The sequence below is a fragment of the Methylocapsa palsarum genome, from assembly GCF_900114285.1.
Classification (GTDB): Bacteria; Pseudomonadota; Alphaproteobacteria; order Rhizobiales; family Beijerinckiaceae; genus Methylocapsa; species Methylocapsa palsarum.
In genome coordinates this window covers 1-114,831 of the sequence record NZ_FOSN01000005.1, presented here as the reverse complement: position 1 = coordinate 114,831, position 114,831 = coordinate 1, and the positions used below count along the sequence as shown (strand labels likewise).

Sequence of the window (114,831 nt, the reverse complement as noted above, 5' to 3'; positions counted from 1 at the left end):
TCCGAAGAACCGGCGCCGGCGCTGTTCGATTCTGGTCGAGCGGATAGGCGCGGACGGCGGCAGAACTCAAATCCTCGTCGACACGTCGCCCGACCTTCGCGAGCAATTGCTGGCCGCAGGCGTGTCGCGCCTCGACGGGATTTTGCTGACGCATGCGCATGCCGACCATACTCATGGCATCGATGATGTCAGGCCCCTGGTGATCCTCGCGAGACATAAGATCGATCTTTACATGGACGCCGAGACATCGGAGGTCGCGCGCGCAACCTTCAGCTATATTTTCGAAACTCCGCCAGGAAGCCAATACCCGGCGCTTCTCAATGAGCGCCGCCTTTATGCTGGTTCGCCAGTGACGATTCGAGGACCCGGCGGGCCAGTCGAAGCCTTGCCGTTGCAGCTGACTCACGGCGAAATCGGGGCGCTTGGCTTCCGCTTTGGCGGGATCGCTTATTCTCCCGATCTCAACGCCATCCCGCACGAGAGCGTCCCGGCGCTTGAAGGCCTCGACCTATGGATCGTCGACGCCTTGCGGCACACGCCGCATCCGAGCCATTTTTCGCTGCCTGAAACACTCGAGTGGATTGATCGGTTAAAGCCGCTACGCGCCGTCCTCACCAATCTTCACACCGACCTCGATTTCGAAAGATTGAGGGCCGAGCTTCCGCCGAATGTCGAGCCGGCGTTCGACGGCATGACGCTCTCGTCTGAAGTTTTAGCTTAACGCAAACGGGTTTTTATAACACATTGATTTAATGGTTAAAGTGAAGCGCCATGCCATATGGTTCCATAATATTGATTATGCGAATCAGATATCTTGAGATCGGCTTCTCCCACTCCCAGCGCTTGAAAGCCCCGAAATCCGCAAAGCATTCGCGTGGAACAAAGCCAATTGGGAGTAGCCAAAAGCTCTGAGTGTTGTTATGATTTGGAGATCACGGGACTATCGGCATTCAGAACGAATACCAACGGCAATACTTTTGGCTGGCGCCCGTGGGCGGCCGGCCTTTTTGCGCTGGTTCAGTTGTTGAATAGCGCTGGTTGATTCCGGGGTGGGATTGGGTTGCGTGGACGAGGGATCGGCAAGAGGCCGACGTCGAAGTCAAATGGCAGTTACAGGCGGATATAAGCGGGCACATCATGAGCAAAGGTAGAGATTTCCGGGGACCAAAGAAGCGCGGCTTCGATGACGATGGCCCCTCACCCTACGATCCGCCGCGGCAGAGCCGGGCTCCGCGCGCAAGTTTCGGCGGCGCTCCTGGCGGCGGGCCGGAGATGGTGGCTCCGCCGAGCGGTCCCAGCGTCGACGCGATTGTGAAATGGTTCAAGGGGGACAAGGGATTCGGTTTCGTCGAACTGAGCAATGGATCGGGAGACGCGTTCCTTCACATTGGTGCGCTCCAGGCCGCCGGTTATGAAACGGTCCCTCCGGGCGCAAAGCTGAAAGTGAACGTTAGCAATGGCGTCAAAGGCGCTCAGGTAACGCGGGTTCTCGAAGTCGATACGGCAGGCGCTGTTGAAAGAGCGCCGCAGCCGCGTTCTTTTGGCGATTCGCCGCGTCCGGCGCGCCGCGCGCCTGATCCGTCCACGGCGATCTCCGTCACAGGGACCGTCAAATGGTTCGACGACAACAAGGGCTTCGGTTTCGTTCAATCGAACGATGGCGGGAAGGATGTCTTCGTCCATATCTCGATCCTTGGGCCGTCCGGCGTACAGGGCCTGGCTGAAGGTCAGCCTGTCACGATGCGGGTTGTCGATACTCCGAAAGGGCGCGAAGCTTTGTCGATTTCGGTCGAGTAGCAGCGCTCGCCCATAGTCGCACGGCTCCGTCGGAAGGCTTTCCGACGGGCCTTACGGCGGCGCGACAATGGCGCCGTCGTTCGGCGACTGATCGGGGCGCCTGCGTTCGCGCGTCCTTCCTCCGCTACGCCGCCGGTCTTGATCCATGCAGTCCTCGCGCGATATTTCCCGTTTGCTTGAGATCATGGCCGCGCTGCGCCACCCGAAAACCGGCTGCGGTTGGGACGTCCAACAGACGTTCGAAACCATTAGCCCGTTTACGATCGAGGAAGCTTACGAGGTCGCCGACGCGATTGGCCGGAGGGATATGGCTGATCTTAAGGACGAACTGGGCGACCTGCTGCTTCAGGTGGTCTTTCATTCACAAATCGCCGAAGAAGCCGGCCACTTCGACTTTGGCGGGGTCGTTCAATCGATTACGCAGAAAATGATCCGCCGCCATCCGCATGTCTTTGACGAAAACCGCGAGCTTTCGCCGGCGCAGGCGAAAGCCTCCTGGGCGGCGATCAAGGCCGCGGAAAAGCTGGCGCGGGAGGATGCGCCCGACTCCGGCGGTCTGATGGGCGACGTGCCGCTTGCCCTGCCCGGCCTGACTCGCGCCGTGAAGCTGCAAAGGCAGGCTGCGACAATCGGCTTCGATTGGGATGACGCGCGCCTCGTTCTCGATAAGATTCGGGAAGAAACTGCGGAGGTCGAGGAGGCGCTCGACCTGGGCGAATCAGACGCCATTCGAGAGGAGATCGGCGATTTGCTCTGCGCCGTCGCCAATCTCGCCCGGCACGTCTCGGTCGATCCCGAAGACGCAATCCGGGGCTCGAACGCCAAATTTGAACGGCGTTTCCGCTTCATTGAAACTGAACTGGCCCGACAGCGCGTCTCGCCCGGGACCGCCACCCTTGAGCAGATGGAAGACCTTTGGAATTCCGCCAAGGCCCAGGAAAAGCGCTCCAAATCCAGCTAGAGCGCTTTCCGGCCGAATGTGATCATTCGGTCGATCAGAAATCGCTCCAGTTACAAAGGCTTGAGCATAGTCTCATCGATTGGATAGATTCAATCCGATCGGAATATGCTCTAGCTGGCACGATCCAGCGACGCCTGCCCTTCGCGGCCGTCGGCGAAAAACTTCCGCCGCACGCGTTCCGCACGCTCCGGCGCGACGCGAATGGTCAAAAGCGTGGAGCCGTCAGCCGCCGTCGTTCTCTGCAAGACTTCCGTGTTTTCGTAAAGCCATCCAAGGCCTGACCCATTTTCGGGTTCGAGCGAGACGTCGAAGGTGACGCGGCCTTGGGCGAGGCGATGTTCGATCGCCTCGCGAAGCCCGGCCATGCCCTGCCCCGTCAGCGCTGAAACGATGATGACAGGCCGCGCCGCGGCAGATCGCCTCTGGGCGCTGTTCTGCGCCGCCGTCAGGGCGTCGGGATCGAGCAGGTCGGCCTTGTTCCAGACTTCCAGCAACCGGCGGTCCCCGGAGGGATCCACACCCAGCTGCGAGAGAACGGTTTCGACGTCGGCGAGCTGCGCTTCGGCGTCTTCATGCGCGATGTCCCGGACATGAAGGATCACGTCCGCCTCGAGAACCTCCTCGAGCGTCGCGCGGAAGGCGCTGACCAGCATCGTCGGCAGGTCGGAAATGAAGCCGACGGTGTCAGACAAAATGATTTCACCGCCGTGCGGCAAGGAAACCCGACGCAAGGTTGGGTCGAGAGTCGCAAACAGCATGTCCTCGGCAAGCACCTTCGACTGGGTCAAATCATTGAACAGCGTGGACTTTCCCGCATTTGTGTAACCGACCAGCGCGACGATCGGATAAGGCACCGTGCGGCGGCTCTTTCGATGCAGGCCGCGCGTGCGCTTGACGCTGGCAAGCTCAAGCTCGATCCGTTTCATGCGGACTTCAATCAGCCGCCGGTCGGTCTCGATCTGGGTTTCGCCGGGGCCGCCGAGGAAGCCAAAGCCGCCGCGTTGACGCTCTAGATGGGTCCACGAGCGGACGAGCCGGGACTTCTGATAAGCAAGATGAGCGAGTTCGACTTGAAGCGTGCCCTCTCGCGTGCGCGCCCGGCGCCCGAAGATTTCAAGGATCAACCCTGTCCGATCGATGACTTTGGCGAAGAACGCCTTCTCAAGGTTGCGTTGCTGGACGGGAGAGAGCGCGCAATCCATGATGACAAGGTCGATGTCCTCGTTGCGCACGAACTCGGCCAATTCCTCGACTTTGCCTTTACCGAGAAAACTGGCCGGACGGATCTGAGCAAGATTGACAATCCTGGCGTCGATCAGATTGAGGTCGATAGCGCAGGCGAGACCCTTCGCCTCGGCGATCTTCGCCTCCTGAGAGCGGCTTCCAGCTGCCTGGTCGTTGCTTTTTTGGACACGTTCCAGATAAGGGCCGACGACAAGCGCGCGGGTTCGCCCGGCGATGAGTCGTTCCGTTTCGGGATTCGGGGTCTGGCTGACGCTCGATGCTTCGATGCTGGTTCCTCACAATTCAATCGAGCGCGCAGCGGGACAGGATCGATACGCCCGGACACCCTCCATATGGGGAGTCCGCTTCCGATGCCAACTGCAATCGTTCGCGCTAGCCGCCTGGCGCTCCGCCGTCGTCTCCGGCCTCAAACATCTGGATGGGTTGTCCAGGCATGATCGTCGAGATCGCATGCTTATAGACGAGCTGAGAATGACCGTCCCGTCTCAGCAGCACGCAAAAATTGTCGAACCACGTGACCACGCCTTGTAGTTTGACGCCATTGACCAGGAAGATCGTAAGCGGAACCTTGTTTTTTCGGACGAAGTTGAGGAACGTGTCCTGTAGATTTTGTGGGCGTTCTGCCGCCATCTTCTAGTTCCCGTTGTTTGGTTTGTTTATCGGGCGCTTGTCTGGCGCGAGTGCCGAGTCCAGTTCCCTTAAAAAAAGTCGCCTTCCCACTAATGATATACAGAAGCCCTCAAAACTAGCGCATTAAAAAGGCTGCTCAAGGGGATTGCAAATTCTGTTTCGCATCGGAAGACAAATTAACGCAAACTCCGCGCTAGAGCATATTCCGATCGGATTAAATCAATCCCATCTAGAAGAATATGCTCTAGCCTTTGAATCTGAAGCGATTTCTGATCGATCGCATGATTCCATGCGATCGGAAAGCGCTCTAGTGGGATCTTGCCGCATGCTCGTGGAAAACAGCCCGTAATTTCTGTGCGATGGGTCCGGGCAGACCCTCGCCGATAGGTCGGCCGTCGATCATGACGACCGGCGTCACGAGCGTCGTGGCTCCTGTGATGAAGGCTTCACGCGCGCCGAACGCTTCCGTCAAGCTGAATTTACGTTCTTCGAGGCGGAGGCCTTGCGCGGCGATAATTTCAACCAGGGCCGTCCGCGTGATTCCTCGCAAGATAGACTGATCGGCTTCCCGCGTGATGATCGTTCCGGATCGATCGACGATCCAGGCGTTCGACGCGGCGCCCTCCGTCACCATCCCGTCCGCGTCAATCAGCCACGCCTCGTACGCGCCGCTTTCCTTCGCCGCTTGACGCGCCAGGACATTCGGCAGCAGGGAGATAGTCTTGATGTCGACCCGCTTCCATCGGAGGTCCGGGGTCGACACTACGCTGATTCCCTTGAGCGCTGCGGTTTCGCCCTTTTTCGGATCGACGGAGCGCGCGGTCACGATCAGGCTCGCGCGCACAGGCGTCTGCGGAAACGCATGATCGCGCGGCGACACGCCCCTTGTCGCCTGGAGGTACACAAACCCGTTCGAGACCTTGTTTCTCGAGAGGACTTCCCGGAGGATGAATTCAAGCGCGCCCTGCCCCACCGGCGGGTCGATGCGCAATTCGCGGAGCGAGCGGGCGAGTCTGTCGTAATGTCTTTGCTCGTCGATCAAGGCTCCCCGAAAAACTTCGCAAACCTCATAGACCCCGTCCGAGAATGTATAGCCGCGATCATCAATATGGACCATGGCGTGGCGGCCCTCGACATATCGACCGTTGACATAGGCGATTCTGCTCACACGCGCTCCTTCCAGGCGGCTTTAAGGGAAACAGCTGAGACCATTCGGCCGTCAGTGCGGGCGTTACGGCCTTTCTTGAGAGTCCCGACTTGAAGGGTCATGCCGGGCGCCGGGGGGATCGTCAAGCTGATCGCCGCGCAAGACCTTTTCAGTTCTGGCGCGGAATCAATCAACCCGTAGCGATTTCAGTTTGCGATGAAGGGCCGAGCGCTCCATTCCGATGAACTCGGCCGTCCGGGAGATGTTGCCGCCAAAACGGTTGATCTGAGCCACGAGATATTCCCGCTCGAAAACCTCGCGGGCGTCACGCAGGGGCAGGTTCATCAGCCGTTCGCCGCCCGAGCCATTCGGCGTCGATGGCACCAGCGCGCCGATTTCCGAGGGCAGCATGTCGGCGGTGATCGCAGCCTCCGGATCGCCGGCGGCGAGAATCATCAGACGCTCGACATTGTTGCGCAGCTGCCGGATATTTCCGGGCCAATCATGGGATTGCAGCACCGCCATCGCGTCGTCGGCAATGATGCGCCGCGGCATCCCGCTCGTCGCCGAGACCTGATCCATAAAGAAAGTGATCAGCTCCGAAATATCCTCGCGGCGCTCGCTCAGCGAGGGAACCCGCACGGGAACCACGGCGAGGCGGTGAAACAGATCCTCGCGAAACGCTCCCTCCGCGATCAGGGCGGCGACGTCGCGCGAGGTCGACGATAGGATCCGGACATCGACATGCACGCGGACCGAACCGCCGACGCGCTGGAAATTCTGTTCGACCAGAACGCGAAGGATCTTGCCCTGGGTTTCCTTCGGCATGTCGGTGATTTCATCGAGATAAAGCGTGCCGCCGTGGGCCTCTTCGAGCGCCCCGATTTTGCGGGCTCCGCCGTCCTTGCCTTCGACGCCAAAAAGCTCGACCTCCATCGTTTCAGGCTCGATCGCCGCTGAATTGATGACGACGAACGGACCTCCGGCGCGCGCCGAGGTCTCATGGATGGTCCGCGCCGCGAGTTCCTTGCCGCTGCCCGGCGCGCCGGTAATGAGCACCCGAGAATTCGCCGGTCCGACCCGCTCGATAATCTGGCGGAGCTGGTTCAGCGTCGTCGAGCGGCCGACCATTTGGTTGACCGCTCCCGCTCGGGCGCGCAGCTCGCTCACCTCCCGCTGCAGACGGGACGCCTCGAGGGCGCGTTCGGCGACGAGCACGAGCCGGTCAGCCTTGAATGGCTTCTCGATGAAATCGTAAGCGCCGAGTTTGATGGCGGAAACGGCGGTTTCGATATTGCCGTGTCCCGAGATCATGACGACAGGCAGTTTCGGATTTTGCTCCTTGATGATCTTCAGAAGCTGCAGGCCATCGAGGCGCGAACCCTGCAGCCAGATGTCGAGGAAGACGAGGTTCGGCCGCCTCGCCTCGATAACGGCAAGGGCTTCGTCCGAATTCTTCGCAGTGCGCGTGCCATGGCCTTCGTCAGCCAGGATCCCGGAAACGATCTCGCGGATATCGGCTTCGTCGTCTACGACCAGAATATCGCTCGCCATCGGTGATTTACGCTCCTCGTCGCGCGGCCGCCGCGGTTCTGTCCGGCATCCCCGCCAAACTATGCGTTCCTTCGCTCCAAGGGAAATAGAGCCTGACCCATGCGCCCCGGCCTTCTGGCGCATCGCGCAATTCGAGGCCGCCGCCGTGATCGGCGAGGATCTTGGCGACGATCGGAAGTCCGAGGCCGGTCCCTTCCTCGCGGGTCGTCATATAAGGCTCAAGCAGCCTTTGCCGGTTTTCCTTGGGGAAACCCTTGCCGTTGTCGATAACGTCGATCACAACGTCCTTTGCGACGAAAGAAAGCCGCACGGCGATGCGTCCCTCCGAGCCCGTCTCCGAGGTCTGCGCGGAGACGCTTTCGGCGGCGTTCTTGATGATGTTGGTCAAGGCCTGCGAAAGCAGGCGGCGGTCGAACCGTCCCAGCGCCGGGCGATCGGGCAGCTGATCTTCGATAACAATGTCGGGATGGGCGACGCGCATCAAGAACAGAACGCGGCGGATGCATTCCGACAGGTCGTCGTTTTCGAGGCTTGCCTTCGGCATCCGGGCGAAGGAGGAAAACTCGTCCACCATCCGCTTGATGTCGTCAACCTGGCGAATGATCGTGTCGGTGCATTGATCGAAAATATCTCGGTCCTGTGTGATCGCCCAGCCGTATTTGCGCTTCAGACGCTCCGCCGAAAGCTGGATCGGGGTCAAAGGGTTCTTGATTTCATGCGCGATGCGGCGGGCGACGTCGGCCCATGCGGCGGTTCTCTGCGCGCCGACGAGATCGGTGATGTCGTCGAGCGTCACAATGTAGCTCTTGTCGGCGCGCTCTGTCGGTTCGCTCGTGATGGTGACGTTGAAGAGGCGGTCGAGGCCGCCGCGGGACAGCGAGATCTGATCTTGCACCGGACGCGAAGGGCCCGACCGCGCCTCGGCGAGCGCCTGCTTGATTTCGGGAAGGACGATGTCGGCCGCCTGCCCCACGATGTCGGCCGCCCCTTCTCCGCTTTTGGGAACAAGCCTTTGCGCCGAGGGATTGAGGACGGTGATTTCGCCTCTTGATCCGACGCCGACGACAGCGACCGGCACGCCCGAAAGGACAGCCTCGGTAAAAACGCGCCGTTCGTCGATCAAATTACTCGCTGCGATCAGCCGGTTCTGCTGCAACTGCAGCTCCGAGGTCATTTTGTTGAAGGTTTCGCTCAGATGCGCCAGATCGCCCTCCGATTTTCGAACCGCGACCTGGACGTTGAGATTGCCCGACGACACCTGGTCGGTCGCCGCGATGAGCCGCCTGATCGGAGCGACGAGGCTATTGGCGAACGAAAGGCCGAGCCAGGTCGCGGAGAGGAGCATGATGAAGGCGATCAGGACGAACATCACGGCGAAAGCGATCTGAATGCCGCGCCGGTGGCTGTCAAAGAGGTCGTAAAGCGCCACTAGCTTCTGCGCCTGACGGGGAAACTCCACCGTGAAAGGGTCGACCGGGCGCGCGACGTAGAGAAAAGTGTCGTCAAACGACGGCAGCAGACGCAAGACGGCGAAAGTCTGCCCGGAGTTGAGGATAATACAGTACATATCCTCTTTTCTTGCGTCGGCGAACTCGTCCTTGTCGGGCTGCACGAGAGCGTTGGCCGCCGGGTCGTTTTCGATCTTTTGGATGATTGTTCCGTCGGCCTTGATAATCGCGCCGGTCGCAAAGCCGAGAAATTTGACGCGAGAGGCAAAAAAACCGTCGAAATAATGCCTGTCGTAATCAAATAATTGTTTGAAATGATCGAGATCAGATGCGGTCACCGCCGCGTCCCTCAAGAGGGACTTGCATTGCGCGTCCCGGAACAATTGCGCCGCCTCGATTGTATTTTGAACAAACGTTCGCCCGTCCTGCATAAAGGCCGGGTTCAAGCTTCTCTCCATCGCGACAAGACCAACCCACGCCATCAATAAGGCGGGCGCTGCGGCGATAATCGAAAACAGTCCCACGATCCGGACGTGAAGCTGCGCTCCGGCTACCCCTGCCCGCCGCGCCTTGTAGAGCGAAAAGGCCTCGGCGACGACGAGGCCGAAGATAACGCATATGCCAATCACATTGATGACAAAAAGGACCAGCACCACCGTGTCTGTCGGCGGGATCGGCGTGTAATTTGCGAAGATCAGGAAGCTGGCGAGACCGATGAGCAGCGCCAGAACGACCGCGACGGGTCCGAATCTGATCGCAAAACGGCGTTCGCCATTCGCCGCGGCCTTAGCCTTTTTTGAGAGTGTTTTGTCGCTCATCGGCCGTCGGTAAAACAACTTTGTTCGGGCGCAAAATCAGATGATGAGCATTCGAATCGAATTTCAAGTATGAGTGTAGCTTAAATCGGGCATTTCCGGGGCCGGAAGCCGGTGGAGCGGCGACTCCGCGTTCAGCGCGGAGAGCGCATGAGCCTGATGTCGAGATCTCGGACCTTCTTGCGCAGCGTATTGCGATTCAGTCCGAGCAGCTCGGCCGCCTTGATCTGATTGCCTCTTGTGGCGGTGAGAGCGGCGGAAATAAGCGGATATTCCAGTTCGCGCAGGATCCGATGATAGAGGCCGGGAGGCGGCAAGCTGTCGCCATGCTCCCGAAAAAGATCGGCGAGATGCCGGTCCATTGCGCCGGACAGCGTCATCGCGCGCTCCGGCTCGCGCGCCCGTCCGGAATTGAGCGAGGAGGCTATTCCGCTCGTCGTCGCCGGCGGGTCGGAGGCAAGTTCGGCGTCGATCAACTGGACCGTCACCGATTCCTGCGGATAAAGCGCGGCGAGGCGCCGGCTGAGGTTTTCAAGCTCCCGGATATTACCCGGCCAGCGGTAACGTTTGAGGCGCTCCAGCGCGTCGGCCTCAATATGCTTCAACGGCAATCCCTCGCTCGCCGCCTGAGCGAAAAAATGCTGGGCGAGGTCGCCGATGTCTTCCGTGCGCTCGCGCAGCGGCGGCAGCCTCAAGGGAACGACGTTCAGGCGGAAAAACAAATCCTCCCGGAACAGACCCTGCTGGATCAGGATGCGCAGGTCCTTGTTCGTCGCGGCGATGATTCTGACATTGGTCTTGATCGGGGTGCGCCCGCCCACGGTCGTATATTCGCTTTGCTGGAGAACCCGCAAAAGCCGGGTCTGGGCTTCCATCGGCATGTCGCCGATCTCGTCCAGGAAGAGCGTTCCTCCCTCGGCCTGCTCAAAACGTCCGGCCGAGCGCTGACTCGCGCCCGTGAAGGCTCCTTTTTCGTGGCCGAACAATTCGCTTTCAATGAGGTCGCGCGGGATCGCGGCCATGTTGATGGCGACAAAAGGCCCCTTTTTCCGCTTGCCGTAGTCATGCAGGGCGCGGGCGACGAGTTCTTTCCCGGTTCCAGATTCGCCCGTGATCATAACGGTGAGGTCGGTCTGCATCAGACGCGCCAGAGAGCGGTAGATTTCCTGCATCGCCGGCGAACGACCGACAAGAGGCATCCCTTCGAGGTCTTCGGGACGTTCGGGCCTGACGCGGTTCTTCGGCTCGCTCATCGCGCGGCCGACGATGGAAACCAGTTCCCTGAGATCGAATGGTTTGGGCAGATAATCGTAGGCGCCCCGCTCGGACGCCTTGATCGCCGTCATGAAAGTGTTCTGCGCGCTCATGACGATGATGGGAAGGTCCGGACGCAATTTCTTCATTTTGGGGAGAAGTTCGAATGCGTTCTCGTCCGGCATGACGACATCCGTGATGACGAGATCGCCGTCGCCGGATTGAACCCAGCGCCAGAGCGTCGCGGCGGTCCCCGTCGTGCGGACGTCATATCCGGCCCGGGACAAAGCCTGGCTCAGAACCGTGCGAATTGCTGAATCGTCATCGGCGATGAGGATATTTCCAGTGGCCATTACGAAACTTCTCCTGTCGCCGGACAACGGCGCGAACCGGACTTTTGGCAAGTGCGCCAAAGACGGTCTTTCGAGGTCAGCGGCGGCGTCGAAACGATCATGAGCGGCGACGCCGGTGCCTTGGGTATGTCGCGGCTTGCGAGATCATCTTATCAAGGACGGTGCGCGCCTGCGTTGAATCGTCGGCGTGGGGTCAAGGTCAGATCATGACTCGACCAAGGCTTTGCGAGAATTATAAACCGGCATAAGAACCCGAAATGTCGTCCTTCTGGCAACAGACTCGCATTCAATAGCGCCCCCGTGATCGCCAATAATCTTTGCGACCAATGCAAGTCCAAGGCCAGTTCCGTTCGGCTTTGTCGTGACGAAAGGGTCAAAAAGGTACGGCAAGACCTCGTCGGCGACGCCGCATCCGTTGTCGCGAACGCAAAACTCCAGCGGCAGACTGACGGGCGACTTTGATCCCGGAACCGGCATCCTGACGCCCGGCCTGAACGCCGTGGTCAGTTCGATATCGCCGTCGGTGCGATTTTCGCCAATGGCTTCAGCCGCGTTTTTCACGAGATTGAGAAAGATCTGCGTGAGCTGATCCTTGTTGCCGTGCACCAGCGGTAATGAGGGATCATAGTTTTCGTGAAAGCGGATGTGGCGGGCGAACCCGACTTCGGACACTTTTTTCACATGGTCGAGGACCGCGTGGATATTGACGCTTTCACGTTCGATCGGCTGGCCGTCGTAAAATGCGCTCATCCGGTCGACCAGCTTCACGATCCGATCGGTTTCTTCACAGATGAGTTGGGTCAACGCCCGATCCGAATCGCTCGCCTCGGCTTCGAGCAGCTGGGCGGCCCCCCTGATCCCGGAAAGCGGATTTTTGATTTCATGCGCCAGCATAGAGGCCATCGCCGCGGCCGATTTCGCGCCGCCGCGACTGGTGAGCTGGCGGTCCATCTTGTCGGTGAGGGAACGCTCCTGCAACGTTATGACGACGCCGTCTTCAGCGTCTGGCAGCGGCGTCACGAAAATATCGACAATTCGGTCTCCTTCCATCTTCGAAAGGGCGAGATCCACCCGATATTCATTGATCGCCGCGCCACGGGCGTTCACCAGTTCGACGAGCCCGATCAGGGGAGAACCCGGCGCGACAAGATCGACCAGCTTCTGCCGGCGCAGAATGTTCCGGCTGACGCCGAAAAATGTCTCGGCGGCGGCGTTCGCTTCGGCCATACGGCCATCCGGGAGGACTGCGAAAACCGGATGCGGCAGCGCGTTCAGAAGGTTGGCGGTATCGGTATACGGACCCGTCGGCGTCGCGGCGGGGGTCCGGTTTGGAGTCCAGCTCAAGGTTTTCATGCCGCCGCTCCCAGTTCTGAATGATCGAACATGTCCGATAGCATTTTCTTGACCTGATCCGGACGATCACAGGTGACGAGACTGCGCCGCAACGCCGCCGCGCCGGAGGCGCTGGTCTCCTGCGCATAGGCGGCGAGATGCTTGCGGGCGTGGCGAAGCCCCTGTTCGATCCCTAGAGTCTCGAGAATGGTCTCGTAATGTTCAAGCGCGGCGTCTTTGCGGTCCCGCGCCGAGGGACGCGGCCGCTTGAGGCCCGTCGCCAGATAATGCGCCGCCTGCCCGACCAACCAGGGTCGGCCAATCGCCGCCCGGCCGATCATGACGGCGTCGGCGCCAGACCGAGCCAGCATCTCAGCGGCGTCCTCGGGGTTCGAGCAATCGCCATTGGCGACGACAGGAATGGAAACGGCGTCTTTCACGCGCCGGATGGCGACCCAGTCGGCCTTGCCTTTGTAGAACTGGCAACGGGTCCGGCCGTGGACCGTGAGCATCGCAATCCCCTCGAGTTCGGCGAGGCGGCCGAGCTCAGCGGCGTTGATCGACTGGTCGTCCCATCCGAGCCGCATTTTCAACGTCACCGGAATCGAGACGGCGCCGACCGTCGCCCTGATCAAGGCCAGCGCGAGAACCAGATCCCGCATGAGATGCGATCCGGCGTAGCCCGCGGTCACCTTCCTCGCGGGGCAACCCATGTTGATGTCGATCATCGCCGCGCCCGACGCTTCGGCGAGCTGCGCCGCCCGCGCCATCTCGGACGGAACGCAACCCGCGATCTGAACGGCATGGATATCGATTCCGGCGCCTTCTGCGCGCAGCATCGCCTCGGAATCGCCGCTGCCGTACCGGTCGGCGGCGACCATTTCGCTAATCACGAGCGAAGCGCCGAAGCGGCGCGACAGACGCCGCATGCCGATGTCCGTCACGCCGGACATCGGGGCTAGAAAAGCCCGGCCAGCCAAGCTAAGGCTGCCTACTTGGAGGCGCGCCGGTTTTTGTGTGCCTAAATCTTCGGCAAAAATGCTCATGCTCATATGATAGTCACTTTGTGCGGCGCGGCAATCGATAAAATGACTATAACAGCGCCAGCCTGTGAGAAAAATTGACGCAACCACGGAAAAAAGGGAGGAAAACGCTCATATCGCCTCCTTCAACTGGATCGAGTTCTTGATGACCGCAAGGCCGCACATTTCCATTCTTGTCGTCGCGGCGGGACGCGGTTCGCGCGCGGGCGGCGGACTGCCGAAGCAATACAGGCCTGTCGCCGGGCGTCCTCTGCTCGCTCATAGTCTGGAAGCGCTTTGCCGCGCCGCGCCGGACGCCTCGATCTTGCCCGTCATTCACAGTGACGATCTCGGGCTTTATTCACAAAGCGTCGCGGCGCTCGATCGGTCCTATGCGGCCCGGCTGCGCGAGCCGGTCTTCGGCGGGGCGACGCGTCAGGCGAGCGTACGCGCCGGACTGGAAGCGCTCGCGTCCGGCCCTTCCGCCGCCCCCGAAATCGTCCTCATTCATGACGCCGCGCGGATGTTCTCCGGCGAGGCCCTTCTGTCGAGAGCGCTGGACGCGGCCATCGCCCATGGCGCTGCCATTCCGGGAATCGCCGTGACCGACACGATCAAGGAGATCGATTCGAGCGCGGGGGTCGTCGCGACTCCTCCGCGTTCGAACCTGCGGGCGGTGCAGACGCCGCAGGCGTTCCGGTTCGATCTGATCCTTGAGGCGCACCGGCAGGCCGCGGCGGCGGGGCAGGATGAACTGACCGACGATGGCGCGATCGCCGAATGGGCGGGTCATCGCGTCCACGTTTTTGAAGGGGAGCCAGGCAACATGAAAGTGACCAGCGCCGAAGATCTCGTCCTCGCCGAGGCGCGCTTCATCCGGGAATTGCCGGATATTCGCATCGGACAGGGCTATGACGTCCATGCGTTCGGGACGGGCGATCATGTCTGGCTCGGCGGCGTCAAAGTTCCGCATGATCGCGGACTGGTCGGCCATTCCGACGCCGACGTCTTGAGCCACGCGATCACCGACGCGCTGCTCGGGGCCCTGGCGGAAGGCGACATCGGCAGCCATTTTCCGCCGTCCGATCCGCAATGGCGCGGCGCCGCCTCGAAGATCTTTCTCGCTCACGCCGCCGAAAGAGTGCGCGCGCGCGGCGGCATGATCGCCAATATCGACGCGACGCTGATCTGCGAACGGCCGAAGGTCGGGCCGCATCGCGACGCCATCCGCGAGAGCCTCGCCGCCATTTGCGGCGTTCCGGCGGAGCGCGTCGCGGTCAAGGCGACGACCAGCGAGAAACTCGGCTTCACCGGCCGCGAAGAGGGCATGGCCGCCCTCGCGCTGGCGACGGTGCGGCTGCCGATGTAGGGAAGCTTGATGTTCCCTGACGCCCTCGCCCACCGCTCCGCTGCGCTGATCTCCCTTGCGCGCGAGCGCAGCCTCATGCTGGGGACCGCCGAATCCTGCACCGGCGGCCTCGTCGCGGCGCTGATCACCGAAATCCCAGGTTCGTCCGATGTTTTCGATCGCGGCTTCGTCACCTATTCCAACGCCGCCAAGGCCGAAAACCTGGACGTTCCCCTCGCCCTTTTGAATTCATTCGGCGCGGTCAGCGCGGAGGTCGCCGGCGCCATGGCGACGGGCGTCCTCGCCCATTCAAACGCTCAAGTCGCCGTGTCGATCACAGGGATCGCTGGCCCCGGCGGCGGCTCGCCGGACAAGCCCGTCGGACTCGTTCATTTTGGCTGCGCGGTGAAGGGCGGCGGCGTGATGACAAGGAAACATCTGTTCGGCGATCGCGGTCGGTGCGCCATAAGGATGGCTGCGGTCGTCGTCGCGATCGAACTTTTGTTCGACGCCTGTCAGATCGCCGCGCCATAAACGATATCGGCACGCTGCTCGAAGGCCGTCGCGAACTTTCGGAACGCCGCGTCGAACATCCCGCCCATGAGAAGACTAAGAGCCCGGCTGCGGAATTCGTAATTGATCCCGAAATCGACGATGCAGGACTGATCGTCGCCCTGCCCCGCGCCTTGCTGGCGGAAAGCCCAGCGGTTTTCCAAATGCTTGAACGGGCCGTCGATATATTCGACAAGGATTACAAGCCGCTCCCGGTTGCAGGTCACGCGGCTCGTGAAGGTTTCGTGGATCGCCTTGTAGCCGACTTCCATGTTGGCGATAAGAGTCGCGACGCCATTGTCCTCGGTCCGGCGGCGCACGCGTAAAGACCGACAGAGCGGGACAAATTGCGGGTAGGCCTCGACGTCGGCCACGAGGTCGAACATTTCGGCGGCGCTGTGGCGGACCCTGTGGGCGGTCTGAAACGAAGGCATATCTCGTCACGGATGGGATTGACGACCGGCGCGTCTCGCGCGGCGATTTCGAAAATTTCTATCGTTTCAAAGGCCAGGCCGCAAGGCCGCGCGTTGCGCCTTCAGTTTGGCGAAATCCTCTCCCGCATGATGAGAGGAGCGGGTCAGCGGCGAGGCCGAAACCAAGAGAAAGCCCTTGGCGCGCGCCGTCTCGGCGTAGGACTGGAATTCCTCGGGCGTCACGAAGCGCTCGACGGCGTGGTGCTTTTTCGTCGGCTGCAAATATTGCCCGATGGTCAGAAAATCGACCTCGGCCGTGCGCAGGTCGTCCATCAGCTGGAGCACCTCGCAGCGCTCCTCGCCGAGGCCCACCATGATCCCGGACTTGGTGAACATCGAGGAGTCGAGCTCCTTGGCCCGCTGAAGCAGGCGCACGGAATGGAAATAGCGCGCCCCCGGCCGCACGTTCAGGTATCTGGAGGGCACCGTTTCGAGATTGTGGTTGAAGACGTCGGGCTTCGCCGCGATGACACTCTCGAGCGCTCCTGGTTTGCGCAGAAAGTCAGGGGTCAAAACCTCGATGGTCGTGGCGGGGCTCAAGGCCCGGATCGCGACGATGACCCGCGCAAAATGCTGGGCCCCGCCGTCGGGCAGGTCGTCGCGATCGACCGAGGTGATCACGACATGCGCCAGCCCCAGCTTTTGGACCGCGTCCGCGACCCGTTCCGGCTCACCTGAATCCAGCGCCCCCGGAAGGCCCGTCCTGACATTGCAGAAGGCGCAGGCTCTTGTGCAGGTGTCCCCCATGATCATGAAGGTCGCGTGCTTTTTTTCCCAGCATTCGCCGATATTGGGGCAGCCCGCCTCCTCGCAGACCGTGACGAGCTTGTGCCGCCGCACGATCTCATGGGTCGCCTTGAACGCCGCCGAGCCGGGGGCCCTGACCCTGATCCAGTCGGGTTTGCGCGCCACCGGCTGATCCGGCCGGTGCGCTTTCTCGGGGTGGCGCGGCGCCGCCTGGCCATTACCGAGAACCACGCTTTCGTCGAACGCTGCCACTGGCCTGATCTCCTGAGGCATGATCCCTGGAACGGTTACGCGTTCCAAATGATCTCGGCCCTCTCCTACATATGGATCACGCGGCCGTAGGCGTCGAGCACGCTTTCGTGGATCATTTCGGACAGAGTCGGGTGCGGGAAGATTGCCTGGATCAGTTCCGCTTCGGTCGTCTCGCAGTTCATGGCGATGACAAAGCCCTGGATCAACTCGGTGACCTCGGCTCCCACCATATGCGCGCCGAGCAGCTTTCCCGTTTTGGCCTCGAAGATCGTCTTGACGAGGCCGTCAGGTTCGCCGAGCGCGATGGCCTTGCCGTTGCCGATGAACGGAAATCGGCCGATTCTGATCTCGTCTCCAGCCTCTTTGGCCCTGGCTTCAGTGAGGCCGACCGAGGCGATCTGCGGATTGCAATAGGTGCAGCCGGGGATCATCGCCTTGTCGATCGGATGCGGATCGAGACCTTTGATCGCCTCGACGCAGACGACGCCCTCGTGCTCGGCCTTGTGCGCCAGCATCGGCGGCCCGGCGACGTCGCCGATGGCGTAGATTCCGGCGACATTGGTGCGGCCGAAGGGGTCCGCCTTGATGATCCCGCGTTCCGTCGCGACGCCTAAATCTTCAAGACCAAGGTTTTCGATATTTCCGGTGACGCCGACGGCGGAAATCAGCTTTTCAGCAGGGAGCGTCTGCGCCGCGCCCATGGCGTCCTCGACCGTGGCGACGAGTCCGTTAACGTTCTTCTCGACTTTGACGACTTTGGTCGAGGTCAGGATTTTAACGCCTTGTTTCTCGAAGCGTTTGCGGGCCAGCGCGGCGATCTCCGCATCCTCGACGGGAAGGATCTGCGGCAGGATCTCGACGAGTGTCACCTCGGCGCCCATCGTCCGGTAAAACGAGGCGAATTCGATCCCGATCGCGCCCGATCCCATGACGATGAGGCTTTCGGGGATCTTGTCCGGGATCATGGAGTCGAAATAGGTCCAGATCTGCTTGCCGTCCGGCTCGATCCCGGGAAGCGCCCGCGGCCTCGCGCCGGTCGCGATGATGATATGCTTCGCCTGATAGGCTCCCTCGCCCAGAACGCCCTTGGGAACCGGATTTTGCGGCTGCATCGGAGGTTTCTTGCTCGCCTCGACGGCGACTTTGCCGGCGCCGGTGATCCTGGCCTCGCCCCAGATCACGTCCACCTTATTTTTCTTGAGCAAAAATCCAACGCCGCCATTGAGTTGCGCGGAGATCTTGCGGGAACGCTTGACGACGGCCGCGGGGTCGTATCCGACCTTGCCGTCGATCACGAGGCCGTAGTCCTTCGCGTTCATCGCGTAATGATAGATCTCCGCCGTGCGCAGCAACGCCTTGGTCGGAATACAGCCCCAGTTGAGGCAGATGCCGCCGAGATGCTCGCGCTCGACGACGGCGGTCCTGAAGCCGAGCTGCGCCGCGCGGATGGCGGCGACATAGCCGCCCGGTCCGCCGCCGATGATGAGGATGTCGTAGGTGTCAGCCATGCCGGTCTTTCATGCCAGAGGTCGAACTTAAGCCAGCATTCCAGCCGGATGTTCGATCAAATCCCTGAAGGCCCCGAGCAATTGCGCGCCGAGCGCCCCGTCGATCGCGCGATGGTCGGTCGAAAGCGTGGCATTCATCAGCGTCGCGACGGCGGGCGCGCCGTCCCTGACGACGACGCGCTGCTCGCCGGCGCCGACCGCGAGGATCGAGGCCTGCGGCGGGTTGATGATGGCGGCGAATTGTTGGATGCCGAACATGCCCAAATTCGAGACGGACGACGAGCCGCCTTCATAATCCTTGGGAAGGAGTTTGCGCAGGCGCGCGCGGGCGGCGAAATCCTTCATCTCGTTCGAAATGACGGAGAGCGTCTTGCTCTCGGCGGCGCGGATGATGGGGGTGATCAGGCCGTCCGGGATCGCGACCGCGACGCCGACGTCTGCGGTCTTGTGTTTCAGCATCGTCGCCTCGGTCCAGGTCACGTTCGCGTCCGGCACGCGGATGAGCGCGAGCGCGAGCGCCTTGATGATGAAATCGTTGACCGAAATCTTGTAAGCGGGCTCCCCGTCCTTGTCCTTCGACGCGGCGGCATTGATCTCGGCGCGCAGTCTGAGCAAGGCGTCGAGGCGGCAATCCACGGTCAGGTAGAAATGCGGGATGGTCTGGCTCGCCTCGACGAGACGGCGGGCGATGGCCTTGCGCATCATTTGATGCGGGATCTCGTCGTAGGAGCCGGGCGCGTAATACTTTTTGATCGTTTCATCGGAAGGCCCGGAGGGCGTCGCGGTCGCAGCGAGAGCCGGAGCGGGCCGTGCGGGCGCCTGCGGCGATTTCGCCAGGGCGGCCTTCACGTCGCGCTCGATGATGCGCCCATGCGGCCCTGATCCGGAAACCTTGGCGAGATCGATGTTCCCCTGTTTGGCGATGCGCCGCGCGAGCGGCGAGGCGAAGAGTCGTGCGCCGTTCTTGAACGCCTTCGGCGAACGCGCCGTGGCGCCCTCCCCCGTTTGCTGGACGGGCGCGCCAGCGTGGGCGGCTGCGGCGGTGTTTGCTGCTGGAGCGCTCTGCTGCGTCGCCGGCGCCGCGGATGGTCCTTCCACGGACGGCGCGGCGGAGCCTTCTCCCTCGCTCGCAATGACGCCGATCACGTCGTTGACGGGGACGTCGGTGGCGCCATCTGGCACGACGATCCTGGCGAGAACGCCGTCGTCGGCGGCCTCGACCTCCATCGTCGCCTTGTCGGTCTCGATTTCGGCGATCACGTCGCCCGACTTGATCTGATCTCCTTCCTTCTTCAGCCAGCGGGTGAGATTGCCTTTCTCCATCGTTGGCGACAGCGCGGGCATCAGGATGTTGATCGGCATGGGGGGCTCACATTTCGGGCGAAGGGTCTCGTCGAGCAAAAAATTTGGCCGCAACGACCCTTAGGCGGGTCAACGATAGAGCACGGCCTTCGCCGCCGCGACGATGTCGCCGATATTGGGGAGCGCAAGCTTTTCGAGGTTCGCGGCGTAGGGCATCGGCACATCCTTGCCGGCGATGCGCACGACCGGCGCGTCGAGATAATCGAATGCGTCCTCCATGATCCGGGCGGATATTTCGGCGCCGACGCCGCTCTGGGGCCAGCCTTCCTCCACGGTGACGCAGCGCCCGGTCTTCTTGACGGATTCGACGATGATCGCGCTGTCCATCGGCCGGAGGGTTCGCAGGTCGATCACCTCGGCGTCGACGCCTTCGGCTTCGAGTTCGGCCGCGGCTTTGAGCGCGTAAACCATACCGATGCTGAACGAGACGATGGTGACGTCTCGGCCTTCGCGCGCGATGCGGCCTTTGCCGATGGGGACAAGAAAATCATCAAGCTTCGGAACTTCGAACGTGTGTCCGTAAAGGATCTCGTTCTCGAGGAAAATGACCGGGTTCGGATCGCGTATCGCGCTTTTCAGAAGCCCCTTGGCGTCGGCCGCCGTATAGGGAGCGATAACCTTGAGGCCGGGCACGTGGGAGAACCAGGCGGAATAATCCTGGCTGTGCTGGGCCGCCACCCGCGCCGCCGCGCCGTTGGGTCCGCGAAAAACGATCGGGCAACTCATCTGCCCGCCAGACATATAGCGAGTCTTGGCGGCGGAATTGATGATCTGATCCATCGCCTGCATGGCGAAATTGAAGGTCATGAATTCGACGATCGGGCGCAGGCCCGCCATGGCCGCGCCGATTCCGAGGCCGGCGAAGGCGTGTTCCGTGATCGGCGTGTCGACGACGCGTCTTTCGCCGAACTCTTCGAGCAGTCCCTGCGTGATCTTGTACGCGCCCTGGTATTCCGCGACCTCCTCGCCCATGATGAAGACACTGTCGTCGCGGCGCATCTCCTCCGCCATGGCCTCGCGCAGCGCTTCACGCACGGTCATCGCGACCATTTCGGTTCCCGCCGGAACTTCCGTGGCCGGAGCGATCTCCATCTTGCCTGACGCGTCCGCCGGCGGCAGCGGCGCGTCCGCGGCTGTTATGGCGTCGGATTGCGGATCCTCGCCCTCTTTCGCGTCGAGCGCGGCGATCTTTTGAACAGCGGCGGTTTCCGGCGTCGACGCCTCGGCGGAAGCGGATTCGCCGGCGGCCGCAATGATCGCGATCGGCGTGTTCACCGCGACGTTTTCGGCACCCCCCGGCACGAGAATTTTTGCGAGCGTGCCTTCATCTACGGCCTCCACCTCCATCGTCGCCTTGTCGGTTTCGATCTCGGCGAGAATATCCCCCGACTTCACCGCGTCGCCCTCGCTTTTCAGCCATTTCGTGAGCTTGCCATGCTCCATCGTCGGCGAAAGCGCGGGCATAAGAACGTTGGTTGTCATCTGTGCTCCTCGGCCGCCGCCGCCGCGTGTATGATCGCCTTATTGCAGAACGTCGGTCCACAATTCAGCCGGATCGGGCTCGGGATCGTGAGAGGCGAAATCGACAGCCTTCGAGACAATAGCGCGGATTTCGGCGTCAATGGCCTTGAGGTCGGCCTCGCTTGCATATTCATTGGCGAGGAGACGCGCGCGGACCTGTTCGATCGGATCGTGCTCCTCGCGCATCTTCTGGACTTCTTCCTTGGAGCGGTATTTCGCCGGGTCCGACATCGAATGGCCCCGATAGCGGTAGGTCTGCATCTCGAGAATCATCGGACCATTGCCGGCGCGGCACCAGGCCGCCGCCCGCCCCGCTGCGGCCCTGACCGCGCGCACGTCCATGCCGTCAACCTGTTCGCCCGGAATGTTGAAGGATTGGCCGCGCTTGGAAAAGTCGGTCAAGGCCGAGGATCTCGAGACTGACGTTCCCATCGCGTAGCGGTTATTTTCGACGACGTAGACCACGGGAAGTTTCCAGAGCTCGGCCATGTTGAAGCTCTCGTAGACCTGTCCCTGGTTGGCCGCGCCGTCGCCGAAATAAGTAAAGCAGATATTCTGCTGACCGCGGTAGAGGTTGGCGAAGGCGAGACCCGTTCCCAGCGGCACCTGCGCCCCGACGATGCCGTGACCGCCGAAAAACCCCTTCTCTTTCGAGAACATGTGCATCGAGCCGCCCTTGCCTTTCGACTGGCCGCTGCGCCGTCCCGTCAATTCCGCCATGACGAAACTGGGGTCCATGCCGCAGGCTAGCATATGGCCATGGTCGCGATAGCTCGTGATGGTCTGATCGCCCTCTTGCGCAACCATCATGATGCCAGTGACGATCGCCTCCTGGCCGATGTAGAGGTGACAAAATCCGCCGATCAGACCCATGCCGTACAATTGCCCTGCCTTTTCCTCAAAACGGCGGATCAGCAGCATCTTGCGGTAGGCCAGCAGCTCCTCTTCCTTTGTGAAGGGAGGGACGTCCTGGCTATAGTGAGGCGCCTCCTCTTGGACCGAAGGAGCGTCCGTGGTCGATGAATTTGCCATTGGTGCGCCTCGAAGCGGGCGGAGCGTGAAACGAACGAGCTTGCGCCGCAGACTAGCCGATATCAGGCGTCGCGGCGAGATCCTTTTGCCTCGCCGCCGTTCATCGCCCGATCTCCGGACATACGAAAGCGGCGCGTGACGCGAGGACTTTATTTCGAGGAGGGAGGGAGGAAAACGACGAGCTCTTTGACATCAATCCGGCCAAGAACCGAACGGGTCTCCTCGTCGAGCAGATCGCGATCGACGGCGGCGCCCTTCATCAGCTCGATCCGGTTCTTCCATTGCGCCAGCTCGGCGTCGAGGCCTTTGAGCTGGTCGCGCAGCGCGGCGATCTTGTGTTCGTATTCTTCCTGGGTTTTCAGGCCCCGCTGCCCATTGACGGCGTGCCAGACAAAATAGCCGCCCGCTGCGCCCGAGACGCAGTACAGGAAAAGCGGGTAAAGAATTGCGCGCCAGCGCCGCCGAATGACCATGCCGCCAGACTGCCGCATCAAGGTTAGCGATAGATTAACCGCGCCGGATCTTCGCCGTATTTCTTATAGTTTCGTCCAGCCGGCGAGCCACCAGGTCCCGAAGCAAAGGCTCAGCAGGGTCAGCGGCAGGCCGACCGCGAGATAGGCCAGAAACGAAAGATGCACGCCGTCCTTTCGCGCTTTCTCCGCGACGATCAGATTCGCCACCGATCCCAGAAGAGTGAGATTGCCGGCGAGGGTCGAACTCATGGCGACTATGAGCCAGGCCTGTCGCGGATCGGGTAAATTGGCCATCCAGGGCTTCAAGATGAGGACGGCGGGGACATTGCTGACGAGGTTTGAAAGCGCCGCCGTGACCCCGGAAAGGGCCCACGGATTCTCAAGGTGAAGTCGCGCTGCGGCCATGGCGGAGCTTGCCAGAAACGCTTCGTGAGCGGCGGCGATCACAACGAAAAGTCCCGCGAACATCAGCAGAAGCTGTCCGTCGACGAGCGCATAGATCCGTTGCGGCTTGACCGAGCGCGAGATCAGCAGCAGCGAACCGCCGATCAGCGCGGCTTTAGCGGCTGGGGCGCCGACGAAAAAGCTGGCGACGACTCCGGCGGTGACGAACGCGCCCTTGCGCAATTGCCGGGGATCGTGGTTTCCGCCCGGTTCAGCCTTGACGTTTGTGAAGGGAGAGAAAAATTCGCGTGGGTAGAAAAGAGCGATCAGAATGAGCGTCAAGAGAAGGGCGGCCGCGGCCGTCGGAGCCAGTTTGACCGTAAATGCAGCGTAGGGGATCCTCGAGGCGAGGCCGATGATCATGTTCTGGGGATTGCCGGTGAAGGTCGCGACGCTTCCGGCATTCGACGCCATCGCTACGGCCAGAAGGTAAGGGACCGGATTTCGCCGCAACGCTTGCGTGACGTGGACCACGAGGGGGGCCATCACAAGGCAGATCGCGTCGTTCACGAGAAACGCGGAGAAAAGACCGGTGATGGCGATGATCGCGCTCAGAAGCATGATCGGCCCTCGCGCGCGATCGATGGCGAAGTGTCCCGCCAGATCGAAAAATCCTGAAATCCGTAATTGTGCAACGATGATCATCGTGCCCAGAAGCAGCGCGATGGTGTCGAGGTCGATTGTCCGTAAAGCCTCTTCAAAGCTCAGCTTGCCGAAAACGAGCATCAAGCTGGCCCCGACGAGGGCTATGCCGGCCCGGTCTATGCGCAAGCCGGGAATTCGGCCTAGCGCCACGCCGGTGAGTGTGCCCACGAAGATGATGGCGGTCGCGATCTGACGCCCGTCGAGCGCGGCGGATGTCATTGCGCCGCGATCGCAGCCGCCTCTGGCGGAACGAGCTCGCCGTCGTCGCGGGTTTCTTTCATGCCGAGGAGATAAAGCACGAAGCCGGCGAAGGCGATGCCTGCAAGGGTAAGAAAGGCGGCTGAATAGCCAAAGCCGACCACAATGAACCCCGCTAGAGTGGTGCTCAACGCGGCTCCGATTCCCTGAGCCGTGATGACTGCCCCCTGCGCGAGATTGAAATGTCCAGTGCCCCGCGTGAGGTCGCCGACGATCAGCGGAAATAGCGCCCCGTAAAGCCCCGCGCCGATTCCATCAAGGCTTTGCACTCCGACGAGCCAGTACGGATTGTCCGACAAGGTATAAAGCACGCCGCGCAGAGGCAAGATTGCAAAAGCCGCGAGGAACAGGGGCTTTCGACCCCAAGAGTCGGCTTTGCGCCCGACAAGGATCGCCATCGGAGTCATCACGACCTGCGCGGCGACGATGCAGGCCGACATCAGGGCCGTGCCCTGATTTCGATCCTGCAGGGCCAGCTTCTGACCAACCAGCGGCAGCATGGCGGCATTGGCGAGATGGAACGCGACGCAACAGAGACAGAAGATCATCAGGCCGCGGCTGGTCGCCAAGGTGCGGATCGCGGAGGGGCGGTCGTGCGCTTTCGATTCGCCGTCGCGAAGACCACGCGCGCGGTCGTGGTCGATCAACGTCGGGTTGACGGTCAAAATACTTGCGATCGAGAGAAGCGCCATGACCGCAAGAAGATAGAAAACGACAATCGGCCCCCACTTCATCGCGCAGATCCCGGCGAGCGCGGCCAAAAAAGCGTTGCCGACATGGTTGAACGATTCATTGCGGCCGATGCGTCGCGTAAATGCTTTCGGTCCCATAATCCCCAGGGTGATCGCGGCGATCGCCGGCGCGAAGAACACGGCGGCCGCTCCGGACGCCGCCTGCGAGCCGGCGACGACGACAAATGATGACGTAAAGGGGATGACGAGGGACGCGAAGGTCACGACGAGCGCCGCCGCGACCATGAGCGCGCGCTTTGCATGGGTGGCGTCGATCAAGGCCCCCGCGGGCGTTTGCGCGAGAATCCCTGCTCCGGCGGCAATCGACATGACGAGGCCGATCTTGTCCTCGGTCCACTGCTGTTCGGTCAAAAGATAGATCGCGAGATAGGGGCCAAGCCCGTCACGAACATCTGCCAGAAAAAAGTTCAGGGCGTCGAGGGAGCGTTCGATGCGCATCAGTCCTCTGGGAAGCAGGGTTGGCTTCACCTAAAGCATCCACGCGCGGATCGGTTCCCCGGCAAGACCCGCCAGTTCTCAAGCCGCGGTGGAGGTTCGCGAACCGGATCGCGCAGCGCGCCGGTTCAGCTCCCAGTCCTTAACTCCAGGCCTTAACTCCAGGCCTTGCGCCCAGTCCTTAAGACCAGGCCTTGAGGGCGGCGCGGCCCGCGTAGTGCGCCTGCGACCCGAGCTCCTCCTCGATCCGGATCAGCTGGTTGTATTTCGCCAGCCGGTCCGAACGCGCGAGCGAACCGGTTTTGATCTGCCCGCAATTGGTCGCGACAGCGAGATCGGCGATGGTCGAATCCTCGGTCTCACCCGAGCGGTGCGACATCACGGCGGTGTACCCCGCCCGCTGGGCCATATCGACGGCGGCGAGGGTTTCGGTGAGCGTGCCGATCTGATTGACCTTGACGAGGATGGAGTTCGCGATCCCCTTGGAGACGCCTTCGGAGAGCCTGGTCACGTTGGTGACGAAAAGGTCGTCGCCGACGAGCTGGCATTTGCCGCCGATGAGTTCGGTGAGGATTTTCCACCCCTCCCAATCGTCCTCGGACATCGCGTCTTCGATGCTCGCGATCGGATATTCGCTGGAGAGCTTGGCGATGTATTTCGCCTGGTCCTCGATGGAGCGGGTCGCGCCCTCCCCCTCATAGACGTATTTGCCGTCCTTGAAGAACTCGGTCGCGGCGCAATCGAGGCCGAGCGCGATGTCCTGGCCGGGGCGAAATCCCGCCGCCTCGATCGCCTTGACGACGAAATCGAGCGCGGCCTCGGCGGAGGGCAGATTGGGCGCAAAGCCGCCTTCATCGCCCACATTGGTGTTCTGACTCGCCTTTTTGAGCGCGCTTTTCAGGCCGTGAAAGACCTCTGATCCCCAGCGGACGGCTTCCTTCAGCGAAGGCGCGCCCACCGGGAGGATCATGAATTCCTGAAAGTCGATGGGATTGTCGGCATGGGCGCCGCCGTTGATGATGTTCATCAACGGGACCGGCAGAACGCGCGCCTGCACGCCCCCGACGTAGCGATAGAGCGGCAGGCCCGAGACGTCGGCCGCCGCCTTTGCGACCGCCAGCGAAACGCCGAGAATCGCGTTGGCGCCGAGCCGCGCCTTGTTCGGCGTCCCGTCGAGCGCGATCATCGCCGCGTCGATCTTGCCCTGGTCCTCGGCGTCAAGGCCGCCGAGCGCTTCGAAAATATCGCGGTTGACGTTTTCCACCGCCTTCAGGACGCCCTTGCCGGAAAAACGGGTCTTGTCGCCGTCGCGCAATTCGACAGCTTCGTGCGCCCCGGTTGAAGCGCCGGAGGGCACTGCGGCGCGGCCGAACGATCCATCTTCCAAAGTGACGTCGACCTCGACGGTGGGATTGCCGCGGCTATCCATAATTTCTCGTGCGGCGATGTCGACGATCGCTGTCATAACAGCTCCTTTGTGCAATGCTGACGGATGGATTAGGTTCTACGCTGAACCTCGGCGGGAAAAAAGCCCTTCGCTTGTTTCGGACAGGACCTCTTAAGATTTTTTCTCTACCATCGATTTCATTCGATTTCGTTGTTTTCAGGCTGTTTTGGAGATTGCGCGTGCAGGGAAAAACCGCCGCGAATTGGGCTTTTCGCCTCGGCGCTGGTTTTCTGACGGTCGGTGCGGGTGCGGCTGACGCGCTCGGCGAGGCTCCCCAGCCTCCGCGAAGGCCGCCGGAGATCGCCGGATTGCCCGCGGCGCCCAAACCGGATCAAGGCGAGGCCAATTCGTCTGCCGCCGACCCGCAAAACGACACGCGCCCGCCTGAAGCTCGGGCGGCGCGCAGCGCCTATCGCTTGATCTTGAAGCGGGAGGCCGACCGGAGCGGCCTTCCCCTAGATATCGCCGACGCAGTCACGGCGATCGAGAGCGGGTATGATCCGACCGTCATCGGAGGCGTCGGCGAAATTGGTTTGATGCAGATCCGGCCGGAAACGGCGGCGATGCTGGGTTTCAAGGGCGACGCGGGCGAACTCGCCAGGCCCGAGGTCAATATTCACTATGGCGTGACCTATCTCGCGGAGGCCTGGCGGCTCGCCAACGGCGATCTTTGCCGCGCCCTTATGAAGTATCGGGCTGGACACGGCGAGGAAACGATGTCGCCGCTTTCGGTTACATATTGCGGACGCGCGCGCGCTCACCTTGCCGCGCTGGGGTCTCCTTTTGCCGCTGGCGCATCGGCTCCGTTCGCCTATGATCCGGCGCCGGCGAGAATTCCCGTCGTTCCGCGCGGTCCGCGGATCAGGACCGCGGCCGTCAGCGCGGCCTTCTGGGCGGCGCATGACGCGCGGGTGCGGGCCCTGGCCCGGCGGGTCGAGGCTAAATGGCGGCGGATGGCGGCGCGCTGAGATTTTACGCGCAGAAGCCAGACGCCAATTTGGAGAGTCTGGATTGGTCAGGACGCATACGGGAGCCACTCTTCTGGGCGCGCAGGCGGCGGCGCACTCTCCGGACGAGGCGACGCTCGAACGCGTGCCGAATCCGCATGCGGGTGAAACCTATATCGCCCGTTTCACGGCGCCGGAATTCACCTCGCTCTGCCCGGTGACGGGACAGCCAGATTTCGCCCACCTCGTCATCGATTACGCGCCCCGGGAATGGCTGGTCGAATCAAAATCGCTCAAGCTTTATCTGGGATCATTCCGCAATCACGGCGCTTTCCACGAGGATTGCACCCTGCGCATCGGCAAGGATCTTGTCGCGGCGCTCGATCCTGTCTGGTTCAGAATCGGCGGCTATTGGTATCCGCGTGGCGGGATTCCGATCGACGTGTTCTGGTCCGCAGGCGCGCTACCGGCCGGGACATGGTTGCCGGACCAGGGCGTGCCACCCTATCGCGGGCGAGGCTGACGCGCTTACACGAGCCGCGATTGCTCCAGCGCAGCCGCGATGAAGCTGGCGAACAGCGGGTGCGGCTCGAACGGCCGGGACTTCAGTTCAGGATGAAACTGGACCCCGATGAACCAGGGATGGTCTTCGAGTTCGATGGTTTCGGGCAGCAGTCCGTCAGGCGAAAAACCGGCGAAGACAAGGCCTTTATCTAAAAGGCGGTCGCGATAGGCGGCGTTGACCTCGTAGCGGTGGCGGTGCCGTTCGGAGATTTCCGTCGCGCCATAGATTCCCGCGATCTTCGAGCCGGGCGAGAGCAGCGCCCGATAGGCGCCAAGCCGCATCGTCCCGCCAAGATCGCCTTCGGCGGCGCGAATCTGCAATTCATTTTCCCGCATCCATTCGGTCATCAGGCCGACCACGGGTTCTCTCGTTGGTCCGAATTCGGTCGAGTTGGCTTCGGGAACGCCGCCCAGCGAGCGCATCGCCTCGATCACCGCCATCTGCATTCCGAAGCAGATGCCGAAATAAGGCACCCTGCGCTCGCGCGCGAAGCGGGCGGCGAGAATTTTTCCCTCCGCGCCGCGCTGGCCGAACCCGCCGGGGACCAGAATGCCGTGGACGTGTTCGAGATGGGAAGCGGGATCGCAGCCCTCGAAAATCTCGGATTCGATCCAGTCGATTCGCACCCGCACGCGGTTTGCGATGCCGCCATGAGCGAGAGCCTCGATCAGGGATTTGTAGGCGTCCTTGAGGCCAGTGTATTTGCCGACGATCGCGATGGTGACTTCGCCTTCGGGATTGCGGATGCGCTCCATGACGGCGTTCCAGCGTCCCATGTCCGGCTTCGGAGCGGGTTCGATTCCAAACGCCGAAAGAACCTCCTGGTCTAGCCCTGTGGCGTGATAGGCGCGCGGCGCGTCATAGATCGAGGCGACGTCGCGCGCCTCGATAACCGCGCTTTCGCGGACGTTGCAAAACAATCCCAGCTTGCGGCGCTCCTCGCGCGGGATCTCGCGATCTGTGCGGCACAGCAGGATATGAGGCTGAATTCCGATGGATCGCAGTTCCTTGACGGAATGCTGGGTGGGTTTGGTCTTGAGCTCGCCCGCGCTGGGGATATAGGGCAACAGCGTCAAATGAATGAAGAGCGCGTGGCCGCGCGGGAGATCGTTGCCGAGCTGGCGGATCGCCTCGAAAAAGGGAAGGCCTTCGATGTCGCCGACGGTGCCGCCGATCTCGACAAGGACGAAATCAACCCCGTCGTTGCCGCTGAGGACAAAATCCTTGATCGCATTGGTGACGTGGGGAATGACCTGGACCGTCGCGCCAAGATAATCGCCGCGGCGCTCCTTGGCGATGATGTCCTGATAGATCCTGCCGGTCGTGATATTGTCTTCGCGGACCGCCGGGCGGCCGGTGAACCGCTCGTAATGTCCAAGGTCGAGGTCGGTCTCGGCGCCGTCGTCCGTGACGTAGACTTCGCCGTGCTGGTAGGGACTCATCGTCCCGGGATCGATATTGAGATAGGGGTCGAGCTTCCTCAATCGCACGGTGTAGCCGCGCGCCTGAAGCAACGCCCCGAGCGAAGCGGCCGCGAGTCCTTTGCCGAGCGATGAGACCACGCCGCCGGTGATGAAAATGTACCGCGCCATGGGCCTTGAGGATTATCCTATTTCAGCCAGTTTAGGGAAGTAACTTGCGCATCGCGGGCGTCATCCACACGAATCTGGGCTCCGACCAGATTCGTGCGTGACCCGACAGAGGCAGACCGAGCCGATTCGTCAGAAGATCCAGGCCAAACCGGCCCCTACTGGGCTTTTATTGCGCTTTATTCGGCTTTGGCGCGGTTAAAAGCTCCGCCGGCGGCGCCCAGGTTTTAACCGGAGCCTTGGGTGGAGAAGCCGCCGGAGCCGGAGAAGGAGCCGCCGCCGACGAAGGAGCGGGAGCCGATGAAGGAGCGGGAGCCGGAGAAGAAGGAGCCGGCGCTTTCGGCTGTTGCTCCTCCAGCTGTTTCAGCTGATCGAACAAGGTTCCGGTATTCGCCCCGGCCGGGGCTTGGCCGGCGGGGGACGGCGCCTCGGTTTGCAAGATTGTGTCGGGCGCGCGGTTCCATCTGGCCAGGACCGTCAGGCCGAGGCTGGTCGCAAAGAAAAGCGCGGCGAGGATCGCGGTTGCGCGCGTCAGCACGTTCGCCTGACCCCGTCCGGACATAAACCCGCCGCCGCCGCCAACCCCGAGGGCGCCGCCTTCGGAGCGCTGCAGGAGCACGGTCACAACAAGGGCGACGACGACCATAAGATGAATGGCGACTAGGACCGACTGCATGAAAAGAACTCTCTACCTGTTCAGCCGCCCTTTGAGGGCGGCCGATGCTGCGGCTCCGCAGGCTTTATGCTGAAACGCGGTTTATAACGCGCCCGCCAGCGAAGGCCAGCGAATAAATGGTCAGGCGCTTTTTGGCGTCGAGCCGGTTTCGACCTTGGCGCCATAGACCGCAGCAATCGACATGAAATCGGCCGAAGTCAAGCTGGCGCCGCCGACAAGGGCGCCGTCGACGCCGTCCACGGCCATCAGCTCCGCAGCATTGCCCGGCTTGACCGACCCCCCGTAAAGGATCCGTATTTTAACGCCCTGCTGCGGCAGCAGCTGGTCGAGGCGCAACCGGATGAACCGGTGCATCTCGGCGATCTCACCAAGGGTCGGAGTCAATCCAGTGCCGATGGCCCAGACGGGCTCATAGGCGATCACGAGGCGCTCCGACGTCGAAAGCCCGGGAAGAGATCCCGCCAGCTGGGCGGCGATGACCGGCAGAGCCTCGCCCGCTTCGCGCTCCGCCCTCGTTTCCCCGATGCAGACGATGGCCGAAAGGCCCGCCCGGTACGCGGCCTTGGTCTTTTCCTGAATGAGATGATCGTGTTCGTAATGGTCGAGCCTTCGTTCCGAATGGCCCAAAATCACGAATTCGGCCCCGGCGTCCTTCAGCATCTCGGCCGAAATCTCTCCCGTGAACGGTCCGCTCGCCTCAATATGACAGTCCTGTCCTCCCAACGCCACGGGAGATCCCTTGCAAATGGGCGCCGCCGCCATCAGCAGCGTCGCGGGAGGACAAATCACGATTTCGGCTTGCCCAGCGTCTCCGGCGCCGACGGCCGCGCAGATCGCCGCGATCTCGCCGAGGTCTCGCCGCAGGCCGTTCATCTTCCAGTTTCCGGCGACGAGAGGACGTGGCCGGTGCGGCTGAGAATAAAAGGACATCGAGAAATTTCCGATTGAGTCGATCGCCGCCGCGTTGCAAGCGCAGGCGCACCTTCTTATAGTCCGGCCGAAATTTGTGAAAGCCTGCCGAAGCTGCGGAATTTAGAGAGAAACTGTAAACATGCTCGACTCGATGCGCGCGGCGACGCAAAGCTGGATCGGCCGCGGCCTGATGGCTATGGTTATGGGGCTCATCATCTTGAGCTTCGTCATCTGGGGCATCGGCGATATTTTCCGGGGATTTGGAGCCGGCGGCCTCGCGAAGGTCGGCTCCGTCGAAATCACCGCGGCGGAGTTCCGCGACGCCTACCAGAGCGAACTGCTTCGCATGCAAAGGCGGGCCCGGCGCAATATTACGCCTGCGGAAGCCCGCAAGTTGGGCCTCGACCGGCAGCTTCTGTCCCGGCTCGTCAGCGAGGCCGCGCTTGACCAGCAGGCGCAAAAGCTCGGCCTCGCCGTCAGCGACAAGGACATCACGAAAGCGATCATGAACGATCCCTCGTTCAAAGGTCCGACCGGCCGCTTCGACAAGCAGAAGTTCGAACAGCTTCTCCGCGACAACGGATTCACTGAAAAAACCTTTGTGCGGGAACAGCGCAGTTCCTTGTTGCGCAGCGAAATCGCCGACGCCTTGACCTATGGGCTTGAGATTCCCAAGGCGATGCTCGCCGCCATCCATCGCTTTCAGGCGGAAGTCCGGAGCGCGGATTATATGGAACTTCCGGTTGCGGGCGTCTCCGTCCCCGCTCCCTCGCCGGACCAGCTTCAGAGCTATTTCAACGATCGTCGCGCGTCGTTCGCGACGCACGAATATCGCGATCTCGTTGTTTTAACGCTGACTCCGGCCCTGATCGCAAAACCCGACCAGATAAGCGACGCCGACGCGCAAAAGCGCTACGACGAAGTCAAGAACGAGAAGTTCGGATCCCCGGAAAAGCGCGCCGTCGAGCAGATCTTATTCCCTGACGAGGCCGCCGCTGCGCAGGCGCGCGCCAGAATCGGCGCCGGGACGAGCTTCGACGCAATCCTCAAAGAAAAAAATCTGACCGCCAAGGACGCCAGTCTCGGAACCGTCGCCCGCGACGGACTGGTCGACAAGAACGTCGCCGACGCAGCTTTCGCCCTCGCGCAAGGCGAGGTCAGCGGGCCGGTCAAGGCGCAGTTCGGCACGGTGCTGGTCCGGGTTACGAGCATCGTTCCCGCCAGCCTCAAACCTTTTCCGGAGGTTTCGGCCGAGCTGAAGCGCGAAATTGCGGCGCAGCGGGCGCGGACGGAGGTTGATCGGCTCCATGATGCGATCGAGGATCAGCGCGCATCCGGCAAGTCCTTGACGGAAGCCGCAAAAGGCGCGGGTCTCGAGCCGCGAATCGTCGCCTCCGTCGATGCGGCCGGGCTGAACCCTAAGGGCGCCGATTCGGCGTCCGGTCTTGAGAATCGCGCTCCGCTTCTGAAAGCGGCCTTCGCCTCGGATGTCGGCGTCGACAACGACACATTGAGGGTTCCGGCCGGAGGCTATCAATGGTTCGAGGTCGCGAAAACCGACAAGGCCCGCGAGAAGACCCTTGAGGAAGTGAAGCCTGAGGTCGAAAAGGCGTGGCGCGACGACGAAACGGCGAAGCTGATGGCCGCGAAAGCCGACGAATTGGTCAAGAAGATAAACGCCGGCGAAACGTTGGCGGCCGTCGCCGCGGCCGAAGGCAATGTCAAAGTGAAGCATGTCGCCAACATCAAGCGGACCGGAGCCGAGGGACTTCCGGTCAACATAACGCCGCGTATTTTCGACACTCCCGTTCGGGGAGCGGGGTCGTTCCGGACCGACGACGGCGGTCGCATCCTGTTTCAAGTCGTCGATTCTGTCGTATCGCCGGTCGATTACGAGAGCGCGGATCTCGTCGCGGTCAAGGATACGGTGAAAGGCGGCCTCATCGACGATGTGCTGGCGGAATATCTGGCGAAGCTCGAGGATGAACTCGGCGTCAAGGTCAATGCGGCGGCGTTCGCGGCGGCCGGAGGCGGCTCGAACGAGCCCGCCGATCTTGCCGATTGAGCGCTATGGATCACCTCTCGCGCGAGTCCTTCGCTAAGAGCTACGCAGTTGGCGAGGCGCGTCTTTTGTCGACGCGACTCGTCGCCGATCTCGAAACGCCGGTCTCGGCTTTTTTGAAACTGTCCGCCGGACGGAACGGACGTCTCTTCCTTCTGGAATCGGTCGAGGGCGGAGCCGCGCGCGGCCGCTATTCCATGATCGGCCTCGACCCGGACATCATTTGGCGCGCCTTCGGCGGCGCCTGCGAAATCAATCGGCGCGCGCTGATTGATCCCGATGACTTCACACCTTGCGCCGAGCCTCCGCTGAAAGCATTGCGCGCGCTCATCGCGGAATCGCGGATCGGAGCGAGCGATGACCTGCCGCCGATGGCGGCGGGCGTTTTCGGCTACCTCGGCTACGACATGGTGCGCCAGATGGAGCGCCTTCCCGCCGAAAAATCCGATCCGATCGGCGCCCCCGACGCGATGATGATGCGCCCGACCGTGATGGTCGTTTTCGACGCGGTCAGGGACGAGATCGTTGTCGTCACCCCGCTGCGGCCGTCGCCGGAGACGACGTTTTCCGCCGCGTATGACAGCGCCTGCGAGCGCATAGAGGCCGTCGCCGCGATTCTGGACTCTCCCCTCGCCGCCCAAATCCTGCCCGCGGACCCTTATCTTAAAGCCGCCGCGCCGGTGTCGAACACGTCCGAGGCGCGCTTTCATGAGATGGTCGGAAGCGCCAAGGACTATATCCGCGCAGGAGACATCTTGCAGGTCGTTCTGTCGCAACGTTTTTCGGCGCCCTTCGCCCTGCCCGCCTTCGCCCTCTACCGCGCGCTGCGGCGGATCAACCCGTCGCCATTTCTTTGTTATCTCGACTTCGGCGCCTTTCAGATCGTCTGCTCCAGTCCGGAAATTCTGGTGCGGGTGAGCGGCGGAAAAGTCACCATCCGTCCAATCGCCGGGACGCGCTGGCGCGGTCAGACAAGGCTCGAGGATGAAGAACTCGCCAAGGATCTGCTCGGCGACGAAAAGGAATGCGCCGAACATCTGATGTTGCTCGATCTCGGCCGCAACGATGTCGGACGCGTGGCGCAGATCGGATCAGTTCAGGTGACGGAAAAATTCGCCATCGAGCGCTACAGCCATGTCATGCACATCGTCTCGAACGTTGAAGGCAGGCTCAAATCCGAGCATGACGCGATCGACGCGCTCTGCGCCGGGTTTCCCGCGGGCACGGTGTCGGGAGCGCCGAAAGTGCGCGCGATGGAGATCATCGACGAACTCGAAACCGACAAACGCGGAATTTATGGCGGCTGCATCGGTTATTTCGGCGCCTCGGGCGAGATGGACACCTGCATCGTTCTGCGCACCTCGATCGTCAAGGACGGCATGATGCATGTGCAGGCGGGCGCCGGCGTCGTCTACGATTCAGTCCCCGCCGCGGAGCAGCGCGAATGCGTCAACAAGGCGCAAGCTTTGTTCCGCGCCGCCGAGGAAGCCGTCCGCTTCGCGACGAGACCGAAGCGCGGGCAGTAATAGCGCTGCTCAAAGCGGACCCAATGATCTCCAGCACCAGATCGTTGTTGTCCCGGGAACGAGATCGCGGGGCAGCCGCGCGGCCCAGATAGGGGAGGATGGTTCGCCCGGACCCCAGGGTTTGATGAACGCGGCGTTGCCCGTATAGCTCCTCGATGGCCTCCTGCGCCAAAGGCGATCCAAGCAACTGGCCTGCGGTCGGTCATAGCGCCCCCTTCCCATTTGCGGGATCGCCTTAACCTCTACGATTCCCTTGCAAAAAAATACGACAGAGCCGGTTGGCTCCCCAGGTCCGGGGCGGCTGATCTTTCTTGACCTTGGCTCGCGCGGGGCCCAAAACAGCGCACCAACGATCATAAGCGCCCATGACCGCGATCACATTCATCGACAATTACGATAGCTTCACCTGGAACCTGGTGCATTGCCTGGGGTCTCTTGGCGCGGATGTCGCCGTGCACCGCAATGATCGCGTCAGCGTGGCGGAGGTGATGGCGGCGAAGCCTGATGCGATCGTGCTCTCGCCTGGCCCGTGCCGCCCGCAGGACGCTGGAATCTGCCTCGACCTGATCGAGGCCGCGGGAGCGTCGATTCCGATCCTTGGAGTTTGCCTTGGGCATCAGGCGCTCGGCGAGGCTTATGGCGGCGAAGTCGTCCGTGCGCCAAGTCCCGTTCACGGCAAGATCGCATCTGTCGAACATCAGGGCCAGAGCGTGTTTCGCGGTCTCAACGGGCCCTTCCACGCGGTCCGCTACCATTCGCTGGTGGTGCGCGCCGAGACGATGCCAGACGTCCTGTGCGTGACGGCGACGACCGACGGACTTGTGATGGGGCTTTCGCACAAGACTTATCCCGCGCACGGCGTTCAATTTCACCCCGAAAGCATCGCGTCAGAACATGGGTCCCGGATTTTCGCGAATTTTCTGGATCTGGCCGCGCAATGGAACAAGACCGCACGCCAGGCGGGATATTGAACTCCCCGGGTATTGGGATCTGATATGGACGCGTTCAAACCTCTCATCGGCAAAGTCGCGACAGGCGCCAGCCTGACCGAGGCCGAGGCGAAGACGGCGTTCGAGCATATTTTTTCGGGCGAACCCACTCCGGCCCAGATCGGCGGCTTCCTCATGGCGCTGCGGGTGCGCGGCGAAACGGTCGAGGAAATCACCGGCGCCGTCGCGGCGCTGCGGGCCCGGGCGCTGACCGTCGCCGCGCCACCGGAGACGATCGACATCGTCGGCACCGGCGGCGACGGCCATTCGACCTACAATGTCTCGACGCTGGCGGCGTTGATTGTCGCGGCCTGCGGCGTTCCCGTCGCCAAACATGGCAACCGCGCGGCGTCCTCAAGATCGGGATCGAGCGATGTGCTTGCCGCCCTGGGGGTCCGCACAGGCCTTTCGCCCGCGCATGTCGAAGCCTGTATCCGGGAGGCGGGCATCGGCTTCATGACTGCCCAGACTCATCACGCGGCCATGCGGCATGTCGCGCCAGTCCGCGCCGATCTCGGGACGCGCACGATTTTCAATATGCTGGGTCCGCTCGCCAATCCCGCGAACGTGAGGCGGCAGATGCTGGGCGTGTTCGCGGCGCGCTGGCTCGACCCATTGGCGCGCGTTCTCCGCAATCTCGGCGCCGAAAAAGTCTGGCTTGTCCATGGCTCGGACGGTCTCGACGAGGCGACGACGACGGGTCCGACCTTCGTCACCGCGCTGGAAAACGGAGTGATCCGCTCCTTTGAAATTACCCCCGAGGCGGCAGGGCTGCCGCGGGCGAAGCTCGCTGATCTCATCGGCGGCGATCCGGCGGCCAACGCGAAGGCCCTGCTATCGGTCCTAGACGGACAGCCCTCGGCCTACCGCGATATCGCAGTCTTCAATGCGGCCGCGGCGCTGGTCATCGCCGGGAAAGCCGCCGACCTGCGGGAAGGCGCCGTATTGGCGGCGACGGCGATCGACGATGGACGCGCGTCAGCGATTCTGGCGAAACTTGTGGAAGTCTCGAACAGCGCGCATGCATGCGAGGAGGCGGCGATGATGTCCGTTGCGGCAGGCTCTACATGACCGATATTTTAAAGACTATTGAAATTTATAAGCGCCGCGAAATCGCGCAGGCGAAAGTCCGGATGCCGTTTCAGACCCTCGAGCGCAAGGCGCATGATCACGATCCGCCGCGCGGTTTTGTGCGCGCGATCGAGGCCAAACGGGATTCGGGGCATATCGCGCTGATCGCCGAAATCAAGAAAGCCAGTCCGTCGAAAGGCCTCATCCGGGCGGATTTCGATCCGCCGGCGCTGGCGCGGGCCTACGAACAAGGCGGCGCGGCCTGCCTTTCCGTGCTCACCGACAAACCTTCGTTCCAGGGCGATCTTCCCGATCTCGACGCCGCCCGTGAAGCGACGCATTTACCCTGTCTACGCAAAGACTTCCTTTTCGATCCTTATCAGGTTTATGAGGCTCGCGCACATGGCGCCGATTGCATCCTCATCATCATGGCGTGCGTCTCCGATGACGAGGCGAGCGCCTTGACGCGAGCCGCACACGATCTTTCCATCGATTTTCTTGTCGAGGTGCACGACGAGGCGGAACTCGCGCGCGCGCTGCGCCTCGAATCAAGGCTCATCGGCGTTAACAATCGTGATCTGCGTACTTTCAAGACGTCGCTCGACGTCTGCGAAAGGCTGGCTGAAAAAATTCCGGCGGACCGGATCATCGTCGGCGAAAGCGGCATCCACACGCATCAAGACTGTGTGCGATTGCAATCGCATGGGATTTCGACCTTTCTTGTCGGCGAAAGCCTGATGCGTCAGGACGACGTGGCGGCGGCGACTCGGGATCTTCTCCTTGGTCCGCCTCCAGCGCGCGCTCACGGCGGCCACGCCGCCCAGTAAACCGCTCGAACAGAAGTCCTCATGCCGGACCTCACACATCTTTCAAACACCGGCGAAGCCGACATGGTCGACGTGTCCGGCAAAGCCGCGACCGAGCGCGTCGCCGTCGCCGAGGGCCGGATCGTCATGCGGCGGGAAACACTTGAACTGGCACTATCGGGAAACGCCAAGAAGGGCGACGTTTTCGCCGCCGCTCGCATCGCGGGGATCATGGCCGCCAAAAAAACCCACGAATTGATTCCCCTTTGCCACCCATTGCTTTTGACCAAAGTACGGGTTGATCTCGAGCCTGATGCGGCGCTGCCTGGCATTCGGGTCCGGGCGATGGCGAAAGTCGCGGGCCAGACCGGCGTCGAAATGGAAGCGTTGACAGGTGTTTCGGTCGCCTGCCTCACGCTTTACGACATGTTGAAGGCGGTCGACCGGGACATGCGCATCGAGGGGATCGCCGTCCTCGCAAAGAGCGGCGGCCGGTCGGGCGACTGGACGCGGGACCAGGCGTCGGGTTGATGAAGCGCGAGGGGCTGCTCTCCGTCGCTGAGGCGCGCGAACGCATTCTCGCGGGCGCCGCTCCGTTCCATCCGGCCGAATCGGTCGGTCTGACGCAAGCCTTGCATCGGATTCTCGCCAGCGACCTGTCCGCGAACCTCACGCAGCCGCCTTGCGCCGTGTCGGCGATGGACGGCTATGCCGTACGGTCGGCCGATCTCGCCAGCCTCCCGGCGCGCCTTAAGCTCGTCGGCGAGAGCGCCGCCGGGCATGGATTCGACGGGCGGGTCGGGCCTCTCGAGACAGTGCGGATCTTTACCGGCGCGCCGGTTCCCGATGGCGCCGATGCGATCCTAATGCAGGAATACGCCTCCGCTGAAGACGCGGACGTTGCGCCTTTACGAACTGTCGCCAGGGGCCAGTTCGTGCGCGCGAGGGGCCTTGATTTCACCAAGGGGGAAGTTTTGCTCCGGGCCGGGACCCGTCTGGGCCCGTCGCAGATTGCGCTCGCGGCCGCGATGAACCATCCGAAGATTCCGGTGACGCGCCGTCCGCGGGTCGCGATCCTCGCCACGGGCGATGAACTGGAGCCGCCCGGAACGGAGCTTTCTTCGCGCCAGATCATAGCGTGCAACTCCTTCGCCGTCGCCGCGATCGTCGCCACCGCAGGGGGAGAACCGATCGATCTTGGCATTGCCCGCGACGAGGCCGGAGCGGTCGAGGCCGGGATCAGGGCCGCCCGCGACGCCGGCGCCGATGTTCTTGTGACGCTGGGCGGAGCTTCCGTCGGAGACCACGATCTCGTCAAGAAAGCGCTCGCCAGCGAAGGCATGGCGCTGGACTTCTGGCGGGTCGCGATGCGGCCGGGCAAACCCTTGATCCACGGACGCCTTGGATCCATGGCGATTCTCGGTCTGCCCGGCAATCCGGTGTCCGCCATCATCACCAGCATGCTGTTTCTCGCGCCGCTTGTGCGGGCTTTGGCCGGAGACGCCAAAGCTCGGATCGGCCAATGTGAACCGGCGGTGCTGGGCGCCTTTGTCCGCGCCAATGATTCGCGCGAGGATTATCTGCGCGGCTCGCTCGCCGTGAGCGCCGACGCCCTCCCCGTCGCAACGCCGTTTGAAGCGCAGGATTCCTCGCTGATGGGGCTGCTCGGCCGCGCCGATTGCCTCATCATTCGTCCTCCCTTTGCGCTGGAAGCGGCGGCCGGCGAACACTGCCAGATCCTCAGGGCGCCGTGACGGCGTTCCGGGCCGTTTTGGCCCCGGGGAATGAAACCGCGGAGGAATTCCTCCATCTGTCCGTTTCAAAAACGGATGTCGAGAAACATTCATGTTGCTGCAGCGCAATTGACAAAAAAATACCCTTGCTTCAGTTTTAGTGTGGCTTGTAAGCGCTACTGAGTCGGTTGAGGGCGCTGCAAGACTCGGATGATCCCCGAAGAGGAGGCGAAGACGCCCCTTAAGAGAAGGCGCCCCTTAAAAGAAGGCACTCCTTAAGAGAAGGCGCCCCTCGACTAAGAGAAGACGTTTCCTCGAATGAAGAGCGGCGTGTGACAGGCCCGCCCAAAAGCGCCTCAAACAGCGTTTCCGCGAAAAACACCGTAGCCTTTCCCCGAAAGACCGATCACCGGTCGAAATCCCCTTCCTTAAATTGAAATTGGAATCCGACATGAATCTCTCACAACGCCTCACCGCGGAATTTCTTGGCACATTTTGGCTCACGTTCGGGGGGTGCGGCAGCGCGGTGCTGTCCGCCGCGTATCCGCAATTGGGGATCGGTTTCGCCGGCGTCGCGCTGGCGTTCGGCCTCACGGTTCTGACCGGCGTTTACGCCTTCGGAAATATTTCGGGCGGCCATTTCAACCCGGCGGTGACTGTCGGCCTTTGGGCGGGAAAGCGGTTCTCCGCGAGCGACGTGCTGCCGTATATTGTCATACAGGTCGCTGGCGCCATCGCCGCCTCGGTCGCCCTTTACGTCATCGCCAAGGGCAGCCCTGAATTCAAGCTCGGCAATTTTGCGGCGAACGGGTACGGTGAATTGAGCGCGGGGCATTACTCATTCGTCTCGGGCATGTTCATGGAAATCTTGCTCACATTCTTCTTCTTGATCATCATCCTGGGCGCGACGTCGCCGCGCGCGCCTGCTGGCTTCGCCGGACTTGCGATCGGCCTGGCTTTGACGCTGATCCATCTCATTTCGATTCCGGTGACGAACACCTCGGTCAATCCGGCTCGCAGCACCGGCCCGGCGCTGATCGTGGGCGGCGCTTACCTCAAGCAACTCTGGTTCTTCTGGGTCATGCCGATCGCAGGCGGCTGGCTCGCGGGCATTGTCGGCCGCACTCTCTACAAGGCGCCGAAATAGCCGCTTTGGACGCCGTATTCTTTGAAAGGCTGAACATCGCCATTGCGGTGTTCAGCTTTTGGCCCGAAAATCGCTCCTGCTTTTTACGTTGCTTATCCAGGGATTGAAGCAAAAGTCTGCGGGATTGGAGAAAAAGTCCGCTTGGCCTCGCTGGATGAATGCTCGACAGGCCTCGCGAGTTTATTATACTTACTCGACCGGGAAACGAGACTTTGAAAATGGACCTGCGGGCCAACGTGATCGAGGCGATCGGACAGACGCCTCTTATCAAACTCAAGCATGCGTCTGACGCGACCGGCTGCGCCATTTACGGCAAGGCGGAATTCATGAATCCCGGCGGGTCCGTTAAGGATCGCGCCGCGCTTTCCATCATTGAGGACGCCATCCGGCGCGGCGCATTGAAGCCCGGCGGGCTTATCGTCGAGGGCACCGCAGGCAACACGGGGATAGGCCTCGCCCTCGTCGCCAATGCTCTCGGATTCGGAACCGTCATCGTGATCCCGGACACGCAAAGCCAGGAGAAAAAGGATCTCCTGCGCCTCCAGGGCGCCGAATTGATCGAGGTTCCCGCGGTTCCTTATTCAGACCCGAACAATTACGTCAAACTGTCCGGACGTCTCGCGGAAAAACTCGCCAAGCAACATCCCGCGGGCGCGATCTGGGCCAATCAATTCGACAATATCGCCAATCGTCAGGGCCACATCGACACGACCGGCCCTGAAATCTGGGATCAGACGAACGGCGCGATCGATGGCTTCGTCTGTGCCGTCGGCACTGGCGGCACGCTCGCCGGCGTCGGGATGGCCTTGAAGGCCAGGAACAGCAACGTCAAAATCGCGATCGCGGACCCGTTCGGCGCGGCGCTCTATTCGTTTTACACCAAGGGAGAGCTTTCCTCCTCCGGCTCATCGATCACCGAGGGTATCGGCCAGGGGCGGATCACCGCCAATCTCCAGGATGCGCCCGTCGATTGCGCCTATCAGATCAGCGACGAAGAGGCGTTGCCGATCGTCTTCGATCTCGCCGAACATGAAGGATTGCTGCTGGGAGGCTCCTCCGGCATTAACGTCGCCGGGGCCATCCGGCTCGCGAAAGATCTTGGGCCCGGGCACACGATCGTGACCATCTTGTGCGATTCCGGCGCGCGTTATCAGTCGAAGCTCTTCAATCTCGAGTTTCTGCGCTCGAAAAATCTTCCCCAGCCGGAATGGCTGCAACGGAAGGTTTCGGTTTCCGCCGAGTTCGCCTGAAGCCAGACCCCTTACGTTCAGTCGTCAGGACTTGTCGTATCGTCGGCGGCCGAGAGCGGCTCCACGGCTTCGGTTTCCTCAAGCGGATCCTCGTCGGGACTGAGACTGGCGTCATCGGAGGGCTGCGGGATCCCAAAGCTCTGCGGAAGCCTGCCGTCGAAGAGACCGGCCGCTTTCAGTTCATCGAGCCCGGGCAGATCGGCGATGGCCTCCAACCCGAAATGGATCAGAAACGCCTCGCTGGTTCCATAGGTGATCGGGCGCCCTGGGGCGCGCCGGCGCCCCCGCAGCCGCACCCATCCAGCCTCGACGAGGACGTCGAGGGTTCCCTTGGAAATGGCGACGCCGCGGATATCCTCGATTTCCGCGCGGGTCACCGGCTGGTGATAGGCGACGATCGCCAATGTTTCGAGCGCCGCGCGGGAAAGCCGTTTCGGTTCGCCCGCGCCGCTCGACATCAGCCACGACAGGTCCGCCGCCGTCCGGAACATCCATTTGCCGCCGGCCCGGACGAGATTAACGCCGCGCACGCTATACGCGGCCCTCAAGTGTTCGAGCACCGCGGAGGCGGCGGCGCCGCGCGGAAGCCGCTTCTCGATGTCCTGTTCGCTCAAAGGCTCCGAGGCCGCAAAAAGGAGCGCTTCGGCGATGCGCATGGATTCCGCCAGCACCGCACCGGCGTCGGCCGGGGCGTCTTCCACGGAACGATCGCTTTCCTGATCAGGAAATAATCTGGCGAGGTCCGCCAAGCGAAGTCTCCTTTCCGAAGTCGTTGTCCGGCGCGCTTTCTTCGTCGGTCCGGCCGTTCCGTTTGATCCACAGCGGCGCGAAGGGTCCGTCCTGCCTTATCGCGATCGCGCCTTCGCGCACCATTTCCAGCGAAGCCGAGAGCGTCGACGCCCTGATCGATCGACGTAATTCCGGGGTCGCGCCGTAATCGGCGATAAAAGAATCGAGGTCGAGCCAGTCGAGTGCATATCCGGTGAATTTCTCGAGTTCGTCGCGGGCCCTCGCAAGCGACCAGACGAAACGCTGTTTCATAACGACGCGTTCGAGCGCATGCTTCTGACGGCGCTGCGAATAAGCGGACAGAAGATCAAAAAGGCTGACGCGCCAGAGCGCCGCGCCCGAGGCGTTGACCGGTTCGGGTTGGCCGCGCAGGAAAATATCGCGACCGATTCTTGGCCGGTTGACCAGCATGTCGGCGGCCGCGCGAATCGCCTCGAGGTGGCGCAGACGAATTTGCAGCGCTTCAGCAAGCTCCTCGGCGGCCGGTTCGCCGTCCTTCTTCTCCTGCGGTAGAAGCAGCCGCGATTTGAGATAGGCGAGCCAAGCCGCCATCACGAGATAGTCCGCCGCGAGTTCAAGCCGCAAACTCCGGGCGGCCTCGACGAAGTCTAGATATTGCTCGGCGAGGGCCAGAACGGAAATCTTGTGTAGATCGACTTTTTGTCTGCGCGCCAGATCCAGCAAAAGATCGAGCGGCCCCTCAAAGCCTTCGACATCGACGACGAAGGACGTCTCCGCTTCGGCCTCGGGCGCCGCTTGCGCAAAACCAAATTCCACGAGACGGCCTCCTTCGCGAAACCAGCGCCGCGCCACGCGAAACAGTGACGGGATCTCGCGCTCATCGCAAGCCGGCTTTCGCGTCTCGCGCGAAGATCCACAGCGTTCTAAGCCGTTGCGGCCTCGCTGTCGGGCTTACATCTCTCGACATAAGCCAGAGCCGCCGCCGTACGGATTGAAGGCGGCGGCGATCATCAACTCACAAATCGACCCGTTCAGTTCTTGGCGACGAAACAGGCTCCCCCGCCGCCTTGAATTTTTTGACACAGAGCAGTCGCGCCCTCTTTCGACAAATTTCCGACGCGCACCCGATAGACTGTCTTGGAGCCGCTTGCGGCCTTATGGATCGAGGGGTGGAAGCCGGCGAGTTCGCCGCCGAATTTCTTCATGAGGCGAATCTGGACATCACGGGCCTCCTGCTCGGATTCGGGGGCCGCCAGCTGCACGGCATAGGTTCCTGCGCCCACCGGACTGGATTGCGCTTGGTTGGCTTCAGCCTGAGCGTCGGCCACCTGGACTGGCCTTGCCCTTTGAGCGGGCTGGGCGGCCTCGGCTTCGGCCGGCTTCGGCGTCATCGTCACACGCGCCGTTGTTTTCGGCGTGGCGGCCTTGACCGGAGGAGCGGGCGCATGCGCGGCGCCCGGCGGCGTCGCCTGAATGGGCGCCGGACGGGCGTTCGGCAGCAGCGTGCCGTCTGGACGAACGGATACGGTCTTGACCTTCTTGGGCTCGATCAGACCGGCAATGCTGAGGTCGCCGTCGGAACGGGGCGCCGATTGCGGCTGAGCATTGGCGACAGGAACGCCCGCCGCGCCGGGCGGGAGCGCGTTGTATTGACCCTTTGCGCCATTCAAAGTTATGACCCGGGCGGTTTTTTCCGGCGCCTGCGACAAATCCACTGGCTGTTCGGCGTTGTTCACGAGCGCGACCGCCGAGGATTGAGAACTTCTGTCGATGATCGAGGCGTCCTGAACGGGAACCTCTCCTCCCGGCGCCGCTTCAGGCTGAATTTTAGCCGGACCGCTGGCCGCCTTGATCGTGGCGACCTCGGTGGGCGCGGTAACGCCGCCCTTGATGACGAAGCTGGCCGCGATGACGGAAATTCCCGCGACGATGATGGCCGCCATGAGATAGAGCGGGCGCCTCGACCGTTCTTCCTCGTCAGGGCCTTCAGCCGGAAACTGGGGCGCTTCCAGAGCGTCCGCATAATCCCAATGCCCCGGTTCGTCGGCGGTGTCGTGGAATTCGTGCGGTTCGTGAAGATCCGGCGAATGATACTCCGACGCGCGTCCAGGTTCGGAATATCCCATCGCCGCATCGCGTCCCGCAGCGCCCAGAAGCCCGGCTTCGATCGCGGCGAAATCGCCTCCCATCAACGGGTCGCGCCCGTTGGCGTCATGGGAACGCTCGTCCCATGATTGAACTGGACGGCGGCCCTGGGCGGCGAATACGCCCTTGTAGGGATCTTCCTGAGGACCAACAAGGCGGGCAAGCTCGGAGAGAGGATCGGTGTCCTTGTGCTCGCCTGAGCCGGGCTGGCGCAGGCGCCGCTCGAATTCGTCAAGATCGATCATCGGTCGACGTTTTACAACTGGCTCGGCCATACTGTCTTTACTCCTGACACAGGGGACGCTTACGCAATATTCCCGACAGCCGCAGACTTCTCGAACTCAAGGGCGGTCATAAGCGCCTGCCGAGCGGTTTCGAACCGCGAATTATCGCATTTCCGCGGGAGCGCTCACACCCAAAATGCCGAGACCGCTGGCTAGAATCGCCGCCGCCCCTTCGACCAACGCCAGCCGCGCCATGGTTAAAGATGGCTTGTCTTCATTAAGAAATCGTAATTGCGGCTGATCTTTGCCACGGGTCCATTGCGAATGCAGGGTCGACGCCAGTTCATAGAGGTAGAATGCGAGACGGTGCGGTTCGTGCGCGAAAGCGGCCGATTCGACGACCCTCGGAAATTGAGCGATCAGCCGCACAAGATCGCGCTCCCCCGCATCTTCAAGAAGATCGAAGTTCGCCGAGACGAGGGACGGAATTGACGTATCAATGTCGGGCATTGCTGTATGTGCTTGGCGAATAACAGACTTTGCTCTTGCATGGGCATATTGGACGTAGAATACCGGGTTTTCTTTCGACTGTTCGATCACCTTTGCAAGATCGAACTCCAAAGGCGCGTCATTCTTGCGAAAAAGCATCATGAAGCGGACGGCGTCGACGCCGACCTCATCGACGACTTCCCGCAACGTGACGAAGTCTCCGGAGCGTTTTGACATTTTGACGATCGCGCCGTCGCGCATCAGTTTGACCATCTGACACAGCTTGACGTCGAGGATCGCCTTTTTGTCCGAGAGAGCTTCGACCGCGGCGCGCATGCGTTTGACATAGCCGCCGTGATCAGCGCCCCAGACGTCGATCAGAACCGTATAGCCCCGGTCAATCTTCAATTTATGATAGGCGATGTCAGACGCGAAATACGTGTACGAGCCGTCCGATTTCATCAGCGCCCGATCGACGTCGTCGCCAAAATCGGTCGATCTGAACAATGTTTGTTCGCGATCTTCCCAGTCTTCGGCCGCCTGGCCCTTTGGCGGCGCGAGCCGGCCCTCGTAGACAAGGCCCCGCCGTCGCAGTTCCGCGATCGCCGCCGCGATCTGATCGCCCTCGGCGCCGCGGGTCAGCGATCTTTCCGAAAAAAACACCTCGTGCTCGATGTTCAACGCCGCCAGATCGGCGCGGATCATCGCCATCATGCCGTCGACAGCTTCGGCGCGGACGTCCTCGAGCCAATCGCTTTCCGCGCGATCAACGAGGGCCTCGCCATGAGTTCTGGAGAGCGCTTCGCCGGTCGCCTTCAGATAATCGCCGGGATAGAGTCCCTCCGGGATCTCGCCGATGTCCTCGCCCAAAGCCTCGCGGTAACGCAAATGAGCGGACCTGGCGAGGACATCCACCTGCGCTCCGGCGTCGTTGATGTAATATTCGCGCGTGACTTTCTGGCCGGCGAATTCGAGAAGATTGGCGAGGGCGTCGCCGAAGACGGCCCCACGGCCATGACCAACGTGCATCGGGCCTGTCGGATTGGCCGAAACATATTCGACATTGACCTTGAGCTTCGAAGTGCGCTCCGGCGGCCGTCCGAACGCGGCCCCCTCGGTCAGCGCGGCCTGCAACACGCGAGAAAAAACCGCCGGCTTGAGACGGATATTGATAAAGCCCGCTCCGGCGACCTCCGCCTCGGCGACGCCGGGCGCTTCCGCGAGGGCGACCGCGATTTCCACCGCGAGCTGCCGCGGACTGGAAAAAAACGCTTTCGCCTCCTTCGCATAGACCATGGCCGCGTTGACGGCGAGGTCGCCATGCGCAGGGTCACGCGGCGGCTCGACCACGAATCGTGAAAGATCGAGATCGGCGGGAAGACGTTGGCTCGCGACGATGGTTTGCAGAATCGAAGCGACGAGATCATGAAATTCGGCGAACAGGTTCATTCCGGCCTACTCAGGGAAAAAGGCCTCCGCTGCGGCGGGACGCCCTTTCTCCCGGTTCAGAAACCACGTGAAATCAAAGTTTTAGTCCGCCGCCACAGGGGCGAGGAATGCGCGCTCTAACGCAAATCCGGAGCCTCGTCAAAAAGTCTCCGATGTTCGAGAATTGCGTATCTGTCGGTCATCCCCGCAATGTAATCACAAATCGCGCGCGCGCGTCCCCTCGAACCGATTTCGAAATCCGCCGCTGCCCGCGCCCAGTTGGACGGCATCTCGTCCGGAGCTTTCATAAACCGGTGAAACAGGTTGCAAATGACCTCGTTCGCCTCGGTCCGAACGCGATTGAGGCGCGGATGCCGATAAAGATTTTCAAACAGAAACTCCTTGATCGTCCGCTCGACGTTAACCATCGGCTCCGAGGATGCGATCACAGGCCGCGCCATGGCGCGAACGGCGTCGGCGCTGGCGGCGCCGCTCGCGGCGAGTCTGCGGCCGCTTTCATCGATCGCATCTTCGATGAACGATGTGAGAAGCCGCCGGACAAGTTCATGAACGACGCGGACAGGCTCGAGATCCGGGTTCAGTCTGCGGATTTCCGCTTTGATCTCCGCCAGGAATTCCACCCCGCCGCCGATCTGCTCTAGATCAAGGAGGCCGGCGCGAAGACCGTCGTCGATGTCATGCGCATTATAGGCGATGTCGTCGGCCAGCGCCGCGACTTGCGCCTCCGCGCTGGCGAATTTCGAGAGTTCGAGATCGACCGCCGCGTTGAACTCGACAATAGCGCTCGGCAAACCCCGTTTCGCATGAACAGGCAGCGGCGCGCCATCCGGGCGCAGCAAGGGTCCGTTGTGCTTCACAAGACCTTCGAGGGATTCGAAGGTCAGGTTGAGACCGTCGAACCCAGCATAGCGGCGCTCGAGCCTCGTGACGATCCGCAGCGCCTGCGCATTATGGTCAAAGCCGCCGTAAGGCTCCATCAGCGCGTCCAGCGCATCCTCGCCGGCATGTGCGAAGGGTGTGTGCCCGAGGTCGTGCGCCAGGGCGAGAGCTTCGGCGAGATCGTCGTCCAGCCCGAGCGATCGGGCGATCGAGCGCGCGATCTGGCCAACTTCCAGCGAATGGGTGAGCCGCGTGCGATAATGGTCGCCTTCATAAGGAACAAAGACCTGCGTCTTATGGGCGAGGCGGCGGAACGCGGAGGAATGGATAATGCGGTCGCGGTCCCGCTGAAACTCGGATCGCGACCTCGATGGAGGCTCGGCGAACACTCGTCCGCGACTTCGCGCCGCATCGGCGGCATAGGGCGCGCGCGCCATCCGCAAGTCCAGTGCGCCCATGAGAGTCGTTCCAGGTTAAGCTTATATTGCCGTGACAAGCCGTCCGACATATGTTCCTTTGAGGAGAACGAGGCAAGTCGGCGGCGCTGACCGCTGACGGCGGGCTACCGCCGCATATCGAGTCGAGGTTTCAAATGAGCGAAACGGCCGTCGAATCACCCGTCGAACTGACGGAAAAAGCCGCGCGCCGCATCGTCGAGATCCTGAAGAGCGAACCCCGGGGTTCGGCATTGAGGATTGGCGTCGATGGCGGCGGGTGTTCCGGGTTCACCTACACCTACAACATTACCGCGAGCCGTGAGGAGGATGATCTGATCCTCGATCGCGACGGCGCGGTCGTGCTGGTCGATCCGGTCTCGCTGGAATTTCTGAAAGGCTGCCGGATCGATTTCGTCGATGATCTGATGAGTCGGATGTTCAAGATCAGCAATCCCGCCGCCACCGCTTCGTGCGGATGTGGATCAAGCTTCGCGGTCTGAGTTCTAGTTCATCGGACAAATCAGCTGCTGCTGGCCCGTCGCATTCGGCCCCTGGAGCGCTTTCCGATCGCATGAAGTCATGCGATCGATCAGAAACCGCTCCAGAGCGAAAAGCTTGAGCATATTCTTGTCGATTGGATTGATTCAATCCGATCGGAATATGCTCTAGCTCGCAAGCCCGCCGGTCTTGCGAGGAAGCTTTACGAGCTAGGTAGCCTTGTGAGCTTGGACGGCTTCCTAGTCGAGTGCTCTTGCGAGCCCCGAGGCCGGAGCCAAACGCGCTCGGTCACGAGGCGGTTTTGTTTGGTCGGAGTGGCGGGATTCGAACCCACGACCCCTAGTCCCCCAGACTAGTGCGCTAACCGGGCTGCGCTACACTCCGACTCATGGCCTTATAGAGAAAGCCTCCGGCAATCGCAACGCCGCGCCGACGAGTTCCTCCACTTACGACGCAAAGACTTTCAGGACTGGCGCGCCCCGGTCAAAATCTGCTCGCATTCGTCGAGATCGATCAGAATGCGTCGCAGGCTTTCGATCGCCGAAGAGTTCAGGACCGGCGCATCGCCCCGAGGCGTATCGGCCGCAAACGGCTGGCTGGGGAGAGTCGATTGAAAGAGCGGCAGATCGTGCTCGTCGGGCACCGCTGGCGCGCTTTCCATGTCGGGAGAATTCAATCCGGCGCCCTCGTCCGGCGCGTCAGAAATTATGGAAGCGACGACGCGGACGCCCTGCTCTTTCAGAATTTTCTGGACGCCTCTGATCGTATAGCCTTCACCATAAAGCAGGTGTTTGACGCCACGCAGAAATTCGACATCATTCGGCCTGTAGAAACGGCGCCCTCCAGCCCGTTTCAGCGGCTTGATCTGTGGAAACCGCGTCTCCCAGAACCGAAGGACGTGCTGCGGAAGATCGAGTTCTTCCGCGACCTCGCTGATGGTCCGAAACGCATCAGGACTCTTCTGCATCGGATCGGCTCCTTTGAGCGACCTTAGCTCCAAAACAGAGCCGTGGCTGCTTCTCGAGACTCCGCGACGGGACGATCCGCAATTGAGCGAACAGCGGACGCTCCGCGAAAGACCCGCATTCCGCGCCTAGAGTTCTTTCCGATCGCATGAAGTCATGCGATCGATCAGAAATCGCTCCAGAGTCAAAAGCTTGAGCATAGTCTTCTCGATTGGATTGATTCACTCCAATCGGAATAGGCTCTAGCAATCCTCGTCGGGCGTCGCTTGTCCGTTGACGCGCGCCTTCAGCACGCTGGAGGGTTTGAACACTAGAACACGGCGTTGAGTGATCGGAACTTCGATGCCGGTCTTCGGATTGCGGCCGATCCGTTCCGACTTGGCGCGCACGACAAACGATCCGAATGAAGAGAGTTTGACGGCTTCGCCCCCCGCCAATGTGTCGGCCAGTTCATTGAGAACCGTCTGAACCAGCGAGGCCGATTCCTTGCGGGACAGGCCGACGCATCGGTACACCGCTTCGGCAAGGTCAATCCGCGTGACGGTCCTCGGGCTCAGGCTTCCGAGACCGTCGACAACATGACTCACTGGCGAAACTTTAGTATCGGCGCCAGGCACAGTTCCAAACTTGGTCATTCCGCAATCTCGATGATCTGCCCCATCAGCAATCGGGACGGCAAGGACGCCGGCCTGCGAACTGACCTTTAGGTATGAAACTCTTGTCAGTGGGGACGATATTCCATCTTAATATACGGCACTCTTTTAATATACCACTTTAACTACGGCTGTGGCCGCCGGAAAGCGTCATCCCCCTAATATTGGCCGGAACTTTGGAGCATTCGTTGTTTCAAATCAAGGCGTATTCCGAAATCAGCCTTGCGCTTTTGCGCGGCGGACCAGCCGAGGATTTCCATGTGGGACGCCAGCCGCCGGACTTCATGAAGCAGTGGATTGGAAAAATAACATTCACCTACGTCAAACTTGCAAGATTTTACTAAAAAGCGACGAGCATTTAAGAAAGCAAAGGCGTAAGACGTTTTGGCCGCAAACATCTGCCCCGCTCACCCTTAACTCTTTTCGCCTCCCTGAATGTCAGACAGATCAAGATCTCAAATCCGGCCGCTTCCAAGCGTGATATTCGCCTCACGCTGGCTTCAAGCGCCGCTCTATCTCGGCCTGATCGTCGCGCAATGCGTTTACGTGGTTCGCTTCGTCAGGGAACTGTCCCACCTCGTCTCGCACGCGACCTCGATCAGCGAACAGCAGATCATGCTCGCGGCGTTAGGATTGATCGACGTCGTGATGATCTCGAATCTGCTGGTGATGGTGATCATCGGCGGCTATCAGACTTTCGTCTCGCGGCTCGGCCTCGGCGACCATCCTGATCGTCCCGAATGGCTCGGACACGTCAACGCCAACCTTCTGAAGATCAAGCTCGCTATGGCGATCATCGGCATATCGTCCATCCATCTCTTGCGGACCTTCATCGAAGCGAGCGCCCTCGGGACGCCCGACGCGACGGTCACGGAGACCGGCGTCATGTGGCAGACGATCATCCACACGGTCTTTATCATATCGGCGATCGGGATCGCGTATGTGGATCATCTGTCGGCGACGGACAGTCACCGAGCAGTCATGGATCTAGACTGAGATCTAAACTGACGCCTACCAGCGGATCAGCGCGGACGCCCAGGTAAAGCCGCCGCCCATGGCTTCGATCATGACGAGGTCGCCTTTTTTGATCCGCCCGTCGTCCCGGGCCACCGTGAGGGCGAGAGGGATAGAGGCGGCCGACGTGTTGCCATGCAGATCAACCGTGACGACGACCTTTTCCGCCGCGATGCCAAGCTTTTCCGCCGAAGCGTCGATGATGCGCCGGTTGGCCTGATGCGGCACAAACCAGTCGAGTTGCTGCGCGGTCGTGCCGGTCGCCGCGAACGCCTCGGTCACGACATCTGCGACCATGCCTACCGCGTGACGAAAGACCTCCCTGCCCGCCATTCGTAAATGTCCGGTCGTTTTCGTCGAGGAAGGGCCGCCGTCGACATAAAGCTTTTCGCGGTGCCGGCCGTCGGACCGCAGGTGCGACGTCAGCACGCCCCGGTCGTCCGCGGAGCCGCTTGAGTGTTGCGCCTCGAGGACGATCGCGCCAGCCCCGTCCCCGAAGAGGACGCAGGTCGTCCGATCCTTCCAATCAAGAAGCCTCGAAAACGTCTCCGCTCCGATCACGAGGGCGCGCTTGTGCGAACCGGAGATCAAAAACTTGTCCGCCGTCGCAAGGGCGTAGACGAAGCCGGAGCAGACCGCCTGCATATCGAAAGCGGCGCCATGAAACATCCCGAGACTCGCCTGGATTTGCGTCGCGACCGCCGGAAAAGTGTAGTCGGGCGTCGCCGTGGCGACGATGACAAGATCGAGATCGGATCCGGTCAGACCCGCGTCGGCGAGCGCCGCCCGGGCGGCGTTGAAGCCAAGGACAGAGGTCGGTTCGTCCTCGGCGGCGACATGGCGCTGCTTGATTCCGGTCCTTTGCACGATCCATTCGTCGGTCGTGTCGAGGGATTTTTCCAGATCGACATTGCTGACGATTCGTTTCGGTAAATAGGACCCAAGTCCCACGACGACGGAGCGAAGCTTGCCTGGCGTTGAATTGTTCACGGACCGGTCCATAAATGAATTGGGCGCGTCTGGGATCGCGCGGCGCGGATTATGATTTGTCGGCCGCCAGCAGTTTCGGCGGGGACAGGTTTTCCGCGTGCGAAAGAGCCAGCGACTCCCTGATTTTGCTCAAGAGGTCGTGACGCGCCATGTTGTAGGCGATCTCGATTGCGTTCGCGGTTCCAACCGCGTCTGAACTTCCGTGACTTTTGATCACGATCCCGTCAAGGCCAAGAAACGTTCCTCCGTTGACGTTGCGCGGGTCGAGTTTTGCTCTCAATTCCGCGAAGGCTTTTCGGGCGAACAGATAGCCGATCTTGGAGAACATGTCGCGTCCAAGCGCTTCGCGCAGCCATTGCCCGATCTGGGTCGCGGTGCCTTCCGCGGTCTTGAGCGCTATATTGCCGGCAAAGCCTTCGGTGACCACGACGTCCACAGTTCCCTTACCGATGTCGCCGCCTTCCACGAAGCCGTAATAATCAAGGTTAGGGAACGCGTTCTGGCGCAGCATCCGCGACGCGGTCTTCACTTCCTCGATCCCCTTGATTTCCTCGGAGCCGATATTCAAAAGGCCGACGTGGGGACGCTCGACCGCAAGAACGATCCGCGCCATCGCCGATCCCATAATGGCGAGGTTGACGAGATGCTGCGCGTCCGCGCCGATCGACGCGCCGACATCGAGGACAATGGTCCTGCCCTTGATCGTGGGCCAGATCGCCGCCATCGCCGGACGGTCGATATTCGGCATCATATGGAGGCAGGTCTTGGCCATCGCCATCAAAGCGCCGGTGTTGCCCGCCGAAACGGCGACATCGGCCTGAGACTTCTTGACCGCCTCGATCGTCAGCCACATCGACGACGTGCGCCGTCCCGACCGCAGGGCCTGGCTCGGCTTGTCGTCCATCCGGATGGCGACATCAGTGTGAACGAGACTGGAGGTCTTCGCGAGCTGCGCGTAGCTGTCCAGAATCGGCTGGACGACCGTCGCGTCGCCAAAAAACGTAAACCGGATATCCGGACGCCGCTCCAGCGCGCGCGCGGCTCCCGGGATGATCACCTCCGGCCCGTGATCTCCTCCCATCGCGTCGAGAGCGATCCGCACAGGTTTCATCATGGCGTCCCCGCCTCCGGGACGAAGCGTCGGGAGTGGAGGACGGCGGCCGGGGTCGTGTTCGGAATGCGCCACTGGTGGTCCGCTCCGTTCCTGCGGACGGCGTCTTTTCGCGCCTGCGTCGTAGCCAAGACTCTGGTCCTTGATTGGAGCGGGCAAACGAATGTCCAGGCGGCGATCATGTTTTTCTGTTTTGGACCGTCGGGGTCGCGCCGAAACGGCTGCAAGGTAAACACCGGCGAATCCCCTTTGTTCAAGCGTTTTTTTTCGTCCCCGCCAACCAAAATGTTTTCTAGGGCCGCTTTTTTAGAGAGTTTGGATTTAAAGCGACGAAAGAGCTTCGCGCCGCGAAGCCTTTCGCCATGAAGAGGCCATGTCACGAAAACCACGCCGGAAATAAAGCCTTTACTCCTGCGGCTTGAGGTTTCTTAGCACCTCAAAAGGAGAAGTCTCGACTTTTGCCTCTGCGGCAAGGATCGAATCATCGAATTCGACGCCCGGCTTGCGCGGATACGGGTCGAGACTCAGGATCAAAAACTCTTGCGCCAAGGCGCCGAGATCAATCTGGCCGTCGATGATGGGATCCGGAGCGTCTAGGGCCGCCTCGCCCTGCGCGCTCGCGGCGGCGGTCGTGAAATCGGCGTCGATATCCGCGGCGATCTCCGAGGGAAACGGATCGAGCGTGACGACGCAGGTCTGGAGAATAGCGGCCGTCAAGCGCCCGACGACCTTGACGTTCGCGGGATCCAACTTCTGCACCTTGAAGTCGGCTTTGAGCCCCTCAATGTCCACAAGACCGCTGCGTTCCGCGATTGCGGCGCGCTCCGTCGGATCGGCCTCGATCGAAATTTCGAGGCCGGTCTCCGGCACGTCCTCGATGAGGATCGGACGGAAGAAATCGCTCGTCCCGCCCGCCGACGCTCCGCCAGCGGCTTTACCGGAATTTGCATTCGGGCCGCCCTTTGCTTTCATGGCCTCGCCTCGCGATCTGGTCCCGAACACATTTTCTGGCGAACGCCGCGCCTTTTACGGACTTCCCCCGGAAAGCGATAGCCGAATTCTCCTCCCGCGCCAACGGCCAGCGGCCAGCCGGCTTGATCAGAATGCGGCCGGGTCGGGAAACGGAACGGGGCCGGACGTGAAAGCCTGAATCTGCGCGCGTTCAAGCGCGGCGGCGGCAGCCTCGGCGTAGCGCGCGAGGCGATCCCCGCCCGGACGATTGGACAGCACATTTCGCGTCAGAGCGACGGCCAGCGCCTCGTGTCCCGACCGTAGCGCCTGATCGTAGGCGACAGCCCGGCCCTGGAACGATTCCGTAAATGTCTTCATTCGTTTGGGGACGCTCGCGTCGCCCACCCCGCTCTCGCGAAGCCCGGCGTCGAAATGCCTGAACACGGCATCCGCGAGGTCCTGGGCCATGTCGGGACCGGGAGCCTCGATCGCGTTGAGGCGGCGCAACACCAGAGCCGCAAGGAGCGTGAATGCCTCAAACCGGCCATCGAGGCTGTCGTCGATCCCATAATCGGTGAACAGAACAGGATTGCGGGCGGCGGCGACAATGTCGCCATGCAGGCGCTCGATCATGGCTCGATTGGCGGATTTGCGATAGAACGGAAACATCACGTCGGGAGCGTCCAGATTTCGCCCGCTCACGCGACGACGCCGAAACCGGCGACGTCGGAATTTGCATTTTTTCGGGCTGAGGGCTAGGCATCTTGCGCGCGTTACGCGCTTTAAATTGCTCGCGGCGTTGGTTTACATTTATTTACCGGAACATGCAAAAGGTTACGGTCAGGATGAACGATCGTCCCGTCGACCGGCCCGCCTTGCGTCTGGAATGGCTTTGTTATCAGGTTGGTTATCAGGTTGATTATCAGGTTGATTATCAGGTTGATGCCGGGCGCAAAGTCCAAATTCCGGTTGTGCCGTTCGCTCCGGCCAGCGTCGGCCGGGCGAGGCGGCCGACTGCGGGCGTGAGATGAGCTGGAGGTTTGAAGAATGCGGTTCCTAGGCGCGACCCTTGCGGGCGATCGGAAGGCCGGCGTACCAGACTTGCGCTCCGCTGGCCTTAAGCTGGCCCTGGCCGCGGGCATCGCCCTCGGGCTTGGCGGATGCCTTGGCTATGACGGCACTGTGGTTCATGGCTACCAGATCGACCCGAAGGTTGTCGATCAGGTCAAGGTCGGCAGTTCGGCCGAGCAAATTCTCGTTCTCATGGGAACGCCCACGACGACATCCACCGTCGGCGGCGACGCCTGGTATTACATCACCCAGGTCACCGACCGCGGTTTGCAGTTCATGCAGCCTAAGGTGATCGACCAGCGTATCTTCGCGGTCTATTTCAATAAGAACAAAAAAGTCGAGCGCGTCGCCAATTATGGCATGGACGACGGCAAGGTCATCGATTTCGTCTCGCGCACCACGCCCACGGCAGGCGCCGAATCGACCTTCCTGAAGGGCATGTTCCTCAATCTGCTGAAATTCAGCTGATCTTATGCCCGCTGGAGGCCGTGCTCGCCTCCAGCCTCTCCCGAAACGCGGCGCGTCACGCCGCGCCCGCGCCCAGGAGCTGTTCCCGCCGGTTTAATGGGCGAGGACGGCGAGCAGCAGCAAAGCAACGATATTTGTGATCTTGATCGCCGGGTTCACGGCCGGGCCGGCGGTGTCCTTATAGGGATCGCCGACCGTGTCGCCGGTAACCGAAGCCTTGTGCGCGTCGCCGCCCTTGAAGTGCCGGACGCCGTCCTTGTCGACAAATCCGTCCTCGAAGCTCTTCTTGGCGTTGTCCCAGGCCCCTCCCCCGGACGTCATCGAGATGGCGACGAACAGGCCGTTGACGATGACGCCCAAAAGCGAGGCGCCGAGCGCCGCGAAGGCCGAAGCCTTGGAGCCCGAGATGAACAGGATTCCATAATAGACGACCAGCGGCGCGAGCACTGGCAGAAGAGACGGGACGATCATCTCCCGGATCGCCGCTTTGGTCAGCATATCGACGGCGCGTCCGTAATCCGGACGCTCGGTTCCGGCCATGATCCCGGGATGCTCACGAAACTGCCGGCGCACTTCCTCGACGACTGATCCCGCCGCGCGGCCGACGGCCGTCATGGCGATGCCGCCGAAGAGATAGGGGATCATCCCGCCGAAGATCAGTCCAGCGACGACGTAGGGGTTCGAGATGTCGAAGGAAACCGTCCCCATTCCCTTGAAATAGGGGAACGAATCCGGATTCGCAGCGAAATATTCGAGATCGTGGCTGTAGGCGTTGAAGAGCACCAGGGCGCCTAATCCGGCCGAGCCGATGGCGTAGCCCTTGGTCACGGCCTTCGTCGTGTTGCCGACGGCGTCGAGCGCATCCGTGACATGCCGAACCTCCTTGGGCAGACCCGCCATTTCGGCGATTCCTCCCGCGTTGTCCGTCACCGGGCCGAAGGCGTCGAGCGCGACGATCATCCCGGCGATGCCGAGCATCGTCGTCACCGCGATCGCCGTGCCGAACAGGCCCGCAAGCTGGCTCGTCGCGATAATGCCGCCGATGATGACGAGCGCCGGAAGCGCGGTTGATTCGAGCGAGACGGCGAGCCCCTGAATGACGTTCGTGCCATGCCCCGTCACGGAGGCCTGGGCGATGGAGACGACCGGCCGTTTGCCGGTGCCGGTGTAATATTCGGTGATGACGACGATCAGTCCCGTCACGATCAGGCCGACGATCCCGCACAGAAACAGCCGCCAGCCCAGAATCTCGACGCCGTTCACGACGCCGGCGGCGCCCCAGCCGACGGTCAGCGTCGTGGCGATCGCGAGGCCGAGGATCGACAAGAGTCCGGCGGCGATCAGCCCCCGGTAAAGCGCCCCCATGATCGAATTGTTCGCTCCGAGCTTCACGAAATAGGTTCCCGCGATCGAACTGACGATACAGGTGGCGCAGATCGCCAGCGGGAAGAGCATCGCCGCGAAGAGGACAGGCTGATCCGAGAAGAAGATCGAGGCCAGGACCATCGTGGCGACGACGGTCACAGCATAGGTCTCGAACAGATCGGCCGCCATGCCGGCGCAGTCGCCGACGTTGTCGCCGACGTTGTCAGCGATCGTCGCCGGATTGCGAGGATCGTCTTCCGGAATGCCCGCCTCGACCTTACCGACAAGATCGGCGCCGACGTCGGCTCCCTTGGTGAAGATGCCGCCGCCAAGACGGGCGAAAATCGAAATCAAGGACGCCCCGAATCCAAGCGCGACCAGCGCGTCAATCGTCTCGCGGCTGTTGGGCGCGAAACCCTTTGGTCCGATCAGGACGTAAAAATAACCGGCGACGCCAAGCAAAGCGAGGCCCGCCACCAGCATGCCGGTGACCGCTCCGGCCTTGAACGAAATATCAAGGCCCGCGGCCAGCGACTGCGAGGCGGCCTGCGCGGTGCGCACATTGGCGCGGACCGAAACATTCATGCCGATGAAACCAGCCGCCCCGGACAGCACGGCGCCGATCAGAAAGCCATTCGCGATCGTCCAGGACAGGAGAAAGCCGAAGGCCGCGTAGATCACCACGCCGACGAGCGCGATCGTGAGATATTGGCGCTTCAGATAGGCCTGCGCGCCTTCCGCGATCGCAGCGGCGATTTCCTGCATCCGGGCCGACCCCGGGTTTGCGGCGAGAAGGTTCAGCGACGTCACGCCGCCGTAAACGAGCGATAACAGACCCGCCAAAATGATCAGCCAAATCCCAATCATGTCATTCCACCCTGCGGCTTTTTTTGAGGAGCCCGCCGACATTCGGCTTTGGCCGATTTTTCCACGCGAACGGTTGCCCTACGCCGAAGCTTTTGGCAAGGACGCGATTCGCTTGTGGGAGGATCGAGTCTGCTGACCCGCGGCGAAGAAATTCTTTTGAAATCATTCGTGTGACAGAGCCCGCCGCAGGATTGTGCGCGCGTAAGGCTCAAAAATGCTGAAAGGAAAGTTTTTCCAATCGTAAGATTTCGCCAGATGGCGCCTGAAACAAAACGCCCTGCCCCCCGTCAAACGTCTCAGCCACCCTGGTCACGGTCGTTCCGTCGGCGGCGGCGGACGCCTCGAAAGCCGCCCTGTCAGCAGGCGCGATCGCGCAGAGGATTTCGTAATCGTCGCCGCCAGTTAGGATTGTCTCGATCAGGCGCGGCTCAAGGCTCAAGGCCTCGCGCGCGGCGGCGGAGAGCGGAACGGACTCAATGGACACGCGCGCGCTCAAGGCGCTCAGCCCCAGCATTTTCGCAAGGTCGCCGCCGAACCCGTCCGAAACATCCATCGCGGCGCGAGCATGGCGCCGCAAGCTCCCGCGCAGGGCGACGCGAGGTTCCGGGAGAAGGTAACGCCGGCGCAGATGATCGGCGGCGGCCGCGCTCAAGGCCTGCGTCCAAGATCTTCCGGCGGCGGCGTCATGACGCAGTTTCAATCCCAGCGCGGCGTCGCCGATGGTTCCGGTCACATAGATGTGGTCTCCCGCCGCGACGCCGCCGCGAGGAACCATTCCGCCAGAGGGGACAGCGCCGATCGCCGTGATCGAAATGGTCAGCGGACCGGGCGTCCTGATGGTGTCGCCGCCGAGCAGTGGACAGGCGAAGGCCGCGCTGTCGCTCCCAAGCCCTTCCGCGAAGGCCTTGAGCCAATCCGCCGTCCAGTCCTGTGGCAAGGCGAGCCCAAGAAGGAACCCCAGCGGCTCCGCGCCCTTTGCGGCGAGATCCGAAAGGTTTACCCGCAGCGCCTTGCGCGCGATGTCGCCCGGCGGATCGTCGTTGAAAAAATGGACCGCCGCGACGAGGAGATCCTTGGTCAAAACCAGATCCTGCCCCGGCGCGGACGCAAGGCTGGCGGCGTCGTCGAGCAGTCCGTGCGCGCCAGCCCCCGCCAGCGGAGCAAAATAGGCGGCGATGAGTTCGTCTTCCGAAGGACGCAGCATCGCCTCCGTCACGTCCGTCACATTCGCGGCTCGAATTCGCTCGCCCGGCAGGCGCGCGCAAGGGAGTCGAGGACGGCGTTGATCATGCCGGCTTCGTCGCGCCCGAAAAACGCCCCGGCGACATCGACATATTCCTTGATGACGACGCGGGCCGGAATGTCCATACGCTTTTTCAGTTCATAGCCGCCCGCGCGCAGGATTGCGCGCATCACTGAGTCGACGCGGGTCAGGGGCCATCCCTTGACCAGGGTCTCGTCGATCAGCCGGTCGATCGGATGCTGTCCCGCCAGGACGCCGCTCAGAATATCGTGGAAGAAGGCGATCTCCGCCGTTTTGTATTGATCGCCTTCAATTTCGTTGCCGATCCAGAACGACTCGAATTCGGCGAATGTTTCGTTCACACCTTTTCCGGTCACTTCCATCTGGTACAGCGCCTGGACCGCCGCCAGGCGCGCCGCGGAACGTTGATCGCCGTTGGCCATCAGAGCGCTCCGATTTTGCGTTTAATCCGGTGGAGCGCGAGCGCCGCCCTGGCGGCGTCGCCCCCCTTGTCGCCTTGCGCGCAATCCGCGCGGACATGGGCCTGGGCCTCGGTTTCTACGGTCAGGACGCCGTTGCCAAACGACAGGTTCCGGGCGAGCGCAAGCTGCATCAAAGCGCGTGCGCTTTCGTTCGCGACGATCTCGAAATGGTAGGTGTCCCCTCGAATGATGCAGCCGAGCGCGACCGCTCCGGAGAAAGACTCTCCCGACGTGCTGGCGTGGTCGAGCGCGATCGCCATGGCGAGAGGGATTTCAAGAGCGCCCGGCACGCTGAGGAGGTCGAAACCCGCGCCCGCGGCGTCGAAGGCGCGCTTTGCGCCCTCGAGCAGCATTTCGCCAATGTCATCGTAGAATCGCGCCTCGACGATAAGAAATTTCGCGCCCTTGGCGCTTGCGTCGGCGGATGCGGAAGAACGGCGCGGCGAGGCCATGGGAACTATACTCTGGACGGAGGTTCACGCGATGCGTCCCCGATAACGCGCAGGCGGGCCCGCTTCGACTAACAAGCCCTTCCGCCGGCGGCAAGGCGAAAGAAAGAATAAAAGAATCGCTCCTCGTCTGGACGCGCGCCCGAATCTCTCGGGAGCCGCTGGCGAGCCGGGTCTTTGCGTCGTAATCAGGAGGCCAAAAAATGGCGATATCAATCTTGGCGACGCCGACATGTGCTGGCGCTACAGATCGGCGAGACCCCCCGCCCCGGATTGAGACATGAGCGAACCCGGCCCTGCGCCGCAGGAAATCCAGTCCGAAGTCTTCGCCTTTCTGGCCGACCCGGCGACGCATCGGCTCGATGCGCCCGTGACACGCATCGACACGCATGGCGCCGCGGTCTTTCTCGCCGGTCCGGACGTGTACAAGGTCAAGCGCGCCATTTGTTTTCCTTTTATGGATTTCTCGACTCTCGAAAAGCGGCGGCGCGCCTGCGAGAACGAGATCGAGGTGAATCGGGCGAACGCCCCAGAACTCTATCTTGGGACCCTGCCCATATCGAAAACGGGCGGCCGCCTCAAACTGGGCAGCGGCCCCCACATCATCGAATGGGCCGTTCACCTTCGCCGCTTCGATGAAAATTGCACGCTGGACCGGCTTGCGCTGCGCGGCGCGCTCGACCCCGGAATCGTCCCCAAGCTCGCGGACGCTGTCATCGCGTCGCACCAGCGCGCGCGAACCGTCAAAGACTCAAACTCCACCTCCGCGCTCAAGGCTTTGCTGGACGAAACCGCCGAGGCCTTCGAAGCCGCCCCCGATGTCTTCGAGGCGCAAGCTGCGGCGGTCTTTCGCCAGCGAATGTCGATCGAGTTCGACCGCATCTGCCCCCTTCTACGGCAACGCGAAACCCAAGGTTGGACGCGCCGATGCCATGGCGATCTTCATCTGGGCAATATCGTTCTGATCAACGATGCGCCGGTGTTGTTCGACGCCATCGAATTCAACGATGCGATCGCCACGGGCGACATCCTTTACGATCTGGCGTTTCTCCTGATGGACCTCTGGACGCGCGGGCTACGAAATCACGCCAATCTCCTGTTCAACCGCTATCTGTCACAATGTCCCGAGGCAGACCGGCAACTCGAAGGCCTGACGGTCCTTCCGTTTTTTCTCGCTCTGCGGGCGGCGATCCGCGCCAAGGTGCTTCAGCTTGGACCTGCGAATTCATCCAGCCTGCGGGACGCGTCGCGCCATTATTTCGAGGCCGCGATCGCGTTCCTTACACCTCGCCGGCTCGATCTCGTGGCGGTCGGCGGCCTATCTGGCTCGGGTAAGACGTCCCTGGCCCGAGCGCTCGCGCCAGCTCTCGGCCGCGCGCCGGGGGCGGTTCATCTGCGCAGCGATGTGGAACGCAAGCGCATGTTCGGCCGGAGCGAACTGGAGCGCCTCCCGAGCGACGCTTACACGACGAACGCCACGGCGGAGACCTATCGGATCCTGCGGCTCAAGAGCGCGCTGGCGCTGAAGGCCGGTCAAAGCGTCATCCTGGACGCCGTCCATGGCAAGCCCGCGGAGCGCGAGGCGGCCAGACAAATCGCAGCCTCCGCACAGGCGGGATTCGCCGGCCTGTGGCTCGAGGCTCCGATCGGTCAGCTGATCGACCGGGTGTTCCGGCGGACAAACGACGCCTCGGACGCCACGAGGGTCGTCGTCGAGGCGCAGGCGGCCGCGGATATTGGCGAGATGGAGTGGCGGCGCCTTGACGCGTCAGGATCGGGCGAAGACCTTGTGGAGCGCGCCCTCACCCTGATCGAAGCGCAGGAGGGTTTGTCTCACTCAGGTCGATAGAGCCGTCAATGGGCGAGCAGCTGGCAGCAGGACGATTGACCAAGCAGGTCGCGGGTGACGCCTCCGAGGATCCATTCCCGGAGCTTGCCGTGACCAAAAGCGCCCGCGACGATCAGGTCCGCGCCTTCCTTTTTCGCGAGCGCTTCCAACTGGAGAGCGGGACTGTCGCGTAAAGGTTCAACCCTGCCCGCGGCGTTGACGCCATGGCCGCCAAGCCATTTGGCGACGTCATCGACATGACGCTGCGCTTCCGCCGGATCGCGGTTTTCGTCGACTTCATAAACAATGACTTGCTGAGCCCGTTTCAGGAAGGGCAGAGCGTCGAACGCCGCGCGGCGCGCCTCACGCGTATCCTTCCAGGCGACGATCACTCTCTCGGCCGTCAGCGCCTTGACGTCGTGGGGGACGATCAGGAGCGGCCGGCCGATATGTCCGATCAAATCGCTCGGGCTGATCTGATCGAGCGGTTCCTGCGTTTCGTCGCTCGGAGTCTTGCCGATCACGACAAGATCCGCGGCGCGGGATTGCTCGGCGATGAATTCGCTCGGATCCTCGAGGGACGACCTCCATTCGAGCTGCTTCACCCGGCCAGTCAAGGCGGCTCGAAAACGCTCCTCGGCCTGTTGCACGCGTTTTTTGATGTCAGCCAGATTATCTTCCGCGACGAAACCTGCGGCATATCCGTCGGCCGTATAAAACACCGGAAGAATTTCGGCCTGAGCGGCGACGCCGATCACTCTTGCGCCGAACCGTTCGGCGAGGTCGCCAGCCACACGGAGTCTAGCGTCATTATTCTGGTCCAGATCGATATGGACCAAGAGCGTCGCGTAGGACATGGGCGTCTCCCTTGCGGCGGCCATTCAGTCGAGCCGCATATTTTCAGCGCGAACCTCGCGGCGGCCGCAAATTGACCAGGGCCGCCACCCGAAAGCCGTTGCGTAACTTATCGGGATTTTTATCAAATCGCCACGATCATATTGGCGAAAACACTAAAAGAGTCAGCGTTGCTACGCCTGAGCCTTGACGCCCGGAGGTGTTTCTGCCGCCTTGATGATGTTGGTGGTGGAGTGGCCGGGCGAGAGGTCGGCGAGAACCACCCTGCCCCCGCGCGCCCGGACGATATCGGCGCCGACGACCTTGTCCTCGGTATAATCCGCGCCCTTGACGAGGATGTCAGGCTGCAGCGCTTTGATCAGTTCGAGCGGCGTATCCTCATCGAAGATGACGACCGCCGAAACGCCCTTGATCGCGCCAATGACCGCGGCGCGCGCGTTTTCATCCTGCACCGGGCGCGAGGGGCCTTTGAGGCGCCGAACCGACGCGTCCGAATTCAACGCCATGATCAGGCGATCACAACTGTCCGACGCCTGGCGGATGAGCGAAATATGGCCGGGATGGAGCAGGTCGAAACAGCCATTGGCGAAACCGACGGTCAATTTTTCCTTGGCCCAGGCCCAGCGCAAAGCGACGGCGTCGCTACGCGAGAGCCTTCGACCATCGTTGACCACATCGTCGACCGCTTCCGAGGCGAAGGATGCGAGGAGTTCGTCGATCGTCACTGTCGCCGTGCCGACTTTCGCGACGACGATGCCTGCGGCGTGATTGGCCATTTTCATGGCGTCGCCGATCGGCAGGTCCGCCGCAAGCGAGGCCGCGAGAACCCCGATGACCGTATCGCCCGCGCCGGAAACGTCGAAAACATCCTGTGCGACGGTCGCAAGATGGATCGGAGCGCTCGACCCGGAGAAATAGGACATCCCTTTTTCTGAACGCGTCAAAAGGATGTCCGCGCCGCAGACGTCGCTTGCGCGCCGCGCCGCGATTGCAGCTTCAGCGTCGGTGTCGCAAGGCAGCGCGGTCGCCGCGGTCAGTTCTTTCCGGTTCGGCGTGATGATCGACGCGCCCCTGTAAGCCGACAGGTCCAGACGTTTCGGATCGACCAGCAGAGTCTTTCCAAGAGCGTTGCACTTGCCGATCACCGCCTTCAGGACGCGGTCCGATAAGGCGCCCTTGCCGTAATCCGAGAGAATGACGACGCCCGAGGGTTCAATCGCGGCGAAAGCCGCCTCAATCAGACGGGCCTCGGTCAATTCGTCGAACGGCTCGGTGTTTTCCTCATCGATCCGGATGATCTGCTGATGAGCACCCAAGACCCTCAATTTTTTGGTCGTCGGCCGGCCGAGGACGGGGATCACCCCGGAGAGATCGAGGCGTCCGTGCGCGCGCATGCGATCGAACAGCATGTCGCGCGCGCCGTCCGAACCCGTCAGCCCGACGACCCGGACGAAAAGGCCCAGGGCCGCGACATTGGCCGCGACGTTGGCGGCGCCGCCTGCAACCGACTTTTCCGAAAGGGCGCGGACAATCAGGACGGGGGCCTCGGGAGAAACCCGGCTTGCCTCGCCTTTCAGGTAACAATCGAGCATCAGATCGCCGATCACCGCGACCTGGCATTTGGCGAAGCGGTCGAAGTCGATCATTTTGCGATCCGATCGGCAGTTTGCGTTTTGGGACCTGATGTTTCGAAGGCTAATGCTTTGGGGCCTAATGGGTTGGAACATAAAATCATCATTTAGCGCTCCCGGACGGCATCATTTCCTGATTGTCGTTAAATCAAAACAAGTCATTGAAATATTATCATAATCCTCAATATCAAAGCGAGGTTTAGATCAAATGACAAGTCGATTTCTCCATGAGGAACTCGGCCGACCCGGAGGGAACTAGGCCGACCCGCCCGCGTCGGCTGGAAAAGCGCGGTTCATTTCCGTAGCCGCCAGAAACAAATGATAGAGCGAACTCGCAGGAACGTAGTCCACGAGAGGATGGCCTCTATGGTCCAGATGGTCGATCCAGCCGCCCTCGAATGGACGGTCGAGAAAATGCTCCATTAAGCTCGAGATCATGGCGGCGCCAAATTCCGGCGCCTTCCGGTCCCCTGCCGAATAGAGGGCGACAGCCGCTTTTGCAGCTTCGGTGTGAGGCCAGATCCGGTTGGATCGTTTCAGGACCGTCATGTCCGTTGCGACCTCGTCGAAGAGCAGCAAGCTTTCAGCGGAGCCATACGCGCGCGCTGAAAGATACAGTCTTTCGATCCAGAATTGCAGATCTTCGCCGGTCAGTTTTTCGTATTCACGCAGCAGCCATGCCCATTCGTATTGATGTCCCGGCTCCCATACGCAGCTTTTCGCCGTGTCCGGATGCGCGCCCCAATCTTCGGCGAAATATTCGAGGAGAACTCCGGCGTCGGGGGAAAACAGGCGGACCTTGAAGATCTCCACCAAGGAACGGGCGCGGTCGATATATCCCCGCCCCGGCGCGGATTCCTCAAGCGCCAAAAATGCTTCCAGAAGATGCATGTGCGGATTTTGCCGCTTGTTGCGATCCTTCACGGGGAACTCATCGAAGACGCCCCCGTATACAGGGTCGACCAGCGAGGTCTCGATGAACCGCGTCGTCTCATCAGCCGTTTGCAAAAGGCGGGCGTCGCCATTGACGCGATACAGCCATGCGATGGCGAAAAGGACGAAGGCATGGGTATAGGCGTCGCGCGCGAGAGAAACCGTCTTTCCGTCGGCGTCGACTGAAAAGGCGAAGCCTTCGGCCCCATCCCTGAAATCGCGCTGCAAGGACTCCATCGCGGTTTCGGCGATTTGAAGCCCCTTCGGAAACCAGCCGAGATGCGCCGCATGCGAAAAAACATAAATCTGACGCGCCTGAACCATCGCGCGTCGGGGCGTTCCGAGAACCGGCTGTCCGCCGCGAGTCAGGCGTTCCTCGAAACAGCCGCGTTCATGGTCGAAACCTTCCGTCGACCAGAGCGGCAGGGCTTTCGCGGTCAGCCAGCGTCGAATCGTTTGAGCCGCGGCCGAGGACGCCGCCAAGGGCGAATCAAACGTTTGGATGGACGTCGCGTCGCCAATAGCGTTCATCCGCCAATCTTTACCGTGCGAGGACTTGAACAGGTTCCGGCCCGGCGGCAACGCGGGCCGCCAATTCCACAATACAGCCCGGAATCTACACGCAAGTGAGCAGTTGCACAATAACGCCCGGCTCTCGTTCGGACGGCCGCGCCTCCTCGCTTCGCCGTTTAGCCCTACGCCGCGCGCAGGCTCCGCGACGCGTCGGCGCGATAGGACAAAGCTTCCGCCAGATGCCGCCCGCCGACCTTTTCGTCGCCATCGAGATCGGCGATCGTCCTGGCGAGCTTCAAGACCCGATGAAAGCCGCGAGCGGACAATTGCAGTCGGTCGGACGCTTCCTGAAGCAGGCTGAGGCCGCTTGCGTCGAGCTGCGCGACATCTTCGATGACCGCCGCCGGCGCCGCCGCATTGGACCCGACGCCCGGCAGTCCCAGCGCCGAATACCGGCGCAGCTGAATGTCGCGCGCTGCCGATACTCTCGATGCGACCTCTTTGGAGCCCTCGGCCGGCGGGGGCAGCATCAAATCCGCGGCCGAAACCGCGGGCGCCTCGATATGAAGGTCGATGCGGTCGAGCAAAGGACCCGAAAGCCGCGCCTGATATTGGGCGACGCAGCGCGCGTTAGGCTGGCGGCTGCAAGCGAATCCAGGGTCCATGGCGTGGCCGCAGCGGCACGGATTCATCGCCGCGACAAGTTGAAACCGGGCCGGATAAACAATCCTGTGATTGGCGCGCGCAATGGCGACTTCGCCGGTCTCCAGAGGCTGGCGGAGACTGTCGAGAACCTGCGGCTGAAATTCGGGCAATTCATCGAGAAACAGAACGCCATGATGGGCGAGTGAAATTTCTCCCGGCCTCGCCCGGACTCCGCCGCCCACGAGCGCGGCCATCGAGGCGGAATGATGCGGAGCCCGGAACGGACGCCGGTCGGTCAGCGCGCCCCCCGCAAGATCCCCGGCGACCGAGTGAATCAAAGATACTTCAAGCAATTCCCGCGGCGAAAGAGGCGGCAATATTGATGGCAGACGCGCCGCCAGCATGGATTTGCCGGCGCCGGGAGGACCGTTGAAGAGAAGGTTATGCCCTCCGGCCGCCGCGATCTCGAGCGCGCGCTTGGCGCTCTCCTGCCCTTTCACGTCGCGAAGATCCGGCAGCCGCCCCGGTTCGCCCCTGACCGCCGGGCGGGGCGGCGCCATCACCTGCGTTCCCTTGAAGTGATTAACCAGTTGAATGAGGGAAATCGGAGCAAGGATGTCGATGTCCGCGCTCGCCCAAGCCGCTTCGGACCCGCTGGCGTGCGGGCAGATCAGACCGTGGCCGCGCGCGTTGGCGGCGATGGCGGCGGGAAGCGCTCCGGCGACCGCGGTAATGGCGCCATCAAGGGCAAGTTCGCCGAGGACCGTGAAATTCTGCAGGGAATCGGCAGGAATAGCGCCGATGGCGGCCATCACGGCGAGGGCGATCGGCAAATCATAATGGCTGCCCTCTTTGGGCAGATCAGCCGGGGCCAGGTTGACCGTAATTCGTTTTGCCGGAAGAGCCAGTCCTGACGCATTCAGCGCGGCGCGCACCCGTTCGCGCGATTCGGCGACCGCCTTGTCTCCAAGTCCGACGATGGTGAAGACAACATTGCCGTTCGCGATCTGGACCTGCACATCGACAGGCCGGGCTTCGATGCCTTCAAACGCGACCGTCGCAACTCTGACGACCATGGGAGAGTCCCGCCTTGCGGCGCCGCGCCACGCAGCGGCCTGCAAGTGGACAGCTTAACCGCATCAGCGTCCGCTCGCAAGAACAATTAGAGAACGGAGTCGAAAGCCGCCACGGCCCCGCGCGGCAGAAGAAATGGAGGTGAACGCTGGAGAATTGGAAGGAAAATTTTGTCTGCGCGGCCGGTCTCGGCGAGCGAGACCGGCCAGACAGATCAAAGACTACTTAATGGGCAGGCTTTTGCAATCCTCGACGACAGTGAACGTGTCGGACGGATTGAGCTTGGTCAGAACGACCTGCGAGACCCAGCCTTCGGGTGTATAGACTTTCTCCGAAGTCCAATCGTCGTAAAGCAGGCTCAGATCGAACTGCTTGGCGTCGGGACCTCCGGTCGGGTTGTTGGTCTCGATCGCAGTATAAGTGACGCCGTCAACCGACTTCTTTTCGCCTGACGGAACGGTCACCTTATCAAGTTTGGCGGCGCCCGTGGTCTGGGTCAGACGTGTGTCCGGGGCGGAGAAGCGCCGATTCAGGTCGCCGACCTTGCCAGCCTTTTGCGTCGCGTTGGATTGATCGACGTAGAGGTTAGCGGGATCAAACAGGAAGCCTTTGGCGGTCTTCGAATTGTCCAGTTCCTGAACCTTGAAAACAGCGAACGCCTGTCCATTCGGCGCGGTCACCTTACCGCTGGCCGTTTCGAAGCCCTTGCAGACGCCGATCTGGCGGAAGGTGATGCCCGTTTGTCCGGGCGGAGCCTTGTCGCAACCCGCAAGGGCGATCGCGGCGGCGGCGCAACCGAAGGAAAGCACGGAAAGTGATTTGAATGATAACCCTGACATTTAAGACTATTTCCTCTGAAAGCGCTTGGCTTATTCAGGCGAACAGGACCGCTCGCGCCCAAGCGTCACGAGCGAGCGGCCCAAATGCGATGGCGAAGGCCTCAATTGAGGGCGATGGTCCCGCAATCAGCCGTCACCGAATAGGTCGAGCCGGCCGGATTCGTCTTGTTCAGGAGGACCTTGGAGACAAAACCTTCACGGTAGCTCTGGTATTCCGGACTCCAATCGTCATAAACCAGATCGAAATCATATTGCTTGGCTTCCGGGCCGCCGCTCGGATTGTTGGTGCCGACCAAGGCGACGGTATAGGCGTTGACGTCCATCGCGCCGCCCTTGGGAATCTGACCTTTCGGGGGAGCGTTCGAACCGGCCGGCGCGCTCTTGGCGTCCATTGTCGCCAGCTTGCGGTTCATGTCGATGACCTTGCCCGCCTTTTGCGCCGGCGTCGATTGATCGACGTAGAACATCGAGGGGTCAAAAAAGAAGAATTTGGCGGTTTTCGTATTGTCGATGTTGGCGATCTTGAAAATCGCGAAAGCCTGATCTGCTGGCGCCGTCACAGGGCCGTGAGCCGTATTATAGGATTTGCAAAGGGCGGCTTGACTGTAATTTATCGCGGTCTGGGCGGCGGGCGCTTTGTCGCAGCCAGACGTCGCGATCGCCGCCGTGAGAAGAAACGGGGCGGAGAACAAACATAAGCTAGACGTTTTCATGACACTCTTTTCTGTTTTTGTTTCTTGAGCATACAAGCGGTCATTAAGCCGCCGCGAAACGCCAGCCTTTCAGTCCTCTCGAAGCTCCTTGTCGCCAACTTGAAACGATCAAAGGCGCTCGATTGTGACAAACTAAATGTCTTCTGCTAAGTCAACTGGCGGATGGCCGCACCTGTGCGAATCTTTGCAAGAACGCGCTTGGCCTTCGGACTGTCAAAAAGTGTTCTCGACCATTGTCCGTTCCGCAGCCTCGATCGCCTCGGGAGCGCCGACATGCAGCCAGAGGCCCTCGAGCCGCTGGCCGAAAAGCCGACCTTTCTCCGCCGCTTCGAAAAATACCGGCGCAAGCCTGAATATTTCCTGGGTCTGACTGGCGAATAGCTCCGGCTTAACAATGCCGACGCCGGTATAAACGAACGGGACGATCCTGTCTTCCGCGCGCCGGGTCAACCGCCCGTCCGGGGCCATTTCGAAGTCCCCCTGCCAATCGACGCCAACGCTCGACGTCGTCGCGGCGACCAGAAGAAGCGCATCCATCCTTTCGGGATCCCAGGCGCCCGCGAGTCGAAGCAGGTTTTGCTGAGGTCCCTCCTGGATCCAGAACGCGTCGGTATTGGCGACAAAAAAAGGCCGATCGCCAAGCCAGGGCAAGGCTTTTGCGATCCCGCCCCCCTGATCGAGGAGTTTGCCGCGTTCGTCGGAAATTACGATTTTCGGGTTCGCTCTTGCTGCGAGATGCGCCTCGATCTGATCGGCGAGGTAATGGACATTGACAATTGCGGTCTCGACACCGGCCGCCTCGAACCGGTCGAGGATATAATCGATCATCGGCCGCCCCCCTACCCTGATGAGAGGCTTGGGCGTTTCAAGCGTGAGCGGGCGCATTCTCGTCCCAAGTCCAGCGGCGAAAACCATGGCTTTGGCGGGCGCGCAAATTGACATGTCGGGGCCGGGGGTGCGAGCGTCAGGAGGCTGGATCAAAAATCCGCGGGAGATGGTTTTCGTACCAGATCTTGAGACTCTCCAATATCGGATGGTTCAGATCCTTCACCAGATATTTTTCGACGCGGGGGATGTGGGCGAGATAGTGCGGTTTCCCATCCCGGACGTCGAGACGGGTGAAAATTCCGAGAATCTTCGTCGCCCGTTGTGCGCCAAGGACCGCATAGGCCCCGGCGAAGCCGCTCATGTCGAATCCCTCGTCGGATTCCCGGCGCAGACGGGCGTAATGGGACAGGAGCTTCAACTCGAAATCCTGCCGCACGTCGACGCGGGCGTCCTGAAGAAGCGAGACGACGTCGTAGGCGGCGTGGCCGAGCACGCAGTCCTGAAAATCAAGGACGCCGACCTGAGCCAATCCTTCGCGGCGCGGCAGCCACACCAGATTCGGCGAATGATAGTCGCGAAGGGTCCAGGTCGAGGGCGCGGAGACTATCTCAAGCAACGCCTGACGCCAGAGATTGATAAAACTCGCCTTCGCGCCGGACGCCAGCTGGACCCCGGCCCGGTGTGGGGCGTACCATTCGAGGAGAAGTTCGACCTCGATGGAAAGCGCGTCAAAGTCGTAGGCCGGAATCCGGTAGATCTCGTCGTTCGAGACCGGCAGCGTGTCTGGAAGGCTTGCGCGGTGCAGAGCGGCGAGCGCGGTCGCCGCCCACGCGAATCGTTCCGGGTTGACCTCGCCGTTCTCGTCGACGAGCGCCTCCGACCCCAGATCCTCCAGGATCACATGGCCGGTCGCAAGATCGAAGGCGAAGATCTCCGGCGCCGAAAAACCATTTGCGCGCAGGCCCTGATCGATGGCGATAAAAGGCCGGACGTCTTCCGCGAGTTTCGCGATCGCGCTGTAGGACTTGCCGTATCTGATCGGGGGTCCGTCCGGGCGCGGCGGAGAAATCATCAGGATTGCGGTTTCGCCGTTTGGCTTGACCAATCGCTCGTATTGCCGGGACGAAGCGTCTCCTTGCATGAAATGGCGCGCGGCGCCGCTCCAGCCGCTTGTCTCGAGAATGTCGTGAACGGCTTTGGCTTTGGCGACCCTCGCCGCGAAAGCGCCCGAGCCGGTCAGGCGCGCGATGCGATGCGAGGGACCGCACTCCTGATCCAGCGCGAAGTCGATGTCGAGCCGGTCGTCGGGAAGAAAAGCTTCGGCGCGGCCCGGCCACTCGACCAGCACAAGCGCCCCCTCGCAAGCTTCCTCCCAACCGAGTTCGAGCAGTTCGCCGGGCTTCTGAAGCCGGTAGAAATCGGCGTGGACAATCGGATAGTCGCCGGTTTCATAGGTCTGGATCAAAACGAAGGTCGGGCTTGGAACCTCGAGATCAGAATCGCCGGCGAGCAGGCGAATGAGAGCGCGGGCGAAAGTGGTTTTGCCGGCGCCAAGGCCTCCCGACAGGGCGACGACGTCGCCCGCCCGGACCAGCGCCGCGACATCGACGGCCAAAGCTGCGATCTCCGCCTCGCTGGAAAGTTCGCGCCGCCAGACCTTATCGAAATCCTGTCCCGCCTCGGCCGTCTTTGACATCATTTCTCCTGCGCCGCTTCTATCAGATCCAGCTTCACACCCTGCGCGGGAAAGACGCAAGTCACGCTCGCACCCTGTCCAGGGACAGACTCGATCGAAATATGGCCGCCGTGCAATTCGACGAACGATCTGACGATCGACAGGCCAAGGCCGACGCCGCGATGGCGCGAACCGCTCGTATGCGTTCTGAAACGGTCGAACACATGGTCGATGACATCGGGCGGAATGCCCCTGCCCCGATCGCTGACCTTGAATTCCACTTCGCCCTGCCGCCGCGTCGCGACAAGGTCGACCGTCTGGCCTGCGGTCGAGAATCCGATGGCGTTTGAAAGCAGATTAAACAGAATCTGGCGGATCCGTTTGCCGTCGGCGCCAAAGCTGCCGATCGCGTCATCGACGAGGACGCGAAGGGTGAGATTCGATTCGTCCAGCCTGTCCTGCACGCCTTCCGCCGCCGCCCTTATGGTTTGGGCGATATCGACCTCCTCAAGCGTCAGCTCCATCGCGTCCGCGTCAATCGACGCGAGATCCAGGATGTCGTTGATGATTGCGAGGAGCGCGGAGGAGGATTTCATCACATAGCCGGCGTATTCCCGTTGTTTGGCATTGAGCGGACCGACCGCGGCGTCTCCCAGAAGCTGGATAAAGCCGATGATATTCGTCAGGGGCGAGCGCAACTCGTAGGACACATGGTGGACGAAGTCGTTGCGGAGCTTTTCCGCGTCGATGAGCGCCTGGTTGCGCTCGGTCAGCGCTTTTTCGACATTGACGCCCGCGGTCGCGTCGATGAACGTCAGCAGCGTCGCGCCATCGGGCAGCGGCGCCGCCGCGCAATCAAGAACCGAATTGTCGGTCCTGGCGAGCCGCCGCTCGAAGCCGGTCCGCTGATCCTGCAATCCCGCGACGACGGTGCGGATTTCATCCCAGGCCGCTTCGTCGGAGAAGGCCGGGGCGCAAAGCCGCGCAACCCGGTCGATGTGCGGCGCATCGTCGAGTTGCTCCGCCGCCAAGGTCCACATTTCGGCAAAGGCGGGATTGCACAGCTTCATGCGCCCGTCGCTGCCAAAAACGGCGACGCCTTCCTTTAACGCGTCCAGCGTTTCGCCCTGGACGCGGGTCAGCGCATTGAACCGCGATTCAAGCTGGAATCGTTCCGTGACGTCGTCGAACAGATAGGTGACCCCGCCCTGCGGATTGGGATTGACGACAATGCGCAAGGTGCGCCCGTCCGGCAGATACCAGGCCTGTTCGTCGGTTTCGATCGATTGATAGGCGGAAAGAAGGTTCGCCTTCCAGATACGGTAGTCGGCCTGTTCGGGCAGGAGCCGCGCGGCGCGCAACGTGTCGAGAATTTCCGAATCGGTCGGGATCTGCTCCAGCCAGGCCTGATCGAGCGCCCAAAGCTGCCGGTAGGCGGCGTTATGAAAGACGAGACGTTTCGACCGGTCGAAAATGGCGACGGCCGTCGAGAGCTGATCGAGGGTCTGGGCGTGAGCCTGCGTCTCGCGATCGAGCGCCGCGCGCAAGGACTCGATCTCGGAAAGATCCACCGCGAGACCAACCGAAGCGCCTCCGGAGGGCGCTTCGACGATGTCGAAGACCCTCCGCTCGCCGGCGGCAACCGCGGGGGCCCGGCCTCGCCAGATGGAGCCCGAAGCGAGGGCGTCGGCGCTCGCCTCGCGGGTCGGCCGCTCCAGCAGTTCGGCGCCGCTCTCGGCCGCGACGGTTTGATCCCTTGCTTCCACGGAGCGGGCGTAGGCGGCGTTGACCCAGGTCAGTTTGCCCTTGTCGTCGCGCGCCCAGGCCGGATTGGGGAGCGCGTCGAGCAGCGCCCTCACGGACTTGAGATCCTTTTCCGTCTTCGCTCGCGCCTCGTCCAGCCGGATCGCGTCGAGGCGGTCGCCCGACACGTCACGGATGCGCAGGACCGCGCGGCCGCTGACCGGCCGCCCGTCAATTTCGAGATGGCGTCCGCTCAAAGCCGTCACTGTGATGCGGAACGATTCGCCTCGCGCGCGAAGCATTGAGAAGCGCTTTTCGACAGCCTCCGCCATGTCGGGCGCTAGCCAGGAGCCGAACACGAGGATTTCCTCCGCCCCGGCGCCGGGGAAGATCAGGCCAGGATCGCCGTCGGTCTCGGGGACGGCGTCGGGATCCGAAAAGGACAAGACGATCTGATGCTCGGCCGCGAAAAAAAGTTCGGCGCGGTCGAGCCTCGCCCGCAGGTTCAAAAGGTCGGTCTTGAACGCGGCTTCACGCCGTGTCCATCTCTCGCGAGAGCTCAGATAAAGAAAAGCGGTGACGCTCAGAAGGATCGCGAGAGCGACGATCAGGGAGGCGGCCGCGAGGCCGAGCCGACCGTCCGTCGTTGCAAGCGTCGAATGTTCCCAGAGCGAATTTGCGATCGCGGCGGCGGCGATGACGATCAAAAGGCCGACGCCCACGGCAAACGCGGCGCCGGGGCGCCAGGGCCGCCACGACGGAATCTGATCGCGCGCGAGGTCTGACGCCGGCGAAGGCCAGCGCTCCGAAGACACCACGTCATGCTGGCGTCCGCGCCAATTCATCCAAAATCTCCAATCCGGCGCAGCCCCGAATCGCCCTACTGTAACGGTCCCACGCGATTTTGATAATCAGGCAGAAAACTTGGCCGGAAGTCTCCTTGCGCGGAAGCGGGTATATGAAAACAATAAATGACATTTCTCTATATTCACGCTAGATTCAGAGCTCGTTCGTATGATCGCTGCCGGAGGAGCTTTCCAAAGTGGCAAAGGCTCAGGTTCCCGCAGCGAGTCCGCAAAAGCCTGATTATTTGCAAAAGGATGACCCTCCGCAAAAGGATGACTCTCCGCAAAAGCCGGAGCGGCGCATCGTCGGCTGCGGGCTCAGCACATATTCGAAAATTGGCGGCCTTCAGAATTTCAATCGCCGCGTCATCGACGTGCTTGCGAAGCGGGCGGCCCTGCGCCAGCAGCAAAAGCCTCTGATCATCTTCCTCGGCGACAAAACGGAAGATTTGCCCACGGACAATGGCGTCGAGTTGGAAGCTGGCGGAAGCAGGATCCATTTTTCCTTTCGTTCGATTTGGTCGGCTCTCGCGAGCGCCGAAATCCTTATCCTGTTTCATGTGCATCTGATCCCGTTCGCCGGCCTTGTGCGTCTTTTCAGGCCCGATCTTCCAATCCTCCTGTTCGTGCATGGAGACGAAGTCTGGATCCGGCCGCATGATCGCAAAGAGCGCTGGTATGAGTCCTGGTGCCTTGGAGCCGTCAGCAGAATCGTCGCAGTGAGCGAATTCACGGCGAACAGGATGGCTTGCGGATTCCGCATTTCCGAATCGAAATTCAGCATTTTGCCAAACGCCGTCGACCCGACCGACCGTGCGGCTCAGGGCGAGCGGGACCGCGCGACAATTTTGACGGTCAATCGAATTGAGGCCAACGACCGGGGAAAAAACGTAGACCAGATGATCCGCGCCGTCGCGCGGCTTCGAACATCCGTCCCAGACGTGCAGTACCTGATTATCGGCGACGGCGCTCTTCGACATGAACTCGAAGCGCTTTCGGCGGAACTCGGCGTTTCGGACATCGTCACGTTCTGCGGCTGGGTCCCTCCGGCTGAGCTGCAAGCCGCCTATGACCGAGCCACCGTGTTTGCGATGCCGTCCTCGAAGGAAGGTTTTGGGATCGTCTACCTCGAAGCCTGGCAAAGAGGGCTTCCTGTGATTTGCAGCAAGGACGGAGCGTCGAGCGAGGTTGTGACCGACGGGGTCGACGGTTTCGTGGTTGATCCCGCCGATGTTTCGATGATTTGCGATCGCCTGCAAACCTTGCTTTTTCGACCTGAACTTTGTCAGGAGATGAGCGCCCGCGGCCGTCTCAAGGTCGAGGCCAAGTACCTTCATCCCGCGTTTGACGCGAAGCTGAACGCCATTCTCAATGACTTGATCCTGTCGCCGGCCAAGGAGCGGCGCGCCGCCCTCCGAGAGAAAACCAGGCCGAAGCTCGAGGGCCGCAAAGGCGCTTCACAACGCTGAGATTTTCATCCGAGGCAGTCTGGCCGCAAGATTGGCCGCAAGACTTAAATTGACAATTTTCGGATTCCGCCGAAACTGAAATGGAGTTTCAGCTTCGCCAGGCCGCGACAAGACGGCCGGAAAGACAGGGAAACGCCATGGCGCCCGAGTCTTCGACGAGAGCCGCATCGCCAGGGCCGCGCGCTGTCGCGCTCGTCGGCCCATATGGAAGCGGAAAATCGACGCTTTTCAACGCGCTGCTCGAGGCTGCGGGCACCCCGCAGCGAAAGCCGCGCGAGACCCGGGGCCGGACCATGAGCACGGAGCTGCGGCTCGGTCATTGCTCCTTCCTCGGCGATCCGTGGTCCCTCGTCGATTGTCCCGGTTCGGTCGAATTTTCCTATGAAACCGAATGCGCCCTGCGGGCGGCGGATCTGGCGGTCGTCGTTTGCGAGCCCGCGCCCGACCGCTTTTTCAGCCTGCCGGTCCTGCTCAAGACGCTTGAGGATTTAGGCCTTCCCCACCTGATTTTCGTCAACAAGATCGACACGTTCGCGGGCTCGTTCAGGGAGATGATCGCGGCGCTCCAGACCCATTCGAAACGCCCGCTCCTGCCGCGCCAGATCCCGATCGGCTCCGACGAGGCGGTCACGGGCTACGTCGACGTGGTGCGGGAGCGGGCTTACAAATACGGGGCAAGCGACAGCGTCGAGCTGATCGACCTTCCTCCCGACATGCGCGAACCGGAAAAGGAGGCCCTCGCCGGTCTGACTGAAACGCTCGCGGATCAGGATGACGATCTGATGGAGAAGCTGCTCGAGGACATCGCGCCGACGCAGGGCGAGATTTTCGAGCATCTGCGCAAGGATCAGGCGAGCGGATCGATCGTCGAGGTTTTGCTCGGGGCGGCCAGTCGAGGCTATGGCGTCACCCGGCTCTGGAAGGCGCTGAGGCACGACGCGCCCGCGGCGCAAGAAACCGCAAGACGCTACGGGGTCGCGGCGGGCGATCAGCCTCTGGTCCAGATCTTCAAGACGGCGCAAGCCGGTAAAATCTCCTACGCCCGCGTCTGGCGCGGCGAGATTCACGATGGCGCCGCCCTCGACGGACATCGGATCGGCGCGATCCAGCGCTTCGTCGCGGGCGAGGCCGTCAGAATGGCGGAAGCGCGCGCGGGCGACCTCGTCGCCCTCGGACGTCTCGACAAGGTCGCGACGGGGGCGGTCATGGGCGTTGGAGGCGGAAATGAGGCCTTGCAGTTTCCCTCGCCGCCGCCCCCGGTTTACGCGCTCGCGATCAAGACCAAAGACCGCCAGGACGACGTCAAGCTTTCCGCCGCCCTCCATAAACTCGTCGAGGAAGACCCCTCCTTGAAAGTCGAGCACGACGCGGAGACCGGCGACACCTTGCTGATGGGCCAGGGGGAAATTCACCTCAACTCGGTTCTCGAGCGCCTGTTCGCCAGTTCGGGCATCGAGGTCGAGACCAAACCTCCGGGCATCGCCTATAAGGAAACCATCGGAAAGCCGGTCGTTCAGCATGCGCGGCTGAAACGCCAGACCGGCGGTCACGGCCAGTTCGCCGACGTCAAACTCGAAATCGAACCTCGCGCGCGCGGCGGCGGATTTCTGTTCGCCGACAAGATTGTCGGCGGCACGGTGCCGAAGCAATATATCCCGGCGGTGCGCGAGGCGGCCGAGGACGCGATGCTGAAAGGGCCGTCCGGTTATCCCGTCGTCGATGTCGGCGTAGCGCTCGTCGACGGAAGCTTTCACGCCGTGGACAGTTCCGACATGGCGTTCAAGACCGCCACGAAGATGGCGATACAGGAAGGCCTCGCCAAGGCCGATCCCATCCTGCTGGAGCCGATCGACCATGTGACCGTCAGCGTCCCCAACGCCTACACGGCCGCCGCGCAACGGTTGCTGAGCGGACGCCGGGGCCATATCCTCGGCTATGGCGAAAAGCCGGGCTGGCCCGGCTGGGACGACATCGAGGCATTGACGCCGGCGGCTGAACTCCATGATTTCATTATTGAATTGCGCTCGGACACGATGGGGCTCGGCGACTTCCGCCGCCGCTTCGACCACCTCGCGGAAGCGCGCGGCAAAAGCGCGCGAGGGCATTAGATTTTGAGCGAGGCTTTCGAAGACTGACGACGAGGCCGCAACGCCGCCGGCCTTTGCGTCGAGATGGTGCGGGCGGTCGGAGTCGAACCGACACTCTGTCACCAGAACCGGATTTTGAGTCCGGCGCGTCTACCGGTTCCGCCACGCCCGCCGTGAGACCCTCCCGAAAGCCGGAAGAATCGGAACTGATCGAATAAAACTCCCCTACGCGATTGCGCGCCCGCCCGCAACCTTTCCGCCCCATGGACGTAGCCGTTTTTCGATCCGCGGCCCCGCCTGTGCTTTCTCGCACCGCCCCGCCACACATGCTGAGCTAACGCATGGGGGTCGCCACGCTTTGTGCGGACCGGCTTGAAGCGCGCCAACCATCGCCAAGGGGAAACCGATAATGAAACATGTTCCGATCGCCATCGCCGCAACGATCGCCTTCGCGCTCGCCGCGGGATTCGTGAACAGCGGCGCCTCTCAGAAATCCGCGCGGGGGCCCTCAAAGGCGAGCGCGACGGACGTCGCGCCGGCTTCCCCTGACCGACCCGAGAATGACGCCCAGGAGCAAATCTTCGTCAGCGCGATCACCGCGCCGGAGGGCGCGGAAGAAAGCCGCACAAAGTCGAATGAGACGGGTCTGCTCCCGGCAGATTCTGAAATAAGAGATGAAGCGTCTGCGTCTCCAGGCAAGGCGACGGACACCGCCCTTCCATCAATTCCGGACTTGAAGGAAAGCGTGAACGCGGGGCTTCCGGATCAAGCGGCGCCGTCGGCGAATCGGAGAAATTCGCCGACACATTGGAAACATTTCGCCGCCCGCCAGCATCCTCGCGTTCATCTCGCCGAAACGGCCAGGGAGAGGCCGGCTTATGATCCGTCGGAACGCCGCTTCGGCTTTTCTGGCCATTTTGGAGCATGCTATTACAGCGGTTATGTCACCGCGGCCGGCTATCAAATCCGCAAATCCTGCTGAACTCATGATTTAAGTTAGCAGGATAAGCTACTGTAATTAATTGCTTTCTGCGTCGCTTCTTAGCGCCATTCGCGGACGTCGACGAAATGGCCCGCGATGCCGGCCGCCGCCGCCATCGCGGGCGAGACCAGATGGGTCCGCCCCTTGAAGCCCTGGCGTCCTTCAAAATTCCGGTTCGATGTCGAGGCGCAACGCTCGCCGGGCTCGAGCCGGTCGGGGTTCATGGCGAGGCACATGGAGCATCCGGGCTCCCGCCACTCGAAACCGGCCGCCTTGAAGATCGCATCGAGGCCTTCGGCCTCGGCCTGCTCCTTGACGAGGCCGGACCCCGGCACGACCATGCCCTTGACCGTGGCCGCGATATGCTTGCCTTCGACGATCTTCGCGGCCGCGCGCAAGTCTTCGAGCCGGCCATTGGTGCACGACCCGATAAACACCCGGTCGATCGCCAGTTCGGTGATCTTTTCGCCGCCCTTGAGGCCCATATAATCCAGCGCGCGCGAAATCGAGGCGCGCTTGGCGTTCGTCTCGGCCGAATCCGCGCGCGGCACCAGACCTGTGATGGTCGCGACGTCTTCTGGACTTGTGCCCCAGGTGACGAGGGGCGGCAAATCCGCCGCGTTGAGCCGGATTTCCCGGTCGAATTCGGCGTCGGCGTCCGAATGCAACCCTTTCCAATAGGCCATCGCCGCGATCCAGGCGGCGCCCTTCGGAGCTTTCGGGCGGCCTTCGAGGAAGGCGAAGGTCTTTTCGTCGGGAGCGATCATTCCGGCTCTCGCGCCAGCCTCGATCGTCATGTTGCAGACGGTCATCCGCCCTTCCATCGACAGCGCCCGGATGGCCTCGCCGGCATATTCGATCACGTGTCCGGTGCCGCCCGAGGTGCCGATCTCGCCGATGATCGCCAGCACGATGTCCTTGGCGCTCACGCCCTCGCCAAGGACGCCGTCGACTGTGACGCGCATGTTCTTGGCTTTGGACTGGATCAGAGTTTGCGTCGCCAGCACATGCTCGACCTCGGAAGTGCCGATGCCGTGCGCGAGCGCCCCGAACGCGCCATGCGTCGAGGTATGGCTGTCGCCGCAGACGATCGTCGCGCCCGGCAAGGTGAACCCTTGTTCAGGTCCGATGATGTGAACGACGCCCTGGCGGCGATCGAGTTCATTGAAATATTCGATCCCGAACTCGCGGGCGTTGCGGGCCAGTTCCTCGACCTGAATCCGACTCTCGGGATCGCTGATGCCCTTGGAGCGGTCGGTCGTCGGCACGTTATGATCGACCACCGCCAGAGTCTTTTGCGGCGCGCGAACCCGGCGTCCGCTGAGGCGCAGCCCCTCGAAGGCTTGCGGCGACGTCACTTCATGGACAAGGTGGCGATCGACGTAAAGCAGGCACGAGCCGTCGTCCTGGCGATCAACGAGGTGGTCATCCCAGATCTTGTCATAAAGCGTGCGAGGCTTGGTCATGTTTGCCGATCCCGGGCGCCCCACGCGGGCGCCTTCATGAAAAAAAACTTTGGAGGCGCAGTTCTTACTCGCAAGATCCTCGAGGGGGAAGTACCCTGAAAAAGTAGAGGCGCATCACGCGCTCTGACCTCGTTCGTTTCAGCGCATTCTCATTCCCCAAACACCTGCCATTTCGAGTCATTCCCCAACGCGGAGATTTCCATGCGGCCGCCGGTTGCGCCCTATCTGACGGTTTCCCCCGCGCTCGCCGCGATCGCCTATTACACGTCGGTTTTCGGCGCCACGCAGAAAGCCATCATGCCGGCCTTCGACGGGATGCGAATCATGCACTGCGAACTGTCAATCAATGGAGGCTCGATCATGCTGGCCGATGCGTTTCCCGAATTCGGGCATACGCGGATGTCGATCCCCGGCGAACTCGTCACGTCCTCCGTCAGCCTCGAGTTCAAGAAGGCGCAGGATGTCGACGACACATTCGCCAAGGCGACGAAATTCGGCGGCAAGGCCGAAACAAGCCCGACGAGCTCGTTTTGGGGAACGCGGGTCGCGACGTTTCGCGATCCGTTCGGCCATCGCTGGATCCTGAACGGACCTCTCGTCTGAACCTCGGGCGATGCGCGCGGCCAATCCGGGCCGCCTTGCATCGCGCCGAAGCGTTAAAATCAGGCGGATTTTCTGCCGAATAAAAAGTAGGCCGCCGCCGCGCCGACCAGGGCGACGCCGCCGATTATGTAGGACCAGATCAGATTGCCGCCGGTCGCTCCCACCGCAAAGGGAAAGCGCGACACAAAGACCTGACCATGATCGTTGGTCGCAGTGACAAGGCCGATGAAGTTTCCTTTTTCGAAATCGTGCTGAAATGTCAGCGTGCCGCTGGGATACTTTTTCGGCTGAAGATAGACTTCGGTGTTCTTCTCCATGTCGTCTTCATCCTTCGCCTGTCCGACATTTTTCAGAACCCGGAAGTCTATCATCATGTCTCGAAGTTCGTTGCTGTTGGCGGCTCCCGAGGCCCCAGTGCCGGCGGACGATTGCTCGGCGTCGAGGACAATGACGGTCTTGCCGCGATCGGGAATGTCGTCGCAAAACTGGGAGTACGTATTTTGCGGCTGATAACCCGTAAAGCTCAAAAAATACGGGCCGATTTTCATAATGCATTTGTTTTCTTGGACGCTGACGCCGCCATGAGCGCTGGCCTGAGCCATCAGCATGAGCGTGGCGATACCGCAGGCTCCCATTAGCCGGAAAATCTTCACTATAGCTTCCTCCATCGGGTTTTTTTACCGTCGAAGACGGCGCTTTGTCGGCCCACCGTTTCAGTCATAGGGGGCGAAAATCGATAAGCCAAATCATATCCCCGGATTCGACTACTATAGTCCCAGCCGAAACCGCCGGAAAGAGAGCAGCCCAATGTGGATTCGCCACGAAAGCAGCCGCCCGATCGTTCCAAACGCGCGCGCAATCCGGCCTTTTTGACTACGGTTCCTGCCCGGCGGGCGCGTGCGTCCGTGCTATTCTGCGGGAGCGGCGGCGTTCTTTATGGCCTTTGCCGCGGCCTTGGCCTCTTTCTTGGCGGCTTCTCGGGCAATCTTCGCCGCCGGCGATTCCATCTTCTCGGCGATGCGCGCGGACTTGCCGCGCCTGTCGCGCAAATAGTAAAGTTTGGCGCGGCGGACCCTGCCGCGCCGCACGACCTTGATGGAATCGATGTTGGGCGAATGGATCGGGAAGACGCGCTCCACGCCTTCGCCATAGGAAATTTTACGGACGGTGAAGCTCTCGTTCAAGCCGCCGCCGTTGCGGGCGATGCAAACGCCTTCATAGGCCTGAACGCGGGTGCGCTCGCCTTCCTTGACCTTGACGTTCACAATCACGGTGTCGCCAGGCTGGAAAGTGGGAATGGTCTTCCCGGCGAGCAGTTTGGCGGCTTGTTCAGCCTCGATTTCAGCTATGATGTTCATGCAAATGCCTGCCGTTCCGCCAGAATTCTCCAGCGAGCGTTTCGGTACGCTGTTTTGAATTGAAGTGGCGTCTCTACACCAGAGCATCCGCCATGTCGAGACGCCATCTTTAAGGTTTTCGCTTTAAGGTTTTCGCTTTCGCAGGTCGATCAGTCTATTTCTGCTTCTCACGATCAAAGGTCGTGACGCCCTCGGTGGCGTCGTCGATCAGGTCGAATCGATTTGGACTGGTCGCCTTCCATTCGGCGGTATAGCGGGAGCCATTGTTCAGCTTGATCAAGATTTTGCCGCCGGGCTGCAGCATATAGGTTCCCGACACGGGATAGGTTCCCGAGACGGGGGCGCCCGCGCCTTCCGTCGAACCTGCGTCAGGATGCAGTTGCGAAGGGTTGGTCGAGGTTAAAACCAGCGTCCTGTCCGGTTGAAACGCCAGCCGCAACGGCTTGTCGCTGGACGTCCAGTCGCCGACGATCGGGACCGCGATGGTCGGCGCCTCCCGAATTTTCTGGCGCGCCGCCATGCCGAATACCAGAACGACAAAAGTGACGCCAAGGCAAACGAGCACCAGCTCCATGATCCCGACGGGGGTGATTTTTGATTTTTTTGGCTGCGTCGTTTGTTGGTTCATGTCCGCCTCGCGCCGATCCAGGTAAATGCCAATGAAATGATTGATATAACTAAAGAACCTCGTCCCGCCGCTCACTGAGGCGGCGGCGACGCCTTGTTCGGAAGCGGAACCGACGCCTTGATCGGCGCCGAGCGCATGAACAACCCGACCGAGCCTGTTTCCGAATCGATGAGATCCATCTGGTTCGGATAGGAAGGGGTGAGAGTCGCCGTATACGTCCTGCCGTTTTTCAGTGTGACCCAAACGGTTCCGCGCGCGTCGATGGAATATTTGGCTTCGCCCGCCGCCCACGCGTCCGACCAGGCTCGCTCGGCTGGTTTCGGCTCCGAGCCCTCCGAACGCCCTGCGAGCGCCGGAGTGTTCTGAGCCGGCCCGGTCGCGATCAGGAAAGACTTATCAGGTCTGAAGTTAACGACCCAGGCTTTGTCGCTCGCGACCCATTCCCCCTCGACGGGAACATTCACGATAGTCACGGTGTCAAGGATCTGCTTCGCGCCCATCGTCACGAGCCCGAGTACGCCGAGCACCGCAAAAACCAGCATGATGACTTCGATGTGTTTCGCGCGGGCCGATTTTTCCGGCTTTGTTTCTTGTATTTCCATCCCCTGCCTCGCCTTCTTTGAGTGCGGCAAAATGGCATGTAGGCAACCTTGACGCTAGGCTCAAGGGGTATCGCCTTCAAACATGATCCTTGTCCGGTCGCCGCGGCGCAGCGAAACGTCGGGTCGAGGGTTTGGGGGTTTGGGGTTGAATAAGGAGGCCGCAAGTTGCATGTTGCGGCCTCCACGAACACGAGAACCAGAAGGCGAGCATTGGGCAGTTTCAGAGAAAAAGACTTTTCGGAGCGCAGAGGCGCGGCGGCCGAGGCGACAGCGGCGCGTTTGGCGAAGTTTCGCGCCCAGCCAGGCCCCGATGATCCGGCCGTTGTCGCGCGCGAGGCCGAGCGTAAGGCCATTCGGGAAGCGAGGGAAAAGAGAGAGGCCGAACGTGCGGCCGCCAATCTGGAAAGGCTAGCCCGCGAGGCAGCCGAGAAGGCCGCGCGCGAGGCGCAGCTCGAAGCGGAGCGAATCGCCGCCGAAGAGGCCAAGGCGGCCGAGAAGGCGGCCAAGGGAGCGGCCCTCGCGGAGCGGGCCGCCCGGGTCATTGCCGACGAGGCGGCGCGAAAAGCCGAACGGGACCGGCGCTACGCCGCGCGCAAGGCGCGGCAGGGTTAAACCCTCCGCCGCGGGCCTCCGCCCTGTAAATGACAGCGGCGGAGCGCCTTTTCAAAAAAAGCGGCGCATTTCAGGGTGAAAACGAGCCTCACCGTCAGCTTATCGCTTCAACCGCCGCAAAGAGACGCGCAATGTCTTCGTCGCGGGACAGCCGATGATCGCCGTCCTTGACGAGGGTGAGGCTTACAGGATCGCCCGCCAGATGTTCGACAAGCGTCAGGGCGCGCCGCCAGGGCGCGACCTCGTCCTGCATCCCCTGCAGGATGTGGACCGGGCAATACGCCCGCACCGGACCGCCAAGCAGAAGATGGGCGCGGCCTTCTTCGATCAGGCCCTTACTGATCCGGTCGGGCTCGGCCGAATAAGGCGATGGACGGAGCCAGACGCCCGTGCGATCCATCTCCTTTTTCGCCTTGACCGACATCTCGTCCCAAATCAATCGTTCCGTGAAATCGACAGCGGGCGCGATCAAGACCAGACCTTTCAGCCGGCTCTGTTCTCCGCTCGCGTGCAGCGCCCTTGCGCACAAAAGCGCGAGCCATCCTCCCATCGAGGAGCCGACGACGACGCTTGGCCCGTCCGTGCAAGCGCGGATCGCGGCGAGACTTTCCGTCAGCCACATGCCAATCGTCGAATCCCCGAAGGCGCCCTCAGAGTCGCCGTGTCCCGAATAATCGAACCTCAAACAGGCCCGGCCCTGCTCCGCCGCCTTGCGGTCGAGCGCCTCCGCCTTGGTTCCTCTCATGTTCGAATTGAAGCCGCCGAGCCACACCAACCCTGGAGCCCTCTGGCCGCCCTGCGCGGGAGAGCGCCGCAAAAAAGCAATGCGCCGCGCTCGATCGTCCGAGCCCACGGTCAAAAAGCCAGGCTCGGGCGAGTCCGTCGCCTGACATTGCGAGTCCGTCGCCTGACATTGAAGCAATTGATTTTTCAGCGCGATGTCCCCTGTGTGAACGATCAATTCATGATCTTGCGTAAATATTGAGCGATCAGACTTGCGGCGCTGTCTGATCGAACGCAGTCTTCATCGATGTCATCGCAATCCGGTTCCTTCTTCCGCGACAGGACGGCGCATCCCCTTGCGGGTTATACCGTGCTGCAGATCATCCCAGAGATGCATGCCGGTGCCGCCGCGCGCGCCTCGATCGACATCGCCGCTGCTTTGAGCCGCGTCGGCGCCAATGCGCTCGTCGCCGGGCGGGCCGGTCCGATGGTGAGCGAATTGCAAGCCAAGGGCGGCGTCTTTGTCGCTTTTCCCGCGCACTCGCGCAATCCTTTCGCCATGACCCTGAACGTGCGACGCCTCGCCCGTCTGATCGAGGCCGAACGCGTTGATATCGTTCATGTTCGCTCGCGCGCGGCGGCCTGGGTCGCATATGGGGCGACAAGGCTGACGAAAACGCCCTGTGTGACCAGTTTCCAGACGGGTTTCGAGACCACCGACGCATTCGCCGCGCGGTACAATTCGGTTCTGGCGCGGGGCGACGTGATCATCGCCGATTCGGCTTATGCGGCCGAACGCATCGCCGCGCGCTACCCCGCCGCCAGGGGAAAGCTCAAGATCGCGCGGCGCGGCGTCGATTGCCGGGTTTTCTCGCCGCAGGCGGTGTCGCCCGACCGCGTCCGAGCGATACGGACCGAATGGGGCGCTGCGCCGGACGAGAGCATCGTCCTTCTGGCGGCGGGCGCGGCCGCGGCGCCCGACCATAAGGTTCTCATCGAAGCGGCGCGGATTCTGATCGGCAAGGGGGTGTCCGGAACGAAATGCATCATCGCCGGCGGCGATGAAGGCGGCGGACGTCTCGCGAGGGACCTCGACCGCGCCATCGCCAAGGCGCAGTTGCAGGGGATCGTGCTGCGGACGAGCCCGATACGAGACCTCCCCGCGGCCCTTCTCGCCGCCTCGGTCGTGATTGCGCTGTCGTCGCTGACCGAAGACGGCGCAGCCCTCGAGGCGCAAGCCATGGGGACGCCGGTGATCCGGGCCGATGCGGGCGCGTCCCACGAAACCATCCTCGCGCCGCCCGAGGTCGACGATTCGGCGCGAACCGGGTGGCGGGCGCCTCTCGCGGATCCGGCAGCGCTCGCCGCGACGATCCTGACGACGCTTGATCTGGGCGCGACGGCCAAGGACCGGCTTTCGCTTCGCGCCCGGGCTCATATCGAGAGCCGGTATTCGCTCGAACAGAGCTGCCGGGCGACCCTCGACGCCTATTGCGCCGCTCGACGTGGGCGTCAAACCTGAGCGCCGCCCCGGCGAGGCGACATCGCCAGTTCAGCTCCGCTTGCGAAGCCGCTCGGTCAAGAAGGACTCGGCTGTCATGGATATGGCCGATAAGGAATACGTATGGTGCGGGCGAGGTGTTTATTGACTTCGGGCTGCAATAAACCGATGTTTATAGAGAGTCGGGTGACTTTGCTGTAATCTGCGGCGAGCCTTCGTCATGGGTTCCACCCGGAAATCAGCCGCCTGATTTCATCTCTCGATTAATTAGCACAGGAGAAGTCGCCATTCGCCGTCCGATGAAAGCCCCCCCGGTCCCGCAAAAGGACGGGCCACGTATTAACCGTGACATCCGCGCTCGTGAAGTTCAGTTGATTGACGCCGAAGGCCACAATCGAGGGGTTATCGACACGCTCGAAGCGCAGCAATCGGCCGACGATGCGGGACTTGATCTCGTCGAGATCGTTCCGACCGCAAATCCCCCGGTCTGCAAAATCCTCGACTATGGCAAGTTCCGCTTCCTCGAGCAGAAGAAATCCGCCGAGGCGCGCAAGAAGCAAAAGATCGTCGAGATCAAGGAGATCAAGCTTCGTCCCGGCATCGACGAGCATGATTACGACACCAAAATGAAAGCCGTCCGCCGGTTTTTCGAGGAAGGCGACAAAGTCAAGGTCACTTTGCGCTTCCGGGGCCGAGAGATGGCGCACCAGGATCTCGGATTTCGCCTTCTGGAGCGCGTGAAAACGGAGACGGGAACCATCGCGAAGGTCGAAGCCGAGCCCTCGATGGAAGGCCGTCAGATGATCATGGTGCTCGCGCCGAAATAATCCCCGGACTTCATGATGCCGGCTGGATTGCGGTCCGGCGGGGAAAATCGCGGCGCTTGAGGCGTGATCAGGCGGACGCCCTGCCGATCGCTGTGGCCTCGGGCACTTCGACAAGACGCCCTGTCTTCACGTCGTAATAATATCCATAGATCGGAATGCCGGCGGGGACGAGAGGATGTGAACGGATCCGTTTGACGTCCTCGACGACGCTCGCGGCCAGATCCTTGAACGTGTGCCATTTGACGAAATGGCCATGAACGCTGCCGGGACCGTGGCCATGATCGTGCCAGCCCTGCGCGTCGATCGTTGCTGTTTCCAGACTCTTATCGAGAAGATCGCTCATGATTTCGTCGTCAAACAACTGCATGCCGCAGTCGGTATGATGAACGACGAAGAACTCGCGCGTCCCCAGAAGCTTGTAGGAAATCACGAGGGACCGGATGGCGTCGTCGCTGGCCCGTCCGCCCGCGTTGCGAATCACATGGGCGTCGCCTTCGGCGAGGCCGGCGTATTTGGCGGGATCGAGCCGGGCGTCCATGCAGGTCAGAATCGCAAATCGCCGCGCAGGCGGCAAAGCCAGCGATCCCTTGTCTCCGAAACTTGCGGCGTAGGCTTCGTTGGCCTTGAGGACTTCGGGCTGAACGGAGTGGGCTTCGGGCTGGACAGACATGCATCCCTCTTTTCTGTTTTGTCGACACCTTAAAATACCAGCCGCGCGATGTCTACAGTATTTGCCCTTCCTCAAGTGGGAGGCGACAGTCTAAACAGCAAGCTCTAAGTATTTCTCAAGGATATACTGTAGATTCGGCGCAGTGTGGTTCGCTTTTGACCGGTCCGGCCTCGAATTCAAACGGACGCGGCGAGATGGGCGAAGGTTTCGACAACCTTTTCGTAAACCGGCCGCTTGAACGGTATGATGAGATCAACCAGACGGTCGATCGGCTCCCATCGCCAGGCGTCGAATTCGGGTTTTTGACCGCCGGCCGGCGTCTCGATGTTGATTTCGCTTTCCGATCCGTCGAACCGAAGCGCGAACCATTTCTGCCTCTGCCCCTGAAACCGGCCTTTCCACGCCCTGCGCGTGAATTCGGGGGGCAGATCGTAAGTGTACCATTCAGGAGATTCCGCGAGCAGGGTCGTCGACGAGACGTTGGTTTCCTCGCGTAATTCGCGCAGCGCCGCCTGAATCGGTTCTTCGCCCGCGTCGATGCCGCCCTGTGGCATTTGCCATTCATGTTCGGGACGCGCCAGATCGGACGTTTTCTTACCGCGACGGCGCCCCACGAAGACGAGTCCGTCGCCGTTCAGCAGCATGATGCCGACGCACGGGCGGTAGTTTCCTGATTGCATCATTCGATAACCTTGCAATGGCCGAACGTCTCAGCCCGCTTTGTCGTCCCTCCCGCTGTTGCGCGTCAATCCGCTTTCGACGCGTTTATTGACCGCAGATCTTCAATACGAGAGGGCGAATCAACCGTGAAGGTCGACCCGCCCTGCTTATTCAATGATTGCCGCCCCCGCGCCAGACCATTTCTGATCAATCTGCGGCGCGGTTTAGTTGGGAACCTTCACCGGTTCGTTGGAGGGTGGTGAAATCACCCGGCTGGACGATTTCGTCACGCCGCGCAGCAGGTCTTCGGCGGCGATCAACTGCTTGTCGTCCTTGGCGTTGGCCGGAACATAGGCCTGAGATCCGCCTTTTTCGTCGTCGCCGTTCTTGAGATGCCCCTTGAGCGACGCCTCGCCTTTGGTGTCGTCCTTGCCCTTCAGGTCGTCCGGAACGTCCTGGAGAATGATCATGTCCGGATCAATCCCCTTCGCCTGAATCGAGCGTCCGGACGGCGTATAGTAACGCGCCGTCGTCAGCCGGACCGCGCCGCTGTTCTGACCGAGCGGAATGATGGTCTGCACCGACCCCTTCCCGAATGAGCGCGTGCCGATGATCGTCGCGCGCTTGTGGTCCTGCAACGCTCCAGCGACGATCTCGGACGCCGAGGCGGAGCCGCCGTTGATCAGGATAACCAGCGGCTTGCCTTTGGAAAGATCGCCGGGCCGGGCGTTGTAGCGCATCGTCTCGTCCGCGTTTCTGCCCCGTGTCGAGACGATTTCGCCACGGTCGAGGAAGGCGTTGGACACCGCGATGGACTGATCGAGCAGCCCGCCGGGATTATTCCGCAGATCGAGGATATAGCCCTTGAACTTGTCCGCCGGAATCTCGGCCTGGAATTTCTGGATCGCGTTCCGGACCCCTTCAAAGGTCTGTTCGTTGAACTGGGTGATCCGGATGTAGCCGATGTCGTCGCCGTCCTTGTGGTCGCGAACCGACTTGATCTGGATCACGGCGCGGGTCAGCTTGATGTCTTGCGGGTCCTTGTTCGGCCCGCGCAAGATCTTGAGCACGACGGCGGTGTTTGGCGCGCCCCGCATCTTGTCGACAGCCTGGTTGAGGCTGAGCCCGACAACGCTCTCGTCGTCGATGGCGGTGATGATGTCGCCGGACAGAATGCCGGCCTTCGACGCAGGCGTGTCGTCGATCGGCGTCACCACCTTGATCGCGCCGTCCTCCTGGGTCACCTCGATGCCAAGGCCGCCAAATTCGCCGCGGGTCTGAACCTGCATGTCTCGGAAGCTCTTGGCGTCCATATAGCTCGAGTGCGGATCAAGCGAGCCAAGCATGCCGTTGATCGCCGATTCGACGAGCTTCTGCTCGTCAGGCTTCTCGACATAGTCAGACCGGATCTTTTCAAAGACATCGCCAAACAGATTGAGATTGCGATAGGTGTCCGAGGCCGCGGCGAGCGCCGACCCCGGCGGCAAAAACCGCGTCATTTCCGGCGCGATCGTAATGGCCGACGCGCCCAAGGCGACGCCTAAAGCTAAAATAGAGACCCTGCTGCGCATCATCCGCGAACCCTTTGCAACTCCGGCTTCACCCACCACGGGCCCGGATCGATCGCCGCCCCGTCTTTTCTAAATTCGACGTAGAGAACCGGCTCAGCCGCGCCTATGGCGATGGCCGCAGCCGTCTTCGCGGCGCCGTCGCCCATAGTTGCGACGGGTTCGCCGGCCAGAACGAACTGACCAACGTTTACGTTGATCCGTTCCATCCCAGCAAGAATTATATAATAGCCCTGCCCCGCATTTACGATCAAGAGTTGGCCATAAGACCGATACGGCCCGGCGAAAGCCACCCATCCGTCGGATGGCGAGACCACCGTGGCCTCGTTTCTGGTCGCGATCATGATCCCTTTTTCAGCTCCGCCGAAACCATCCGGCGCGCCAAAACTCCGCCGCAGCGAACCGGCCGCCGGCAGCGGAAGCAATCCTTTGGTTTCAATAAAAGCCGTGGCCGGAGCCAGTCGGCCCGGATCCTTGAACGGCGCAAGGGCGGTTTTAAGGCGTCCATCGGGCGGCGGCGCCGCAATCGCATTCTTGCGCGCCTCGTCAGCCTTGCGCGCCTCGGCGGCTCCGCGCGCCGCCGCAGCGACCTCGGCTTCCATCCGGGCGATCAGATCTTTGAGGCTCGCCGCCTGCTTTGCGAGTTCGGCGACCCGATTGCGCTCGGCGCCCAGCGCCTGTTCCGCGGCGGCGAGGGCGGATTGCCGGGCCTCCACCAGAGCCGCAAGCCGGAGACGGTCGGCGCGGAGCTTCTGGACGTCGCCCGCAAGTCCGTCGCGTTCGGCGGCGATCGACGCGCGCAATTGCAGAAGATCCTGCAGATCGGCGGCGAGCGCCTCGGCTTCGGCTTTCATTTCCGGAACGACCGACCCGAGCATCATCGAGGTCCGGATGGCGGCCAGCATGTCCTCCGGGGCGGCGAGAAGCGCGGGCGGCGGGCGCCGTCCCATCCGTTGCAAGGCGGCGAGAACCTCCGCGATCACGGCGCGGCGCGCCGTCAGCGAGCGCTGGATCGCCTCCTCGCTTCCGGTCAAGGTCTCAAGCCTCGCCTCGGCCTCGCCAATTCTGCGTTCGGCGTCGCTCACATTGCCGCTGGCGTCGAGAAGCGCCGCCGTCAGCTTCGCCCGGTCGGTGCGGATCAAGGCGATCTCGGACTCGATCTTCCGGCGCTGGTCGCCCGAGGCGTCGATCGTATCCTGCATGCCGCGCAATTCGAGCTTGCGCCCGCTCAATTCCTGCGCCTTCGGGTCGGCCGCGGTGGCAATGGGCGGATCGGGGGGCGTCTGCGCCCGCGCGGCCGGGACGACTCGCGCGGAAAGGGCAAGCGTCAGCGCGAGGCCCGCGATCATGGCTCTCGTCAAACCGGTCCGGCGAAGCGCAATGCGAATGGCCACGAATCGTCACGTCTCTTTATGCTCCAGGCCTTATCCCGGAAACAGGGTCATCGAGACAGGGGAAAATGGCTGGAGAGGGGCGAAACCGTCAATCCCGGTGATAGGGGTGCCCTGCAAGGATCGTCACCGCCCGGTAGATCTGTTCGGCGGCGAGCAGCCTCACCAGCTGATGCGGAAAGGTCATCGCACCGAACGACAGAACCATGGCGGCGCCCGCCCGGAACTCGGGGGCGAGACCGTCCGGCCCGCCGATCACGATCGCGAGCGTGGCTGCGCCCTGGTCGCGCTTTAGCCCCAGACGGCGGGCGAATTCACGGCTCGACACGTTTTCGCCGCCCTCGTCGAGGGCGATCACGTCGGCGGTCCCGATGGCGGCCCGGATCGCCTTCGCCTCCTCCGCCTTGCGGTCCTCGGCGCGGCGGGCTCGGCTCTCGTCAAATTCGCGCACGGTCACGCTCGGAAACCCGAGGCCTCGCGCGGCGGCGCCAGCACGTTCGATGTAACGCGCGGCCAGATCCCTCTCGGGACCGCGCGCGCGCCCGACGCACGCCAGGACGAGGCGCACGGGATCAGACGGCGCGCAACTCGCCGGGCCTGTCCACGCCCCACATTTTTTCGAGATTGTAGAACTGCCGGACCTCGGGCTTGAAGATATGGACGATGGCGTCGCCGCCGTCGACCAGAACCCAATCGCAGTTCTGCAACCCCTCGGCGCGCGGCGCCGCATGGCTGGCGTTCTTGAACGCCGTGATGACGCGGTCGGCGATGGCTCCGACGTGAACACTGGAGCGGCCGGTCGCGATGATCATGACGTCGGCGAGGGAGGTTTTGCCGTGCAGGTCGATTAAGACGATGTCTTCGGCTTTGAGATCTTCGAGACTCGTCAAGACAGACCGCACGAGAGCGCCGGAATGGAGGCCGGAAGGGCCTTTGACCGGATGAAACGGCAGAGCCGCTCCTTCGGATATCGTGGGGTTCAGGGCGTCGATCCTCTCTGAGCGCAAGGCGGATCGCCTAACGCTCGCTCAGCATGGCGCAGATTCGGACGAAATTCAATCGCGGGTTTTGCAAAATTCAATTCGCCAGTTTGCGCGCCGCCGCTTCACCTCCGCCGCGTTTGGCGCCAATCATCGTCAAGCCGGAATCCTGGCGACGCGAAACCCCGCCGGGAGAGAGCCATGATGCTGCGCCGTTCGATGACTTTCTCCCACGTCGTCTATGCGGCGGTTTTCCCGGGCGTGGCGGCGGTTCTGGCCTTGGTCGCCGTCCTCATCCTGACGATGCGCTACGTCGAGACGCCGCGCAGGCTCATCGTCGCGGCCGGGCCGCCCGGCGGAACGGAGGCGCAATTGATGGCGGCGCTGGCGAAAAGCCTCGATCGCGACGGCGGGGCCCTGCGGCTTTCCCTGCGCGCGGTGGAGGGACCGGCCGAAGCCGCGCGGGCCCTCGATCAGGGCGCCGCCGATCTCGCGGTGATCCGGAGCGATTCGGGAATTCCCACCCGAGGCGCGGCCGTCGCGGTCCTGCACAATGATGTCGCGGTCCTCGCGGCGACCCGCGCGTCAGGCATCACAAAACTCTCCGGCCTCGCCGGCAAACGCGTCGGGATCGTCCCGGGGACGGCGCTCAACGCCGCCTTGTTCGGCGCTGTGATCGCGGAATATGACATTGCGCCCGCGCATGTGCAGCAGGTTCTTGTTGCGCCGGACGAGGCGCAAAAGGCGCCGGCGGACCGGAAACTCGACGCTTTGTTCGCCGTCGGCCCCCTGCGCGGCCCTACCCTTCCCGCCGCCATCGCCGCCTTCGCCACGGACGCGCCAAGGCGCGAGATTTCCCTGATCCCGATCGACGCCGCCGAAGGCATGGCCGCGCGCGGCCCCGCCTACCAGAAGGTGGATTTGCCGCAGGGCCTCTTTCCCGGCGCGCCGCCGCTGCCGGATGATGATTTCGTCACGCTCGGCGTCGCGGTGCGGCTCGAGGCCCGCGCCAATCTCTCGCAGGATGTCGTGACCAATCTGACGAGGCGCCTGTTCGAGACCCGCCGCGCGCTGGAGGCGCAGGCGCCGCTCGCCGCCGCGATGGAGAAGCCCGAGGGCGATCGCGGCGCGTTTGAAGTCATCCACCCCGGCGCCGCCGCCTATTACGGCGACAGCGAAAAGAGCTTCATGGACCTCTACGGCGACTGGATCTACATCGGCGCCATGTTGCTCAGCGGGCTAGGCTCAGGCGCCGCCGCCATGGTCGGGGTGACGCGGGCGCGGGCCCGCAAGGCCGCGCTGGCGCTGATCGACCAGCTGATCGATCTGAAGCAAGTCGCGCACACCACAATGTCGCTGCCCAAGCTCGCCGAACTCGATCACGAGATCGAGGATCTCTCAACAAGGGGGCTGCGCTTCGCGCGGGATCATAATTTCGACGAGGCGGGGTTGGCGGCCTTGCGCCTCGCCATCGACGAGGCGCGGCGGGCGATCAACGATCAATGCAACGAACTGGAGGAGAAGCCGGCGCTGCTCGCCAACGCCGCGGCGGCGAAGGGGGGGCATGTCTCTCAGGGCGGCCAAATATGAGGATGAGAAGCCGCCGCTTGCAAAGGACCAACGGCTGACGCCCGTGTCACGGCTCGCGTCTGACTTGGTCGAGTTCATACGCAATGACGACGCGCAAGGGCTGCAGTTCTCGCTGCACAGTATTCCACACATATTGCGCGGCGACATCCTCGTAGTCTTGACGATAAATGTTACCTGCTCCCGCCACGCGCTTCCATGGGATCGAAGGATGCCTTTCTTTCATCTCATCAGGCAGGCGGCGCGACGCTTCCGAGATGATCTCAAGGCATCGAACGACCGCATAGACGGTGCGCAAGTCAGCGCAGAACGATTGAACCTCGAGACCTTGGGTAAAATGAACGGCGAGATCGATGTGATAAAGAATATCGCGAAGCGCAACTTCGGCCGATCTAGAACGCATAGATCGCGTCCGCCGTCACAGCGGGACGGATCGCGGGTTTCAGAGCCTCGTGGCTGACAACATCGACCGGAACTCCGAAGAAGCCTGCGATCTGCTCTTTCAAGCCGACGTACTCATAAAGGCTGATCTGCGCGCCGGGATCGACCTCGATCATGATGTCGATATCGCTGTCGGGACGATGATCGCCGCGTGCTCGCGAGCCGAACAGGGCGGCGTGGGTCACGCCGAGCGCCCGCAAGGCCGCTTCGTTTTCCCGCAGTTTGGCGATGATGTCCTGTTTTTCCATCGGACCAATATACCACAACGATGCGGCGCGTTTTGCGCCAATTTTTTTAGGACCGGACTTACGCCGCCGCCCCATCCGCCGCCATCAGCGCAAGCCCCGACGCCACCGATTGAAACGCGTCGCCGATGTGGATTTTCTCCTCGCCGAACCGTGTCGCAAACAGCTTTCGTACCGCCGGCACATAGGACGTCCCGCCGGTGACGAAGACCGCGTCGATATCCTCCGGCGCCAGCCTAGCCCCTTTGAGCGTTGCGTCCATCGCCCCGCCGATGCGTTCCAGATCGCCCGCGATCCAGGTCTCGAACTCCTTGCGCGTCACAGAGGCGTCGATGTCGATGCCCTCGCGCTTAAACACGAACCGCGCCTCGTCCGCGTCCGACAGCTGCGCCTTGAGCGCGCCAACGGAGCGGTAGAGCTCGAAGCCGAGATCGTGTTCGATGAGCGCGATCAGATCGGCCAGCCTGTCGGGTTCTTCCGCACAAGCGGCGAGCTTGCGCAATTCGCTCAACGTATGCGCCGATTTCAGCCACGAGAGCTGATGCCATTGCGCGAAGGCGGCGTGAAAATAGGCCGGGACCGGCAGCAGCTTGCCGAAGGAACGGTAGAGCGTCCCCTTGCCGAGCCGCGGCGCGACGACATGATCGACAATCCGGAAATCGAAGGAATCGCCCGCAACCCCGACGCCGCCGTGGCCGAGCGGCTTTGCAGAGAGACGCCCCGCCTCCCGGGAAAACCTCAGCACAGAAAAATCGCTGGTGCCGCCGCCGAAATCGGCGACGAGCACGGTCTCGTCGCGTTGCAGCTTGCGGGCGTAATAATAGGCCGCGCCAAGGGGTTCATAGGCGAGGTCGATCCCCTCCAGTCCGGCCATCGCATAGGCGCTCGCGAGCCGTGCGACCGCCAGATCCTCGTCGGCGCGTTCGCCCGCGAAGACGACGGGCCGCCCTGCCCGGCTGGACAAAGGCTTCGCGCCGCGCAGCGAGTCATGATCGAAGAGATGGCCCAGAAACGTCGCGACGAGCTTCTCGATGGTGAAGCGCTCGCCGTAGAGCCGCGTCTCGGTGAAGAGCGGGCTGGCGAGATGGGTCTTGATCGACTGGATGAATCGCTGCTCGCCCTCCTGCGCGATGGCTCTGGCGATGGCGTCGGGACCCGCCGCATGGCAGACCTTGCGCCCCTCGCGCCAGAACATCAAAGCGGTGCGGAAGTTGCTCGAAGCCCCAAGGTCCGAAGGAAAGACGAGGCTTTCGACATGGCCGCCCTCATAGGCGAGCGCGACGACGCTGTTCGTCGTGCCGAAATCGACGCCAAGACCGATGGGCGGAGCATTGCCCGGCAGGAAAGCAGCTGAAGACAAAATTCACCCAACGCCAGAGACGAAAGCCAAGAAAAAGGCCCGCGGGGATGTTCCCCGCGGGCCGTCAGTCAGAAGCCGAAAGATTCCGGCCTATTCGTCGGAGGTTTTCTTACCCTTCGGCGTGTCCTCGCGCGCCTTCAGCGCAGCGCCGAGAATGTCGCCCAGCGAAGCGCCCGAGTCGGCGGAGCCATATTGCGCGATGGCCTCCTTCTCCTCGGCGACTTCCAGCGCCTTGATCGAGACCGAGACCTTGCGGGCGCGGCGGTCGAACAAGGTGATGCGGGCGTCGACCTTCTCGCCGACGGCGAACCGCTCGGGCCGCTGATCGGCGCGGTCGCGCGCGAGTTCGTTGCGCTTGATGAAGGCGGTGAACTCAGTCCCGACGATTTTGACGTCGAGGCCGCCGTCCTTGACTTCGAGCACTTCGCAGGTGACGACCGAACCCTTCTTGAGTTCGCCCGAACCGCCCTCCTCGGAGGGTTTGGCGCCGGCGCCGGCGGCCTCTCCGGGACGCGCGGCGAACGGGTCGGACGTCAGCTGCTTGACGCCGAGCGAGACGCGCTCCTTCTCGATATCGACGTCAAGAACCTTGGCCTTGACCATATCGCCTTTCTTGTAGTCCTCGATGACCTGCTCGCCGGGCTTCGACCAGTCGAGATCGGAGAGATGCACCATCCCGTCGACGTCGCCTTCGAGGCCGATGAAAAGCCCGAACTCGGTCTTGTTCTTGACCTCGCCCTCGACTTCGGAGCCGATCGGGAACTTCTCGGCGAAGGCTTCCCAGGGGTTGGCGAGGGTCTGCTTGAGGCCGAGCGAAATCCGGCGCTTGACAGGATCGACCTCGAGCACCTGAACGTCGACTTCCTGGCTCGTCGCGACGATCTTGCCGGGATGGACGTTCTTCTTGGTCCAGGACATTTCCGAAACGTGGATCAGGCCTTCGATGCCCGGCTCCAACTCGACGAACGCGCCATAGTCGGTGATGTTGGTCACGCGGCCCTGGAACCTCGCGTCCACCGGGTATTTGGCCTCGATACCCTGCCACGGATCTTCCAGCAGCTGCTTGACGCCAAGCGAGATGCGGTGCGTCTCGTGGTTGATCTTGATGATCTTGACGCGGACGGTCTGGCCGATGGTCAGCACCTCGGTCGGATGATTGACCCGGCGCCAGGCGATGTCGGTGACATGCAGCAGTCCGTCGATGCCGCCGAGATCGACGAAGGCGCCGTAATCGGTGATGTTCTTCACCATGCCCTCGATCACCTGGCCCTCTTCGAGGTTGGCGACGATCTCGTGGCGCTGCTCGGCGCGGGATTCTTCGAGGACGGTGCGGCGCGACACGACGATATTGCCGCGGCGGCGGTCCATCTTGAGAATCTGGAACGGCTGCGGCACCTGCATCAGGGGGGTGACGTCGCGGATCGGGCGGATGTCGACCTGGCTGCGCGGCAGAAAGGCCACGGCGCCGTCGAGATCGACGGTGAAGCCGCCCTTGACCTGGTTGAAGATGATCCCTTCAACCTTTTCCTGCTTCTCGAACGCCTTTTCGAGCTTGACCCAGCTCTCTTCGCGGCGGGCCTTGTCGCGGGAAATGACCGCCTCGCCGAGGGCGTTCTCGATGCGCTCGAGATAGACCTCGACCTCGTCGCCGACCTTCAGCGCGCCTTCGCGGCCGGGACCCTGGAATTCCTTGAGCGACACGCGTCCTTCGGTCTTGAGGCCGAGATCAACGACGGCGACGTCCTTTTCGATCGCGACGACCTTGCCCTTGATGACCGAGCCCTCGAAGGCCTCGTTCTGGCCGTAGCTCTCGTCAAGAAGCGCCGCGAAATCCTCGCGCGAGGGCGCGTAGGTGCTGGTAGATGCCATTTGTTCTCCTGATGGCCCGATGTCGGGCGGCGCCGGGGTTAAGGGTTGAGGGCGCGTTCGCCCGCCTGCGTCCCTCCGATGCGAAGGGACCACCGCTTAAAAGCGGGCCGGCGCTGGGCCGGCGGGAAAACGCGAGTTGACGATGGACCATTTAGCAAGCCCCGTTCGCGGGAGCAAGGGCGCGGCCGAATTTATACTTCAGCCAGAACGGACGCCTGTCGCGGATTGGCGACATAGCCGCGAGAAACGGCCCGGCCCGGCTTTTCCGTGTCGGCGCCGCCCTCCCGCGATCGTTTCTGCCCAAGACGCCGCCAGTCAGGCCAGCAATCATCGGCCTCGGACAAGCTCGAGCCGATCATGAAAAATGTCGTCGTAGGCGCGCTTGCCTTGAGCCCGGCGCTGTTTTCGTCGCGGTCAATTGCGCGGACCGCCTCCCGGGCGGACGCCTGCGTGTTGTCGCCCCCGATCATTGTGTTTACGCCTGGTGCGGGAGCGTGGAAAGACGTGAAGATCGCCAGACTTTATTTCCCACATCCGTCACCCGGCTATAGTAGGCGACTGGCAAAGCCGGTGAATTGCCGGTAAAATCAAATCCGCTCGTGAAAATCTGCATCAGGCCCGTCGTCCGCGCCTAAATAATCTCGATTTAGAGTCTCTCTTGCAGCATGATTTGGTTCAGTAGAGCCATCGCTTCAATCGAGAGTCGAGAGTTAGAAAAATATTTGCCGCTTGTTTTGGAGTTGTTCAAATGAGGGCCAAGATATTTTCGCTGTTGAGTCTTTTGTCAACGCTCGCATTTTGTCCTTCTACGGCGTCTGCGCTTGGTTACTGCAATTTTGATTATATTCCCGCCGGCCTGATCGGCGATAAATATAAGGAGCTGGTCACACGATCTCCGCCCGCTCCGATCGGGTGTCCGCTCAGCCCGGTCCGAAAAATTCCGGGAGGAAACGGCGTTTACGCCGATTTCGCCAACGGACAGATCATCTGGTCGCCGGACCAGAAAATGGTTATCGCTTCTTACGGGGTCCCCGATTCGAATGGCGCTCACAGTACGAACGGTCCGATAAAAGTCGAATGGCGCGTGACGGACCAGTATCGTTACGACAAATTCGTCGTCCACGCCTTTTCCGATTATGACCACGATCCGCAACCGGATGACATCGAGGTAGGCGGCGGAACGCAAGGCTCCGCCGAGGTGAGCAAAAATCTGCCGTCAGGCCGAATTGTGATTGTCGTGCGCGGTTGCGACAGCAATCCGCCTTTCAAGGATGTCTGCCGTCAGGGGTGGAGCAATCCGTCGTTCGTGGATATTGGCTCGATTGATGTTGGGCACAAGGCACCCGGCAATTATCCTGTCCCCGGCGATCCCAACACCCTGCAATTCACACTGGACGAGCCGCTGCTTCCGGCGGCGACCGTCCAGGATGTGCGCGACAGTTTTGAGGACCGCATCCGCGCCGCCCTTTTGCCAAGCTGCGTCGCCGGGCTCGGCGGCGACCTCGGCGAATCCCTTGCGAATAATGCTCTCGGCAAGCTGTATATGTCCGATGCGCCCTATATTCCGCAATGCGACCAACGCAAACTGATCGCCGACGCCAATAGCGCTCTCGCCGCCGCCCATAAAACGTCTGAGGTCGGCACAGATTTCGAAACCCAGAACGGAACTGATTTTTCCATTGGCGCGGGTACGGCGGTTATCATGGATGGCGTTGCGGGGCCCGCCGGCGCATTGCTGGGAGGGCTTTTCGGAACGATTTTTGGCGCGACGACCTGCAACCATCCAGGTGATTATGACATGGCTCTGGTGAGCCTCATTCCGATTGTCTACGAATACTACAATAAGCCGCAAAAGCTTCATACGAGCGTTCGTAACCACATCATTCACGACCTGCTGACCGAAACCGGCGGCGTCGCCAATGTGCGGACCAATAATTCCATTTGTGGCGTCTTGCAGATTCACGAGACCGAGAACCACATGAACATGACTGAATCGTCCCGCTATCTGACAAATCAGCTCTTGTTGAGGGAGGCGGAGGCCGCGCATCAAAAAGACCCACAATCGCCGGCGCTGGCCGCCGCCCGGCAGAAATATGACAATTCCATCAATGGAATGGACAAATGGATGCTGCAGCGGCTGCAAGGCTTTTTACAAAGCGATTTTCACGAATACAACGCCCGGCCCTACGCAAGGCTTTCGATGAGGGCGTTACACAATTTGGCGGAATATGCTCAAATCGACGCGACGCAAAGGCCCGTCGCTGACGCCGCAACAATGGTTTTGGATTATCTCGCCGCGCGATTTGCGGCGTCGAGCAACGGCCTTCGCCGGGCGGCGACATTCCGGAGGCATTTTGATCATCGTTCTTACGGCCCCTTTTTTGGCAATTACAGCGATGAGGAGACCTGGTGGGGCGCCACCATGTTCGGAGCCACTCAAAAGCTGATCGAACTTCGCCACGGACGCGCGGATTGGGGCTCTGGTTCGGATATGGGACAGTTGGCGATCGGCCGCTACCGGGTCAATGACCTTATTGTGGACCTGTTGTTGCGCCATGAAAACGCGCTTTACGATGGTCTCGCGCAGACGAACTATTTTCAGACCTACCGTCATGAAGGGTTCGAAGCCTATTATCATTCGAACAGTTATCTGATCAGCTCCGGCGGGATTTATACGCCTTTGACGGGGGAATATGTTACTGGCGCCGGACACGGCGCGGAGAGCTTTGAACACGATTCCCTCGGGGCGGCGCTCCCAACAGTGGTGATGCCAAAGTGGAGTTTGGGCAAGGATCGTACTGAACTCATCCGCATCGACGGCCACAAAGACGATGACAGCCGCTTCAACAATTGCGTCGGACCAAATTTTGCGTGCGGACTCAATCCTGTGGTTCCCGATGACTTACAGGGCCGATTCCGCCAGGGACCGCGCCCCTGCGCATTTGCCGTAGCCGGATTAATTGCCGACAAATGGAATCAGATGGGCGCTGAAAAAGGAGTGTTTGGCTGCCCGACGACGGCCGAAGCAAACAGCGCCGAGGGCCAAGGACGTTTCCAGATGTTTGAGCGCGGCGAAATCCTGGCCTCGCCAGGACAAAATATGGTGTTGGCCGCATTTTATAAGAGCGGCAGCAACGACATCGCGGTCGAGTGGGCGATCACCACACGTTACTCTTATGATTTTTTCAATGTGCGCTGGGACAAGGATGGGGTCAATCTTGGCCAATGGGCGGTTCAGCATGATGATCCCAATGCTTCGCGCACTGGCGGCAACTGGACCGTTCCGACAAAAGGCAACGGCAAATATCGCATCGTGGTCGAAGGGTGCGACGGCCGGCCATTGAGCAACTCGGAATGCCGCCAGGGCTTCTCGGCACCGTTGATCCTCAATTTGCCGGGATTTGGCGCCTGCACGATCGTCAACGGCGCCTGGACCTTTGTCGATATGACGGCGGGGTGTGACGGCCTGCCGGACGCAGGGTTTTTCGCAGCCGTCAATGTTCTGCCGTGCGAACGCGACGACTGCAAATTCGGATTTATTTATACGAACGAAAAAGAAAACGACACTTTGACCTCTTTCGAAGAAAAGGTCATCCACAATAATGGATTCACCACTTATGTTTCGGACGGCGTCAATCAGTTTAAGAAAAACGACGGCGGCGCAGTAAATTTCAAGCCTCGCCACGACGCCAATGAGTTGGGAATTGTCCACATGGACGACTGGCCGCTCAACACATATGATATGGAAAGCCTGCGCCTCGCCAAGGGCGATGTTGTCGACGCCGATGGCAAGGGGTGCGTCGTCATCACAAACCAGAGTCTGCACAAGGCCCTGTTTCTGGACTTCCGAAATTGGGAACATCCATTAGAGCGTGTTGTGCCTTTAATTAACATCGTCAACTGCCAAAACGTCGGCGGCCTGACGTCGCCTTAGAGCATATTCCGATCGGATTGAATCAATCCAATCGACAAGAATATGCTCAAATCTTTGATTCTGGAGCGATTTCTGATCGATCGCATGACTTCATGCGATCGGAAAGCGCTCGAGCGGTCTTTACTACAAGAAGTTCACGATAGGTTGTTTCGACGCGCTGACTCTACCTGCAATATCAGAACCCTATTTCCGTCGCGGACGGCGACAACGCGCGATGGCCGCAGAAGGGCCGAACATAACGCAGCGTCGCTGAAAGACAGGCCATCCCTATTTCTCCACTTTCTCTCCCCGGTTCGTCCATTCGAGAAAGCCGCCTGGATAATGCGCGCGGACATCGTCGCGTCCCGCCATCCTGGCGAGCGCGAGGGCGTCGAGGGAGCGTTTGCCCGAGCGGCAGGACAAGACGACCCGCTTGCCCGGCTCCTTCGGCAGCGCCCTCGGATCGAAACTTTGCAACGCATTGAGCGTCGATCCGGGGATGCGGCCCGCGCTATATTCGTGCGGTTCGCGTACATCGACGAGCAGGATGGAGCCTTCGGCAAGCCCCGCTTTCAAGTCCTCGATATTGACGTTTTCAACTTTGACGATTGTCTCGGCCATGCGCGAGCCTCCTTTGCCGGCGGACCGCGCCGAACTTGAACGTGAATTCATACTCTGTTTCAGGTGGTTTGTGAAATAAAACCACCAAATTTATGTCGTATTAAAAATCACCTTTTTTTCGCTGTAAAAAGGCCTCCGCGGCTTGCAGATCAGCTGGTTCGTTGGCGTTGAAGAAGGGATCGAGGGGCTCGCACCGCCAGTCCACCGCCGCGACCTTGTATCGCCTCGTAAAACGGTCGATCTTGCGCTCGTCTTCATCGACCAGCGCATGCCGCAGGTCCGCCCGGATGTTCACCGGCCAGAGCGCGACGACGGGATGGAGCCCGCCACACGAACTGGCGCAGGCGATGTCGGCGCCCTGCTCCCGCCGCGCGGCGGCGAGCCTGCCGACGAGATCCCCGGGCAGAAACGGCGTATCGGACGGCGCGCTGAGAACGACGGCGACGTCCGGCCGCCGCGCCGCCATCCAGTCGAGTCCAGCGAGGAGTCCGGCGAGCGGACCCTTGAACCCCGGAAGGTCATCGGCGACGACAGGCAGACCGAATTCCGCCAGTCGCGCGGGATCGCCGTTGGCGTTGAGCACAAGCCCGGCGCATTGCGGGCGGAGGCACTCGATGACGCGGCCAAGGATCGTCCCTCCGCCGATTGTGCGCAGCCCCTTGTCGCCGCCGCCCATGCGGCTCGCAAGGCCGCCCGCGAGCACTATTCCGAACGGCAAGTCAGTCATATCCGCGCTCAGTCATCGGCGCCCGCGCTCTTGCGGCGAGAACCCGCCGCCTCGTCCGCGACATAAGAGAGATCCTGATCGAAGATGATGCGTTCCTGGCCGGAAAGCGCGACGAAGCGCTTGCCCCGCGCGCGGCCGATGAGGGTCAGGCCTGTTCGGCGCGCGAGATCGACGCCGGAGGCCGTGAAGCCGGAGCGCGAGACCAGCACCGGAATGCCCATCCGCACGGTCTTGATCACCATCTCGGAGGTCAGCCGTCCGGTGGTGTAGAAAATCTTGTCGGCCGGATCGACCTTGTTGACGAACATCCAGCCGGCGATCTTGTCGACGGCGTTGTGGCGCCCGACGTCCTCCATGTAGACGAGCGGCCTGTCGCCCGAGCACAACACGCAGCCGTGGATGGCGCCGGCTTCGAGATAAAGCGAGGGCGTCAGGTTGATCAAATGAGTCAACCGGTAGAGCCACGACGTGCGCAGCTCCGCCCTCGGCAGCGCCACGTCCTCGATCGCCTCCATCAGGTCGCCGAACGTCGTCCCTTGCGCGCATCCAGAAGTCAGGGTGCGTTTCTTCAGCTTGTCTTCGTAATCCGTGCGCCGCCTGGTGCGCACCACGACGACATCGAGTTCCTCGTCGAAATCGGTTCCGGTCAGTTCGTCGTCTGAGCGCAGCATCATCTGGTTCAAGAGATAGCCGACGCCAAGATATTCCGGATGATCGCCGATGGTCATCATCGTCACGATCTCCTGCGCGTTCAGATAAAGCGTCAGCGCTTTTTCCGTGACGACGCGGGTCGTCGCCGGCGCCCCGCTCTGGTCGACGCCCTCGACCTCCCGGCTGAGGCGCGGATCGGCGGGATCGGGGCGCAGTAGATAGCTCGCCAGCAGATCCTGCGAGGCGGCGTCCATTATCCTGGCCATGATCCGTCCACCTGGCCTAACTCGCCCTGATCATGTCTCCGCTGAAACGAAACAGCGACGCTATTCGGCCGCCGCCCGCGCCTCAGCCCGCGACACCCTGACCGCGCAGAATTTGAATTCGGGGATTTTTCCGAAAGGGTCCAGCGCGGGATTGGTGAGCAGGTTCGCAGCCGCCTCGGCGTAGCAGAACGGCATGAAGACCATGTTTTCGGGCACGTCGCGATCGGACCGGATCTTGATTTCGATCGCGCCGCGGCGGGTTTCAAGCCGGACGAAGTCGCCGGGCCAGAGGTTCAGACGGCGCAGATCCTTCGGCGAGAGCAGCGCGACCGCTTCCGGTTCAAGACTGTCGAGCACGTTGGCGCGGCGCGTCATCGAGCCGGTGTGCCAATGCTCCAGCAGACGCCCGGTCGAGAGGACCATCGGATATTCGTCGTCCGGAACTTCGTCAGGCGCCGTGACGCTGGCCGGAACGATCCGCCCGCGCCCGGATTCCGTCGGATAGCCGGTGGTGAAAATGATCTCGTTGCCGGGCGAAACGGAATCGTCGACGGGATAGGTGACGGCGCCCTCGCGTTCCACCCGCTCCCACGTGATGTTGTCCATCGACGGCATGAGGCGGGCCATCTCGTTGAACACTTCGGCCGGCCCCGGATAATTCCAGTCAAGCCCGAGCCGCTTGCCCATCTCCTGAATGATCCAGAGGTCCTGGCGCGCATCGCCGGGGGGCGCGACCACCGGCCGGCCGATCTGCACCCGGCGGTCGGTGTTGGTGAAGGTGCCAAGTTTTTCGGCGAAGGCCGAGGCGGGAAGGATCACGTCGGCGTGGAACGCGGTCTCCGTGACGAAGAGATCCTGAACGACGAGATGCTCGAGCATCGCAAGCGCGCCGCGCGCATGCTGGAGGTCCGGATCGGACATCGCGGGGTTCTCGCCTTCAATATAAAGGCCGGTGATCTGCCCGGCGTGAACAGCGTCCATGATTTCGACGACGGTCAGGCCGCGCTCGGGGTCGATTGGGCCGCCCCAGGCCTCCTCGAACGGCTCGCGCAGATCGACGCTTCCGACCGGCTGATAGTCCGGCAGGAACATCGGAATGAGGCCTGCGTCAGACGCGCCCTGGACGTTGTTCTGGCCGCGCAGGGGATGGAGGCCCGTGCCCGGGCGGCCGATCTGGCCGGTGATCAGCGCGAGCGCGATCAGGCAGCGGGAATTGTCCGTGCCGTGGACATGCTGGCTGATGCCCATGCCCCAGAAGATGATCGAAGACTTCGCCTTCGCGTAGAGCCGCGCGACCTCACGCAGGGTCTCGGCGGGAACGCCGCAGACGGGCGCCATCTTTTCGGGAGTGAAATCGGCGATCTTCGCCTTCAGCTCCTCAAAGCCCTCGGTGTAGCCCGCGATATATTGTTCGTCCGTCAGCCCCTCGGTGACGATGGTGTTGATCATCGCGTTGAGCAGCGCGACGTCGGAGCCGGGCTTGAACGCGAGATGCCTGTAGGCGTGCCGCGACAAGCTTTGCGTCCGCGGATCGATGATGATCAGCTTCGCGCCGTTCTTCGTCGCGTTCTTGATGAAGGTGGCGGCGACCGGATGGTTGACCGTCGGATTGGCGCCGATCACGATGATGACTTCGGCGTCAAGGGCCGCAGAGAACGGAGCCGAGACGGCGCCGGAGTTGAGGCCTTCCATCAGCGCGGCGACGGACGAGGCGTGGCAAAGCCGCGTGCAATGATCGACATTGTTCGAGCCGAAACCCATCCGGACCAGTTTCTGGAACAGATAGGCTTCTTCGTTCGAGCCCTTGGCGGAGCCAAATCCGGCGAGCGCGCGCACGCCCTTCCCGTCGCGGATTCGGGCGAGGCCATTTGCGGCGGCGTCTAGCGCCTCTTCCCAGGTGGCTTCACGAAAATGGGTGAAGGGATTGGCGGGGTCGACCTGATCGTTGGCGTCTTTTTTGACGTTCGGAAGCCTGATCAGCGGTTTGGTCAGGCGGTGCGGATGGTGGATGTAGTCAAATCCGAACCGGCCTTTGACGCACAGCCGGTTGTGGTTGGCGGGACCGTTGATCCCCTCCGCGTAGACGATCTTCTCGTCCTTGACCTGATAACTGACCTGACAGCCGACGCCGCAGAACGGGCAGAGCGACTCGACCGTCCGGTCGGGATAGACCGCCCGGGTCTGGTGCTCGTCGAGCAGCGCCGCCGGCATCAACGCTCCTGTCGGACAGGCCTGGACGCATTCGCCGCAGGCGACGCAGGTCGACTCGCCCATCGGATCGTCGAAGTCGAAGACGATCTTGGCGTCATGGTTTCGGTAGGCCATGCCGATCACGTCGTTGACCTGAATCTCGCGGCAGCCGCGTAGGCAAAGCCCGCACTGGATGCAGGCGTCGAGGTTGACGCGCATCGCCGGATGGCTGGCGTCGCCAATCCAGCGCGCCGCTGCGGGGAACCGGCTTTCCGTGACGTCGATTCTTTCGGCCCAGTTCCAGAATTTGGACTGCGGATCGTGCGATGTTTCGCGGGGCGGCTGGTCGGCGACGAGAAGCTCCATCACCATTTTTCGCGCCGTCGTCGCGCGTTCGCTCGCCGTCTTGACCTTCATGCCGGACGACGGAACGCGCTTGCAGGAGGCGGCCAACACCCGCTCGCCCTCGATCTCGACCATGCAGACGCGGCAATTGCCGTCGGCGCGGTAATCGGGCGAAGGCGAATAGCACAGATGCGGAAGTTCCGTTCCGAGCCGCTTGGCGACCTGCCAGATCGACTCGCCCATAGCCGCCTCGACCGGCCGGCCATCGAGTTCAAAAGTGATCTTGTCGCTCATTGCGCGGCTCCCCTCGTCGCGAATTCCTCGGGAAAGAATTTGATGACCGTCATCAATGGATTGGACGCCGCCTGACCCAGCCCGCAAATGGACGCGTCGCGCATGACCTGACTGAGTTCGGTCAACAGATCCTGGCTCCAGTCGGCTTTTTCCATGAGCTCGGCGGCCTTCTGGGTGCCGGAGCGGCAAGGCGTGCATTGCCCGCAGCTCTCGTCCTCGAAGAAGCGCATCAGGTTCAGCGCCGCGGCCTTGATGTCGTCTTCCTGCGAAAGGACGATCACGGCGGCCGATCCGATGAAACAGCCGTATTTTTCCAAAGTTCCGAAATCGAGTGGAATATCGTCCATCGAGGCCGGAAGGATGCCGCCGGAAGCGCCGCCCGGAAGATAGGCGCGCAGCGTGTGGCCGTCCGCCATGCCGCCGCAGAATTCATCGATCAGCTCGCGGATGGTGACGCCCGCCGGCGCGAGCTTGACGCCCGGCGATTTGACCCGGCCCGAGACCGAATAGCTGCGCAAGCCCTTTCGATCGTTGCGGCCATGGCTCGTCCACCAGTCCGGGCCCTTTTCGACGATGTCGCGGACCCAGAACAAGGTCTCGATATTGTTGATCAGCGTCGCCCGATTGAACAGCCCGATCTGGAAAGGAAAGGGCGGTTTGTGCCGGGGAAGCCCGCGCTTGCCCTCAAGGCTCTCCAGCATGGAGGATTCCTCGCCGCAGATATAGGCGCCAGCCCCGCGGCGCAGATGGATCACCGGCCCGCCGGGCGGCAATTTCGCGATCTCGCGCTCAAGGATGATCCGCGACGCCGGATATTCGTCGCGCAGGTAAATATAGACGTCCGACGCCTCGACCACATGAGCGCCGATCAGCATGCCCTCGAGGAAGCGATGCGGATCGCTCTCGAGATAGAACCTGTCCTTGAAGGTGCCCGGTTCGCCCTCGTCGCCGTTGACCGCCATCAGCCTCGGTCCCGGCTCGCCAAGGACGGAGCGCCATTTCCGCGCGGTGGGAAAGCCTGCCCCGCCCAGACCGCGCAGGCTCGCGCCGTCAAGCGCCTGCAGCAATGTCTCCACAGGCAGCGCGCCCGAGCGCACCCGATCGAGGAGTTTGTAGCCGCCCTTTGCGACATAGGCCGCATAGTCGGCATAGTTGGGAACGTCCGGATGGATATGGCCGCTTTCAGCGGCCTCCAGCACGGCCGCCGGCGTCGCATGATCCACGAACGAATGGCCGACTTCCGCGACCGGCGCTGTGTCGCACCGGCCGACGCAGGGGGCGCGAACGACCCGAACCTGCGGCCCTGCCCCCGCCTTTACCGCGTGGAGCAGCTTTTCAGCCCCAAACAGGGCGCATGTGAGGGAATCACAGACCCGGATCGTCAGCGGCGGGATCGATGGTTCGCCATCCTTCACGACGTCGAAATGGGCGTAGAAGGTGGCGGTCTCGAAAACCTCCGCGAACGAAAGTCTCATTGCGTCGGCGAGCGCGGCGAGATGAGCCGCGGAAATCTGGTGGTATGCGTCCTGAATGAGGTGCAGATGTTCGATCAGGAGATCGCGCTGACGTGATCTGTCTCCCAGCAACGTCTCGATCTCCTCCATTGCTTTCGGATCGAGCTGGCGCCCTTTCGGCGCCGGCTTGGCGCGGCGAATACCTTCTCCCGGATGATCGAAGCGGCGGACGGTATTGTGCTGATCACCGTTCATACAGCGGTTTTTCCCTGAAATCGCTCGCGAAAAAGGCCGCGAAGACGTGAGTTTGTGTCTAATTTAACTATAAATACGACCGACGCCAGCCTCAAGCGAACCGGGCGTGATCAGAAGCGATACCAGAGCCCGCCGAAAGGGCCAAGCTCCCGTCCGGCATTAATCCCGGCGGCGGTAAAAAAGCCGCCTATCTGGAGCGACCATTGCGGCGTCAGGTCGTAAACGACGCTCGGCTGCAGTTTCGCCCAGAATGAATTGGGCCAAAATTTTTTTGGGGGGAGCGCCCCCCGGGCCAATCGCAGTTCCGGATTGTTCGTTCCCGCCGGAATACGAAAAGAAACTCTGCAGAAGAACCATAACCTCCGGCGAAGGACGAAGTCCGGCGGTGAGATCGAGCCTCCATTCGCCCGGCTGATGATCCCCATAAAATCGGTACGCCGCCTGCGCCTCGGCGAAGCCTGGCATGGCTCCGACGGCGATGTTTTGGCCAGCGAGGGCGCGCAATTCGATCGAGGCGGCGCGGCTCGGCTGAAAGATCCGGGCGGAATCATTGATCGAGGCGCCCGGCGACCGGATTGCGGCCTGAACCGAAACGGCGCCGGCGTCGGAATGGTAGAGTCCGATTTTGGCGGCGGCCTCGCTTTCGCCGATTCCGTCGTAGTTGACGGCAGGAGGCGCCGCCCTGATCCGGTCGTAGGATGGCGACGCGGCCACGCTGAGCCAGTCGGTCACGCCATACTCGATATATGAGCCAAGCTCGAATTTCTGGTAGGACGGCACAGGGATCAGTCGCCCGCTCTTGTTGAAGGCCCGCGTCGATGACGAGAACGCGGTCGACGCGATGATCTGGCCTTCGCCCGGAGGCGTCAGCCACGCGCCGGCGATGGTCTGTCTCGGCCACAGACAAGCCGCGACGAAGAGACAAGCAATCCGGGGGGCGGCTCTTCGGCTCATCTGGAAAAGCAAGACGAAAAGGCGCGGCGCCCGCAAAACTGCGACTCCTTGACCCGGACGGCGGCGTGCCCCGGCCTTGCGAGCGCCGGCGTTGGCGAAAGCCGGACAAGCGCTTCAATTATACAAAAGTATGACGATTTATTTTAGTCAATATACATTACAAAACTGTTTATGGATCGGCTTGACACTCTGCCGTCCCGGGCCTAGAGCACATTCCGATTGGATTGAATGAATCCAATCGACAAGAATATGCTCAAGCTTTTGACTCTGGAGCGATTTCTGATCGATCGCATGACTTCATGCGATCGGAAAGCGCTCCAAGCGCCTAGGCGCAAGTCAAGTTCGTCAGCCGAGTTCGCCTATCGAAATTGTGCGTCGAGAGCACGACTGATTTCGTGGCGGCGAAACTTTTTTCCAATCCCAAGGACACGTTTGCCCCGTATCGTTCACGGCTTGGCCGACCTCGCAAACGGCTATGACGTCATCTTATGTGATGTCTGGGGCGTCCTTCACGATGGGGCGCAATATTCCGAGAAGGCCGCCGACGCGCTCGCGCGCTTCCGGACCAAGGGCGGCAAGGTCGCTCTCATCACCAATTCGCCGAACCCCAGCCGGATCGTTCGCGCGCAGCTTGAATTGCTCGGCGTGCCGGCCAACGCCTATGACGCGATTGTGTCGTCGGGAGACGTCACCTTGTCGATGCTGGCCGAACGCGCCGGGGAGGCCGTGTTTCATCTCGGTCCGCCCGCGGAGACGGCCCTGTTCGACGAGCTGCTCGCCGTTTCGGGCAAACCGCAGCGCCGCGCCTCCCTGGAGCATGCGGACTTCGTGCTCTGCACCGGGCTCGTCGATCCTTATGGAGGCAAGCCCTCCGATTATGACCCGATCCTCGGCCGGATGCTGGCGAAGCGCCTCGACTTTATTTGCGCCAATCCCGACATTGTCGTCGAAATCGGCGGCGAACTCTCTTATTGCGCCGGCGCCATCGCGGAACGCTACGCCGGCATGGGCGGCAAGGTCATCGAGGCCGGCAAACCCTACGCTCCGATCTACGACAAGGCGATGCGGCTCATCAGCGAAACCAACAGCGGCGTCGCGCCCGACCGGTCTCGGGTCCTCGCGATCGGCGACGCCATGCACACGGACATCAAGGGCGCGCGCGCACAGAAGTTCGACAGCCTCCTCGTCGCCTCGGGCCTTCATCGGGAGCAGCTCCAAGCCGCAAAGGGCGCGGAGCTCGCCCGCGCCGTCCTGCGACAATTCGTCGATGAAGCCGGCTTCGCACCAACCGCTGCGATTCCCGAACTCGTCTGGTAAAAGCCGGAAGCCTTCTTTGAAATTCGCCCGATTTTTGCGCGCCGAAATCCGGATTATGGAGTTTTGGTCCCGGAGTCGCTATGAGCATCTGTAACGCTTCAGATGGCCTGGTTTCGACCCCGGCCTTGAACGGCTTCGTCCGACTGACAACCCTGGCCACATTGACCGCACCGCCGCACGCCAAGCGCTTTGTCCTCGCCGTCGATCCGGCCGCGCCGCCCTCGGGCCTCGAGGGCGCGGTCATCGCCATCGGCAATTTTGACGGCGTTCATCGCGGCCACGCCGCGGTCATCGAGCGCGCCGGCGCGCTGGCGAACAAGCTCGGGCGGCCGTGCGCGGTGCTGACCTTCGAACCGCATCCGACAGACTTTTTCCGCGGGCCAAACACGATTTTCCGTCTGACGCCGCTCGCCGCCAAGGCGAGGTCGCTCGAACGGCTCGGCGTCGACGGCATGATCGTCGTTCCCTTCGACGCGGCTCTGGCCAGCCTGAGCGCGGAAGATTTCGTCAGCGACGTTCTGGTGCGCCGCCTCGGCGTCGCGGCGATCGTCGCCGGTTACGACTTTCATTTCGGCGCGCATCGCTCCGGTTCTCCGGACCTGCTCAAGGAGATCGGCGGACGGAGAGGATTTCCGGTCGACATCGTGCCGCCGATCCTGGCGGACTCCGACGGTCCCATGGCCGCCTCGTCAACCGCGACGCGGGCCGCCCTCGAGGCGGGAGACGTCGAGGGCGCCGCCAGACTGCTTGGGCGTCCCTATTCCATCCTTGGCGAAGTCATCCATGGCCAGAAGCTTGGCCGGACGCTCGGATTTCCGACCGCGAACCTCGTCCCTGATCCCAGCTGCCGCCTGCGTCACGGCGTCTATGCCGTCCGGGTCGAGGTGGAGGGGCGCCTCTATGAAGGCGCCGCAAGCTATGGGCGCCGCCCGACCTTCGACGATGGCCCCGCCCTGCTCGAAGCCTATCTGTTCGATTTTTCCGGCGATCTCTACGGCGAGACGATCGAGGTTCTGTTCGTCGGCTGGATCAGGCCGGAATTGAAATTCGGGTCGGCCGCCGCGCTCATTGTGCAGATGAAGGACGACGTCGCCCAAGCGAAGGACATTCTCGGTGCGATCCCGCCTGCCGCAACCCGGTCGACCGACGACGGCTGAAACACACGCACTGAAACACACACATGGTCAGACGGCGATGGGTGGACGGGAAAGGGGAATTTCCTTGTTTTTCGTCTGGATCTCACCTAATTTGACTCCGTCAATGGTGGATGGGACGCATGATCCTCATCAAGTCAAATGCTAAGACGGGCGCGGCCGCGGCGGGTTCTGGGTCGTCGCTTGCGCTTTTGCTTATCTGCCCCTGAGGGCCGGCCGGGCGACATTCCCGGGCGCTCAGGGGATGCAAGCTCGATTTGACCGTCACCTGATTTGACACTTAACGGACAAAACCCATGACCCAATCGGCGCCCGTTTCGCCCAGCGAAACGACCAAAACCAACCGCGAACAGGTTTTCATTTTCGACACCACGTTGCGCGACGGCGAGCAATCGCCGGGAGCATCGATGACTTTCGAGGAGAAGATCGCCGTCGCCGACCTTCTCGACGCGATGGGCGTCGATATCATCGAGGCGGGTTTCCCGATCGCCTCCGAGGGCGATTTCGAGGCCGTCTCCGCCATCGCTGAGCGCGCCAAGAACGCCGTGATCGCGGGCCTCGCCCGCGCGATCGAAGGCGACATCGCCCGCTGCGGCGAGGCTGTGCGCAAGGCGCGCCGCCCGCGCATCCACACCTTCGTGTCCACCTCGCCCATTCATCTGCGCCATCAGATGAACAAGAGCGAGGAGCAGGTGCTCGAAATCATCTCGCGCACCGTCGCGCAGGCGCGCAACCTTGTCGACAACGTCGAATGGTCGGCGATGGACGCGACGCGGACTCCAATCGATTATTTATGCCGCTGCGTCGAGGCGGCGATCAAGGCCGGCGCGACCACGATCAATCTGCCCGACACCGTCGGCTACGCGATGCCGGAAGAGTACGAAACCCTGTTCCGCGCCGTCCGCGAGCGGGTTCCCAATTCGGACAAGGCGATCTTCTCCGTCCATTGCCACGACGACCTCGGACTCGCCGTCGCCAACACCCTGGCGGGCGTCAAGGGCGGCGCGCGGCAAATCGAGTGCACCATCAACGGCCTTGGCGAGCGGGCCGGCAACGCCGCGCTCGAGGAAGTCGTGATGGGGCTGCGCGTTCGCGGCGATTCCCTGCCCTATTACAGCAACGTCGACGCCTCGATGCTGACGCGGGCGTCGAAGCTCGTGTCGGCGGTGAGTTCGTTTCCGGTGCAGTTCAACAAGGCGGTCGTTGGGCGCAACGCGTTCGCGCATGAGAGCGGCATTCACCAGGACGGCATGCTGAAAAACGCCCAGACCTACGAAATCATGACGCCCGAAAGCGTCGGTGTCAGCAAGACCTCGCTGGTGATGGGCAAGCATTCAGGCCGGCACGCGTTCAAGGAAAAACTGAAGGAGCTCGGCTACGAACTCGGCGACAATGCGCTGGAAGACGCCTTCATCCGGTTCAAGGATCTCGCCGACCGCAAGAAGATCGTTTACGACGAAGATCTGATGGCCCTCGTCGACGACGAGATCCTCAACGCGCATGACCGCATCAAGGTCGTCGCGCTGACGGTGATCGCGGGGACCAAAGGGCCGCAATCGGCCGCCCTGACGCTCGAAATCGACGGCGAGCAGGTCACCCATCAGGCGACGGGCAACGGGCCGGTCGATGCGATTTTCAACGCGATCCTCGCCCTCGTTCCGCATCATGCGACGCTGGAGCTCTATCAGGTCCACGCGGTCACCAAGGGAACCGACGCGCAGGCCGAGGTGTCGGTTCGGCTGGCGGAGGACGGAAAGTCGGTCACGGCGAAGGGGGCCGATCCCGATACATTGGTCGCGTCGGCGCGGGCCTATGTCGCGTCGCTGAACAAACTGATGCTGAAGCGCGGCAAATCCCGTCCGGACGTTCTGACCGGCTGATGCGGGGAGATCCGCAAATTTTCGCAAGTGCGCTGGACAGGCCCCGGCGCGTTTGCTAAGCCGCAGTGCTTGCTTCCATCCGTCCTTGTCGCCGACTTTCGGCCGGGGCCGCGGGGAAGCGATTTTGATGGGCGTATAGCTCAGTTGGTAGAGCAGCTGACTCTTAATCAGCGGGTCCACGGTTCGAGCCCGTGTGCGCCCACCATCAAAATCAGTGGCTTAGGCCAAGTGCGGTGCCCCAGCTATTTGAGAGCGGACCCCGAGCGGACCCTGTAGAGGGAAATGGAGCGACTCGCCGCAGCGCTTCGAGTTTCGCCTTCGGCACAGTAAGTGAACTTTTAGCGACGAGCATGAAGTTCGAAGCCAGCCGGGCTTTGCGCCAGCTGACCTGCCACTGAACTTTCATCCGGCGGTAATTAGAGTCTCGGCGGAGTTTACGCCGTGTGGCGCGGGTTGAGCAACCTGCGATCGGCGGAGCT

General features: G+C 61.9%; 103 protein-coding genes, 3 tRNA genes and 1 pseudogene (1 of these 107 only partly in view). 36 read left to right on the top strand and 71 right to left on the bottom strand.

The genetic code is table 11. The annotated features are described in order from the left end of the window. From BM177_RS07370 to mazG, 3 genes are all read left to right on the top strand, one after another. Positions 1-721 carry the 3' portion of an MBL fold metallo-hydrolase gene (locus tag BM177_RS07370; RefSeq protein ID WP_091680574.1) on the top strand. The gene continues 89 nt to the left of window position 1, outside the view, so 721 of the gene's 810 nt are visible here — the last part of the coding sequence; its start codon lies beyond the left edge, outside the window; the stop codon is at positions 719-721. 416 nt (positions 722-1,137) lie between these two features. Then, positions 1,138-1,797, top strand: coding sequence for a cold-shock protein (locus tag BM177_RS07365; RefSeq protein ID WP_091680859.1), 660 nt, complete (start codon positions 1,138-1,140; stop codon positions 1,795-1,797). 145 nt (positions 1,798-1,942) lie between these two features. Next, a complete protein-coding gene (gene mazG, locus BM177_RS07360; protein WP_091680571.1) occupies positions 1,943-2,758 on the top strand; it encodes a nucleoside triphosphate pyrophosphohydrolase in 816 nt (271 codons plus the stop codon). 110 nt (positions 2,759-2,868) lie between these two features. On the opposite strand, the gene hflX is transcribed toward mazG, so the two are convergent. From hflX to dusB, 8 genes are all read right to left on the bottom strand, one after another. Continuing rightward, a complete protein-coding gene (gene hflX / locus BM177_RS07355) occupies positions 2,869-4,218 on the bottom strand; it encodes a GTPase HflX (protein ID WP_425284381.1) in 1,350 nt (449 codons plus the stop codon). A gap of 157 nt (positions 4,219-4,375) precedes the next feature. Next, positions 4,376-4,633 carry an RNA chaperone Hfq gene (gene hfq / locus BM177_RS07350; protein ID WP_091680566.1) on the bottom strand — a complete coding sequence of 86 codons (258 nt, stop codon included), beginning with the start codon at positions 4,631-4,633 and terminating at the stop codon, positions 4,376-4,378. Positions 4,634-4,940: 307 nt separating this feature from the next. Then, positions 4,941-5,801 (bottom strand): D-amino-acid transaminase, encoded by an 861-nt coding sequence (locus BM177_RS07345; RefSeq protein ID WP_091680563.1) that lies wholly within the window; start codon positions 5,799-5,801, stop codon positions 4,941-4,943. A 165-nt stretch (positions 5,802-5,966) separates the two neighbouring features. Continuing rightward, positions 5,967-7,334 carry a nitrogen assimilation response regulator NtrX gene (ntrX, locus tag BM177_RS07340; protein WP_091680560.1) on the bottom strand — a complete coding sequence of 456 codons (1,368 nt, stop codon included), beginning with the start codon at positions 7,332-7,334 and terminating at the stop codon, positions 5,967-5,969. 7 nt (positions 7,335-7,341) lie between these two features. Continuing rightward, on the bottom strand, positions 7,342-9,600 hold the full coding sequence (locus BM177_RS07335; RefSeq protein WP_091680558.1) for a sensor histidine kinase NtrY-like: 2,259 nt from the start codon (positions 9,598-9,600) through the stop codon (positions 7,342-7,344). 131 nt (positions 9,601-9,731) lie between these two features. After that, complete coding sequence (gene ntrC / locus BM177_RS07330; protein ID WP_091680555.1) at positions 9,732-11,204, bottom strand: nitrogen regulation protein NR(I); 1,473 nt, start codon at positions 11,202-11,204, stop codon at positions 9,732-9,734. Between the two features lie 204 nt (positions 11,205-11,408). Continuing rightward, positions 11,409-12,557 (bottom strand): two-component system sensor histidine kinase NtrB, encoded by a 1,149-nt coding sequence (locus BM177_RS07325; protein ID WP_091680553.1) that lies wholly within the window; start codon positions 12,555-12,557, stop codon positions 11,409-11,411. Further along, positions 12,554-13,582, bottom strand: a complete 1,029-nt coding sequence (gene dusB, locus BM177_RS07320) for a tRNA dihydrouridine synthase DusB (protein ID WP_091680857.1) — start codon at positions 13,580-13,582, stop codon at positions 12,554-12,556. The genes BM177_RS07325 and dusB overlap by 4 nt, the downstream gene beginning before the upstream one ends. Before the next feature lie 142 nt (positions 13,583-13,724). Between dusB and BM177_RS07315 the strand changes: the two genes are divergently transcribed. Both BM177_RS07315 and BM177_RS07310 read left to right on the top strand, forming a co-directional pair. Continuing rightward, the gene (locus BM177_RS07315; RefSeq protein ID WP_091680854.1) at positions 13,725-14,927 is read left to right on the top strand and encodes a bifunctional 2-C-methyl-D-erythritol 4-phosphate cytidylyltransferase/2-C-methyl-D-erythritol 2,4-cyclodiphosphate synthase; all 1,203 of its coding nucleotides are present in this window, start codon (positions 13,725-13,727) and stop codon (positions 14,925-14,927) included. A gap of 9 nt (positions 14,928-14,936) precedes the next feature. Further along, on the top strand, positions 14,937-15,440 hold the full coding sequence (locus tag BM177_RS07310) for a CinA family protein (protein ID WP_091680551.1): 504 nt from the start codon (positions 14,937-14,939) through the stop codon (positions 15,438-15,440). Here the strand turns inward: BM177_RS07310 and BM177_RS07305 are convergent. The 10 genes from BM177_RS07305 to eno form a co-directional block, all read right to left on the bottom strand. Then, on the bottom strand, positions 15,422-15,892 hold the full coding sequence (locus BM177_RS07305) for a type II toxin-antitoxin system RatA family toxin (protein WP_091680548.1): 471 nt from the start codon (positions 15,890-15,892) through the stop codon (positions 15,422-15,424). The genes BM177_RS07310 and BM177_RS07305 overlap by 19 nt on opposite strands. Positions 15,893-15,958: 66 nt before the next feature. After that, the gene (lipA, locus tag BM177_RS07300) at positions 15,959-16,909 is read right to left on the bottom strand and encodes a lipoyl synthase (RefSeq protein WP_244532203.1); all 951 of its coding nucleotides are present in this window, start codon (positions 16,907-16,909) and stop codon (positions 15,959-15,961) included. 86 nt (positions 16,910-16,995) lie between these two features. Further along, on the bottom strand, positions 16,996-18,438 hold the full coding sequence (gene lpdA, locus BM177_RS07295) for a dihydrolipoyl dehydrogenase (RefSeq protein ID WP_091680543.1): 1,443 nt from the start codon (positions 18,436-18,438) through the stop codon (positions 16,996-16,998). 27 nt (positions 18,439-18,465) lie between these two features. Continuing rightward, positions 18,466-19,800: a pyruvate dehydrogenase complex dihydrolipoamide acetyltransferase gene (locus BM177_RS07290; RefSeq protein ID WP_091680541.1), complete on the bottom strand. Its 1,335-nt coding sequence runs from the start codon at positions 19,798-19,800 to the stop codon at positions 18,466-18,468. Between the two features lie 69 nt (positions 19,801-19,869). Then, positions 19,870-21,282 (bottom strand): pyruvate dehydrogenase complex E1 component subunit beta, encoded by a 1,413-nt coding sequence (locus BM177_RS07285; RefSeq protein WP_091680539.1) that lies wholly within the window; start codon positions 21,280-21,282, stop codon positions 19,870-19,872. Positions 21,283-21,321: 39 nt separating this feature from the next. Continuing rightward, positions 21,322-22,353, bottom strand: a complete 1,032-nt coding sequence (gene pdhA, locus BM177_RS07280) for a pyruvate dehydrogenase (acetyl-transferring) E1 component subunit alpha (protein WP_091680537.1) — start codon at positions 22,351-22,353, stop codon at positions 21,322-21,324. 149 nt (positions 22,354-22,502) lie between these two features. Next, positions 22,503-22,844: an FtsB family cell division protein gene (locus tag BM177_RS07275; protein ID WP_244532188.1), complete on the bottom strand. Its 342-nt coding sequence runs from the start codon at positions 22,842-22,844 to the stop codon at positions 22,503-22,505. Between the two features lie 45 nt (positions 22,845-22,889). Continuing rightward, complete coding sequence (locus tag BM177_RS07270) at positions 22,890-24,134, bottom strand: anion transporter (protein ID WP_091680531.1); 1,245 nt, start codon at positions 24,132-24,134, stop codon at positions 22,890-22,892. Further along, a complete protein-coding gene (locus BM177_RS07265) occupies positions 24,131-25,363 on the bottom strand; it encodes an MFS transporter (RefSeq protein WP_091680528.1) in 1,233 nt (410 codons plus the stop codon). The genes BM177_RS07270 and BM177_RS07265 overlap by 4 nt, the downstream gene beginning before the upstream one ends. A gap of 178 nt (positions 25,364-25,541) precedes the next feature. After that, positions 25,542-26,825 carry a phosphopyruvate hydratase gene (gene eno, locus BM177_RS07260; RefSeq protein WP_091680526.1) on the bottom strand — a complete coding sequence of 428 codons (1,284 nt, stop codon included), beginning with the start codon at positions 26,823-26,825 and terminating at the stop codon, positions 25,542-25,544. Between the two features lie 161 nt (positions 26,826-26,986). On the opposite strand from eno, the gene BM177_RS07255 reads away from it, so the two are divergent. Both BM177_RS07255 and queF read left to right on the top strand, forming a co-directional pair. Beyond that, positions 26,987-27,775 carry a lytic transglycosylase domain-containing protein gene (locus BM177_RS07255; RefSeq protein WP_244532187.1) on the top strand — a complete coding sequence of 263 codons (789 nt, stop codon included), beginning with the start codon at positions 26,987-26,989 and terminating at the stop codon, positions 27,773-27,775. Positions 27,776-27,818: 43 nt separating this feature from the next. Beyond that, positions 27,819-28,277: a preQ(1) synthase gene (gene queF / locus BM177_RS07250; protein WP_091680521.1), complete on the top strand. Its 459-nt coding sequence runs from the start codon at positions 27,819-27,821 to the stop codon at positions 28,275-28,277. Positions 28,278-28,282: 5 nt separating this feature from the next. Here queF and BM177_RS07245 read toward each other — a convergent pair whose 3' ends face one another. The 3 genes from BM177_RS07245 to tpiA all read right to left on the bottom strand — a co-directional run bounded on the left by BM177_RS07245 (position 28,283) and on the right by tpiA (position 31,514). Next, positions 28,283-29,911 (bottom strand): CTP synthase, encoded by a 1,629-nt coding sequence (locus tag BM177_RS07245; protein WP_091680519.1) that lies wholly within the window; start codon positions 29,909-29,911, stop codon positions 28,283-28,285. Between the two features lie 166 nt (positions 29,912-30,077). Next, entirely contained in the window at positions 30,078-30,584 is a 507-nt protein-coding gene (gene secG / locus BM177_RS07240; RefSeq protein WP_091680516.1) for a preprotein translocase subunit SecG, read from the bottom strand. Between the two features lie 120 nt (positions 30,585-30,704). Then, complete coding sequence (gene tpiA / locus BM177_RS07235) at positions 30,705-31,514, bottom strand: triose-phosphate isomerase (protein ID WP_091680514.1); 810 nt, start codon at positions 31,512-31,514, stop codon at positions 30,705-30,707. A 121-nt stretch (positions 31,515-31,635) separates the two neighbouring features. Here tpiA and BM177_RS07230 point away from each other — a divergent pair, with 121 nt between their 5' ends. The 9 genes from BM177_RS07230 (at position 31,636) to BM177_RS07190 (ending at position 42,080) form a co-directional block, all read left to right on the top strand. Then, a complete protein-coding gene (locus BM177_RS07230) occupies positions 31,636-33,561 on the top strand; it encodes a peptidylprolyl isomerase (RefSeq protein WP_091680512.1) in 1,926 nt (641 codons plus the stop codon). A 5-nt stretch (positions 33,562-33,566) separates the two neighbouring features. Further along, positions 33,567-35,084 (top strand): anthranilate synthase component I, encoded by a 1,518-nt coding sequence (trpE, locus tag BM177_RS07225; RefSeq protein ID WP_091680509.1) that lies wholly within the window; start codon positions 33,567-33,569, stop codon positions 35,082-35,084. A 365-nt stretch (positions 35,085-35,449) separates the two neighbouring features. Next, positions 35,450-36,055 (top strand): anthranilate synthase component II, encoded by a 606-nt coding sequence (locus tag BM177_RS07220; protein ID WP_091680506.1) that lies wholly within the window; start codon positions 35,450-35,452, stop codon positions 36,053-36,055. Positions 36,056-36,079: 24 nt separating this feature from the next. After that, on the top strand, positions 36,080-37,144 hold the full coding sequence (gene trpD, locus BM177_RS07215; protein ID WP_091680504.1) for an anthranilate phosphoribosyltransferase: 1,065 nt from the start codon (positions 36,080-36,082) through the stop codon (positions 37,142-37,144). Further along, a complete protein-coding gene (gene trpC / locus BM177_RS07210) occupies positions 37,141-37,971 on the top strand; it encodes an indole-3-glycerol phosphate synthase TrpC (RefSeq protein ID WP_091680501.1) in 831 nt (276 codons plus the stop codon). The genes trpD and trpC overlap by 4 nt, the downstream gene beginning before the upstream one ends. Positions 37,972-37,992: 21 nt before the next feature. Beyond that, positions 37,993-38,481, top strand: coding sequence for a cyclic pyranopterin monophosphate synthase MoaC (gene moaC / locus BM177_RS07205; RefSeq protein WP_091680499.1), 489 nt, complete (start codon positions 37,993-37,995; stop codon positions 38,479-38,481). Beyond that, positions 38,481-39,704: a molybdopterin molybdotransferase MoeA gene (locus BM177_RS07200; protein ID WP_091680497.1), complete on the top strand. Its 1,224-nt coding sequence runs from the start codon at positions 38,481-38,483 to the stop codon at positions 39,702-39,704. The genes moaC and BM177_RS07200 overlap by 1 nt, the downstream gene beginning before the upstream one ends. A 430-nt stretch (positions 39,705-40,134) precedes the next feature. Next, positions 40,135-40,830, top strand: coding sequence for an aquaporin Z (gene aqpZ, locus BM177_RS07195; protein WP_091680852.1), 696 nt, complete (start codon positions 40,135-40,137; stop codon positions 40,828-40,830). Positions 40,831-41,048: 218 nt separating this feature from the next. After that, positions 41,049-42,080, top strand: coding sequence for a cysteine synthase A (locus tag BM177_RS07190; RefSeq protein WP_091680495.1), 1,032 nt, complete (start codon positions 41,049-41,051; stop codon positions 42,078-42,080). A gap of 17 nt (positions 42,081-42,097) precedes the next feature. On the opposite strand, the gene scpB is transcribed toward BM177_RS07190, so the two are convergent. The 5 genes from scpB to BM177_RS07165 all read right to left on the bottom strand — a co-directional run bounded on the left by scpB (position 42,098) and on the right by BM177_RS07165 (position 48,474). Next, a complete protein-coding gene (gene scpB, locus BM177_RS07185) occupies positions 42,098-42,829 on the bottom strand; it encodes an SMC-Scp complex subunit ScpB (RefSeq protein WP_425284377.1) in 732 nt (243 codons plus the stop codon). Continuing rightward, on the bottom strand, positions 42,801-43,646 hold the full coding sequence (locus tag BM177_RS07180; RefSeq protein WP_091680846.1) for a segregation and condensation protein A: 846 nt from the start codon (positions 43,644-43,646) through the stop codon (positions 42,801-42,803). Before BM177_RS07180 ends, scpB begins: the two co-directional genes overlap by 29 nt. Before the next feature lie 215 nt (positions 43,647-43,861). Continuing rightward, positions 43,862-45,250, bottom strand: coding sequence for an SPOR domain-containing protein (locus BM177_RS07175; protein WP_091680492.1), 1,389 nt, complete (start codon positions 45,248-45,250; stop codon positions 43,862-43,864). A gap of 111 nt (positions 45,251-45,361) precedes the next feature. Then, positions 45,362-47,137: an arginine--tRNA ligase gene (gene argS / locus BM177_RS07170; RefSeq protein ID WP_091680489.1), complete on the bottom strand. Its 1,776-nt coding sequence runs from the start codon at positions 47,135-47,137 to the stop codon at positions 45,362-45,364. Between the two features lie 116 nt (positions 47,138-47,253). Beyond that, entirely contained in the window at positions 47,254-48,474 is a 1,221-nt protein-coding gene (locus BM177_RS07165; RefSeq protein WP_091680487.1) for a deoxyguanosinetriphosphate triphosphohydrolase, read from the bottom strand. Between the two features lie 134 nt (positions 48,475-48,608). On the opposite strand from BM177_RS07165, the gene BM177_RS07160 reads away from it, so the two are divergent. Then, positions 48,609-48,953: a HesB/IscA family protein gene (locus BM177_RS07160; protein ID WP_091680484.1), complete on the top strand. Its 345-nt coding sequence runs from the start codon at positions 48,609-48,611 to the stop codon at positions 48,951-48,953. 304 nt (positions 48,954-49,257) lie between these two features. Here the strand turns inward: BM177_RS07160 and BM177_RS07155 are convergent. The 3 genes from BM177_RS07155 to BM177_RS07145 all read right to left on the bottom strand — a co-directional run bounded on the left by BM177_RS07155 (position 49,258) and on the right by BM177_RS07145 (position 50,473). Beyond that, a tRNA-Pro gene (locus BM177_RS07155) sits at positions 49,258-49,335 on the bottom strand. A 79-nt stretch (positions 49,336-49,414) separates the two neighbouring features. Then, positions 49,415-49,918, bottom strand: coding sequence for a MerR family transcriptional regulator (locus BM177_RS07150; protein WP_091680482.1), 504 nt, complete (start codon positions 49,916-49,918; stop codon positions 49,415-49,417). 240 nt (positions 49,919-50,158) lie between these two features. After that, entirely contained in the window at positions 50,159-50,473 is a 315-nt protein-coding gene (locus BM177_RS07145) for an integration host factor subunit alpha (protein WP_091680843.1), read from the bottom strand. A 284-nt stretch (positions 50,474-50,757) separates the two neighbouring features. Here BM177_RS07145 and BM177_RS19970 point away from each other — a divergent pair, with 284 nt between their 5' ends. Both BM177_RS19970 and BM177_RS07140 read left to right on the top strand, forming a co-directional pair. Continuing rightward, positions 50,758-50,913, top strand: a complete 156-nt coding sequence (locus BM177_RS19970) for a hypothetical protein (protein ID WP_175492524.1) — start codon at positions 50,758-50,760, stop codon at positions 50,911-50,913. 91 nt (positions 50,914-51,004) lie between these two features. Then, entirely contained in the window at positions 51,005-51,565 is a 561-nt protein-coding gene (locus tag BM177_RS07140) for a TIGR00645 family protein (protein WP_091680480.1), read from the top strand. 15 nt (positions 51,566-51,580) lie between these two features. On the opposite strand, the gene BM177_RS07135 is transcribed toward BM177_RS07140, so the two are convergent. From BM177_RS07135 to BM177_RS07115, 4 genes are all read right to left on the bottom strand, one after another. Continuing rightward, on the bottom strand, positions 51,581-52,585 hold the full coding sequence (locus BM177_RS07135; protein ID WP_091680478.1) for a beta-ketoacyl-ACP synthase III: 1,005 nt from the start codon (positions 52,583-52,585) through the stop codon (positions 51,581-51,583). Between the two features lie 37 nt (positions 52,586-52,622). Continuing rightward, positions 52,623-53,687, bottom strand: coding sequence for a phosphate acyltransferase PlsX (plsX, locus tag BM177_RS07130; protein WP_091680476.1), 1,065 nt, complete (start codon positions 53,685-53,687; stop codon positions 52,623-52,625). Between the two features lie 402 nt (positions 53,688-54,089). After that, the gene (locus tag BM177_RS07120; RefSeq protein WP_091680471.1) at positions 54,090-54,656 is read right to left on the bottom strand and encodes a YceD family protein; all 567 of its coding nucleotides are present in this window, start codon (positions 54,654-54,656) and stop codon (positions 54,090-54,092) included. 126 nt (positions 54,657-54,782) lie between these two features. Continuing rightward, a complete protein-coding gene (locus tag BM177_RS07115) occupies positions 54,783-55,337 on the bottom strand; it encodes a ubiquinol-cytochrome C chaperone family protein (RefSeq protein WP_244532186.1) in 555 nt (184 codons plus the stop codon). 143 nt (positions 55,338-55,480) lie between these two features. On the opposite strand from BM177_RS07115, the gene BM177_RS07110 reads away from it, so the two are divergent. Both BM177_RS07110 and BM177_RS07105 read left to right on the top strand, forming a co-directional pair. Next, the gene (locus BM177_RS07110) at positions 55,481-55,666 is read left to right on the top strand and encodes a hypothetical protein (RefSeq protein ID WP_091680469.1); all 186 of its coding nucleotides are present in this window, start codon (positions 55,481-55,483) and stop codon (positions 55,664-55,666) included. 16 nt (positions 55,667-55,682) lie between these two features. Then, complete coding sequence (locus BM177_RS07105; protein WP_091680466.1) at positions 55,683-56,174, top strand: outer membrane protein assembly factor BamE; 492 nt, start codon at positions 55,683-55,685, stop codon at positions 56,172-56,174. A gap of 93 nt (positions 56,175-56,267) precedes the next feature. Here the strand turns inward: BM177_RS07105 and BM177_RS07100 are convergent, their stop codons facing one another. From BM177_RS07100 to ribH, 4 genes are all read right to left on the bottom strand, one after another. Next, positions 56,268-58,406 (bottom strand): sodium-translocating pyrophosphatase, encoded by a 2,139-nt coding sequence (locus tag BM177_RS07100; RefSeq protein ID WP_091680838.1) that lies wholly within the window; start codon positions 58,404-58,406, stop codon positions 56,268-56,270. A 208-nt stretch (positions 58,407-58,614) separates the two neighbouring features. Further along, a complete protein-coding gene (thiL, locus tag BM177_RS07095; RefSeq protein ID WP_091680835.1) occupies positions 58,615-59,610 on the bottom strand; it encodes a thiamine-phosphate kinase in 996 nt (331 codons plus the stop codon). 17 nt (positions 59,611-59,627) lie between these two features. Next, complete coding sequence (gene nusB / locus BM177_RS07090) at positions 59,628-60,092, bottom strand: transcription antitermination factor NusB (protein WP_091680463.1); 465 nt, start codon at positions 60,090-60,092, stop codon at positions 59,628-59,630. Next, positions 60,092-60,583: a 6,7-dimethyl-8-ribityllumazine synthase gene (gene ribH / locus BM177_RS07085; RefSeq protein ID WP_091680461.1), complete on the bottom strand. Its 492-nt coding sequence runs from the start codon at positions 60,581-60,583 to the stop codon at positions 60,092-60,094. Before ribH ends, nusB begins: the two co-directional genes overlap by 1 nt. A 277-nt stretch (positions 60,584-60,860) precedes the next feature. Between ribH and BM177_RS07080 the strand changes: the two genes are divergently transcribed. After that, positions 60,861-62,429: a bifunctional aminoglycoside phosphotransferase/ATP-binding protein gene (locus BM177_RS07080; RefSeq protein WP_091680458.1), complete on the top strand. Its 1,569-nt coding sequence runs from the start codon at positions 60,861-60,863 to the stop codon at positions 62,427-62,429. Between the two features lie 5 nt (positions 62,430-62,434). Here BM177_RS07080 and BM177_RS07075 read toward each other — a convergent pair whose 3' ends face one another. From BM177_RS07075 to BM177_RS07035, 9 genes are all read right to left on the bottom strand, one after another. Beyond that, positions 62,435-63,265 (bottom strand): universal stress protein, encoded by an 831-nt coding sequence (locus BM177_RS07075; RefSeq protein ID WP_175492523.1) that lies wholly within the window; start codon positions 63,263-63,265, stop codon positions 62,435-62,437. Between the two features lie 171 nt (positions 63,266-63,436). After that, positions 63,437-64,909, bottom strand: a complete 1,473-nt coding sequence (locus BM177_RS07070; protein WP_091680452.1) for a PfkB family carbohydrate kinase — start codon at positions 64,907-64,909, stop codon at positions 63,437-63,439. Positions 64,910-65,149: 240 nt separating this feature from the next. Then, positions 65,150-66,358, bottom strand: a complete 1,209-nt coding sequence (locus BM177_RS07065; RefSeq protein WP_091680450.1) for an AGE family epimerase/isomerase — start codon at positions 66,356-66,358, stop codon at positions 65,150-65,152. Positions 66,359-66,522: 164 nt separating this feature from the next. Next, positions 66,523-68,061, bottom strand: coding sequence for a YifB family Mg chelatase-like AAA ATPase (locus BM177_RS07060; protein WP_091680448.1), 1,539 nt, complete (start codon positions 68,059-68,061; stop codon positions 66,523-66,525). A gap of 219 nt (positions 68,062-68,280) precedes the next feature. Next, positions 68,281-68,898, bottom strand: coding sequence for a hypothetical protein (locus BM177_RS07055; protein ID WP_091680445.1), 618 nt, complete (start codon positions 68,896-68,898; stop codon positions 68,281-68,283). 101 nt (positions 68,899-68,999) lie between these two features. Continuing rightward, on the bottom strand, positions 69,000-69,611 hold the full coding sequence (locus tag BM177_RS07050; RefSeq protein ID WP_139223545.1) for a hypothetical protein: 612 nt from the start codon (positions 69,609-69,611) through the stop codon (positions 69,000-69,002). Positions 69,612-69,824: 213 nt separating this feature from the next. Beyond that, positions 69,825-70,526, bottom strand: coding sequence for a nucleotidyltransferase family protein (locus tag BM177_RS07045; RefSeq protein ID WP_091680440.1), 702 nt, complete (start codon positions 70,524-70,526; stop codon positions 69,825-69,827). Positions 70,527-70,575: 49 nt separating this feature from the next. Beyond that, positions 70,576-72,135, bottom strand: a complete 1,560-nt coding sequence (gene tsaE / locus BM177_RS07040; protein ID WP_091680438.1) for a tRNA (adenosine(37)-N6)-threonylcarbamoyltransferase complex ATPase subunit type 1 TsaE — start codon at positions 72,133-72,135, stop codon at positions 70,576-70,578. After that, positions 72,135-74,702, bottom strand: coding sequence for a sensor histidine kinase (locus tag BM177_RS07035; RefSeq protein ID WP_091680437.1), 2,568 nt, complete (start codon positions 74,700-74,702; stop codon positions 72,135-72,137). Before BM177_RS07035 ends, tsaE begins: the two co-directional genes overlap by 1 nt. 197 nt (positions 74,703-74,899) lie before the next feature. Here BM177_RS07035 and BM177_RS07030 point away from each other — a divergent pair, with 197 nt between their 5' ends. Together BM177_RS07030 and BM177_RS07025 are read left to right on the top strand one after the other, a co-directional pair. Next, on the top strand, positions 74,900-76,171 hold the full coding sequence (locus tag BM177_RS07030; protein ID WP_091680434.1) for a glycosyltransferase family 4 protein: 1,272 nt from the start codon (positions 74,900-74,902) through the stop codon (positions 76,169-76,171). Positions 76,172-76,308: 137 nt separating this feature from the next. Continuing rightward, positions 76,309-78,279 (top strand): elongation factor G, encoded by a 1,971-nt coding sequence (locus tag BM177_RS07025; protein WP_091680832.1) that lies wholly within the window; start codon positions 76,309-76,311, stop codon positions 78,277-78,279. Between the two features lie 64 nt (positions 78,280-78,343). Here the strand turns inward: BM177_RS07025 and BM177_RS07020 are convergent. Further along, positions 78,344-78,430 (bottom strand) — tRNA-Leu (locus tag BM177_RS07020). A gap of 237 nt (positions 78,431-78,667) precedes the next feature. Between BM177_RS07020 and BM177_RS07015 the strand changes: the two genes are divergently transcribed. Beyond that, complete coding sequence (locus BM177_RS07015; protein WP_091680432.1) at positions 78,668-79,240, top strand: hypothetical protein; 573 nt, start codon at positions 78,668-78,670, stop codon at positions 79,238-79,240. A gap of 59 nt (positions 79,241-79,299) precedes the next feature. On the opposite strand, the gene leuC is transcribed toward BM177_RS07015, so the two are convergent. After that, on the bottom strand, positions 79,300-80,706 hold the full coding sequence (gene leuC / locus BM177_RS07010; protein ID WP_091680429.1) for a 3-isopropylmalate dehydratase large subunit: 1,407 nt from the start codon (positions 80,704-80,706) through the stop codon (positions 79,300-79,302). A gap of 201 nt (positions 80,707-80,907) precedes the next feature. On the opposite strand from leuC, the gene BM177_RS07005 reads away from it, so the two are divergent. Continuing rightward, positions 80,908-81,309 (top strand): VOC family protein, encoded by a 402-nt coding sequence (locus tag BM177_RS07005; RefSeq protein WP_091680426.1) that lies wholly within the window; start codon positions 80,908-80,910, stop codon positions 81,307-81,309. Positions 81,310-81,368: 59 nt separating this feature from the next. On the opposite strand, the gene BM177_RS07000 is transcribed toward BM177_RS07005, so the two are convergent. The 4 genes from BM177_RS07000 to BM177_RS06985 form a co-directional block, all read right to left on the bottom strand. Beyond that, complete coding sequence (locus tag BM177_RS07000; protein ID WP_139223544.1) at positions 81,369-81,962, bottom strand: hypothetical protein; 594 nt, start codon at positions 81,960-81,962, stop codon at positions 81,369-81,371. A gap of 255 nt (positions 81,963-82,217) precedes the next feature. Further along, complete coding sequence (gene rplS / locus BM177_RS06995) at positions 82,218-82,667, bottom strand: 50S ribosomal protein L19 (RefSeq protein ID WP_091680421.1); 450 nt, start codon at positions 82,665-82,667, stop codon at positions 82,218-82,220. Between the two features lie 154 nt (positions 82,668-82,821). After that, the gene (locus BM177_RS06990) at positions 82,822-83,295 is read right to left on the bottom strand and encodes a hypothetical protein (protein WP_139223543.1); all 474 of its coding nucleotides are present in this window, start codon (positions 83,293-83,295) and stop codon (positions 82,822-82,824) included. A gap of 71 nt (positions 83,296-83,366) precedes the next feature. Beyond that, positions 83,367-83,897, bottom strand: coding sequence for a hypothetical protein (locus tag BM177_RS06985; protein ID WP_091680417.1), 531 nt, complete (start codon positions 83,895-83,897; stop codon positions 83,367-83,369). 210 nt (positions 83,898-84,107) lie between these two features. Here BM177_RS06985 and BM177_RS06980 point away from each other — a divergent pair, with 210 nt between their 5' ends. Then, positions 84,108-84,509, top strand: coding sequence for a DUF6481 family protein (locus tag BM177_RS06980; protein ID WP_091680415.1), 402 nt, complete (start codon positions 84,108-84,110; stop codon positions 84,507-84,509). 94 nt (positions 84,510-84,603) lie between these two features. Here BM177_RS06980 and BM177_RS06975 read toward each other — a convergent pair whose 3' ends face one another. Continuing rightward, the gene (locus tag BM177_RS06975) at positions 84,604-85,431 is read right to left on the bottom strand and encodes an alpha/beta hydrolase (protein ID WP_091680830.1); all 828 of its coding nucleotides are present in this window, start codon (positions 85,429-85,431) and stop codon (positions 84,604-84,606) included. A 108-nt stretch (positions 85,432-85,539) separates the two neighbouring features. On the opposite strand from BM177_RS06975, the gene BM177_RS06970 reads away from it, so the two are divergent. Together BM177_RS06970 and infC are read left to right on the top strand one after the other, a co-directional pair. Then, on the top strand, positions 85,540-86,754 hold the full coding sequence (locus tag BM177_RS06970) for a glycosyltransferase (protein WP_091680412.1): 1,215 nt from the start codon (positions 85,540-85,542) through the stop codon (positions 86,752-86,754). A gap of 278 nt (positions 86,755-87,032) precedes the next feature. Continuing rightward, positions 87,033-87,560, top strand: a complete 528-nt coding sequence (gene infC / locus BM177_RS06965) for a translation initiation factor IF-3 (RefSeq protein ID WP_091680410.1) — start codon at positions 87,033-87,035, stop codon at positions 87,558-87,560. 67 nt (positions 87,561-87,627) lie between these two features. Here the strand turns inward: infC and BM177_RS06960 are convergent, their stop codons facing one another. The 6 genes from BM177_RS06960 to rsfS form a co-directional block, all read right to left on the bottom strand. Next, entirely contained in the window at positions 87,628-88,230 is a 603-nt protein-coding gene (locus BM177_RS06960) for a beta-class carbonic anhydrase (RefSeq protein ID WP_091680407.1), read from the bottom strand. Positions 88,231-88,406: 176 nt separating this feature from the next. Continuing rightward, positions 88,407-88,913 carry an RNA pyrophosphohydrolase gene (locus tag BM177_RS06955; protein WP_091680404.1) on the bottom strand — a complete coding sequence of 169 codons (507 nt, stop codon included), beginning with the start codon at positions 88,911-88,913 and terminating at the stop codon, positions 88,407-88,409. 201 nt (positions 88,914-89,114) lie between these two features. Further along, entirely contained in the window at positions 89,115-90,461 is a 1,347-nt protein-coding gene (locus BM177_RS06950) for a S41 family peptidase (protein ID WP_091680828.1), read from the bottom strand. Next, positions 90,461-91,807, bottom strand: coding sequence for a murein hydrolase activator EnvC family protein (locus BM177_RS06945; RefSeq protein WP_091680402.1), 1,347 nt, complete (start codon positions 91,805-91,807; stop codon positions 90,461-90,463). The genes BM177_RS06950 and BM177_RS06945 overlap by 1 nt, the downstream gene beginning before the upstream one ends. A gap of 133 nt (positions 91,808-91,940) precedes the next feature. Next, entirely contained in the window at positions 91,941-92,417 is a 477-nt protein-coding gene (gene rlmH / locus BM177_RS06940) for a 23S rRNA (pseudouridine(1915)-N(3))-methyltransferase RlmH (RefSeq protein ID WP_091680400.1), read from the bottom strand. Between the two features lie 4 nt (positions 92,418-92,421). Then, positions 92,422-92,856 (bottom strand): ribosome silencing factor, encoded by a 435-nt coding sequence (gene rsfS, locus BM177_RS06935; protein WP_425284376.1) that lies wholly within the window; start codon positions 92,854-92,856, stop codon positions 92,422-92,424. Positions 92,857-93,030: 174 nt separating this feature from the next. On the opposite strand from rsfS, the gene BM177_RS06930 reads away from it, so the two are divergent. Beyond that, positions 93,031-94,419 carry a TAXI family TRAP transporter solute-binding subunit gene (locus tag BM177_RS06930; protein ID WP_091680397.1) on the top strand — a complete coding sequence of 463 codons (1,389 nt, stop codon included), beginning with the start codon at positions 93,031-93,033 and terminating at the stop codon, positions 94,417-94,419. A gap of 46 nt (positions 94,420-94,465) precedes the next feature. Here BM177_RS06930 and BM177_RS06925 read toward each other — a convergent pair whose 3' ends face one another. The 5 genes from BM177_RS06925 to BM177_RS06905 all read right to left on the bottom strand — a co-directional run bounded on the left by BM177_RS06925 (position 94,466) and on the right by BM177_RS06905 (position 98,801). Continuing rightward, positions 94,466-94,819, bottom strand: coding sequence for a HepT-like ribonuclease domain-containing protein (locus tag BM177_RS06925; RefSeq protein ID WP_091680395.1), 354 nt, complete (start codon positions 94,817-94,819; stop codon positions 94,466-94,468). Next, positions 94,809-95,123 (bottom strand): nucleotidyltransferase family protein, encoded by a 315-nt coding sequence (locus BM177_RS06920; RefSeq protein WP_244532184.1) that lies wholly within the window; start codon positions 95,121-95,123, stop codon positions 94,809-94,811. The genes BM177_RS06925 and BM177_RS06920 overlap by 11 nt, the downstream gene beginning before the upstream one ends. 40 nt (positions 95,124-95,163) lie before the next feature. Then, on the bottom strand, positions 95,164-96,462 hold the full coding sequence (locus tag BM177_RS06915) for an Hsp70 family protein (RefSeq protein ID WP_244532183.1): 1,299 nt from the start codon (positions 96,460-96,462) through the stop codon (positions 95,164-95,166). Positions 96,463-96,552: 90 nt separating this feature from the next. Further along, positions 96,553-98,331, bottom strand: coding sequence for a 30S ribosomal protein S1 (rpsA, locus tag BM177_RS06910; protein ID WP_091680389.1), 1,779 nt, complete (start codon positions 98,329-98,331; stop codon positions 96,553-96,555). Positions 98,332-98,522: 191 nt separating this feature from the next. Then, positions 98,523-98,801: a hypothetical protein gene (locus tag BM177_RS06905; RefSeq protein WP_091680387.1), complete on the bottom strand. Its 279-nt coding sequence runs from the start codon at positions 98,799-98,801 to the stop codon at positions 98,523-98,525. 278 nt (positions 98,802-99,079) lie between these two features. Here BM177_RS06905 and BM177_RS21095 point away from each other — a divergent pair. Further along, positions 99,080-99,400, top strand: a pseudogene (locus tag BM177_RS21095) (hypothetical protein); the annotation flags it as partial. A gap of 147 nt (positions 99,401-99,547) precedes the next feature. On the opposite strand, the gene BM177_RS20520 reads toward BM177_RS21095, so the two are convergent. Then, positions 99,548-100,474, bottom strand: a complete 927-nt coding sequence (locus BM177_RS20520) for a hypothetical protein (protein WP_244532182.1) — start codon at positions 100,472-100,474, stop codon at positions 99,548-99,550. Here BM177_RS20520 and BM177_RS20515 point away from each other — a divergent pair. Beyond that, positions 100,457-102,265 (top strand): LGFP repeat-containing protein, encoded by a 1,809-nt coding sequence (locus tag BM177_RS20515; RefSeq protein WP_244532181.1) that lies wholly within the window; start codon positions 100,457-100,459, stop codon positions 102,263-102,265. The genes BM177_RS20520 and BM177_RS20515 overlap by 18 nt on opposite strands. Positions 102,266-102,532: 267 nt before the next feature. Here the strand turns inward: BM177_RS20515 and BM177_RS06895 are convergent, their stop codons facing one another. The 6 genes from BM177_RS06895 to BM177_RS06870 all read right to left on the bottom strand — a co-directional run bounded on the left by BM177_RS06895 (position 102,533) and on the right by BM177_RS06870 (position 110,001). Next, positions 102,533-102,865: a rhodanese-like domain-containing protein gene (locus BM177_RS06895; protein ID WP_091680820.1), complete on the bottom strand. Its 333-nt coding sequence runs from the start codon at positions 102,863-102,865 to the stop codon at positions 102,533-102,535. A gap of 100 nt (positions 102,866-102,965) precedes the next feature. Further along, entirely contained in the window at positions 102,966-103,592 is a 627-nt protein-coding gene (gene mobA, locus BM177_RS06890) for a molybdenum cofactor guanylyltransferase MobA (RefSeq protein WP_091680383.1), read from the bottom strand. Positions 103,593-103,600: 8 nt separating this feature from the next. Next, positions 103,601-104,509: a formate dehydrogenase accessory sulfurtransferase FdhD gene (locus BM177_RS06885; RefSeq protein ID WP_091680381.1), complete on the bottom strand. Its 909-nt coding sequence runs from the start codon at positions 104,507-104,509 to the stop codon at positions 103,601-103,603. Between the two features lie 60 nt (positions 104,510-104,569). Next, on the bottom strand, positions 104,570-107,338 hold the full coding sequence (gene fdhF, locus BM177_RS06880) for a formate dehydrogenase subunit alpha (protein ID WP_091680379.1): 2,769 nt from the start codon (positions 107,336-107,338) through the stop codon (positions 104,570-104,572). After that, positions 107,335-109,047, bottom strand: a complete 1,713-nt coding sequence (locus BM177_RS06875; protein WP_091680377.1) for an NADH-ubiquinone oxidoreductase-F iron-sulfur binding region domain-containing protein — start codon at positions 109,045-109,047, stop codon at positions 107,335-107,337. The genes fdhF and BM177_RS06875 overlap by 4 nt, the downstream gene beginning before the upstream one ends. Before the next feature lie 159 nt (positions 109,048-109,206). Beyond that, positions 109,207-110,001 carry a hypothetical protein gene (locus BM177_RS06870; protein WP_139223542.1) on the bottom strand — a complete coding sequence of 265 codons (795 nt, stop codon included), beginning with the start codon at positions 109,999-110,001 and terminating at the stop codon, positions 109,207-109,209. Between the two features lie 432 nt (positions 110,002-110,433). Here BM177_RS06870 and BM177_RS06865 point away from each other — a divergent pair, with 432 nt between their 5' ends. The 4 genes from BM177_RS06865 (at position 110,434) to BM177_RS06850 (ending at position 114,557) form a co-directional block, all read left to right on the top strand. After that, the gene (locus BM177_RS06865) at positions 110,434-111,318 is read left to right on the top strand and encodes a TIGR01459 family HAD-type hydrolase (RefSeq protein WP_091680818.1); all 885 of its coding nucleotides are present in this window, start codon (positions 110,434-110,436) and stop codon (positions 111,316-111,318) included. A 161-nt stretch (positions 111,319-111,479) separates the two neighbouring features. Further along, complete coding sequence (locus BM177_RS06860; protein ID WP_425284380.1) at positions 111,480-112,475, top strand: bifunctional riboflavin kinase/FAD synthetase; 996 nt, start codon at positions 111,480-111,482, stop codon at positions 112,473-112,475. A gap of 293 nt (positions 112,476-112,768) precedes the next feature. After that, entirely contained in the window at positions 112,769-114,352 is a 1,584-nt protein-coding gene (locus tag BM177_RS06855; RefSeq protein WP_091680369.1) for a 2-isopropylmalate synthase, read from the top strand. Positions 114,353-114,481: 129 nt separating this feature from the next. Then, positions 114,482-114,557, top strand: a tRNA-Lys gene (locus tag BM177_RS06850). Positions 114,558-114,831: the final 274 nt, after the last annotated feature.

Excerpts from the sequence above, each read along its gene's own strand:
- BM177_RS07365 (WP_091680859.1), top strand. The coding sequence starts at position 1,138 with ATGAGCAAAGGTAGAGATTTCCGGGGACCAAAGAAGCGCGGCTTCGAT.
- mazG (WP_091680571.1), top strand. The coding sequence starts at position 1,943 with ATGCAGTCCTCGCGCGATATTTCCCGTTTGCTTGAGATCATGGCCGCG.
- hfq (WP_091680566.1), bottom strand. The coding sequence starts at position 4,633 with ATGGCGGCAGAACGCCCACAAAATCTACAGGACACGTTCCTCAACTTC.
- ntrX (WP_091680560.1), bottom strand. The coding sequence starts at position 7,334 with ATGGCGAGCGATATTCTGGTCGTAGACGACGAAGCCGATATCCGCGAG.
- BM177_RS07335 (WP_091680558.1), bottom strand. The coding sequence starts at position 9,600 with ATGAGCGACAAAACACTCTCAAAAAAGGCTAAGGCCGCGGCGAATGGC.
- ntrC (WP_091680555.1), bottom strand. The coding sequence starts at position 11,204 with ATGGCCACTGGAAATATCCTCATCGCCGATGACGATTCAGCAATTCGC.
- BM177_RS07325 (WP_091680553.1), bottom strand. The coding sequence starts at position 12,557 with ATGAAAACCTTGAGCTGGACTCCAAACCGGACCCCCGCCGCGACGCCG.
- dusB (WP_091680857.1), bottom strand. The coding sequence starts at position 13,582 with ATGAGCATTTTTGCCGAAGATTTAGGCACACAAAAACCGGCGCGCCTC.
- BM177_RS07315 (WP_091680854.1), top strand. The coding sequence starts at position 13,725 with ATGACCGCAAGGCCGCACATTTCCATTCTTGTCGTCGCGGCGGGACGC.
- BM177_RS07310 (WP_091680551.1), top strand. The coding sequence starts at position 14,937 with ATGTTCCCTGACGCCCTCGCCCACCGCTCCGCTGCGCTGATCTCCCTT.
- BM177_RS07305 (WP_091680548.1), bottom strand. The coding sequence starts at position 15,892 with ATGCCTTCGTTTCAGACCGCCCACAGGGTCCGCCACAGCGCCGCCGAA.
- lpdA (WP_091680543.1), bottom strand. The coding sequence starts at position 18,438 with ATGGCTGACACCTACGACATCCTCATCATCGGCGGCGGACCGGGCGGC.
- BM177_RS07290 (WP_091680541.1), bottom strand. The coding sequence starts at position 19,800 with ATGCCGATCAACATCCTGATGCCCGCGCTGTCGCCAACGATGGAGAAA.
- BM177_RS07285 (WP_091680539.1), bottom strand. The coding sequence starts at position 21,282 with ATGACAACCAACGTTCTTATGCCCGCGCTTTCGCCGACGATGGAGCAT.
- pdhA (WP_091680537.1), bottom strand. The coding sequence starts at position 22,353 with ATGGCAAATTCATCGACCACGGACGCTCCTTCGGTCCAAGAGGAGGCG.
- BM177_RS07275 (WP_244532188.1), bottom strand. The coding sequence starts at position 22,844 with ATGCGGCAGTCTGGCGGCATGGTCATTCGGCGGCGCTGGCGCGCAATT.
- BM177_RS07270 (WP_091680531.1), bottom strand. The coding sequence starts at position 24,134 with ATGACATCCGCCGCGCTCGACGGGCGTCAGATCGCGACCGCCATCATC.
- BM177_RS07265 (WP_091680528.1), bottom strand. The coding sequence starts at position 25,363 with ATGCGCATCGAACGCTCCCTCGACGCCCTGAACTTTTTTCTGGCAGAT.
- eno (WP_091680526.1), bottom strand. The coding sequence starts at position 26,825 with ATGACAGCGATCGTCGACATCGCCGCACGAGAAATTATGGATAGCCGC.
- BM177_RS07245 (WP_091680519.1), bottom strand. The coding sequence starts at position 29,911 with ATGGCGCGGTACATTTTCATCACCGGCGGCGTGGTCTCATCGCTCGGC.
- secG (WP_091680516.1), bottom strand. The coding sequence starts at position 30,584 with ATGCAGTCGGTCCTAGTCGCCATTCATCTTATGGTCGTCGTCGCCCTT.
- tpiA (WP_091680514.1), bottom strand. The coding sequence starts at position 31,514 with ATGTCCTTTTATTCTCAGCCGCACCGGCCACGTCCTCTCGTCGCCGGA.
- BM177_RS07230 (WP_091680512.1), top strand. The coding sequence starts at position 31,636 with ATGCTCGACTCGATGCGCGCGGCGACGCAAAGCTGGATCGGCCGCGGC.
- trpE (WP_091680509.1), top strand. The coding sequence starts at position 33,567 with ATGGATCACCTCTCGCGCGAGTCCTTCGCTAAGAGCTACGCAGTTGGC.
- BM177_RS07220 (WP_091680506.1), top strand. The coding sequence starts at position 35,450 with ATGACCGCGATCACATTCATCGACAATTACGATAGCTTCACCTGGAAC.
- trpD (WP_091680504.1), top strand. The coding sequence starts at position 36,080 with ATGGACGCGTTCAAACCTCTCATCGGCAAAGTCGCGACAGGCGCCAGC.
- trpC (WP_091680501.1), top strand. The coding sequence starts at position 37,141 with ATGACCGATATTTTAAAGACTATTGAAATTTATAAGCGCCGCGAAATC.
- moaC (WP_091680499.1), top strand. The coding sequence starts at position 37,993 with ATGCCGGACCTCACACATCTTTCAAACACCGGCGAAGCCGACATGGTC.
- BM177_RS07200 (WP_091680497.1), top strand. The coding sequence starts at position 38,481 with ATGAAGCGCGAGGGGCTGCTCTCCGTCGCTGAGGCGCGCGAACGCATT.
- aqpZ (WP_091680852.1), top strand. The coding sequence starts at position 40,135 with ATGAATCTCTCACAACGCCTCACCGCGGAATTTCTTGGCACATTTTGG.
- BM177_RS07190 (WP_091680495.1), top strand. The coding sequence starts at position 41,049 with ATGGACCTGCGGGCCAACGTGATCGAGGCGATCGGACAGACGCCTCTT.
- BM177_RS07175 (WP_091680492.1), bottom strand. The coding sequence starts at position 45,250 with ATGGCCGAGCCAGTTGTAAAACGTCGACCGATGATCGATCTTGACGAA.
- argS (WP_091680489.1), bottom strand. The coding sequence starts at position 47,137 with ATGAACCTGTTCGCCGAATTTCATGATCTCGTCGCTTCGATTCTGCAA.
- BM177_RS07165 (WP_091680487.1), bottom strand. The coding sequence starts at position 48,474 with ATGGGCGCACTGGACTTGCGGATGGCGCGCGCGCCCTATGCCGCCGAT.
- BM177_RS07160 (WP_091680484.1), top strand. The coding sequence starts at position 48,609 with ATGAGCGAAACGGCCGTCGAATCACCCGTCGAACTGACGGAAAAAGCC.
- BM177_RS07150 (WP_091680482.1), bottom strand. The coding sequence starts at position 49,918 with ATGCAGAAGAGTCCTGATGCGTTTCGGACCATCAGCGAGGTCGCGGAA.
- BM177_RS07140 (WP_091680480.1), top strand. The coding sequence starts at position 51,005 with ATGTCAGACAGATCAAGATCTCAAATCCGGCCGCTTCCAAGCGTGATA.
- BM177_RS07135 (WP_091680478.1), bottom strand. The coding sequence starts at position 52,585 with ATGGACCGGTCCGTGAACAATTCAACGCCAGGCAAGCTTCGCTCCGTC.
- plsX (WP_091680476.1), bottom strand. The coding sequence starts at position 53,687 with ATGATGAAACCTGTGCGGATCGCTCTCGACGCGATGGGAGGAGATCAC.
- BM177_RS07120 (WP_091680471.1), bottom strand. The coding sequence starts at position 54,656 with ATGAAAGCAAAGGGCGGCCCGAATGCAAATTCCGGTAAAGCCGCTGGC.
- BM177_RS07110 (WP_091680469.1), top strand. The coding sequence starts at position 55,481 with ATGAACGATCGTCCCGTCGACCGGCCCGCCTTGCGTCTGGAATGGCTT.
- BM177_RS07105 (WP_091680466.1), top strand. The coding sequence starts at position 55,683 with ATGCGGTTCCTAGGCGCGACCCTTGCGGGCGATCGGAAGGCCGGCGTA.
- BM177_RS07100 (WP_091680838.1), bottom strand. The coding sequence starts at position 58,406 with ATGATTGGGATTTGGCTGATCATTTTGGCGGGTCTGTTATCGCTCGTT.
- thiL (WP_091680835.1), bottom strand. The coding sequence starts at position 59,610 with ATGCTGCGTCCTTCGGAAGACGAACTCATCGCCGCCTATTTTGCTCCG.
- nusB (WP_091680463.1), bottom strand. The coding sequence starts at position 60,092 with ATGGCCAACGGCGATCAACGTTCCGCGGCGCGCCTGGCGGCGGTCCAG.
- ribH (WP_091680461.1), bottom strand. The coding sequence starts at position 60,583 with ATGGCCTCGCCGCGCCGTTCTTCCGCATCCGCCGACGCAAGCGCCAAG.
- BM177_RS07080 (WP_091680458.1), top strand. The coding sequence starts at position 60,861 with ATGAGCGAACCCGGCCCTGCGCCGCAGGAAATCCAGTCCGAAGTCTTC.
- BM177_RS07075 (WP_175492523.1), bottom strand. The coding sequence starts at position 63,265 with ATGTCCTACGCGACGCTCTTGGTCCATATCGATCTGGACCAGAATAAT.
- BM177_RS07070 (WP_091680452.1), bottom strand. The coding sequence starts at position 64,909 with ATGATCGACTTCGACCGCTTCGCCAAATGCCAGGTCGCGGTGATCGGC.
- BM177_RS07065 (WP_091680450.1), bottom strand. The coding sequence starts at position 66,358 with ATGAACGCTATTGGCGACGCGACGTCCATCCAAACGTTTGATTCGCCC.
- BM177_RS07060 (WP_091680448.1), bottom strand. The coding sequence starts at position 68,061 with ATGGTCGTCAGAGTTGCGACGGTCGCGTTTGAAGGCATCGAAGCCCGG.
- BM177_RS07055 (WP_091680445.1), bottom strand. The coding sequence starts at position 68,898 with ATGTCAGGGTTATCATTCAAATCACTTTCCGTGCTTTCCTTCGGTTGC.
- BM177_RS07050 (WP_139223545.1), bottom strand. The coding sequence starts at position 69,611 with ATGAAAACGTCTAGCTTATGTTTGTTCTCCGCCCCGTTTCTTCTCACG.
- BM177_RS07045 (WP_091680440.1), bottom strand. The coding sequence starts at position 70,526 with ATGGTTTTCGCCGCTGGACTTGGGACGAGAATGCGCCCGCTCACGCTT.
- tsaE (WP_091680438.1), bottom strand. The coding sequence starts at position 72,135 with ATGTCAAAGACGGCCGAGGCGGGACAGGATTTCGATAAGGTCTGGCGG.
- BM177_RS07035 (WP_091680437.1), bottom strand. The coding sequence starts at position 74,702 with ATGAATTGGCGCGGACGCCAGCATGACGTGGTGTCTTCGGAGCGCTGG.
- BM177_RS07025 (WP_091680832.1), top strand. The coding sequence starts at position 76,309 with ATGGCGCCCGAGTCTTCGACGAGAGCCGCATCGCCAGGGCCGCGCGCT.
- BM177_RS07015 (WP_091680432.1), top strand. The coding sequence starts at position 78,668 with ATGAAACATGTTCCGATCGCCATCGCCGCAACGATCGCCTTCGCGCTC.
- leuC (WP_091680429.1), bottom strand. The coding sequence starts at position 80,706 with ATGACCAAGCCTCGCACGCTTTATGACAAGATCTGGGATGACCACCTC.
- BM177_RS07005 (WP_091680426.1), top strand. The coding sequence starts at position 80,908 with ATGCGGCCGCCGGTTGCGCCCTATCTGACGGTTTCCCCCGCGCTCGCC.
- rplS (WP_091680421.1), bottom strand. The coding sequence starts at position 82,667 with ATGAACATCATAGCTGAAATCGAGGCTGAACAAGCCGCCAAACTGCTC.
- BM177_RS06990 (WP_139223543.1), bottom strand. The coding sequence starts at position 83,295 with ATGAACCAACAAACGACGCAGCCAAAAAAATCAAAAATCACCCCCGTC.
- BM177_RS06985 (WP_091680417.1), bottom strand. The coding sequence starts at position 83,897 with ATGGAAATACAAGAAACAAAGCCGGAAAAATCGGCCCGCGCGAAACAC.
- BM177_RS06970 (WP_091680412.1), top strand. The coding sequence starts at position 85,540 with ATGTCATCGCAATCCGGTTCCTTCTTCCGCGACAGGACGGCGCATCCC.
- infC (WP_091680410.1), top strand. The coding sequence starts at position 87,033 with ATGAAAGCCCCCCCGGTCCCGCAAAAGGACGGGCCACGTATTAACCGT.
- BM177_RS06960 (WP_091680407.1), bottom strand. The coding sequence starts at position 88,230 with ATGTCTGTCCAGCCCGAAGCCCACTCCGTTCAGCCCGAAGTCCTCAAG.
- BM177_RS06955 (WP_091680404.1), bottom strand. The coding sequence starts at position 88,913 with ATGATGCAATCAGGAAACTACCGCCCGTGCGTCGGCATCATGCTGCTG.
- BM177_RS06950 (WP_091680828.1), bottom strand. The coding sequence starts at position 90,461 with ATGCGCAGCAGGGTCTCTATTTTAGCTTTAGGCGTCGCCTTGGGCGCG.
- BM177_RS06945 (WP_091680402.1), bottom strand. The coding sequence starts at position 91,807 with ATGATCGCGGGCCTCGCGCTGACGCTTGCCCTTTCCGCGCGAGTCGTC.
- BM177_RS06930 (WP_091680397.1), top strand. The coding sequence starts at position 93,031 with ATGATGCTGCGCCGTTCGATGACTTTCTCCCACGTCGTCTATGCGGCG.
- BM177_RS06925 (WP_091680395.1), bottom strand. The coding sequence starts at position 94,819 with ATGCGTTCTAGATCGGCCGAAGTTGCGCTTCGCGATATTCTTTATCAC.
- rpsA (WP_091680389.1), bottom strand. The coding sequence starts at position 98,331 with ATGGCATCTACCAGCACCTACGCGCCCTCGCGCGAGGATTTCGCGGCG.
- BM177_RS06905 (WP_091680387.1), bottom strand. The coding sequence starts at position 98,801 with ATGATCGGGGGCGACAACACGCAGGCGTCCGCCCGGGAGGCGGTCCGC.
- BM177_RS20515 (WP_244532181.1), top strand. The coding sequence starts at position 100,457 with ATGCTGCAGCGGCTGCAAGGCTTTTTACAAAGCGATTTTCACGAATAC.
- BM177_RS06895 (WP_091680820.1), bottom strand. The coding sequence starts at position 102,865 with ATGGCCGAGACAATCGTCAAAGTTGAAAACGTCAATATCGAGGACTTG.
- mobA (WP_091680383.1), bottom strand. The coding sequence starts at position 103,592 with ATGACTGACTTGCCGTTCGGAATAGTGCTCGCGGGCGGCCTTGCGAGC.
- BM177_RS06885 (WP_091680381.1), bottom strand. The coding sequence starts at position 104,509 with ATGGCCAGGATAATGGACGCCGCCTCGCAGGATCTGCTGGCGAGCTAT.
- fdhF (WP_091680379.1), bottom strand. The coding sequence starts at position 107,338 with ATGAGCGACAAGATCACTTTTGAACTCGATGGCCGGCCGGTCGAGGCG.
- BM177_RS06875 (WP_091680377.1), bottom strand. The coding sequence starts at position 109,047 with ATGAACGGTGATCAGCACAATACCGTCCGCCGCTTCGATCATCCGGGA.
- BM177_RS06870 (WP_139223542.1), bottom strand. The coding sequence starts at position 110,001 with ATGAGCCGAAGAGCCGCCCCCCGGATTGCTTGTCTCTTCGTCGCGGCT.
- BM177_RS06855 (WP_091680369.1), top strand. The coding sequence starts at position 112,769 with ATGACCCAATCGGCGCCCGTTTCGCCCAGCGAAACGACCAAAACCAAC.